The sequence below is a fragment of the Janthinobacterium sp. BJB401 genome (assembly GCF_013372745.1).
In the GTDB taxonomy this organism is placed as follows: Bacteria; Pseudomonadota; Gammaproteobacteria; order Burkholderiales; family Burkholderiaceae_D; genus Janthinobacterium; species Janthinobacterium rivuli.
In genome coordinates, this window is sequence record NZ_JABXFH010000007.1 from 56,120 (window position 1) to 163,189 (window position 107,070).

Consider the following 107,070-nt stretch of genomic DNA (forward strand, 5'->3'; position numbering starts at 1 on the left):
AAGCGCAGCGCGCCCGCGATTTCAATAATCCCTTCCACATCGATGATTTCCGCATCCGTGATGCCCTGCGACTCGCGCTGCGCGTCGACGCCGGGCAAGCGCAGTTTGGCGATGGTGTCGACCGAGCGCGCGCCGTGGATGGTGGGCAGGAACGCCGCCACATCGAGGCCCTGGCGCTGCGCCCAAGTGCCCCAGATGCGTTCGGCGGCGGCGATGGAATTGATGACGGTGCCGTCCATGTCGAACAGAAAAGCGCGATAGCGGCCGGCGGCCGACGGTAGCGGGGATGAAGACGGCGAGGGCAGTGCGGACATGGCTTCCTTCCAGATGATGGGCTGGAAGCCATTGTAACGGCAGGCGATTTTTATTTCACAGGTAGACCGATTCAAACCTGGCCACGGGCGCGCCATCCTTGAGCAGGATCAGCTTCTCGCCGTCGAGCTGGTAGCCCGTCACGCTGTTTAAATTGGCCAGCACGGCGCTTTCCAGCTGCATCAAAGGGGGCGGGCAGGCCATGCGCGTGCCAGCCAGCTGGGTGAAGCGCAGGGCCGTGCCGGCCACGGTATAGCCGCCCATGACGCGGTTGCAGCCAGTGAAACCGGTGACCTTGCCATCGTCGGTGAGGGTAATGCGCACTTCGCGCTCCTGCTGCGGCGCCATCGCCACGGGAGCCCCATCGAGCTGCGTGAGCTTCCAGTAGGTATTCGTCAGGCTGGCGTTCGGCTTGGCGCTGTCGCTGGTGGCGGCGCAACCGCCGGCCATGGCGATGGCGGCGGCGAGGGGAAGGTATTTAAGATGATGCGTGAGGCGATGCAGCATGGGATGCTCCTGTGAGAGGGGAATGCCTGCAGACTAGCAGGTTTTTCGCACAGCTCAGCGCACGGCAGCGGCGATTGTTTCCATTTTGCCAGTCCTGGCATTAAACTCATGTTTTCTATTGTTTTAACGTTGATCGGGGAGCCTGGCCGATGCTGCAAGCGCAAGCGCTGGATAATCGACTGGTGGCCACCACCGACGACGATGTGCTGGTCGACCGCATCGTGCCCGGCGCGCCGTTGGTGATCGCCTTCGGCTTCGTCTCGTGGACCACGCGTCCCGCCTTCGATTTTTACGGGCGCCTGAGAAAACTGGAACAGGCCAGCGGCCAGCATCTGAACAAAATCCTCGTGCGCGATTCGGGCAATGCCTGGTACCACCGCCGCATCGCGGGCCTGGGCAACCACGTCGACGAGACGGCGCAAGCCCTGCGCGAGCTTGTGCGCCGCATCGCGCCGAGCCAGGTCACGACCGTCGGCCAGTCCATGGGCGCGTATGGGGCCGTCATGTATGGCTTGCTGCTCGATGTGCAGCAGATCGTCGCCTTCGGGCCATTGTCCTTCCTCGACGTGCAGCAGGCGCGCTTGTACCACGAGCTGCGCTGGCTGCCCGTGATGGAGTCGCTGGCGCAAGACCCGCCGGCGTCCGGCTACTACGACCTGGCGGCCCTGTGCCGCGCCAGGGCGACGGACGCCACGCAGCTGCACCTGGTGTTTGGTACGCGGCCTGACGCGGCCCGGCCTGACGCGGCCAGCGTGGGTGCCAGCGCCAGCGAATCGGTCAACCTCGACGCCATGCACGCGCAGCGCCTGGCCGCCTTCGGCCGCTCTACCCTGCATCCGTTTCCCCAGTCGGGCCACGCCGTGGTGCAGCACCTGATCGACACGAAGCGCATCAATGCTCTACTGGCCAAGTGCATACTGGGTCTTGCGCTGGAAGAGGAAGCCATGCCGGACATCAGCCGCGAGTGGCTGGACTGGGTGGCGGAAAACCTGCGTTTGGGCTGCGCCGGCGAACAGCTGGTGGCCGTGCTGCAGCAGCACGGGTTTTCGCTGGCCAGCAGCGTGGCCGCCGTGGATGCCGTCCGCGCCAAGGCCCTATGACGCCGCAGTTCGAACTCGATACCCTGAAAATGCGCATCGCCGCGTCCGAACTGGCGGCGCTCGATTTGCGCGTGCGGGTGCAGCGCGCGCTGCGCCAGCTGATACTCGATGGCGTGCTGGCGCCCGGCCTGCGCCTGCCGGCCACGCGCGCGCTGGCGCAGTCGCTGGGTGTATCGCGCGACACGGTGGAAATGGCGTACGCGCAGCTGCGCCTGGACGGTTATATCGAGCGGCAGGCGGGATCGGGGAGTTTTGTCTCGCCGACGATAGGCGCGAGCTTGCTGGGCAAGCCGGCGGTGGCACCGCTGTCCATGCCAGCGCAGCCGGTGGCCCTCAGCGTGCGCGGCGCGCAGATTCTCGCCAGCGGCGGCGTGGCCGACCAGCAGACCGTAAAAGCTTTTGCCACGGGCTTGCCGGAAACGCGGGCCTTTCCGCTCGACGTGTGGGAGCGCTTGCGGCGCCAGGCGGCCGGCGAACACCGTGCCGGCATACTGCTGCACGGCGACCCGCAAGGGGCCGAGGCTTTGCGCCAGGCCATCGCCGATTATGTGAATCTGGAGCGGGGCGCGCGGGCCACGGCCAGCCAGGTGCTGGTGCTGAGCAGCACGCGCCAGGCCCTGTACCTGTGCGGGCAGGTGCTGGCCGACGCGCATGGCCCCATCCTGATGGAAGACCCGGGCTATTTCGGCGCGCGCAAGGCGTTCGAGATGGCGCAATTACGAGTCGTGCCCGTGCCCGTCGATGCGGATGGCTTGTCCATCGACCACCTGCGTGCCGACACGAGCGGCGCGAACACGGTGTATGTCACGCCGTCGCATCAATATCCGACGGGCGCCACCCTGGCGCTCGAGCGCCGCCTGGCCCTGACGGCCTGGGCGGCGGAACGCCAGGGCTGGATCATCGAGGACGATTACGACAGCCAGTTTCATTACGCGGGCTTGCCGACGGCGTGCGTGCAGGGACTCGACACGCAGCAGCGCACGATTTACCTGGGCACCTTCGCCAAGTCGCTGTATCCGGGCCTGCGCATCGGCTACATGGTGCTGCCGCCCGCGCTGGTGAAACCGATGACGTACGCGCGCAGCATTCTCGATGGCCACACGCCGCAACTCGATCAATTGACACTGGCCCGTTTCATCGCCGATGGCCATTTCGCTGCCCACGTGCGCGCCATGCGCAAGGTCTATGCCGTGCGCCGCGATGCGATGGCGCAGGCCGTGCAGCGGCACTTGCCGCACGTCGTCACGGCGCAGCTGCCGCCGGGCGGCTTGCAGATGCCCTGTCTGCTGCACGAGGGCAGGGACGAGCTGGACACGATACGCCTGGCGGCGCAGGCGGGCATCGCGCTGCCAGGCCTGAGCCGCTTGTACGCGACGCCGCCGGCGCGCGGCGGCTGGCTGCTGGGCTTTGCGGCCTTGACCCCGCACGAGATCGACAGCGGCATCGTCCGCCTGGCCCACGCGCTGGGCTGATGCTGTCAAAGTGGTCTGTTGTATGTGCTTGAATTGGCCTGCTTGAGCAGTCCATGTGACCATTAATATGCTCGCTTTCAATGGCAGAGGCATATACATGACAACCACCACAACAAGCGCCGCCATGGCCGACCGGGCGCGCTGGCGCGACCTGGCGTCCCCCGCCATGGCCGCCTTCATTTCCGTGCTCGTCAACTATGGCGGCACCTTCGTGCTGGTATTCCAGGCGGCCCAGCTGGCCCAGCTGAGCGCCGCGCAGACGGCGTCCTGGGTCTGGTCGCTGAGCATCGGCGTGGGCGTGACGGGCATCTGGCTCAGCTACCGCTACCGCGCGCCCATCATCACGGCCTGGTCCACGCCCGGTGTAGCCTTCCTTGCCACCGTGATGCCGCACACGCCGTATGCCGAGGTGATCGGCGCCTATATCATTTCCGCCATTGCCTTCATTCTGCTGGGCATGTCCGGCGCCTTCGAACGCCTCGTGCGGCTGATCCCCGGTGGCATCGCGGCCGGTCTGCTGGCCGGCATCCTGCTGCAGTTCGGCGTGAACGCGTTCGGCGGCGCCAGCGCCGATCCCGTGCTGGTGGTGGTGTTGCTGTTGTCGTACGCCGTGCTGCGCCGCTTTACGGCACGCTTTGCCGTGGTCGGCATCATGCTGATCGGCCTGGCCCTGCTGCTGGCGCAGGGGCGCATCGATGCGCAAGGCATAGCACTGGCCCTGGCCGCGCCCGTGTTCGAGATGCCGCGCTTTTCCGTGGCGTCCCTGCTGGGCGTGGCGCTGCCCCTGTTCCTGATCACCCTGACGGGCCAATACATGCCCGGCATGCTGGTGCTGCGCAATGACGGTTACCAGGTCAGCGCCAATCCGATTTTGACGGTGACGGGTCTCGGCTCGCTGCTCATGGCGCCGTTCGGCGCGCATGCCTTCAACGTGGCCGCCATCACGGCCGCCATCTGCACGGGCAAGGATGCCCATGCGGACCCGTCGAAACGCTATGTCGCCGGGCTGGCGTGCGGCGTGCTGTACATTCTCGTGGGCGTCTTCGGCGTCACCCTGGCCAGCCTGTTCATGGTCTTGCCGCGCCCCTTCATCACGGCGCTGGCGGGCCTGGCCTTGCTGGGCGCCATCGGCAACAGCCTGGCGCAGGCGATGGCGGACGTGCGCATGCGCGAAACGGCCCTGATCACCTTCCTGGCCACGGCCGCGAACGTGACCCTGCTGGGCGTGGGCGGCGCCCTGTGGGGGCTGGCGGCCGGGCTGGCGGTGCATGGGTTGATGCATGGCTGGCGCAAGGCGGCATAGCAAGACAGGTTGCCCATGTTGCCCGCCGCCGCATACAATTGCTGCGCCCGTGCCCGTTGGCACCGTCCTTTTCCCGATGTGAGCGATGGCCGACCTGACTTCCCTGGCGCAGTATCTGCTGGCAATCACGCCCGCCTTCCTCGTCTGCGCCGCCTTGCTGCTGGCCGTTCCCCGGACGGTGCCGCTGCTGCGGGTGCTCGTGCACATCGTGTTTTTCGTGCTGGCGCGCGACGCGATGACGGCGCACGGCTACTGGCAAGTGGCGGCGGGCGGCTTGCGCTTCACGGCGCCGCCGCTGGTCTTGCTGGCGCTGGGCGCCATGTCGCTGGGGCTGGTGGCCAGCACGTGCTGGCTGGAAAGCGAGGCGCGCCGCCAGATCCACTGGTTCGGCATGCGGCCGGTCCTGTCCGTGCTGCTGGGCGTGGCGGGTGCGGCACTGATCATCGCGCTGGCGACGGGTTTGAAAGCGTTGTTCGGCTTGCCGTCCCTGCCGCCCGTCGCGCCATCGCTGCTACCCTTGCTGCTGGGCTTTGCGCTGGCGGCCAACTGTTATGAGGAATTGCTGTTTCGCGGCTTGCTGCAACAGCAATTGCGCGCCTGGCTGCCGGCCTGGCGCGCGGCGCTCGTGTCGGGCCTGCTGTTTGGCCTGTGCCACGCGTTTCTTGCCACCACCGTCACGCAGGTGGGCGCGCCCATCCTCGTGTTCACCGTGATTGAAGGCGTGGTGGCGGGGCTGGTATATTGCCGTGCCGGCTTGCTGGGCGCGTCCCTGGCCCATGGCCTGGCGATTTTTGCGCTGGCCGCCGGCTGGGTGTGAATCCTGTTGTTTCAATTTAATGAAGAGTGAGAAAGCGATGCCTGTCAGTTCCTACCTGAATACCCGTCCCGTCGTGGGCGAGCGCGTCTACCTGCATGACACGGCGCAAGTGATTGGCGACGTGCAGATCGGCGACGACTGCTCCATCTGGTGCAACAGCGTGCTGCGCGGCGACGTCAACCGCATCGTCATCGGCGAAGGCAGCAACATCCAGGACTTTTCCATGGGCCATGTGTCGCACAAGAACGCGGCCAAGCCCGACGGTTCACCCTTGACCATCGGCAAGTACGTGACCATCGGCCACTCCGTGATCTTGCATGGCTGCACGATTGGCGACGAGTGCCTGATCGGCATGGGCAGCATCGTCATGGATGACGTGGTGGTGGAAAAACACGTGATGCTGGGCGCGGGCAGCCTGGTGTCGCCGGGCAAGGTGCTGGAAAGCGGGCACCTGTACGTGGGTCGCCCGGCCGCCAAGGTACGCGCGCTGACGGAAGCGGAAATCGCCTACCTGCGCTATTCGGCCGAGCACTATGTGCGCGTGAAGAACAACTACCTGGCTGGCGAGCCAGGCTGATGCGTCAGGCTGGCGCCGTGGCCAGCGCATTGATGCGTGCCGCCATGGCGCGCGCATCAGGCACGCCCAGTACCAGGCGCGCCCATTTTTCGTCTTGCAATTCGATGACCAGTGGCTGCATGCCACGCGTCATGAAGACGAACTGGCGGTCGCCGCCCTTGTGGTAAGTACCCGCCGAAATGACTCCGGGCAAGTTGGTGCCCGGTGCGCGCAAGCCCAAGGCCGCGCCGCGGAAACCGTCATCGTCGGTGGCGCCACGCACATGCCGTAGGGGAATGCACAGGTTGCCGTGAAAGGACGCCAGCTTTTCCCACAGGGCCAGGCGGATGGTCAGTGCATCGTCGTTCAATTCGAGGCTGGGCATGGTGTCTCCTTCGGTGGTTGATCCAGATGGCTTAACAGGCGTTCGCCCAGCAGGCGGGACGTATCGGCGCCCGTGTCCAGCACGGCGGCACGGCACAGTGCCGTGATCGCGGCGTCAGAGGGCGCCAGTTCCTTCAGGGCGATGATCAGCAAATCGACGGCTTCTTCCCGCGCTGGCCAGCCAGGCTGCAGTGCTTGCGTCAGCACGCGCTCAAACAGATGGCGCTTGGAACCGAAAGCCTTGTACAGGCTGCCGCGCAGCAAACCCGTCGCCTTGACCAGGTCATCGATCGACGCGGCGTTGTAGCCCAGGCTGCCAAAGACGGCGGCGGCCTGGCTGGTCACGGTGGCTTCGTCAAAGTTGCGCGGTCTGGCCATGGTAGCGGTGCAAAGTGTGCGGCGGGGCGGGATGCCCCGTGTCTGCCACCACTATAGGTATTGGTGAACGATTGGTCAACAACTATCTGCGGACAGTCGTTTCGCGCAGTTCCGGCCGCGGCGCCAGGTCTTGCGGCAGGCGCAGGCCGGACACGAGGCCCAGGCGCCGCAACAGCAGCAGCATCCACCAGCCCGGGTCCCATTCGCCCGGCAGCAGGCCCAGCCTGGCTGAGCCCGGATACGCGTGATGGTTGTTGTGCCAGCATTCGCCCATCGTCAGCAGCGACGTCAGGCGGATATTCCTGCCTTGCACGGCGGCGCCGTCGACGTAAAAGTGCATCTGGCCATGGTTGTGGGCGAAGTAGCCGATCAGCCAGTGGCCGAGCACGCCGGCGCTGACCCGCGCGCAGACGCCCCAGCAGACCAGGCCCCAGCCGCCCCAGACGTAGAACAGCACGGCCCACGGCAGTTGCTGCAGCATCCAGCTTCTTTCCAGAAAGCGGTAAAAGCGGTCGTGCGCGATGCGCGCTTCGATGGCGATGTGCGGCGGGTGGTCGAGGTCCAGACGGCAATGCAGTTGCCACCACGCATCGCGCCAGAAGCCGGCGCCGTGGCGCAGATAGGGGTGGCAAGCGGGCAGGCGCTGCGCATAGTCGCGCAGCTCATGCTGGCGCAGCAAGGCCAGCGGGCCGCTCAGGCCCACCAGCACGCCCAGGTACACGAGCAGGTATTCCAGCCATTTTGGGCATGCAAAGCTGTCGTGGATCAGTTTGCGGTGGCTGCCCAGCGAATGGCCGAACAGCAGGACGATGGCCGTGCTGACGATAAACAGCGCCACGCCCGTCCAGCTGAAGAAGCACAGGGCGCCAGTCACGGCGCCGGCCAGCATGGCGGCCAGCCATAGCGATGGCAACGGCGCAAAGCGCACCGTACCGTTCAGCACGCTATCGGCGTGGCTGGCGCGGGCGCGGTGGCCATCCAGGCTGGCCGCCGTCATCAACCCTTGGGGGCCGACGATGGTTGCGTGTATTTGTCGAAGTTGGTGATGTAGTCGTTGAAGTTGTCGGTCAGCATGCGCTTGTACTGTTCCGTGAAGAAGGCCACGGCGCCTTCCTTTTCTTCCTGCATCTTGGCCACGTCGTTGCTCTTGCTGGCGACGAGGAAGGCGTTGAAGCGGGCGGCCGCGTACAGCAGCGAGGTGGCCACTTCATTGCCGCCGCTGTGCATGCATTGCTCATTGGCCAGGGCGATGACCTGGTCGGCGCGTTCCCAGAATTCCGGGCCCGGTGCTGGTTTTGTCGTTGGTGTGCTCATAAAATCCCTCATGAAAGTGCGCGCCAGTCTACACAGGGGGGCGCGGGCTGTCCAGCCGCGCGGCCGCCGCTCAGGGCGCTTGCAGGATCTGTTCGACCAGCACGGCCAGCGGCTGGCGGATGTCGAGCACGATGCCGGCTTCGTCCGCCTGCAGGGGCTGCAGGGTGGCCAGCTGGCTGTCGAGCAGGCTGGCCGGCATGAAATGGCCGGGGCGGTGCAAGCGGCTTTCCAGCACGGCGCGCGGGCCATCGAGGTGGACAAAGCGCAGGGCAGGGTCGCCAGCGCGCAGCACGTTGCGGTAGGCGCGTTTCAGGGCCGAGCAGGAGACGACGAGGCCGCTGCCTTGCGCGCGGGCCGTGGCGATGCGCTCGCGCAGGGCGGCCAGCCAGCCGGCCCGGTCGGCGTCGTCGAGCGCAATGCCGGCCGCCATCCTGGCCACGTTTTCCGGCGTATGCACGTCGTCGCCTTCCACATACGGCACGTGCAAGGCGTCGGCCAGCAGCTTGCCGACGGCGCTCTTGCCGCAGCCGGACACGCCCATCACGACCCAGCGCACGGCGGGCACGCCCACGTTCAAGGGGCCGACACGATGACGGTGACGCGGCGGTTTTCCGCCTTGCCCGTCTTGCTGGCGTTCGAGGCCACGGGTTTACTCATGCCCAGGCCCTTGACGGTGATGTTGTCGCGTGGAATGCCCGAGGCGCTCATGGCGTCGGCCACCACGTTGGCGCGCGCCAGCGACAGCTTGTTGTTGTACGCTTCCGTGCCTTCGTTATCCGTATGGCCTTCCACGCGCATGTGGGTGATGCCCACTTTCAGCAGGGCGGCGCTGATTTTCTGGATGGCGACGCGGCTGGGCGGGATCAGTTTGGCGGCGTCGAACTCGAACAGCAGCTTGTCGGTAAAGCTCAGTTCCCAGCCTTCGTCCGTCTGGTTGAAGCCTTGCTCCTTCAGGGTGGCGACTTGCTCGGCGTTGAACACGGGTTTGGTCTCTGGCGTGCTCTGGCAGGCGGCCAGCAGGCCCAGCATGAACAAGCCGAGGAAGCCGCGGCGTAATTGCGTGTAGATGGATTGCATGGTGTTGCTCCTTGGTTCAGGGGTGAATATGGGGTTGCGGCAGGCGCGCGACCTGGCGCGTGCCGCGTTGCGCCTGCTTGGCGCGGTACATGGCTTCGTCCGCCGCGCCGACCAGCGAGACGGCGTCGATGGCGTGATCGGGGAAGACGGCCACGCCGATGGTCAGCGAGCTGACGATGCTGTTGCCAGTGGGCAGTTCAATGGCTTGCGCCATGGCGGCGATGATGTTGTCGGCGATGTGCATGGCGTCGCTGCTGTTGCGCAGCGGCTTGAGCAGGATGGCGAATTCGTCGCCGCCCAGGCGTGCCACCAGGTCGCCTTCGCGCAATTGCTGCTTGATGCGCGCGGCGATCGTCACCAGTACCCGGTCGCCCGAGGCGTGTCCGAAGGTGTCGTTGATGTATTTGAACCGGTCGCTGTCGAGGAACAGCACGGCCACCTTGCCATTGCCGACCCGCGCGTCGAGGATGGCGCGTTCCAGTTCCGCTTCCATGAAGGCGCGGTTCGACAGGCCCGTCAGGCTGTCGTGGTTGGCGCGGTGCGACAGCGAGGCGTGTTCCTTCTGCAGATGGCTTTGCCATGCTTCCAGTTCGTCGAGCAGGGCGTTGAAGTCGTCATTGATCTGGTTCAGTTCGGCGATATTGGCCGGCGGCACGCGCAGTTCGAACGAGCGGTCGCGCCGCACGCGGTGCGCCGTTTCCGCCAGGTGGCGCAGCGGCGACGTGATCTCCGTCTCCATGCGGCGCGACAGGCGCACGGCGACGACCAGGCTCAGTACCAGGCAGGCGAGCAGGCAGGACAGGCCGCTGAGCAGGAAGGGCAGCAGGCTGCGGCTGTGCGGCACCAGCTTGATGCTGCCGATGGCCTGTTCATTGCGCGTGATGGGGAAGGTCAGCGAATCGGGCAGCATCCAGCCCGTCAGCGCGCGTTCGATGTAGTAGCGCGTGCCGTGTTCGCCCCGTTCCCAGCGGGCCAGCACCTTGCCGGCCATGTCGCTCACTTGCGCCTGGTCGATATCTTCATTCACGCCTATCAGGGCCAGCGCTTCCCTGGCGGCCATGGAGTCGCCAAAGACGACGGCCCCTTCCACCGTGTAGCTCATCGAGCGGGCCACCAGGCGCAGGTTCTGGTCCGAATACACGCGCAGGGCCAGCAGCGCCACGGCCGTCAGGGTCAGGCCGGCCGCCAGCACGGCGATCAGCGACACGCTCAGGTGGGCGCGCCGCAGCACGCTGTCGAGCGTGGGGCGGGGCTGGCGGGCAGGCTTGTTGTTCAGGCGGGCGCTCATGGCGGCGGTCCCTTGCGACGTGCAATTTGCAAGGCGTTCGGATGCACGCGCAGGCCGCTGCGGGCGATGGCGTCGAGGTTGACGTCAAAACCGATCTGCGCCTCGTTCAGGCGCAGGCAGAACATGGTGCCCACGGTGCAGGAAGTGCCCGGTTCGGCGACCGACAAGATCGGCTTGCCGATGATCTGCGCCAGCAGATGCTCGCGTTCGCCCTCGGGCAGGCTGCCCATGTAGACGACGTCGCATTCGCCGGCCGTGCTGGCCACCGCCGGGATTTTCACGCGGATGCGCTGGCCCAGGCTGGAAGCGGGCTTGTCGACGATGGCCGCGCCGTAGCGGGGCGCGCCGAGCATGCAGACGCGCACTTCCTGGCGCGCCACGGGCCAGCGCACATAGCTGATGATGCCGAACAGGACCTGGGCCACCTCGGCGGGACGCCTGGCGTCCACCGCCGCGCCCGATTGTGCCCACGCGGCGCACGGCGCCAGCGCAGCGCAGGCGAGCAACGAGGCCAGCAGCACGGCAGCGAGCAGGACAGGCGGCGCTGGGCGCTGCCGGTGGCGGGAAGAGGAGGGCACGGCGTCGGTGTCTTTATGCAGGTCGGGGGGCTATTCAAATAGTTACGCAGCAACACAGACTCTACGGAAGTCCCTGTTGAAAGTAAATCACGGCGCTACGCCATAAACCTTGCATTATAAACACGAATGTTAAAACTTGCATTCTTTGCCATGAGAATTACTTATCAACACTGCCATGCCGCCTCAAAGTGTTGCTATTCTTCCAATGTCGCTTCCAGCAAGTCGATTTCGCGCAGCAGGCGCAAATGGATGGTGTCGTCCAGTTCACCCGAGATGCGGCGGCGGAACAGTTCGTCCCGCTCGGCATTGAGCGCTTCCAGGCGCAGCGCCCGCTCGGCCTTGGCCAGTTCCTGCAGCCGCATCGCCTCGTCGTTGCTGCTTTCGCCATACGCCAGGCGGCGCCGGTAGGCTTCGATCAGGCGGTTGGCCGCCTCCGTGACGACTTGCTGCTTGTCATTCTTGTCGATGCCTTCGCACACTTTTTCCAGCCGCGCGATGGCCGCTTCGGCGGCGGCGGCGCGGGCATTGCGCTCTTCCGTCGAGCGGCGCGCGGGCGGCGCGAACACGAGGCCCTTGGTCAGCAAGGGCAAGGTGACGCTGGCCAGCAGCAGCGACAATAAAATCACCCCCATGGCGAGGAAGATGACGAGGTCGCGCGCGGGAAAGCGCGTGCCGTCGGGCAAGAACAAGGGCAGGGTCAGGATGCCGGCCAGGGTCAGCGCGCCGCGCACGCCCGCGAACGACGCCACCAGCAGCAAGCGCAGGCTGGGACGGGCCAGCAGCGCCGCGTCCTTCGATTCGCCCGCCACCTTCTTGTGGTGCTTGAACAGGGTCAGCTTCATGGAAATGAAGACCCACAGGAAGCGCATGAAGGTCAGCCCCACCGTGATGGCGATGACGAACAGGGGCAGTTTCCAGGCGCTGCCGGCGCCGATTTCGGCGGAGGCGGCCGGCAAGCCGGCAACGGTGGTGGGCAGCTGCGCGCCCAGCATGACGAAGATCACGCCATTCAAGACCAGTTGCACGGTATCCCACACGGCCTTGCGCTGGGTGCGCGTGGCGGCCAGCGGACGGCCGATCAGGTCGGCGTAATGCATGGACACGCCCGCCGTGGCGGCGGCCAGGATGCCGGAACCGTGGATTTGTTCGGCGCCCAGGTAGGCGGCGAACGGGATCAGGATGCTGATGAGAATTTGCAGGCCCGGCTCTTCGCCGACCTTGCTCACCAGCCATTTATTCGCCAGGCCCACGCCCCAGGAGATGGCCAGGCCGATGATGATGCCGCCGCCCGCTTCCTGCAAGAAACTCAGCGAGGCGGCGCCGATGGAAAAGCCGCCCGTCATCATGGCGCCCACGGCAAACGTGAAGCAGACGAGGCCCGACGCGTCGTTGAGCAGGGATTCGCCTTCGAGGATGTGCATCAGGCGCGGCGGGATCGGGTTGCCGGCGGCAATCGCCGAGACGGCCACGGGGTCCGTCGGCGACAGGATGGCGCCGAGCGCGAAGGCGACGGCCAGCGGCACGCTGGGAATGAGCCAGTCGATGAAAAAGCCCATGCCCAGCACGGTAAACAGCACCAGGCCGATGGCCAGCATCAGGATCGAGCGCGCGTCGGAAAAGAAGGCGCCCTTGGGAATGCGCCAGCCATCGAGAAACAGCAGCGGCGGAATGAAGAGCAGGAAGAAAATGTCGGGATCGAGCGGCACTTGCACGCCAAACACGGCCAATCCCGTGCCGCCGGCGATCTGGATCAGCGGCAGCGGCAGCTTGACCCAGCGCGAGCGGGCGAGAAAGCCGCACAGGACGACGGTCAACACGAGGATGAGGATGATGGTAACGGTATGCATGAAGGAGCGGCGGCGTGCTGAAACGCTGATTATAAGGCGCAGCCCGCCTGCAGGCATCGCCTGCGTGTCATTGCGTACATACAACAAGTCACAATCGCGGTAAGATTCTCCCATTCATTGCCACAATCTGCCCTGCTGCCGCCGTCCGTGCGCGGCAGGCGCGTGCCTGGCCTCTTACCGGACTCCTGTTTTGCTCAAGAAAATCTTCACCGGCTTGCTGCTGTCGCTGGCATTGCTCATCGTGGCGGCCCTGGCCGCTTACCTGTATTACTGGCGCCCCGCGCTGGCGCCCATCGATCCGCCTGCCGCCACGGCCTTTTCCCCGCAAGTGGTGGAGCGTGGGCGCATCCTGGCCGGCATGGGCAATTGCGCCGCCTGCCACACGGCCAAGGGCGGCGCCGAGTATGCGGGCGGCCACGGCCTGGCCACGCCGTTCGGCACGATATACGCGACGAATATCACGCCCGACCGGCAAACGGGCATCGGCCGCTGGTCGCTGGCCGCCTTCCAGCGGGCCATGCGCGAAGGCGTGGGCCGCGATGGCGCCCATTTGTATCCCGTCTTTCCGTACACCCATTTTAATCTTGTCTCGGATGCCGACCTGACGGCCCTGTACGCGTATGTCATGACGCGCCCGCCCGTGTATGCGGTGGCGCCCGCCAACAGCGTGCCTTTCCCCCTGAACTTGCGTCCCTTGCAGGCAGGCTGGAAGCTGCTGTTCTTCAAGCCAGCCAGCTTTCAGCTGAACCCCGCGCAAGGCCTGGACTGGAACCGGGGCCGCTACCTGGCCGAAGGCCTGGCCCATTGCGCCGCCTGCCACACGCCGCGCAATGCGCTGGGCGCCGAGCTTGCCGGCTCGTCGTATCTGGGCGCGGCCATCGACCACTGGTATGCGCCAGCCTTGACCAGCGCCAATACGGCGCCCTTGCCGTGGACGCAGGACGAGCTGTACGCCTTTTTGCGCACGGGCGCGACGGCCCTGCACGGCGTGGCGGCCGGGCCCATGTCGGCCGTCGTGCACGAAGGCATGGGTGCCTCGCCCGATAGCGATATCCGCGCGCTGGCAACGTATTTTGCGGGCGTGGCCGGGGCGGAGCAGCGCCAGATCGATACCGATAGCGTGGTCAAAGCCGGCATCGCCCGCTCACAGCGCGTCAGCCTGGTCGACAACGACCGTGGCGCCAGCCTGTACGTGGCCGCCTGTGCGTCGTGCCATTCGAACAGCGACGGCAAGCCTGCGGCGCTGCGTCCGGAACTAAGCCTGAACAGCGCCGTCAGCGCGCCCGATCCAGCCAACCTGATCCAGGTGATACTGCACGGCTTGAGCAAGGATGACGCCATGCCCGGCGTGCTGATGCCCGGCTTTGCCGCCTCGTTGACGGATAACGACGTGGCCCAGCTGGCCGCCTATTTGCGCCGCAGCCGCAGCCACCAGCCGGCCTGGACGAATCTGGAAGCAGCCGTGGCACGCGCGCGCGCCGGCAAGTAATTCTTGAAAGTTTCTTATGTATAACACTTATGTATAACCTTATTGTCAATGGCCAGCCCTTTGGCACCGAGGCCGACGCCGAGACGCCCCTGCTGTGGGTGCTGCGCGACGAAGTTCAATTAAAAGGCACGAAGTTTGGCTGCGGCATCGGCATGTGCGGCGCCTGCACCGTGCACGTGGATGGCCGCGCCATGCGCTCGTGCATCACGCCGATTGCCGCCGTGGCCGGCTGCGCCATCACCACCATCGAAGGCCTCTCGCCCGATGGCACGCACCCCTTGCAGCGGGCATGGCTCGCCACGCAAGCGCCCCAGTGCGGCTATTGCCAGTCGGGCCAGATCATGCAGGCGGCCACTTTGTTGAAAGATTATCCGCAGCCGACGGATGCGAATATCGATGCCGTCATGAGCGGCAACCTGTGCCGCTGCATGGCGTATGTGCGCATCCGCAAGGCCATTAAACTGGCGGCCGGCATGCAGGAGGCGCCCGGTGTTTAAGTTGCCGAAAGAAAATTCAACTGCCCGTCCCAGCGCGCTGGGCCGGCGCGGTTTCCTGATCGCCGCCGCCGGCACGGGTTTTACCCTGGCCTTCTTGCGCGCTGACAGTTCCCTGGCCGCCGGCAAGGCGGCATCCGTGCCGTCGAAACAAACCGTTGCGCCCGTGTTCGACCCCAGCATCTGGTTCCAGATCGGCCGCGACGGCATCGTCACCGTCAACATCGCCAAGGCGGAAATGGGGCAGCACATCGGTACGGCGCTGGCGCGCATCGTGGCCGAGGAGCTGGAAGCGGACTGGAGCAAGGTGCGCCTGCATTACGTGGATACGGACCCGAAATGGGGACTGATGGTGACGGGCGGCAGCTGGTCCGTCTGGCAGAATTTCGACCCGCTCAGCCGTGCCGGCGCGGCCGGGCGCCTGGCGCTGGTCGAGGAGGGGGCGCGCCTGTTGCGCCTGCCGGTGTCCGCCTGCCACGCCAGGCTGGGCGTCGTGCATGGCCGGGGGCGCTCGATCAGCTATGGCGACATCGTGCGCCGTGGCAAGCTGGCGCGCCAGTACACGCCCGAGCAACTGAAAGCCATCGTGCTGAAAACGCCGCGGCAGCGCAGCCTGATCGGCCAGAACGTGCAGGCGCTGGACATTCCCGCGAAAATCAATGGCACGGCCGTGTACGGCATTGATGCGGAAATCGAGGGCATGCTGTTTGCGCGCCCGAAGATCCCGCCCACGCGCTACGGCGCGAAAGTGGTGTCCATCGATGACTCGGCGGCCAGGAAGGTGCAGGGCTACCTGCGTTCGTTCGCCCTGCAAGACCCCAGCGGCACGGTGCCCGGCTGGGTCATGGTGGTGGCCGAAACGTATGCGGCCGCCATGCGCGCGGCCGACCTGGTGCAAGTGAAATGGCGGGCCGGCGCGGCGGCCCACGTGGCGGAACAGGATATTCTCAACTACGCCACCAAGCAACTGGCCGATGCGAGCCTGGGCGCCCGCGTGGTCGATGATGATGGCGTGGAACAAGCGTTCAACGATGCCAGCCTGCAGCTGGAACGCCACTACACGACCAGCACCGTGTTGCATTTCCAGCTGGAACCTGTCAATGCGCTGGCGCAGGAAATCGACGGTGTCTGGCACATTCATGCGGGCAACCAGTGGCAATCGCTGATCCTGCCCGTGCTGGCGCAAGCGTTGAATGTGCCGGAAAGCAAGGTGATGCTGCACACCTATCTGCTCGGCGGCGGTTTCGGGCGGCGCCTGAATGGCGATTATTGCGTGCCGGCCGCGCTGGCCGCGCAAGCCGTGGGGCGCCCCGTCAAGATGATTTGCACGCGATCCGACGACGCCCGTTTCGATTCGCCCCGTTCGCCGTCCGTGCAGCATGTGCGCATGGCGTTCGACGACGCGGGCAAGGTGTCGGCGATGGTGCACGAAGCGAGCGCGGGCTGGCCCACGCAAGCGATGATTCCCGCCTTCCTGGCCAAGGATAAGCAGGGCCATCCTTATGATCCGTTTGCCATCGCCGGCGCCGACCACTGGTACACGGTGGGCGCGCAGCGCGTGCGGGCCGTGTCGAACGACCTGGCCAATAGCAGTTTCCGCCCTGGCTGGCTGCGCTCCGTTGGCCCCGGCTGGACGAATTGGGCGGTGGAAAGTTTTATGGACGAGGCGGCGCAGGCGGCCAAGGTCGATCCGCTGGCGTTCCGTTTGTCGCTGTTGCAGGCCACGGGGCGCAACGCGGGCAGCGCGCCGAACGCCGTCGGCGGCGCAGCGCGCCTGGCCCACGTGCTGCGGCGCGTGGCGGAAAAAGCCGGCTGGGGCACGGCCATGCCGCCCGATACGGGCCTGGGCATTGCCGCCACCTTCGGCCAGGAACGCGACATGCCCACCTGGACGGCGTGCGTTGCGCGGGTAAAAGTGGACCGCAGCACTTGCATGGTGAAAGTCGAAAAGCTGTTCATGGTGATCGACGCGGGCAGCATCGTCGACCCCGATGGCGCGCTGGCGCAGGCGGAAGGGGGCGCCCTGTGGGGCGTGAGCATGGCCTTGCATGAAGGCACGGCTTTCCTCAACGGCGAAGTGAAGGATACCAACCTGAATACCTACACGCCGCTGCGCATGGCCGATGTGCCCGAGCTCGATATCGAATTTGTTGCTAGTACGCAAACATCGACGGGCATGGGCGAACCACCCACGACGGCCGTGGCGCCGGCGATCGGCAACGCCATCTTTGCCGCCGTCGCTTCGCGCGTGCGGCATTTGCCGATCCGTCCGGAAGCCGTGCTGAAGGGGCTGGACCGGCACGGCGCCGTCTGATGCGGGCGCGCGGCGAATTTGACGTGCGCCGCGCGTGAACGGGCGCAGGCTGCTACACTGAGGTTAGCCGCCGTGGGCATGCAGGCTGTGCCCGGCCCGGCAAGATCCCAGCTCGATTGCGGAGGCAACCATGCAAGAACAATTTGTCAGCATTACGGCCGATGAACTTCAAATGGATGGCGTGCTCGACATGCCCGAGCGGCCTGTGGGCATCGTCCTGTTTGCCCACGGCGCAGGCGCCGACAGCGACTACCTGGGCGCCTCCAGCCACGCCACTTCCCAGGATTTCTTGCGAGCGGGCATCGCCACCTTGCGCTTCGACCAGGCCGGTGTCGGGCCTGGCGGCGGCAGCAATGGCCATGCGTATTTCGTGCGCAGCGATATCGTGCTGCTGGCGCGCCAACTGGAAAAAGCCCTGGGCTGGCTGCAAGTGGACCCGTCCACGCGGCGCTTGCCCTGCGGCCTGTACGGCTATGGCACCAGCGCGGCCGTCGTGATGCAACTGGCGGCCTGGCGCAGCGCGGAGATTGCCGCGCTGGCCGTCTGCGATGGCCAGGTGGAAATGGCCGGCAAGGCGGCACTGGAAAACGTGCGCGTGCCGTCGCTGCTGATCGTGGGCGGCCGCGACCCCGATGTGGCCGGCCTGAACCGCATGGCGTTCGCCACCTTGCGCTGCGACAAACAACTGGAACAAATCGCCGCCCCCGGCGGCCCCGATACGCGCCACCAGGCCGCCCTGCTGGCAACGGACTGGTACACGCGCCATTTCAACGGGCATACCAGTACGGCGCAGTAGCGTCTGATCAGGCAACTGTGCCTAATAGCGCTGAAATGCTCAGAATTAACGGGCATTTTTTTGAATAACACCCAGTTTTTGATGGTTTAGCACAGGCATTAACGATCAATCAGTCTCCAGAAGAGCGCTGAGTATCAATTCTTTGGTCTAGAACAAAGAACAACCGGAAAAATTTCGTCTCATCTCTATAACAGGGTGTAGACGAAATCAACTCTTATAAGCGAGTCTGTTGAGTAGCATACGCGCTTCAGCCAACCAACCCCAAGCTACCGAGACATCGAGTTTGCGGTCGTGAGGCATTACCGTGCGGCGCCAGCGTTCAGTCCACGCATGGGTCCTTTCGACGACCCAGCGCATGGGAAGAACCATGAATGCGGCATTTGTAGCGCATCCCGGTCATGCACGCTCGCGGCGGTGACCGACACTGCGATGAGCAGCCCCATCGTATCGACCACGAGATGACGCTTGCGCCCTTTGATTTTCTTGCCTGCATCAAATCCGCTTTCGCCACCTTGCGGCGAGATACGGGTGGACTGTGCATCAATCACCGCCGCGCTTGGCGTACTTGCTCGTCCCATGCGGATACGCCATTGTTCGCGCAGCGGGTCTTGCATCTGTTCGAATACACCTGCGCCAACCCAGCGCGAAAACGCCTTGTAGACCGCGTGCCAGGGTGGAAACGCTCCGGTAGCGGCCGCCATGCGCAGCCGGTGCGCAGCACGTAAGAACACGCGTTGACGAGATCGCGGCGACTGTAACGCACGGGCTTGCCGCGCTGTCCCGGCATACGTTCGAACAAATCGGCAACCAGCTCCCATTCCGCATCTGTCAGGTTGGTGCTGTGTGGCGAGATGGCCTCGCGCCTGTGGGCTGCTGTGTAGCCATACCGCTTCGTTCCTTCGGCTCGCACAGCGAAGGTCCGGTGTACCGGCTTGAGCCGTACGGCACCTAGCGCGCGACGAATCGTTGCTGCGCACACGCGTAAAGCACAGCGGTGATGAAGTTCGTCGGCGATTTCCTGCAAGCTGGCCTGCGCGCTCCATCAAGATATCGTGTAAAACTGCGATATGCTCAGGCTTCAACGCAGGTGGTCTGCCGCCGGCTCTGCTTGACGGCTCCGTGCCGTCGAGTGGAGATTTCGTTGCCATGGCATGCTCCTCCCACATCGCGATAGCATGCCACAACTCCGATATTGATTTTGTCTACACCCTCTAAGACTTGACATGACATTTCGCCTCCATGTATCGACGATGCAAATGTTCTTGTTAATACTGAACTTATGTGCCACTATTTGTGCGTACAAATGTGCGCACAAATGGAGGAATTATGGAATGGGAGTACCAGTACCCTAGTAAAAAAGCAATTCACATACCAACAAATTGCATTTTTAATATTGATTATTCGTCTGATGACGTCGGTATTTCGTTGGCAGATGGGGCACCTAAAGGAGCCGAATCTCAGGTCCTATTACTACTTTCGGAACTGAAAGTAGTAATAAGGGATGGGGAATTAAAGGTGCTCATGCGGCAATTACTTGAACGTGTTTTTGGCGGAGACTTTACGGCAGCGGCATACATCCTGAAAGACTTAACAGGAAGAAACGTTTCGGAGCGGACGCTTCAGTCTTGGGTGGCCCAAACAGGCAAACGGAGTAGTCGACGTTGTCCCGAATGGGCCGTCAATGCTTTGCAAGCTTACGCTGAAAAAAATCCGGAGATGCGTGAAGTCTATCAAGCTCGAAGAGAGCGGAAGCAAAGAGATGAATTTGAGCATGGTATAAATTCGCTCGAACGAGCGCAGACCACCGACGGCCTTGAAAAAATCGAAAGAGATTTGGCTTCCGACGAGCGTTTCAAGGCTAGGGTGACTTCCGTACCTTTTAGCGACTTGCCTAATACTCTGTCAGAGATACTGCTTAAGCATGAGCGGGACATTCATATTGCAAGTTCCTTACTTTTCAAGATTTTCCATGAAATTCAAAAGGCCGCTTCTTTAGATGATCTGAAACGTGATCTAAATATGGAGTTCGACAAGGTAATCGATCTCGATAACTTTCTTCAGCGAGGCAAGCGACAACTGATTAATGCTGAGGAAGAGTTTGCCAATGAGCATGGCCTGTTGGATGGCAATGTGTAAGTTCCCCGGGAGGTTTTTCGTTGCGCATTTCTGTCAGGTAAGCGTTACGCCATCGACTACTTTGCGCCAGTGCCAAAGACCATTACGTTGGTAGATTGCCATTTCATTCTCCTAAAGATGCAATACCGACTCCGTGCGCAAAAAATGCACAAATTCTGCTACGGAATTAGTATTGCAGGGGGCAGGAAGGATGCATTCTGCTAATTAAGAAATCAACGGTATCATGATAAAACTGACATCAAAGAAATTGCTCCGGTAGCTTCCTCTATGGCGCGCAAGTTCCTCGCATGGAAGCGCACATGCTCTTCCATGAAGCTGGCGATGAAGTAATAGCCGTGGTCGTAGCCGGCATGGCGGCGCAGCCGTAATGGCTGGCCTGCATCGCGGCATGCCGCCTCGAAGACGTCGGGGTGCAGTTGTTCGGGCAGGAATTTGTCGGCCAGGCCCTGGTCGATCAGGATGCCTTCGGGGAACAGCGGTGGCTGGCCCTGCAGGCCGCGCATCAGCGCGCTGGCATCGTACTGCTGCCAGCTGGCCGCATCGCTGCCCAGGTAGCCCGTAAACGCCTTCTTGCCCCACGGACACTGGCTCGGTGCGGCGATGGGGGCGAAGGCGGAGACGGAGCGGAACAGGTCAGGATTGCGCAAGGCCAGCACCAGCGCGCCATGGCCGCCCATCGAGTGGCCGAAAATGCCCGTGCGTTGCGCATCGATCGCCAGTTCCTGTTCCAGCAGGGCGCGCAGTTCCAGCAGGTAGCTGTACATCCGATAATGGCTGCGCCATGGCGCCTCGGTGGCGTCCACGTAAAAGCCGGCGCCCACGCCGAAATCCCAGGAGTCGCTCTCGCCCGCGATGTTCGCGCCACGGGGGCTGGTGTCGGGCGCGATCAGGATCAAGCCTTCCTCGGCCGCCACGCGCTGGGCGCCGCCCTTGATCATGAAGGTTTCTTCCGTGCAGGTCAGGCCCGCCAGGTAAAACAGGGCGGGGCGCTTGGTGCTGACCGTGGCGCCTGGCGCCGTGTCGGGAATGAAGGCCGAGAAACGCATGGGCAAGCCGATGGCTTGCGCATCGTGGCGATAAAAGCGTTGTACGCCGCCAAAACAGGCGTGTTCACTCAACAGTTCCAGCATGAATTCTCCTCGTTAATGCCACAGTATAGCCAGAGCGGCGCAGGGCCGGCTCGGGATCAGCCCAGCATGGCCGCTAATGCAGGCAAGATGTCTTGTGCCGGGGCTTCGGTCTTGAAGGCCAGCAAATGGTCGGCGCGCGTCTTGCCCAGGTTGATGGCGGCCACGGGCTTGCCCGTTTCGGCCGCCATGCGGCACAGGCGAAAGCTCGAATACACCATGACGGACGAGCCCACGACCAGCAGGGCGCTGGCCGTGTGCATCTTGCTTTCGGCTTCGGCCGCGCAGGCGGCGGGCACGCCGTCGCCGAAAAACACCACGTCGGGCTGCACGGTGCCGCCGCAGCGGGGACAGATGGGCACGTGGAAAGTGGCCAACTGCGATGGCTCCAGCAAGGCGTCGCCATCGGGCGCCGGCGTGGCCGTGGCGCCCAGCAGTTGCGGATTGTCGCGTTCGAGCTGGTCCTGGATCAGGCGGCGCGTATGGCGGGCGCGGCAATCGAGGCACACCACGCCGTGTATGCTGCCGTGCAACTCCGTGACGGCGGTGCTGCCGGCTTGCTGATGCAAGCCATCGACGTTTTGCGTGACCAGGCCGCCGATGTGCTGGCGCTGCGCCAGATGCGCGATGGCCAGGTGACCGGGATTGGGCGTGGCGCGCGCCAGGGTGGGCCAGCCCACCATGCTGCGCGCCCAGTAGCGGCGACGCACGGCTTCCTGGCGGCGAAAATCGGGGCCTTGCACGGGCGCATTGCCGCGCCGCACGCCTTCTGTATCGCGGTAGTCGGGTATGCCGGACGCCGTGCTGATGCCGGCGCCCGTCAGCAGCAGCACGTCGGGATGGCGGTGCAGAAACTGCGCCAGCTGCTCAAGGGCAAGATCGTCGCTGGCGGACTGCTGGCTGGCTGAGGAAAAATTTTGCATGATGCGCCATGCTAACCGAAAAGCACGGCGCCGTTGCAAGGGGGGGTGTTTATTCGAGCTTCATGCCGAAACGCTGCAGCCGCGGCTGCCAATGCTCCTGGATATTGGCCGACACGAGAATGCGCTCGGCCTTGCCGATCAGTAATGCGCGTGGCACGAAGCCGAAGTATCGCGAGTCGGCGCTGTTGTCGCGGTTATCGCCCAGCATGAGGAAATGGTCGGCCGGCACGGTCACGGGCGCAAAGCTGCGGGCCGCACCGGCGATTTGCGGCAAGACCTGGATGCGGTGCTGCTCGGTCTGGTTGCGTTCGCTGATGCGCTGCGCCGTCAGCTGACCCACATGGGCGATGGTTTCAGGCGCCGTATCGAGCGCCGTGTATTGGGCGGGCTGGCCATTGATGACCAGCTGTTCATTGCGCATTTCCACCGTGTCGCCTGGCAGGGCGATGATGCGCTTGATCAAGCGCGTGCCGTCTTTCGGCGAGGAAAAGGTGACGATGTCGCCCCGCTGCGGTTCGCCCAGGCGCTGCAGCACGATATCGGTGAGCGGCACTTTCAGGTTGAATGCCAAGCGGTTGACGAAGACCACGTCGCCTTCGAGCAGGTTGGGGCGCATCGACGCCGACGGTATGGGATTCCAGTCCGCCACGGCCGTGCGGAACACGCCGAACAGCAGGAGAAACATCAAAAAACCTTTGTTGGCGCGCATCCATGTGCTCATGTTGGCTCTTTCGCTGGGCTGTGCCCGTGATGGTGAAGGGGGCGCCATTGCTGCTGGCGATATATTCACGATGCACGGCGAGGCTGAAGCCAGTCTTAAATCACGCCAATGCGCGCGCCATGGCGTGCCGCTGTTGCGTGCACGCATCACTACGCCGGTATCAAGGGTGCTGGCACGGTGTATGCGTGTCGTCGCCGTTCTGCAGGCGCTTGCCGTGCATGTCATCCCACAGCTCGCCGAGCGCCACCAGCAAGCCGCCGCCCACGAAGGGGATTGCCACCAGCCATGGATTGCTGTCGAGCCAGGGCCCCAGCACGATGGCCGAGACCACGGCGATGACGATGGCGCTGCACCAGAAGCGGCGCGGATGCCGCAGGGTCAGCAGGTAGTGAAAGTCGTTCATAAATCCTCCTTGGTGAGCATGCGGAACAGCCGGGCGGCCAGGATGCTGCTGACGGCAATGACGATGCAGCCGTCCAGGAAAAACAGTACCTTGCCAACCAGATGCATGCCTTGTACGAGATAGGCGGGCAGTTCCCGCGCTTCCGCCCACTGTGTCATCCGTGCCAGCACGATGGCGGCGGCAAAGATGACGACGGCCAATGCCAGCACCACCAGCACGTGTTCGAACAGGCGTAGCCGCAGTTTCATGTTGGACTTGGCAAGGTTGGGAAGATTCCCGAGCCTTGAAGTTATCAGTCCATCATGGTGCGGCTTTGCGTTTGCACAAAGTCGTCCCTGATAGTATCAAAGTCGCGTTGCTGCCGGAAAAATGCGGCATCTCAGGCCATGGCTTGCGTGTTGCACCGTTCAAAATACAGCAAATCCGACCAGGCATCCTGGAAGCGCATGGCTTTTTCCGAGCGGCCATACTGGTGAAAGCCGTTACGCTGCATGACGGCGACCGAGCCCAGGTTTTGCGGCCGCGCCGTCGCTTCCAGGCGCCACAGTTCCAGTGGGCCGAAAGCCTCTTTCAGCAGCAGGGCCACCACGCGGGTGGCGTAGCCGCGTCCGCCGAACCGTTCGCCGATGCGGTAACCGAGCGTTGCTTTATTGAAATAGGGGCGGGTAAGGGCCGTCAGGTTGACCCGGCCGATGATTTGCCCGTCCAGTTTTGCCAGGTACTGGTAGGCGCGGTCTTGCTGGCGCTCGCGCTGTGCCTGCTCGATGGCGGCGGCGATGGCTTCCTGGTGATAGTAGGATGGCGCGCGCGCCGTGACCCAGTTTTCAAAATACGCGCGGTTTTCGAGTTCAAAGGCCAGCAAGGCGGGAAGGTCGCTGCTGGCCGGCGGGTGTAGCTGAAGGCGGTCGAGGTCTGGCATGGGAGCGTGTCAAAAAGCGATGCGCCATTATAATCAGCTGGCGCATTTCGCCGCACACCTGCCTGAATTCATCAAGGAGCAGCATGCTGTCCCATATTTGCCTCGGCACCAACGACTTTCCACGCGCCTACGTCTTCTACACGACCCTGCTGGGAGAACTCGGCTTGATCGAGAAATTCCACGACCCGGCCAAACCCTGGGCCGGCTGGATGGCGAACGAGGCGCCGCGCCCCCTGTTGGTGCTGACGGTGCCGCATGACGGCTTGCCGGCCGCGCCCGGCAATGGACAGATGACGGCCTTGCTGGCGGCCAGCCGCGCCCAGGTGAACCGCTGCTACCAGGCCGTGCTGGCGCTGGGCGCCGCGTGCGAAGGGCCGCCAGGACTGCGTCCCGATTACCACGCCCATTACTATGGCGCCTACTTCCGCGACCTCGATGGCAACAAGCTGTGCGTCTGCTGCCACGCCGGGGAATGACTCAGCGCTGGCCCCAGACGGCGTCTTCCGTCCAGCCCAGTTCCGCAAAATCCTGCGCCCGCTCGTCCGCCTCGCCGGCGCAATAGAATTCGTCGAGCTGCGGCGGCGCGATGCGCGTGCCGGCCAGCATGGCGTGTACTTGCCCCCGGTGGTGGATCTGGTGCTGGAACAGATGCGCCAGCATGCGCAGTCGCGTGTCGACTTGCGGCGTGTCGCGCAATATCGTCACGGGCCGCGCCAGGTCCGCATCGCACAGGCTGCGGCAATGGGCGATCAGGCGCAGGTCCGACGCGCGCTGCGCCGCGTGAAGGGCCGCGCAGTCGGTAAATGGCTCGTCCTTTTCAAAGAAGACATAGCAGTCGGCATGCGGCGCTTCGCCGCGCAGCTCGCGTTCGAGCGCATCGAGGTAAAACCAGTCGCATGTGAGGATGTGGTTCAGGGTGGACTGGATGGTGGGGAAAAAGCTGACGCGCGTGGCCTGGAACTCGGCCTGGCTCAGCTGTCCGCAAGCCTTCAGCAGGCGGTGGTTGGCCCAGGCGTTGTTGCAGGCCTGAGCGGTGACGTACTGGGCAAGCATATTGCTCATGATTTACCTTGCAAAGCAGGGAAGCTGCGAGAGCGCCACTGTAGCATTTTGCGGCAGATGAACAACGCCGGTCACGCCCGCCGCACCGGCACGGCTGTCATCAAGTAAAATCGCGGGGCGGATGTCGCGATAGTGATGCAGATAGGACTAGAAGAATAAAATGGGTTGGATAGGAAAATTACTGAACGGCGGCGACGAAAAAAACAAACTTGCGCCCCTCACGGCAGCGGCGGCGCCCGAGATGGCACGGCAGCCGGCCAGCATCACCGAAATCGATGCCACCTACTACCGCTGGCTGGCGGCCGCCGGTTCGGCGCAGGCGACAAAGCAGGCGGAGCAGCAGATTCTGGACGAATTGACGCGCCTGGCCAGTGAGCCGATCGCTGGCGCCGCGCTGATACCGCGCATTCCGGCCATCATTCCGCAGTTGATGCGGACCTTGCAAAATGAAAACATGAGCGCGGCCGAGCTGTCGCGCCAGCTGGCCCAGGACGTGCTGCTGGTGGCCGAAGTCTACCGCGAGGCGAACCGGCCCCGCTACCATTCGCGCTACAACGCCAGCCCGTCGATCAACAACATGGAAGGTGCCATCATGCTGCTCGGGCAAAACGGCATGCGCATGCTGCTGGCCCGCGTCGCCTTCCGCCCCATCGTCAGCATGCAAAGCGGCGGACTGACCATACGCACGGCGCCGCTGATCTGGCGCCAGTCCGAAAAATGCGCGCTGGCGGCCAACCTGGTCGCACCGGCCATGCAGGCCAACGCCTTCGACGCCTATCTGGCGGGACTGATGGCCAATGTGGGCCTGGTGGTGGCGTTCCGCCTGATCGACCAGATGCATGCGCCCGACGCCTTCCCGCAATCGGACGCCTTCATCGCCCAGGTGTTTGCGCAAGCGCGCATCCTGTCGGTCCGGATCGCCGAATTATGGGAGTTTCCCGAGTCGGTGACCCGCGCGATCGCGCAGGCCGGGCAAGCAGATTCCGATCCGCAGGCCCGCGCGCTGGCGCTGGGCGAGCGCTTGAGCAAGCTGCGCATGCTGGTCGATACGGGCCGCTTTCCTGCCGACGATCCCTTCGTCATGACCGGACTGAGCAAGAGTGAGCTGCTGGTGTTCGACAAGCTGGCCGACGAGGACGAAGACGAGGAGGAGTAATAGCCGCAGGCAGCGGATATCACTCAGCGCGCAAAATACAGTTCGTGCAGGTGCTCGAGGTCGACCTCATCGGCTTTTTGCGACAGCGCCACCTTGCCGCTTTGCATCAGGTAGACGTGGTCGGCTACGCCCACCGCCCGCGCCGTATTCTGCTCGACGAGGATGATGGTGCGCTTGCCGTCGTTCAGGCGCGCGAGGATCTCGAACAGCTCGTTGACCACCAGCGGCGCCAGTCCCAGCGAAGGCTCGTCGATGATGAGCAGCGACGGGTCCGACATCAGGCCCCGCGCCATGGCCAGCATCTGCGCTTCGCCGCCCGACAGTGACCCGGCCAGCTGCTTGCGGCGCTCGTGCAGGCGCGGGAACATGGCGTAGGCTTCGGCCAGGCGCGCCGGCATGTGGCTGCGGTGCTCCTTCGGAAACGCGCCCATGATCAGGTTTTCTTCCACGCTCATGTCGCGAAACGTCATGCGCCCCTCGGGTATCATCGTCACTCTTGCATCGCTCATCTTCCACGTCGGCGTGCCGTTGATGGGGGTGCCATCGAGCGCGATGCTGCCCGCACCGACGGGCAGCAGTCCCATGATGGCGCGCAGTAGCGTGGTCTTGCCGGCCCCGTTCGGGCCGATGATGGTGGTCAGCTTGCCCTTCTGGATGGACAGCGACACGTCCCACAGCACATTGATGGCGCCATAGCCGGCGCGCAGGTTTTCTATCTCAAGCATGGGCTGCCCCTGTATAACTTTCGATGACGGCCGGATCGCGGAAGACGGCGTCCGGCGTGCCATCGGCGATCAGTTGGCCAAAATTGAGCACGGCCACGCGCTGGCACAGATTGCTGATGGTTTCAATATCGTGTTCGATCATGACGATGCCCACGCCAAAGGCGGCGTGCAAGTCCTTCAGCATGCCCATGAAGCGGCGCTTGCCATTCGTTTCCAGGCCGGCCAGCACTTCATCGAGCAGCAGCAGCTTCGGGTTCGTCGCCAGTGCCTTGGCCACTTCCAGCGCTTTCAATTCCGTCAGCGCCAGTTCGCTGGCCGCGTCGCGCCCGGCCTTGTCCGCCAGGCTCGTGAAATCGAGGATTTCATCGATCTTGCGCTGGTCTACCTTGCCGGTGCCGAAGCGCTGCGCCACGACGAGGTTTTCGCGCACCGTCAGTTCATGCATCGGTTGCGGAATCTGGAAGGTGCGCCCCAGTCCCAGGCGGGCGCGCTGGTACATGGGCGTGGCCATGATGTCGCGTCCCTCGAAGCGGATGCTGCCGCTGGTGGGGCGCACCAGGCCGGAAATGGCGTTGAACAGGGTGGTCTTGCCGGCGCCGTTCGCGCCCACGAGGCCGATCACGTCGTGGCTGCCCACTTTTAACGTGACGCTGTCGACGGCCGTCAGGCCGCCGAAGCGCACGGACACATTATCGAGTTCAAGCATGTGCTTTCTCCTTCGCGTTGAACAGTTTGCGCAGCAGCGGCAGCAAGCCGTTCGGACTGAAGACGATCATCGCCACCAGCAGCACGCCCAGCACCAGCTGGTGGCCCGTGGGGATCAGCGACTTGAAGATCAGCTGGTCAACCAGGTAGACCACCACGGCGCCCAGCACGGGACCGAGTATCGTGCGGTAGCCGCCGAAGATGGCCGCCACGATCGGCAAGGTCACCCACAGGCTGTTGAAGGCGTAGTCCGGTTCCAGGAAGTTGATGTAATGGGCGTTGAAGGCGCCGAACAGGCCAGCCATGAACGCCGACACGAGCAGCATCGCGCCTTTCAGCAAGGTGCTGTTGACGCCGACGACGCGCGTGGCGTCTTCGCTGTCGTGCATGGCGCGCAGGGCGATGCCGTAATGGCTGGCGCGGATGCGGCTGTAGGCAAATGCGCATGCCACCACCAGGGTCAGCACGACCAGATAGGCACCCGTCTTGCTGGCCAGATCGAAGCCCAAGACGGTGGGCAAGGTAGGAATATTGTTGATGCCGCCGGCGCCGCCCGTCACCGAGCTCCATTCCGTGGCCAGGATGCGGAAGATGTGCGCGTAGGCGAGGATGGCCAGCGCAAAATACGGCCCGCGCAGGCGCAGCACGGGCAGCATGATGACGGCGGCGATGGCCGCCCCCGCGCCGCCCAGCAGCATGGCGGCAAACACGGGCAAGCCCAGTTTCACGGTGGCCAGCGCGGAGACATACGCGCCCACGCCGAAGAAGGCCGCGTGGCCGAAGCTCACCATGCCGCCCAGGTTCCCCAGCAGGGCCCAGGACATGGCCACGCCGCCGATGATCAGGGCCGCCACCACCATGCTCATCACATACTGGTTGGCGCCCAGGGCCAGCGGCACGGCGACGTAGGCGGCCAGCAGCAGGCCCGCCGTGGAGATCAGTGTCGAGCGCTTCATCCGCGCCTCCGTTGTGCGCCGAACAAGCCGTTCGGCATGATGAACAGCACCAGCAGGAACAGCACCATGCCCGACAATTCCTGCAGCGCGGAGCTGGCCAGGGTGACGGTCAGCGCTTCGGCCACGCCCAGCAGCACGGCGGCCAGCAGCACGCCGGGAATCGAGCCGATGCCGGCCAATACCGTGATGATGAAGGCTTTGACCGTCAGTGCGCCGCCGTAGGCGGGCTGGATCACGCCATAGCTGAACAGGGCGACACCGGCAAACGCGGCCAGGATGCCGGCGACCAGAAAGGACACCAGTTCCGTGCGGCCCGGGTCGATGCCCATCAGCTTGGCCGCGTCGCGGTTGCTGGACACGGCGCGCACGGCGCGGCCATACCAGCTGGTGGCCAGCCAGCGCCACAGGGCCGCCATCAGCACCAGGCTGACGCCAAAGAAAATCACTTCGCTGCGCATGCTGAAAAACGGACCGATTTCAAACCCTTCCTGCAGCCAACTCGACGACGTCGAGCGGATGTCCGCCTTCCAGACCAGCAGGATGAAATTGGTGAGGATCACGCCGATACCATAGGTGAGGATCAGCGAATTGATTTCGCGGTCTTTCTTGATGCGGCTGACGATCAGGTAGACGCCCACGGACGTGAGGCTGACGATCACCAGCGCGATGGGAATGGCGAACATGGGCCCCAGGCCCAGGCCGGACTCCACGCTGTAGGCGATGTAGGCGGCCAGCAGCACCAGTTCGCCGTGCGCCAGGTTGATCACTTTCATGGTGCCGAAGACCAGCGCCAGTCCCAGTGCGATCAGGGCGTAGGAGCCGCCCTGCAGCAAGCCCGAATACAGGGCTTGCAAGATTAATTCTGTCATGTCGTCATCCCGTCAGGCCTCCCTGGCGCACCGCGAAGCTGCGCCAGGACTGCCGTTCATCGGTGCGCGCCCGGCAGGCGCGCGCGTGTGCAGCGGGAGGCTGCTGTTACCAGGGCAGGGCGGGATAGGCCAGCTTGCCCGTCGCGTGTTCCTTCGGCCAGACGATCACCACTTTCTTGTCCTGGTGCTGCGCCATGCGGTGCACGAAATTCTGGTTGTCGCCGTTGGCGGCGAACTGCACCCGGCCGATCAGGGTTTCGCGGTCCGTCTTGCGCATTTCCTCGGCCACGCCGCCTTTCTTGAGCGTGCCCTTGTCGGCCGCGCGCGCGATCGCTTCGAACAGCAGCATCGATTGCACATAGCCGAACTGGCCCAGGTAGTCCGGCTCCTTCTTGTACAGCTGCTTGTAGGCGTCGCTGAAGGCCTTGCCGTCGGCCGTCTTGAATTCCGTGGGGAAGGGCAGCAGGGCCGTGCCGAATACGTTCGGCATCAGGTCGGGGAAGTCAGCCGCCATTTTTGGCGTGGCCAGCGACCACACGCCCACCATGGCCTTGATCTTCGGTTTCAGCACGCGGGCGGCGCGGATGATGCCCACGTAGTCGTTTTCGTAGCCGACCATGGCCACGACTTCCGATTTATCCTGCAGCTTGATCTTGTTGATGATGGGTTTGAAGTCGGTGATGGCCGGATCGAACGAGTGCGTCGTCACTTTCACGCCTTTGGCCGTCAGGGCCTTTTCCACGTCTTTCGCCAGGCCCGTGGTGGCATCCTTGGTCGAATACACGATGGAGACGGACTTGGCGCCCACGTCGGCAAGCAATCCCAGCATGGCTTTTTCGTAGCCGGCCGTGTTATTGATGCGGAAAAAATTCTTGCGTCCGCTGCTCACCAGGCTGTCGTCCACACCGCCCGAGGTGATGTAGACGAGGCCCAGTTTATTTGCCGTGTCCGAGGCGGGCGAGATATTGTTCGAACCATAGCCGCCCGTGATGGCTACCACGCCCTGGCTGGCCAGCTTTTCCACGGCGGCGATGGCCTTGGCGGGCGCCGATTCGTCGTCGACGGTGATGATCTTGATGGTGTGCTTGCCGTTGGTCTTGTTGAAGACTTCGGCCGCGACCATGATCCCCTCCTGCATGCCGGCGCCGACCCGCGCCAGGTTGCCCGTCAGCGGGATTTCCGCGCCGACCAGGAATTCGTCGGCGCTGGCCTGCGTCATCCAGGCGCTGGCAACCAGCGCTGCCATGGCGATGCGTGTGTAGGTGCGTTTCATCGTGTCTCCTCCGGTGATGTGGCTTGGTTTTATTGTCGGGTCTGGTACTACATGGTCAACTTATCGTGCATTCTGCGCCATTTGCCGCAGCTGCCCCTTTAAAATCTTGCCCGTGGCGGCGGCCGGCAGCGCTTCCATGACGATGATGGCGGACGGGCATTTGTAGGGCGACAGGGTCTGCGCCAGCCAGGCCTGCAATTGTGCCACGCTGGCGGGCTGGCGCGGATCCAGTTCCACGTAGGCGATGACGTCCTCGTTGCCGTCGTCCAGGGTGCGTCCCACCACGGCCGACTGCACCACGGACGGGTGGGCGTTCAGGGCCGTTTCCACTTCCAGCGGATAGACATTGAAGCCGGAGCGGATGATCAATTCCTTGGTGCGTCCCACGATGAACAGCGCGCCGTCGGGGTCCTGGCGCGCCATGTCGCCCGTGTTCAGCCAGCCGCCGTCGCGCATGGTGGCCGCCGTCATGGCCGGTTCGCGGTAGTAGCCAGCCATGATGTTTGGCCCGCGTATCCACAATTCGCCCGGCTCGCCCGGCGCCACGTCAAGGCCGTCGACGCTCACCACGCGCACTTCCACGCCGGGTATCGGCATGCCGACGGAATCGTCGCGGCGCGGCGTTTCCAGGCGCGTCTGGCTGATGGTGGGCGCGCTTTCCGTCATGCCGTAGCCATTGTGCAGCGCGGTGCCCAGCAGCTTTTCCACCTCGTGCTTGAGCGACGGCGCCAGCGGCGAGCCGCCCGCATACGCAAAGCGCAGCCGCGTGGGCAAAGGAGTTTCCGCGCCGCCCAGGGTTTGCAGCAGCTTGGCGTACATGGCGGGCACGCCCTGCACGATGGTCAGCTCATCGTCCTTCAGCGCCGAGAGCAGGCCGTCGACGGAAAAGCGCGGCACCAGGTACAGCGCGGCGCCCGCATACAGGGTGCCCAGGGCCACCGAGGCCAGGCCATATACGTGCGAAATCGGCAGCACGCCGTAGGCGCGGTCGGTGCGCGTCAATCCCCGCAAGGTGCTGGAGACGGCGGCGATGAACAGCAGGTTGCGGTGCGTGAGCATCACGCCTTTCGACTGTCCCGTCGTGCCCGTCGTGTAGATCAGCGCGGCCACCTGTTCATTGCCGGGGACCGTGTCTTCCGCGATGGCTGCCGCGTTCAATTCACCTGCCAGCAGCTCGCCCATGCCATCGACGGTGAAGGCGCTGGCGCCGCGCCGTGCGGCATGCGCGGCCGCTTCCGGCGAGGCGCCGGCCAGGAACAGCACGCGCCGCGCGGAACTGTGCGTGGCGATGGTGTCGATCTCGCGCGCCGACAGCCGTGCATTGACGTTGACGATCCACGCATCGATGCTGGCAGCCGCGAAAATCAGCGCCACCTGCAGCGCGCCGTTTTCGCCCACCACCATCAGGCGGTCGCCTGCGCGCACGTCCAGCTGGCGCAGCAGCTGCGCTGCGTTTTCCACACCGTGCTGCAACTGGGTATAGGTCCAGTGGCGGCCACCTTCATGCAGCGCCGGCGCATCGGGCGCGCGCGCGGCCCAGTAGGCGGGGATGGCCGACAGGCGCGCCGGCAAGCCGGCCAGCAGGGAAGGGATGTCCATGGCTGCCTCCTTCACTTTTGCGCTGCCTTGATCATGTTGCGCGCGATGACGATCTGCTGGATCTGCGTCGTGCCCTCATAAATGCGGAACAGGCGAACGTCGCGGTAGAAGCGTTCGGCCGCGTATTCGCTGATGTAGCCGGCGCCGCCGTGGATCTGCACGGAGCGGTCAGCGACCCTGCCGCACATTTCGGAGGCGAACAGCTTGCAGCACGACGCTTCCGTCGAAATGTCTTCCTTGTTGTCGCGCCGGCGCGCCGCGTCGAGCACCATGCTGCGCGCCGCATAAATCTCCGCCTTGCTGTCGGCCAGCATGGCCTGGATCAGCTGGAATTCGGCAATCGGCTGGCCGAACTGCTGGCGCTCCATGGCGTAGGCCAGCGCGTCGGCCAGCATGCGTTCGGCCGCGCCCACGCAGACGGCGGCGATGTGCAGCCGGCCCTTGTCGAGCACCTTCATGGCGGTTTTAAACCCCACGCCTTCCTTGCCGCCGATGATGTTCGCGGCCGGTACGCGGCAATTTTCAAAGATCACGTCACAGGTATGCGCGCCTTGCTGGCCCATTTTCTTGTCGATCTTGCCGAGTGAAAGGCCCGGCGTATCCTTTTCCACGATGAAGGCGGAAATGGCCGAGGCGCCCCGCTTGACGGGATCCGTGCGGGCCATGACGGTAAAGATGCTCGCTTCGGGCGCGTTGGTGATGTAGCGCTTGCTGCCGTTGAGGATATAGAAGTCGCCGTCGCGCACGGCCGTCGTGCGCAGCGAGGCCGCATCGGAACCGGATCCCGCTTCCGTCAGGGCGAAGGAGCCGATGATGTCGCCGGCCGCCAGCTTGGGCAGGTAGTATTGTTTTTGCGCTTCCGTGCCGTCGATGACGATGCCTTGCGAGCCGATGCCGTTGTTGGTGCCGATCAGCGAACGGAAGGCGGGCGAGGTGCGGGCAATTTCAAAGGCGACCCGCACTTCCTCTTCCATGCTCAGTTCCAGGCCGCCGTAGGCTTCGGGAATGGACAGGCCGAACAGGCCCAGTTCGCGCATCTGCGCCACGATGGCGGGCGGGATCGTATCCGTTTCCGCCACCAGCGCCTCGTTCGGCACCAGCACTTCGCGCACGAAACGGGCGATGCTGTCGAGCAGGATGTTCAGGGTTTCTTCGTCGCGTATCATCAGGGTCCTCGTAGGCGATGTTGAGAGGGGGCGCGCAGTCTAACCGCGGCCCAGGTTTTTTTCCACTGTCTTGACGAGGGCGACCAGGCGCGGCCCCAGGTCCGATTCGAGCTTTTCACGCGACAGCAAAAAGGCGGGGCCGCCGCAATTGAAGGCCATCACCTGTTCGCCGTCCGCTCCCAGCATGGGCACGCCCACGGCATGCACGTCGTTCTGCCACTCGCCGGCCGAAATGCAAAAGCCCCGGTCCTGATAATCCTTGAAACCTTGTTCGATACCGGCCTTGATGCGCGGCCAGCGTTCCGTCTCATGCACCCTGGCGTGGTCCATCAGGTAGTCGCGTTCGGCCTGCGGCAGGATGCACAGCAGGGCCTTGCCCATGGCCGTCGTCATCAAGGGGATGCGCGAGCCGACATCGAGGCGCAGGGTGACGTTGGCGCTGCTGCGGCACGTCTCCACGTACACCATGCTGAGGCGGTCGCGCGTGCCCAGCGACACGGACGCTTGCGCATGTTCGGCCAGTTCCTCCATCAACGGGCGCGCCATCTTGCGCACGTCGAGGTTCGACAGCATGCGGTAACCGAGGGCCAGCACGCCGGCACCCAGCTGGTACTTGCCCAGGCTGTCCGAGTAGTTCAGGTAACCGAGTTTGGTGAGCGTGTAGGTAAGGCGTGAAATCGTCGGTTTCGGGATGCCCGTGCGCTTGGCCATGTCCGCATTCGACAGATAGACTTCGCCGGGACGGAAGCAGCGCAGCACTTCCAGCCCGCGCGCCAGCGCGTTGACGAACTGGCGGTCCTTGCCCTCCTCGTCATCGCCAAAGACGATGAGTTCCGGATCTGCCGCGGTCTGAATATTTGTCATATTTGCATTCATTTTCAGGCTCCCTGGAAACCAGTTTGCCTAGCCAAAGGGGACGTGTCAACCGTTTTGTGAAACATTCGTTCGCACAGCGAAATGGTGCAGTGCATGAAATTGTGCATGAATTTTTCCCAGAAAATTGACCTGCGCAGCGGTTTGTGGCCTTGTCGCTTGAGCATCGTTATATACGTCTGTATATTGCGCTGTTGGATGGCGGCCGCTGCACGAGTGGCCGATTTTTGTATTTTTTTGCATATCGCTATATAAGGCGATATATAACGAAACAGAAAGATTAACGACGATGTTGAAACAGGTAATGGCGGGCGCCGTGATGCTGGCGCTGGCGCAGCAGGCCGCCGGCAAGGAAGACGCGGATGCGGCGGCGCCGTTCGTGCTGGGCACGGTAACGGTGGTCGGCCAGCGCGAGCAAACGGGCCGGATGGAACAGCAGGTGGGGACGCAAGTGAGCCGCGCCCAGATGCGCCGCTTTAACCGCGACAACGTGGGCGACGCCTTGAATTTGCTGTCGGGCGTATCGCTGTCGACGAATGCGCGCAATGAAAAAACCATCGCCATCCGCGGCTTTGATGCGCGCCAGGTGCCGCTGTACATCGACGGCATTCCCGTCTACGTGCCGTATGACGGCTACGTCGATTTCAACCGCTTCACCACAAGCGACCTGGCCGCCATCCAGGTGGCAAAAGGGTTCAGCTCCGTGGCGTACGGCGCCAACACCCTGGGCGGCGCCATCAACCTGGTGTCGCGCAAGCCGACGGCGTTGATGGAAGGCGATGTGTCCGTGGGTTTCGGCTCGGGCAGCGAACGCCAGGTGTCGGCCAACGTGGGCACGAACCAGGGCCTGTGGTATCTGCAGGCGGGCGTGTCGTATATCGACAGCGACGGCTTTCCGATGTCGTCCGATTTCCGCCCCACGGCCACGGAAGACGGCGGCATGCGCAACAACGCTTACGGCAAGGATCACAAGCTGTCGTTCAAGGTGGGCTACACGCCCACGGGCGGTGATGAGTATGCCCTCAGCTACTACAAGCAGCATGGCGAAAAAGGCCAGCCGCCATCGACGAATCCCGTCGGCGCGCGCTACTGGCAATGGCCGTACTGGAACAAGGAAAGCGTGTATTTCGTCTCGCAGACGCGCTTGGGCGACGTGGAACGCCTGAAACTGCGCCTGTACCACGACAGCTACGACAATGAAATCACCTCGTTCACCAATGGCAGCTACAGCACCCTCAAGAGCAGCGGCCAGGGCAGCGTCAGCGGTGGGCGCAGCATCTATAACGACCGCACGAATGGCGGCGCGGTGGAACTCGAATCGTTCCGCCTGGCCGCGCACAGCCTGCGTTTTGTGGCCAGCTACAAGGCCGATGAACACCAGGAACGCGATGGCAAAGGCGTGCGCACCACCTGGTACAAGGATGCCTTGTGGACCCTGGGCGCGGAAGACAGCATCGCCCTGAACGGCGCGACGGAACTGTCGCTGGGCGTGTCGCGCAATGCACTGCGCCCCGACACCGTCTACAGCGCCGGCAACGCCTATACCTTGCCGGAGAATCAGTCGGCTACCGACCTGCAGGCGGGCCTGTTCCATCAATTGCATCCCGAGGCGAAGGTATATGCCACCGTGGCGCGCAAGTCGCGTCTGCCGACCCTGAAGGATCGCTACTCGCAGCGCCTGGGCACGTATATCGAAAATCCGGCCTTGCGTGCGGAACAGGCGATCAACTATGAGCTGGGATATCAAGGAAACGCGCAGGGCGCCAGCCTGGAAGCGGCGCTGTTCTACAGCGACGTGAAGGACAAGATCCAGAGCGTGGCGAATGTCGTGGGCGTGCGTGCGCAGATGCGCAACGCGGGCAGGGCGCACATCAGCGGCGTGGAACTGGGCTTGCGCGGGCGCGCCGGTGCCTGGCTGGACTGGGGCGGCAACTACACCTACACGGACATGCAGAACGTCAGCGACCGCGCCATGCGCCTGACGGATGTGCCGCGCCACAAGCTGACGGCGCACGCCGTGCTGCACGCTTCGCGCCAGATCGACGTGGTGGCCATTGCGGAATCGAACAGCGGGCGCTGGGTGTCGAACACCCTGGAACTCGGTGGTTTTGCGACGCTGAACCTGAAGGCCGTGGTCCGGCCCTTGCCAGCCTTGACCCTGGAAGCGGGCGTGAGCAACCTGGCTGACCGCAATTACGCGCTGGCCGACGGTTTCCCCAGCGCGGGCCGCACGTGGCTGGCCAATGCGCAATACCAGTTCTGATTTTTTGATCGTTCCATGAAAGGACACAGCATGTTGAAGAAAATATTCGCCGGTTTTGCTTCGGCCTCGTTGCTGGCGGCGGCGCCCGCGTGGGCCGACCCGGCGCCGGCGCGCGACAACATGAGCCACGCGCTGACCGTCACGGGCATGGTGGAAACGCCCTTGATCCTGAAGGTGGCCGACCTGCGCCAGCTGCCGCCGGCCAATGGCGGGGACATCGCCGTCACGCGCCACAATGGCGACAAGGCCGAGACCATCACCAGTTACAAAGGCGTGCGCCTGCGCGACATTCTCGACAAGGCGGTGCTCGATGCACCGGGCCACAACGACGTCAAGAAGCTCGCCATCATCGCCACGGCCACCGATGGCTACGCGGTGGTGTTTTCCTGGGGCGAGCTGTATAACTCTACGGCCGGCGAAGGCATCATCGTCTACTACGAAAAAAACGGCAAGGCGCTCGACGAGAACGATGGCGAGATCGCGCTGATCTCGGCCAAGGATATTCGCACGGGGCCGCGCCACGTGAAGTGGCTGAACGGTATCGAGGTGCGCAAGCTGGTGGAATAAGGAAGTGACAAGATCGGCCGCCGTGGAGCCATCCCCGGCGGCCGATTTTCTTACATTGCCAGTGCTTTTTTCATCGCCTGGCCCGCCACGTCGAACAATCCCCGCGCCGCTGGCGTCAGGCCCAGCATGTGCATAGCCGCATGGATCATGCCGTCAAGCTGCACGCACTCGGCCGCCACGCCATCGTCGCGCAGCCGCTGTGCATACGTAATCCCCTCGTCGTGCAGCGGGTCATATTCGCATACCAGCACGGTCGCCGGCGGCAAGTCCTTCAGCGTACTTGCCCGCAGTGGCGCCGCGTAAGGCTGCGTGCCGTCGGCCGGTTCATTCAGGTAGGCCGACCAGCAAAAACGCATGGCCTCGCGGGTCAGCGAAAAGCCTTCCGCATGGCGCTGGTAGGACGGCGTATCGAAGGCAAAATCAAGCGCCGGGTACAGCAGCAACTGGTGCGCCAGCGCGGGGCCGGCCTGGTCGCGCGCCATCAGGGCGGCGGCTGCCGCCAGGTTGCCGCCCGCGCTGTCGCCACCCACCGCCAGCCGCCGCGCATCGATGCCCAGCGCCGCCGCATGCTCGGCGACCCAGCACAGCGCCCGGTAAAAGTCGGCTAGCGGCACGGGGAACTTGTGCTCGGGCGCCAGCCGGTAGTCGACGGAAAAGATCACGCAGCCGGTGGCGTTGGCCAGCGCGCGGCACGGATTGTCGTACAGGTCCAGCGAACACAGACACCATCCGCCGCCATGCGCGAAGACGATGGCCGGCAAGGGCTGGTTCGTGTCCGCGCCAGCCGGCACATAGGCGCGCACGGCCAGTGCATGCTCGCCGGGCAGCACGTAATCCTTGATGGCCGCGACGTCTTCCAATGGCCCGTGCAACTGGCGCAAGCCCGTTTCCGTGGCCGCGCGCAAGTGTGCCAGCGAGGCGGACAGCGGCGCATCTTTTGTCTGTTCCAGCCAGGCGGCGATCAGCGGATCGAGACTCACACTGGTTCTCCCGCCAGGAAGGGCAGCAGGTGGGCGATGAACGCTTGCGGCTGTTCTTCCATGATGAAGTGGCCGCATTCAGCGACGATGGCGCCTCGCAAATTGTCGGCCTTGCCCTGCATGGTCAGCAGGGGCGCGTCGTTGGTCGCATGGTCGGCGCCGATGGCCAGCACGGGCATGGCCAGGCTCTTTTTCGCCCGCTCGAGGTTTTGCTTGATGGTTTCGGGAATGGCCCGGTAGTAGGCGAAGCCGGCGCGCAGGGCGCCTGGCGTGGCGTAGGCGTCCGCATACACGTCGACGGCCACCTTGTCGCGGCGGTACGACCAGCGGTCGAAGATGAAGCGGATGTACTCGCGCTCCTTGCCCGCAGTGAGCATTTCCGGCAAGTCCAGCACCTGGTTGAACATGAAGTGCCACAGGAAGATATTGTCGGACGGCGCGACAAAAATGGGCGGCGCCGGCGCCAGGCCGGGAATGACGGCTTCCGTCAGCGCCAGTTTCGTCACGGCCTGCGGGAAATCGCTGGCCAGCGCGTAGCCGACCCACATGCCGATGTCGTGGCCGACCACGTCGTACTGCGCGTGGCCCAGGGCCAGCATGGTGCGGTGCAGGGTAGTTGCCACGGCGCCCGTGTCGTAGCCGCCGGCCGGGCGGTCGGAATGGCCGCTGCCGGGCGGGTCGATGGCGATGGCCTGATAGCCATTGGCGGCCAGCGCCGCCATCACGTGGCGCCATGCATACCAGGTTTGCGGCCAGCCGGGGATCAGCAGCACGGGTTTGCCGTTGCCGGTACCAGCGATCACGCAATGCAGGCGCTGGCCGTCGATGCGGACGTAGTCGTGAATGAAGTCGTTCATAGGGTTTCCTTGATTAGTTGTGCTGGATGCCCAGCAGGGTATGGATCTGCTCTGCGCTGACGGGGGCGCCGGCGAAGTCGTCGAAGATCTTGTCGGTGACGGGAATGATGTGGGCATTGATGAAGGCCACGCCTTCGCGCGCGCCCACTTCCTGGTCCTTCAGGCAGCACTCCCATTCCAGGGTGGCCCAGCCCGCGTAATCGTTCTGCGCCATCTTCGAGAAGATGGCCTTGAAGTCGACCTGGCCATCACCGAGCGAACGGAAACGCCCGGCGCGGTTTTCCCACGACTGGTAGCCGCCGTAGATGCCTTGCCGCCCCGTCGGATTGAACTCCGCATCCTTCACATGGAACATGCGGATATGGTCCTTGTAGATGTCGATGAATTCCAGGTAGTTCAGCTGCTGCAGCACGAAGTGGCTGGGGTCGAACAGCATCTTGCAGCGCGGATGGCGGCCCACGCGCTCGTAAAACATTTCGAAGCTGATGCCGTCATGCAGGTCTTCGCTGGGGTGGATTTCGTAGCACAAGTTGACACCCTGTTCCTCGCACACGTCGAGGATGGGCAGCCAGCGGCGCGCCAGTTCGTCGAAGGCCGTCTCGATCAGGCCGGGCGGACGCTGCGGGAACGGGAATAAATATGGCCAGGCGAACGAGCCGGAAAAGGTGCCCATGTCGGTGAGGCCCAGGCGTTTCGAGGCCATGGCCGCCAGCTTGACTTGCTCGATGGCCCACGCCGTGCGCGCTTCCGGCTGGCCGTGCAGGTGTGCCGGCGCGAAGCTGTCGCACAGCGCGTCGTAGGCCGGGTGCACGGCCACCAGCTGGCCGAGGATGTGCGTCGTCAGTTCGCTGACGACGAGGCCATGGCCCGCCAGCATGGCGACCAGGTCGTCGCAATATTGCTGGCTGTGCGCGGCCTGCGCCACGTCGAACAGGCGCGCATCCCAGGCGGGAATCTGCAGGGCCTTGAAGCCCATGCCGGCCGCCCACTCGGCGATGGCGGGCAGGGTGTTGAAGGGCGCCGTGTCGGCGGCGAATTGTGCCAGGTGCAGGCTCGGTCCTTGGATGGTTTTCATATCGGCTCCTATTGTTTGTCGATCGACAAAGAATAGGCGAAATTTTCTGTTCGGTCAAGGCGGTCATGCAAAATAAATCGCGAATGCGCGGTGGGCGCCAGGCGTTATACTGGCCGCCAGTTCGTAAGCAGAGGATGAAAATGGCAGGAAGACCGAGGGAATTTGACCGCGCGCTGGCGTTGGAAAAAGCGCGTGACGCGTTCTGGACGCGCGGCTACGAGGGCGTGTCGATGGCCGACCTGGTGGCGGCGCTGGGCATCGCCTCTGCGCGTATCTATGCGGCGTTTGGCTCGAAGGAGCAGTTGTTCCGCGAAGCCGTGGAACTGTATGAGACGGGCGAAGGCGCGTTTGCCGTGCACGCGCTGGCCGCCAGCCTGAATGTGCGCGACGCGGTGGCGCGCATGCTGGAAGAAGCCGTGCTGCTGTACACGCGCAGCGGCCAGCCGCAAGGCTGCATGGTGGTCACGGCCGCCACGAATACGAGCGCAGACAACGCGGGCATCGCCGACTGGCTGGCGCAGCACCGCCGCGCGCGCACGCAAGCCGTCATCGAGCGCCTGCGCGCGGCGCAGCTGGCGGGAGAATTAAAAGGAGAGGCGGACGTGCAGGCGCTGGGCGACTATTATGCGGCCTTGCTGCATGGCCTGTCGGTGCAGGCGCGCGACGGCATTCCGGCCGAACGGCTGCTGGCGCTGATTCAACCGGCGCTGGCGCCGTTGGCGCTGGAAATGAAAAATTAAACTATCTTGTCGATAGTCGCCGTGTTTAAGTCTTGACGTCGATCAGGCTGCCCAGGGCCTGGTCGGCCGCCTTGACGACATTCGCCGACAAATTAAAGCCGGCCTTGTAGACGAGGTTATCCGTCAGCTCGGACGCGAGGCCCACGCCGTTCGGCCGGCTTTCGGCCGCCTTGGCCGCATTCGCGTTGGCGCCGCTGACGCTTTCGCTGGCGGCCAGCTTGCGCCCTTCGACGGAGAGGGTGACGCCCGTGCCGGCCGGGCTGGACTCCTGGAACTGGGCTTGCTGCGGCTGGAAACCCGGCGTATTCGCATTGGCGATATTGTTGGCGGCCACATCCAGCGCGCGCTGGTTGGCGGTCAGCCCCGAGGTCCCGGTGGTAAGGGCGGATATGGACATGGCAACTCCTTCAGTGTGCGCCCAGTGTACTCCCGTCAACAGGAAAAGTGGTTGGTGCAAGGCAACAATTTTTCCCCAGGTGGTTGCCGTAAAAAATATGTGCGTCACGTAATTTTTTTATATTGTTCTGTGGCATTTCACTGTCTAGACTGGCAGGGAAGTCATCCACGGAGTCCGCCATTTTCCACCTGCTTCGCCCTCTTTTCCCGGGTTTGCTGCTCAGCTTGCTTTGCCTGCCCCTGAAAGCCCAGCTTGTTCCCACGCCGTTGCCGCTCGATGCGCGCCTGAACGAGCAAGTCATCATGCTGCCGGCCGGCGACGGTTTGCGCGAGGTGCTGGAGACGACGGTGTTCCGCCCCGCCGGCCCCGGCCCGTTTCCCCTGCTGCTGATGAATCACGGCAAGCAGGCCGGCCCCGCCCGGCTGCAGCAGCGCGAGCGCTTCATCTATATGGCCACCGAATTCGTGCGCCGCGGCTATGCGGTGATGCTGCCCATGCGCGCCGGTTTTGCCCGTTCCACGGGGGCCTACCGCGATTTCGGCTGCGACATGCTGGGCAACGCGCAGGGTCAGGCGCGCGACATGCTGGCCGCGCTCGCGTATGCGCGCCGCCAGAGCTGGGTCGACCCGCAGCGCATCGTCGTTGCGGGCCAGTCGTATGGCGGCATGGCGGCGTTGGCGCTGGCCACCCGGGTGGTGCCCGGCGTACGGGGCGTGCTCAATTTTTCCGGCGGGCTGCGCGTCGACATGCCCGGCTGCGATTGGCAAGGGGCGCTGGCGAAGACCTTTGCCACGATGGGCGCCTACAACCATATTCCCAGCCTGTGGCTGTATGGCGCCAACGATTCCTATTTCGGGCCGGCCCTGGCGCAGCGGCTGTTTCGCTCGTTCACGGGTTCCGGCGGCCAGGCGCAACTGGTCTCCTATGGCCCGTTCAAGCGCGACGCCCACCTGACCCTGGGCAGCCGCGACGGGGTGGCCGTGTGGCTGCCGGCCACCGAGCGCTTCCTGCAGAAAATCGGCATGCCGGTGCGCCAGGTCTACCGCGTGGCCGATGCGCCATCGCCGCCGGCCACGCATTTCGCGCCGCAGGACGATATCGCCGCCGTGCCTTACCTGGAAGAGCAGGGCCGCGCCGCCTACCGCGACTTCCTCGAGAAAACCGCGCCGCGCGCCTTTGCCCTGTCGGCCAGCGGCGCCTGGGGCTGGGCCGAGGAGGGCGAAAGCCCCGACGTGCGCGCGCTCGCTTCGTGCCAGCGGCGCAGCAGCCTGCCGTGCCAGCTGTATTCGGTCGATGAAAGCGTCGTTTGGCCCGTCGCCGGCGCCAGCGCGAGCGCCGCCGGCGGTGCGCAATAGGCTGCCGCGCACGATAGTTGTCGCCGAAACGGGGGATGGGCGAATATACTAGGCGAAAAGGGAGGCGTTGCGCTTCCCGTCCGCCCTTATCATCAGCGAGAATTCACCCTTATGGCGTCATCCCCAGAAAACCTCAGCATGGCCGTGTTTTGCGACTTCGAGAACGTCGCGCTCGGCGTGCGAGATGCAAATTACGAAAAATTCGATATCAAGCCCATCCTCGAACGCTTGCTGCTCAAGGGCAGCATTGTTGTCAAGAAGGCATATTGCGACTGGGACCGTTATAAAAGTTTCAAGGGCACCATGCATGAGGCGAATTTCGAACTGATCGAAATTCCCCACGTGCGCCAGTCCGGCAAGAATTCGGCCGACATCCGCCTCGTGGTCGATGCGCTGGACTTGTGCTACACCAAGGCCCACGTCAACACCTTCGTCATCATCAGCGGCGATTCCGACTTTTCGCCGCTCGTGTCGAAACTGCGCGAAAACGCCAAGCAGGTGATCGGCGTGGGCGTCAAGCAGTCGACCTCCGACCTGCTGGTGGCGAACTGCGACGAATTCATTTTCTACGATGACCTGGTGCGCGAAAGCCGCCGCACGGCCGCCAAGCGCGATGCGCGCGAAACTCCGGCGGCCAAGCGTTCGCCGGACGAAGAAGTGCGCCGCAAGGAAAAATATGAGTCGCGCAAGACGGAAGCGATCGAGATGGCCGTTGCCACCTTCGATGCGCTGGTGTCCGAACGTGGCGATAGCGGCAAGATCTGGGCCTCGATGCTGAAAGAAGCGATCAAGCGCCGCAAGCCGGACTTCAGCGAGTCGTACTATGGTTTCCGCACCTTCGGCAACCTGCTGGAAGAAGCGCAGACGCGCGGCTTGCTGGAATTTGGCCGCGATGAAAAATCGGGCGCCTACGTCTACCGCAGCAGCGGCCTGGTGCCTGTCGCCGCGCTCGTGAATGGCGAAGTCGCCAGCGTAGCCATCGTCACCGGCGAGTCCGGCCTGACGGCGGAAGAGGGCAATCAGCGCGATGGCGGCAGCCGCCGCGATTCGCGCCGCAATGGCCGTGGCGGCCGCAAGCAGAACGAGCAGCGCCGCGGCGAGTCCGCGCCACAGGCTTTCGTGCCGGTGGCCGATGCGGAAACAGACGTCGTCGAGCCGTACGCGCCGGCGCCGCAGCCGGAGGTACAGCACGAGGTAGCCGAGGTTGTGGAAGTAATGGCAGAAGAAGGCAACGCCAAGCGCGGTTCGCGCCGCAATGGCCGCGGCGGCCGCAAGAATGGCGATGGTGCCCGCGAAGCGCGCGCCGAAGTTGTCGAAGTCGAGGTGGCGCCGGTTGTCGAAGCCATGCCTGAACCTGTACCTGAGCCGGTAGTGGAAGCGAAGCCAAAGGCAAAGCCGCGCACGCCGGCCCGCAAGGCGGCAGCGGCGAAGAAGCCTGCCAAGAAGGCGGTTGAGGCGGTAGTGGAAGCTGCACCTGTGATTGAGCCTGCTCCGGTCGAAGTGGCTGTCGTGGCCGAAGACAAGCCAGCCAAGGCGCCGCGCAAGACGCCGGCACGCCGTCCTGCACGCAAGAAGGCGGAAGCGGCTTGATTGAAGCCCCGAAAGCAAGGGCTGGGGTCGGACGGGGACGCCAAGTCCCGGCGGGTCTGACCCCGGATGTCTGCTGCGTTCCGGTACGTTCGGCTTAAGCCATGTACCACGGCGAACGCTTCAACAGCATTTCCCATACGGTGGGCGCCGCGCTGGCGGCCATCGGCGGCGTCATCCTGATCGTCGTGGCGGCCCGCACGGGCGACCCGTGGAAAATCGTCAGCTGCAGCGTGTATGCGGCCATGCTGCTCACGCTGTACCTGACATCCACTCTGTACCACAGCGTGCGCGGCAAGGCCAAGGCCGTGCTGCAGCGGCTCGACCACTGCGCCATCTACCTGCTCATCGCGGGAACCTACACGCCATTCATGCTGGTGACCCTGCGCGGGCCGTGGGGCTGGTCGCTGTTCGGCGTCGTCTGGGGCCTGGCCATCATCGGCATCGTGCAGGAGTATGTGTACGCGAAAGGCGCGCGCATATTGTCGCTGGTGATATACGTGGCCATGGGCTGGCTGATCGTCATCGGCATCAAGCCGCTCTTGGCGGCGCTCGAGTGGAACGGCTTCCTGTGGCTGGTGGCAGGCGGCCTGTGCTACACGGGCGGCATCGCTTTCTATGCCACCGACCACAAACTGCGCCATGGCCACGGCATCTGGCACCTGTTCGTGCTGGCCGGCAGTAGCTGCCATTTTATCGCCATTTTGTTCTACGTTGCCTGACGTTGGCTGCCGCCTTCACTGTTGCCGCTATTCCATTATAATGGCGCGATATGTGAAAGTAGCGCAACAATGCGGCAACAATAAGGCAACAATGGATATCAATTCGGACGACCTGAAAATCTTTGTCACCGTCATCGACAGCGGCACCCTGAGCGCGGCCGCCGTGCACCTGGGGCAAACCACGTCGGGCGTCAGCCGCGCCCTGTCACGCCTGGAAGACAAGCTGGCCACCTCGCTCCTGACGCGCACCACGCGTCGCATGGAGCTGACGGAAGAGGGGCAGCTGTTCCTCGACAAGGCGCGCGCCATTCTCGCGTCGATGGAAGACGTGGAGGAATCGATCCGCATCCGCCGCCAAAAGCCGGCCGGCCGGCTGTCCGTCGATGCTGCCTCGCCCTTCATGCTCCATTGCGTGGTGCCGCACGTGGCGGAATTTCGCGCCATGTACCCGGACATCCGCCTGGAGCTGACCAGCAACGACCAGATCGCCGACCTGCTCGAACACCGCACCGACATCGCCATCCGCATCGGCGCCCTGGTCGATTCGACCCTGCATGCGCGCCCGCTCAGTGCCAGTCCGCTGCACGTGCTGGCCACGCCCGCCTACCTGGCGCGCCACGGCGAACCGGCCACGCCGGAAGCGCTGTCCGGCCATGCGCTGCTGGGCTTTGCGCAATATGAACTGGGGAATAACTGGCCGCTGCGCCACGAAGCGGGCAACAGCCTGCAGATCGTGCCCGCGCTGGCCGCCTCCAGCGGCGAAACCCTGCGCCAGCTGGCCCTGCACGACCAGGGCATCGTCTGCCTGTCCGACTTCATGACGAAGGACGACATCGCGGCCGGCCGGCTGGTGCAGGTGCTGCAGCCGTTTTATACGGGCTACCGGCAGCAGATCCACGCCGTCTACTACCGCAATACGCAGCTGGCGCAGCGCATCAGCTGCTTCCTCGAATTCCTGCAACAGAAGCTGTAAGGCCAGGCATGAAGGAGAAGAGCATGGAGTGCCCCACCTGCGGCGAATATGGCGACCTGCTGCATGCGACCATCCGCAAAACGGGGCAACAGGTGATCGTTTGCTCGGAGTGCGATCTGTTGTGGGCGCATCCGCAACAGGATATCGACCCGGCCCGCGCATCGGATGTGGCGTCGTTTTTGGCGCAGGCGGGCATTGAGCCCGATTGGCAGGAGCTGCAACTGGGCGCCAGGGTGCCGCCGCCGGCTACTGTGTGACGGGCGTTTCTTCCGCCCGCAGCAGCGCTTCCACCTCGTGCGCGGGCAGCGGCCGGCTGAAGTAATAGCCTTGCGCTTCGTCGCAGCCATGGCGGCGCAGATAGTCGAGCTGCTCCGACGTTTCCACGCCTTCGGCCACCACGCGCAGCTTCAGATTGTGCGCCAGGGCGATGATGGAGACGACGATGGCCGCATCGTCCGCGTCGCGTGCCACGTCGCCGACGAAGCTGCGGTCGATCTTCAGCACGTCGATGGGGAAGGTGCGCAGGTAGGCGAAGCTGGAATAGCCGGTGCCGAAGTCGTCGATCGACAGCTGCACCCCCAGCGCCTTCATGTCGTGCAGCTGGCTGACGGCCAGCGCCACATCGTGCATGAACAGGCTTTCCGTCAGTTCCAGTTCCAGGCAGGCGGGCGGCAGGCCCGTTTCCAGCAGCACTTCAGCAATCGAGGCCACCAGGTTCGGCTCGTTGAACTGGCGCGCCGACAGGTTCACGGCCAGGCGCAAGGTGTCGAGTCCCGCCGCATGCCAGCGCTTCACCTGCGCGCACGCTTCGCGCATGACCCAGGCGCCGATCGGCACGATCAGGCCCGTGTCTTCGGCCAGCGCGATGAAGCGCTGCGGCGCCACCATGCCCAGATCCGGATGCTGCCAGCGCAGCAGCGCTTCCACGCCGACGATGCGTCCGCTGGCCAGGTCCACCTGCGGCTGGTAATGCAGCACGAACTGCTCGCGTTCGAGCGCATTGCGCAGCGCCGTCTCGATGCGCAGGCGCTCCAGCGTGGCCTGATTCATGGCCGTTGTGTAGAACTTGATGTTGTTGCGGCCCTGTTTCTTGGCGCAGTACATGGCGATGTCGGCCTGCTCGATCAGGTTCTGCGTCTCGCCATTCAGGGTCACGTCGCCAGGCGCGTCGTAGCGCGACATGTCGTACACGGCCACGCCGATGCTGCAGGTGACGAAGAATTCCTTGCCGTCCAATAGCACGGGCTGGGCCACGGCATCCATCACGCGCTGCACGATGGCGCCGCTGAGCACTTCGTCGGCCTGTTCGCACAGGATGGCGACGAATTCGTCGCCCGACAGGCGCGCCACCGTATCGCTTTCGCGCAGGCTGGCCTGCAATCGCGTGGCGATGGTTTTCAGCAGCAGGTCGCCGGCCTTGTGTCCGAGGCTGTCGTTGACGAACTTGAAGCGGTCGAGGTCGATCAACAGCACCCACAAGGCGCGGTTCTTGCGGCGCGACAGGGCCATCGCCTGCGCCAGGCGGTCGCGCAGCAGCGCGCGGTTGGGTAAACCCGTCAGCACGTCGTGGTGGGCGATGTGCTGGATTTGCTGCTCGGCCAGCTTGCGTTCCGTGATTTCGGAGCCCGTGCCCCGGTAGCCGCGAAATTCACCGAGCTCGTTGAACAGCGGTTCGCCATTGATGCTGAACCAGCGCAGCTGGCCGTCGCGGTCCTGCATCGCATATTCGAGGTTGGAAAAGGGCAGGTGCGCTTCCAGGTTGGCGATATGCTGCTTGCCCCAGCGCGAATTGCGCATCTCCGCGTTGTTGTCCCAGCGCGTCATGCCGATGAAGCGTTCCAGCGGCATGTTCGACTTGTCCGTGAAACCGCTGGTGATGTGGGTGAAGCAGAAATGGGCGTCCTGTTCCCAGTACCAGTCCGAGGACAGGGCCAGCAGGCGGCGGAAGCGCTTTTCGCTTTCCTGCAAGGCGCGCTCCGTGCGCTGGCGCGCCCGCACGTCGGCGCTGAGCAGCTCGTTGCTGCGCTTGAGGTCGGCCGTGCGCTGCTCCACCAGCAGTTGCACGCGGCGCGAGCGCTGTGTCAGCGACTGCACGAAGGCGGCCGTCAGCAAGCTGAACAGCAAGCCCGTGATCAGGGTAAACAATGAGCCCAGATGGTCGGCCAGGAAGGGACGCGGATGGGCCACCACGCGCACGTGCCAGGGCCGGCCGGCGGAGGTGAAGGCCCGGTCATAATGGTTGTGGTAGGCAAAGTGCAGCCAGCGCGGGAGGGACTCCCAGGCGCCGCCCGGCTCGTCGACGGGCGCCTGGCCGTGGCGGAAGATCAATTGACGCGGGTCGGCGCCGGCGTCGGCGTAGACACTGAGTTCAAGCTGCGAGTCGCCCAGCAGGTCGGCGCCGGCAAGGATTTTTTGCACCAGTTCCCCGGCGCGCACGATGACGGCCGTATCGCCGATCAGCGCCGCGCGCCGCTGCGCTATCGTTTGCAGGGGCACGCCGTGGCGGTACACGGGACGCACGATGACGAAGCCCCGTTGCGGCCCTTGCGCCAGGGCCAGCAGACCGGTGGCGGTGGTCTGGCCGCTGATGATCGCCTGTTCCAGCGCGCGCGCCAGCACCCCGCTCGGGCTGACGTTCAGGCCGAAGGCGGGGCCGTTGTCCTGCAAGGGTTCGAGGTAATCGACCACCAGGTAACTGGCGCGCGTGGTGGCGGGCACGACGACGCCATCGCGCATTTCCGTCATGGCGTAGCCGGGCACGATGCGCCGCAGTTCGGCCTCGAATGCAGGGCGCTGCGCATGCGGCACGATGCGGTGGAAATTGAAGGCCTGGATGAAGGGGTGGCGCTGCAGCAGCGGCGTGGTGAAGTCGTGGAATTGTTCGCGCGTGACGGGCACGACGGCGGCAAACAGCTGGTTCGTCGTGGTCAGCACCTCGACCGCGTCGTCGAGCCCCTGCTCGATGGCGGCCACCCTGGCGCCGGCGCGCTGCTGCAGGCTCAGGCCCATCTTGTCGTATTCGAGCTGGCTGATGGCGGCAAACAGCACGGCCGTCACGCTGACGCCGCAGGCAAAGGTCAGCGCGGCCGCGGCGGAAATCGACAATGGCAGGCGGCCACGCAGCATGGTTTTTCCTATCTCACTTCATGGACACATGGGTTCGGCGGCGCCTGCCGGCCCCACGCAGGCCGTAGTTTGTCATAAACCACATCCATCATGCTGATTTTGCACCAAAACACTGCTAATAAGCAACAATATCTATGACCCGGGAAGACGACTTTCAGTCGTTGTCGCTGCCTGACCGGCGGCGCACACGCCACAACTGCCATGCCGGCAGCCAGCGGTTCAGGAAAGACAGGCCGGCCATCCGGCGCCAGCGCACCAGGCGCACCATGCGCATGGCGCGGCCGCCGGCGTCCTGGCCCGGCTCGGGCTTGGCGGCGAAGACGATGCGGTTATTGCCGGCGATGCCGTCGAAGTGGCACACGGCGCCGCGGAAAGTCAGCATCAGGCGCGCCAGCATGGCGGGGTAGTGCTCGTCATAACTGAACAGGTTGGCCACCAGCACGCCGCCGGGCAGCAGCGCGCGCAGGCAATCCGCATAGAAGCGCGCGCTGCCCAAGGCTGGCGGCAGGCCCGTTTCGTCGTAGCCGTCGAGCAGCAGCACGTCGGCGCAGCCCGGATGCTGGCGGATATAGCTGACGGCGTCCGTCTCGATGACGCGCAGGCGTGCATCGTCGGGCGGCAGCATGAACTGCTCGCGCAGGGCGATCACGTCGGCGCGCAATTCCAGCACCGTGATGCGCGTGTCGGGCAGGTGGCGGTGGCAGAATTTCAGCAGCGAGCCGCCGCCCAGGCCCACCATCAGGATGTGCCGCGGGCGCGGCACGAACAGGGTAAAGCACATCATGGCGCGTGCATAGCGCAGCAGCAGATGGTCGGGGCGCGACAGCAGCATTTCGCTCTGGATCATGCCGGGCTGGAATTCCAGGCGGCGCCGGTCGCCACAGGTATGCACCTGCGGGGCAGGCGGGGTGGTGCTTCTGTTTTCCGGCATGGGACGACTTCGCTGAGTGGACTGGGGGAGATGCTTTGTTGCATTCAGAGAAATCTGATAAGCTCCCGTGAGCATACCCGATTAATCCGCGCCGAGCATGCGTATATGTATATGCATACGGCGCGCGGCGGCACGGCTGCGCAGTCGGGCACCATGGAGACAAGCATGTTTTTGGATCACCCCATCATTACGGCGACGAACAGTTTTACTGAGCCTGACCGCATCGAGCGGCTGACGCGCGTGTACGGCTACGCGGCGGCGCTGGCCGACCAGGCCGGCAATGTCGGTTTCATTGAAAAAGTGGCGCAAATCCACGACCACAAGGGCACCCTCATCGTCTTCTGGCATGAAGTTCCCAGCGAAGTGGAAAAGCAGTATTTCGTGCAGGCCTGGGCCAGCAAGGTCGGCGACGGCAGTACCAATGTCGAGCACGAAATCTGAGCTGGCGTGCCGCGCCTGCGCGGCGACGGCGTAGCCCATGGATATCAAGACCCTGGTACTGGCCCTGGCGCTCGGCAACCTGAGCCTGTGCGCGGCCCTGTTCTTCTTCGAGTACGAGCGCAAGAAGTCGCTCAGCATGTCCACCTGGGCGGTGGCCAAGCAATGCCAGGCCGTGGCCTGGTGTCTGCTGTATTTCCGCGGCGTGCTGCCCGATTACCTCTCCATCTTGCTGGGCAACAGCCTGCTGTTTGCCGGCATGGCGCTGGACGCGGGCGCGCTGTGGCAGGCGGCCGGGCGCAGCGGTTGGCGCCGCTATGTCTTGCCGGCGCTGGGTGTGTCGGTGGGGCTGTTTGCCGCCTGTTATCTGTTCGACGTGGCGCCGCTGCTGCGCAGCGCCGGCGGTTCGCTGATCGTGGCCGGTTTCTTCCTCGCCGGTGTGGCCGCGCTGTGCCTGAAATGGCGCGAGGCGAGCATGCTGCGCCGCTTCCTCGTCGTCAGCATGGGTCTGCTGTCCTTGCTGATCGCCGCGCGCGGCGTGCTGGCCGCCACGATCCCGGCTTTTGACGCGGAGCTGCTGCAGCTGGCCGGCTTCGGCGCCCTGTACCTGATGATGCTGACGAACGCCTTCGGCTATTTGCTGCTGTCGCGCGAAAAACTGGGCGGCGAGCTGGCGCGCCTGGAAGTGCTCGACGCGGCCACGGGCGTGCCGAACCGGCGCGGCTTTTACCAGGCGCTGGCGCCGTGGATGGCGCTGGCGCGCCGGCCCGGCTTGCCCACGGCGCTGGTGGTGCTCAATATCGACCACTTCAAACGAGTCAACGACAGCTATGGCCATCCGGTCGGCGATGCGGTGCTGAAAACCATCGTCGACACCTGCCGCCAGCAGTTGCGCGACAGCGACCTGATGGGCCGCTTGGGCGGCGCCGAGTTCGCCATCCAGCTGCCGCGCACGACCCTGGCCGATGCGCTGATGGTGGCCGAGCGCATCCGCGCCGCCGTCGAAGTGCTGCCCGTCAAGACGGAGCGCGCCGTGCTGCAACTGACGGCCAGCCTGGGCGTGACCACCATCCGCGCCGAAGACAGCACCGTCAGCCTGTTCAAGCGGGCCGACGAAGCGCTGCAATCGGCCAAGCAGGCGGGCCGCAACCGCGTCGTCGAGGCGCAGGGCGCCAGCACCCTGGACGTATAAGTCAGCCTACTTTTTATCAGCTTACTTTTTGCGCGAGCCCAGCCAGCTGGGTTCTTTGCCGCATTCCTTGGGCAGGAACAGGGCATCGAGGCCCGGATCGCAGCGCCGGTCAGGCGCCTTCATCGGCTCGACGGTCAGCCATTCGCTCTTGGGCAGTATCTTTTCTTCGCGTGGCGCGACGGGCGGCGCGGGCGGCAGGCTGTCTTGCCAGCGTGACTCCGCGGCAGGCGCGGGCGGGGTGGCCCAGTTCGCGTCAACCTGCGCTTCGGGCGCTGGCGGCGTGTCCGCATGAGCGGCGGCGCACAGCAAGCTGCTGGCGAAGATGAGCGTGCGCATGGCTGTGCTGTTTATTGAAATCATGGTCTGTCCTTGGTCGGTGCCGCGAGGGCTGGCTCTGCATTATGACGCCACCCGGAAGCAAAAACACAAGAAAATTGCAACGGCATGTTACCAAAGGGACTATAGTTACTGATAGCAAGCAGGTGCACTGCAGCAAGGTGATTGAAAGGTGAGCGCGGCGCGGGGCGCCGGCACCCGAGCATGTGCATTCCCTAACTTTCATTTAAGCTAGGCAAGTTATGCTATGGCATGCACGCCAGGCTGTCCTTTGCCGTTCGCACCGCAGTTCCCCTTTTTTACTCTTGCCAGGCCCATAATGAAAATGCTCAAATCCCTGCCTGTATGGCCGCTTGCCGCCCCGATTGCCGGTTGGCTGTTCCTGTTCGGTTCCACCTTCAATCTTGGCGGCGCCTACCAGATACTGCTGGTGGCTGGCCTGATCGGCAGCGTGCTGGCCGCCGTGTACCACGCGGAAGTGGTGGCCCACCGCATCGGCGAACCGTATGGCACCCTGGTGCTGGCGCTGGCCGTGACCCTGATCGAGGTGGCGCTGATCGTCTCGCTGATGCTGGCCGGCGGACCGGAAACGACGGGCCTGGCGCGCGACACCGTGTTTGCCGCCATCATGATCATTTTGAACGGCATCGTCGGCATCTGCCTGTTGCTGGGCGCCGGGCGCCATCGCGAGCAGACCTTCGGCCTGCTGGGCGTGAGCGCGTCGCTGGCCACCCTGGCGGCGATTGCCGTTCTGACCCTGGTGCTGCCGAACTACACCTCGAGCGCCGCCGGTCCTTTCTACAATTCCAGCCAGCTGATTTTCATCGCCGTGATCTCGCTGGTCCTGTATGGCACCTTCGTGCTGGTGCAGACGGTGCGCCACCGCGACTACTTCCTGCCCAAGGAAGCCGTCGGTGATGAAGAGGTGCATGCGGCGCCGCCCACGCCCACCGTCGCCTGGGTCAGCGCCGGCGCGCTGCTCGTATGCCTGGGCGCCGTGGTGCTGCTGGCCAAGTCGCTGGCGCCCGCGCTGGAGACGGCAATTGCCGCCATGGGCGCGCCGAAAACCCTGGTCGGCATCGTCATCGCCGCCATCGTGCTGCTGCCCGAAGGCCTGGCCGCCGTGCGCGCCGCGCGTGCGAACCGTCTGCAAACGAGTCTGAACCTGGCGCTCGGTTCCGCGCTGGCCAGCATCGGCCTGACGATACCCGCCGTGGTGGTGGTGTCGCTGGCCACGGGCCTGACGATCACGCTGGGACTCGACATCAAGTCGACGGTGCTGTTGCTGCTGTCGCTGATGGTGGCCACCCTGTCGCTGGGCACGGGACGCACCACGGTCATGCAGGGCACGGTGCACCTGGTGATTTTCGCTGTCTATCTGTTCACCACCATCGTGCCGTAAACGTCGCCGCTGCGCGACTTCTTGTCACAATCCTGTCACGCCGCTGTCATACGATGGGGGTAGTGTGGTAGGATTTTTAAATCGTTTAAATGATTTATATAGTTTAGCAACTGAGTTTGCCAACTTTTTCAGTTGGCATTGCAATGACAAGACAAGAGGCCAGTATGTATGCAGCGGTGGACCTGGGGTCCAACAGTTTTCGTTTACACGTCGGCAAGCATGATGGCGACACCATCCGCGTGGTCAAGAGCGTGCGCGACCCGATACGCCTGGCCGCCGGTCTGGACGCCAATGGCGACCTGACCGAAGCGGCCATGCAGGGCGCGCTGGCTTGCCTGCAGCGCTTTCGCGCCATCCTCGCCGGCTTTGAGCTCGATGCCGTGCGCGTGGTGGCCACGTCGGCCATGCGCGTGGCGCGCAACGGCGCCGTCTTCCTGCCGCTGGCCGAGCAAGCCATCGGCCATCCGATCGAGATCATCTCGGGCGAGGAAGAGGGGCGCCTGATCTACATGGGCGTGGCCAATGCGCTGGCCATACCCGGCGAACGCCGGCTGGTGATGGACATCGGCGGCGGCTCGACGGAATTGATACTGGGGCGCGGCAACGATATCGAGAGGGTGGAATCGTTCAGCCTGGGCACCGTCAAGCAAAGCCTGTCGTTCTTCATCGGCGGACGCATCGACGCGCCGTCGTTCGAGGCCGCCATTTTGTCGGCGCGCAGCCACTTCGAGGATGCGGCGCCGCCGTATCATCCGCAGCACTGGAAGACGGCTTACGGCTCTTCCGGCACCATCCGCACCATCGCCGACATCATCGCCCGCAACAAGCTCGGTGACGGCTTGCTCACGAGCGTCAGCCTCGACGCGCTGGCGCGCCGCTTCATCGAACTCGGTCACACCAGCCGCATCGACATGCCCGGTTTGCGTCCCGACCGCGCCAGCACCATCGTCGGCGGCCTGGCCATCTTGATCGGCCTGTTCCGCGAACTGGCCATTCCCGCGATGACGCCGATCGAGGCGGGTTTGCGCATGGGCGTGATGTGGGATTTGTACCTGCGCTCGACCAAGCGCGACCGCCGCGAGCAGTCGGTGCAGGGCTGCATGGAGAAATTTCATATCGACCAGCAGCGCGCCGGCCGGGTGGCCGAGCAGGCGCTGGCCATGTATGCGCAGCTCAAGCCCACCTCCGACGCCCTGGTGAAATGCCTGCGCTGGAGCAGCCTGCTGCACGAAGTGGGCCTGGCCGTGTCGCAGACGGGCTACCACAAGCACGCCTCCTACATCGTGGAAAACGCCGACTTGCCCGGTTTTACCACGCGCGAACAGAAGACCATGAGCCGCTTGATCCTGGCGCAGAAGGGCAATTTGCGCAAGATCGGCGAAGTGCTGTCCGACCCCGACTTCGCCAAGGCCGTGCTGGCGCTGCGCCTGTCGATCCTGCTCATGCATGCGCGCATCGAAGCCGATTTCAGCGAACTGCGCCTGCGCATGAAGAGCCGCATCGAGCTCGATATCAAGCGCGGCTGGGTGGCGCACCATCCCACCGTGTCGTTCTGGATCGAGAAGGAGCAGGAATTCTGGGACGAGGTGGGCGTCGATTTCACCATCCGCGCCAGCGCATAGTGGGTCATTGCGCCATGCCGTGCGCATGGCTTGATGTGCAGCAAGCAATATTTTTAAAAACAGTATATATTGTTTATATTATTTACTAGATTGGAAAATCCATGACCAAAACCGTCCCAGCGAAAAAAGCCGACAGCGCCCCCGTATCGATGTTCCCCACCAGCGCTTCGATCAATGCGGCAGCGGCCAAGGCCGCGCCAGCCGCCAAGCCTGCAGCCAAGCCAGCCGTGAAGCCTGCGGCCAAGCCGGTGGCAAAAGCCGTCGTCAAGCCGGTGGCCGTCAAACCGGCCGCCGTCAAGCCTGTCGCCGCCAAGCCTGTGGCGGCGAAACCGGTGGCAGCGAAACCAGTAGCAGCCAAGGCGCCTGCGGCCAAGGCCGTCGTCGCCAAAGCCGTTGCCAAGCCAGCGGCCAAGGTTGCCGCGAAGCCCGCCGCCAAGGCCATCGCCAAGCCTGCAGCGAAAGCCGCTGTCAAACCGGTAGCGAAACCGGTGGTCAAAGCGGCCGCCAAGCCTGCGCCAGCGAAAAAAGCGCCGGTCGCCAAGGTCGCCGCCGTCAAGGAAAAAGCCCGCAAGCCTAAACTCGTGCGCGACAGCTTCACCATGCCGGAAGCAGAATATGAAGTGCTGGGCCAGGTGAAAAAAGCCTGTCTGAAGGCCGGTTTCGAGATCAAGAAAAGCGAACTGCTGCGCATCGGCGTGGCGCTGATCAGCCAGATCGACCTGGCCACCCTGCAAAACGTGCTGGCCGGCTTGCCGCAGCTGAAAACGGGCCGTCCGAAGAAGGACTGATGGCGCGGGCAGGGGCCGCCCCCTGCCTGGCCGTTCTGGTTTACCATGGGGCCTGTGATAGTTCCCCCATGGTTGCCATGTCAGAAGATACAGAGATCGAACGCGCCGGCTTCGTCGAGCGCGCCATCGTCCGCCACCAGGTGGGCGTTGCTACCCCCGCCATCGACCACGTCGCCGAGGAAATCCCCGTCGCGCTGGTCTTCAATGGCATTTCCCACGTCGTCATGATGGCCACCCCGCGCGATCTGGAAGCGTTCGCATATGGCTTCGCGCTGACGGAAGGCGTGGTCGCTTCCGCCGATGCCGTCTTCGACTGCGAAGTGTTCCTGCGCGCAGATTCGGCCGAAGTGGCGTTGAGCATCGCCCAGGAAGATTTCGTGCGCCTGAAGGACCGGCGCCGCCAGCTGACGGGCCGCACGGGCTGCGGCGTGTGCGGCATCGACAGCATCGACATGCTCGACTTGCAGCCGCAAGCGCTGCCGCCGTCCCTGATCCACGTCGACTTGCCGGCCGCGCTGGCGCGCGCATCAAGCGGCTTGCGCGAGCACCAGGCGCTGATGCGGGAAACGGGCGGCGTGCACGCGGCCGCGTGGTGCACGCCCGACGGCGATATCGTGTACGTGTTCGAGGATGTCGGCCGCCACAATGGCCTCGATAAACTGATCGGCCACCTGGCCTTGAATGGCGTCGACATGCGGCGCGGCTTCGTTTTTCTGTCCAGCCGTGGCAGCTACGAGCTGGCGCGCAAGGCGGCGCGCATGCAGATTCCGCTGCTGGCGACGATTTCCGCCCCCAGTTCACTGGCCATTTCCATCGCCACGCAGGCGGGCATGAAGCTGGTGGGTTTCTGCCGCCAGGATGCCTACGTCGATTACACGCCAGCCATCACGCTTTAACTTCACTGCGTTGCAGCAGCACGGGCACGGACTTCGACGTCGGCGTGCCGGCGCCGTCGGCCGTGCTGGCCAGCGGCACCAGCGCGTTCGTCTCGGGGTAATACGCGCCCAGGCAGCCGCGCGGGATGTCGTAGGCGACGAGCCGGAAACCGTCGGCGCGGCGCCCCACGCCATCGTCCCAGGCGCCGATCAGGTCCACCAGTTCGCCATCGGCAAAGCCCAGCATGGCGATATCTTCCGCGTTGGCGAAGACCACCTTGCGCGTGCCGTACACGCCGCGGTAGCGGTCATCCATGCCGTAGATGGTGGTATTGTACTGGTCGTGCGAGCGCGTGCTCATCAACACCATCAGGCGCTCGCCATGGCGCGCTCTGGCGCGGTGCAGCGGCGTATCGCGGTCCAGCGGGGCGACGAGGAAGCTGGCCTTGCCGCTGGCCGTCTTCCACACGCGTTCGCGCGAAGCCACCGTCAAATGAAAGCCGCCCGGCTGCGCCACCCTGGCGTTGTAGTCGTAAAAGTCGTCAAACACCTTTTCGATGTCGTCGCGGATGCGCGCATAGTCGGCCGCATACGCGCGCCAGTCCACCAGGCTGCTGCCCACCGTCGCTTCGGCCATGCCGGCCACGATGGCCACTTCCGAGCGCAGCTGCGGCGCAGCGGGCGCATTGCGGCCGTACGAGATATGCACCATGCTCATCGAGTCTTCCACCGTCACGCCCTGCGCCACGCCGTGCTGCAGGTCGATTTCCGTGCGCCCCAGGGTGGGCAGCAGCAAGGCTTCCTTGCCGATGACCAGGTGGCTGCGATTGAGTTTGGTGGCCACCTGTACCGTCAGCGCGCACTGGCGCAGGGCGGCAAAGGTCAGCGGCGTGTCCGGCGTGGCAGCGGCGAAATTGCCGCCCAGCGCGATGAACACTTTTACCTCGCCGCGCCGCATCGCTGCGATGGTGGCCACCACGTCGTGACCATGCGCGCGCGGCGGCGCGAATCCATACACCTGGCCCAGGCGGTCGAGGAAGGCCGCCGTCGGCTTTTCCTCGATGCCCACCGTGCGGTCGCCCTGCACGTTGGAGTGGCCGCGCACGGGACATAGCCCGGCGCCCGGCTTGCCGATCTGCCCGCGCAGCATCATCAGGTTCGACAGCATGCGGATGGCCGCCACGCTGTGCTTGTGCTGCGTCAGTCCCATGCCCCAGGTGGCGATGATGCGCTGGCCATGAATAAAAATGTCCGTCAGCGCCTCGATCTGCGCGCGCGCCACGCCCGATTCTGCCACGAGCAATTGCCAATTCTCTGCGCGCAAGTCGTCGCGGAAGGCGTCGAAGCCGCTGCAGTGTTCCGCGATGAAGGCGTGGTCGATGACGGTGGGTGCACCGGCCGCCTGCGCCGCGTCGTCATGCTCGACGACCCTCTTGGCGACGGCCTTGATCAGGGCGAAGTCGCCGCCCAGGGTGGGCTGGACGAACAGGCCGGCCAGGCGCGTGCTGCCCAGGGTCGCCATTTCCAGCGCGCTTTGCGGGTCCATGAAGCGCTGCAAGCCCCGTTCGCGCAGGGGATTGATGGAGACGATGCTGCCGCCGCGGCGCGCGCAGTCGCGCAGTTCGCCCAGCATGCGCGGGTGGTTGGTGGCGGGATTCTGGCCGAAGATGAGGATGGTGTCGGCCAGTTCGAAGTCGGCCAGGGTCACCGTGCCCTTGCCGATGCCGACAGTGGCCGGCAAGCCGCGGCTGGTCGCCTCGTGGCACAGGTTGGAGCAGTCGGGGAAGTTATTGGTGCCGTACAGGCGCGCCATCAGCTGGTACAGAAAGGCGGCTTCGTTGCTGGCGCGGCCCGATGTATAGAACGCGGCCTGGTCCGGGTCGGGCAGGGCGCGCAGGTGGCGGCCTACGAGGGCATAGGCGTCGTCCCAGGAGATCGGCACGTAGCGGTCGCTGGCGGCGTCGTACACCATCGGTTCCGTCAAACGGCCGTGCTGCTCGAGCGCGTAGTCCGATTGCTCCAGCAGCTGCGTGACGGTATGGCTGGCGAACAGTTCCGGGCCGGCGCGGCGGCTGGTCGCTTCGGCGGCGACGGCCTTGGCGCCGTTTTCGCAAAAGGCAAACGTGGAAGCGTGGTTGCGGTCGGGCCAGGCGCAGCCGGGACAGTCAAAACCGTCGGGCTGGTTTTGCGCCAGCAGCGCCTTCAGGTTCCCGGGCGCGACGCGCTCCTGGCGCAGGCTGATGGCCACGTGTTTCAGGGCGTCCCAGCCGGCGGCGGGCTTGGTGTAGGGCGTGATGTGGACGGCGTCGGTGTCTTTCATGGGCTCTTTGGGCTGGGCGAGTGTGGTAATTATGCACGATCCCCGAATGACATTGACTTGCGTCACGGAAATGACATTCGGCTGTCATTTTCCTGACATATTAGACAAGTACGCTGGAGTCGTCTTGATCACAGGGATGAAACCATGCAGAACATAATCGCATCAAACGAAGCCAAGGCCCGTCCGGTCCAACTGGTGCTGAGCCAGGCCACTACCGCGGCGGAAGTGCGCGAAGTCCAGCGTTTGCGCTACAAGGTGTTTATCGAAACCATGGGCTTGACGTCGCTGGCCAACGCCGATGGCCTCGACAGCGATGAATTCGACGCGCACTGCGACCACCTGATCGTGCGCGATGCCGATACCCTGAAAGTGGTGGGCACCTACCGCGTGCTGAGCGCGGCCAAGGCGGCCAAGATCGGCCGGCTGTATTCGGAAAACGAGTTCGACCTGAGCCGCCTGAAGAATCTGCGCGGACGCATGGTCGAAGCAGGCCGCGCCTGCATCCACCCGAAATACCGGGGCGGCAGCGTGATCATGCTGCTGTGGTCTGGCCTGGCCGAGTACATGCGCCGCGAGCGCTGCGACTACCTGGTCGGCTGCGCCAGCATCAGCCTGGCCGATGGCGGGCATAACGCCGTCGCCGTGTACCAGGCGCTGGCCGAGAAGCACATGGCGCCAAGCGAATACCGCGTCACGCCGCACCTGCCTTTCCCCATCCACCAGGTGGAAGCGGCGCACAAGCCGCAGGTGCCGCCGCTGATCAAGGGCTATCTGCGCTCGGGCGCGTGGATTTGCGGCGAACCGGCCTGGGATCCTGATTTCGAAAGCGCCGACATGTTCATGATGATGCCGCTGGCGAATCTGGACGAGCGCTATGCGCGCCATTACGGTGTGGTGCCTGGCTAAGACCGACGCCGGGAAGTGAGGCCTGCAACTGGCTGGCCAGCGCCTGCACGGCGCTGCGCAAGCCGGTGTCCGCGCTGTCGGGCGGCAGCAGTTCAAGCAGGAAGCGCAGCGGCGCCGTGATCGTTTCGGGTTCGCCGATGCTGCCGTGGCGCCGCACGGCGTCGTGGTACAGGGCCAGGAAGGCGGCGCGCGCGGGCGCGTCGAAAGGCTGGCCGTCCGGCACCTGCCACAGGGCCGCCAGCAGGGCGGCGCGCACGGGGGCGCCGGCGTCGATGGCGCGGTGTTCGTCCGCGTGGCGCTGGCGCGCATAGGCGATGGCGTCGTGCCGCAAGTCGCCCAGCTGCGGATCGAGCGCGCGCCAGGCGCCGCCGTCGCCATGGGCTTTCAGCAGCAGGGCGCCCGCCAGCACCTGGAAAATCAGGTCGCAGTCGGCCACGCCGCTGCGCCGCCGCGCTTCTTCCAGCGCGGCCAGGCAGGCATCCGTCATGGCCTGCAGTGCCGGCGCGCCGGAGCTTCCTTCGGTGCAGGCCAGGCGCGCCTGCAAGGCCCAGTAGCGTCCCAGCAGGGCCAGGCGCTGCGCCGTGGGCGCCAGCGCCACCAGCAGGTCGATATGCTGTTTTCCATCCTGCAGCAACTGCCGTCCCTGCGCCGGCTCGGGCACGGCCGGCACCTCGATGCCGGCGCCCGCATCGAGGCCGCACAGGGCCGCGCCCTGGCGTATTTCCAGTTCCGCCCAGTGCGCCAGCGCGCGCAAGCCCACCTTGCCGTCGGCCGCGCTGTGCGCCGCCCGATAGTGTTCGATGGCGCGCAGGGTGTTCTCCAGGCCACCGAGGCCGGCGCGCGCGGCGGCCATGTTTTCGCGGATGTCGGCGCAGCCGAAGAAGCGCGCGCGCACGGCTTCCTCGATGCTGCCCAGTTTTTCCTCGATGGCCGCGCGGCGCGCAGGATCGGCGCCCGCCAGGCGCGCGTGCAGGGTTTCCAGGTCGGCCAGCAAATGGCCGTGGTAGTGGTAGTCGGGCGCTTGCCAGGGGCGGCTCTGGGTATTCGGAAAACGGTAGCGGTCGTCGCCATACGCCTGGTAGGCGCCCCAGGTGTTCGAGGCGGGGAACTGCAGGTAGGCCGCCTCGCGCGCCAGGCGCACGGCGTCGCCGAAGTATTCGCCGCTCAGCATGGCGTGATAAAAGCTGTGCGCGAAGATGCTGGCCGCCTGGTCGTCGATGCGCCAGCCGGCCGCGATCACCGCCTGCGAGCCCATTTCTATGAAGGCCGTGGCCAGGCTGGCGGCCAGTTTCGACCACGGCGCGATGGCGTCCGGGCGCATGTCGCCCAGGTGGCAGCAATTGATGAAGACGAATTGCGGCACGCGCTTCAATTTACCCACCTGCGCCGCCGTCAAGCGCGTCTTCGGTCCCAGCACCAGGCCCGTATGGGCGATGCCGGGACCGGCCACTTCGCCGTGGCCGGCCAGGTGGATGGCGAAATAGCGCTCGTCGAACAGGTGCACCAGCACGCGCTGCGCCTGCGGGCGCAGCAGCTCGCGCACCTGGTAGCCGTACGCGCCGAACATGCGCGCCACGTCCTGCGCCTCGGCTTGCGCGCCGGGCAGCTCGGGCAGGCCGGAATCGGTGTCGCCGATCACCAGCACGCTGTTGCTGGGCGGGCTGACGGCGGGCGGCTGCTCGCGCAGGCTGGCCAGCTGGCGCACCATGCCGATGCGCGTCGACAGGGGGCTTTCCTCGCTGCCCGCCTCGTCGCGCATCAGTTCCCACGGATAGATGGCGGCGCTCTGGTCGACGGCCAGGATCAGGCCGCGCATCTCGGGGATGGCCGCCTTCAGGCCATTGGGCAGCATCAGTTCGTACAGGGCGCGCGACAGGCCCGGCTGGTCGGTGGTGTTGTCGGTGGCATCCATGATCAGGCCATCGACGGCTTGCCGCTGGTTCGGCTCTTCGTCGACGCTGTTGTGGGCGCGGTCCGTCAGCACGGTGAAGCGCAAGGCGCCGGACAGGTCGGCGGCGACGATCTGCACGCGGCGCCAGCCATTGTCGCCGCTCAGGCTGGGCAGGATGCGCCGGTAGCCGCCGGGGCTGTGGCGGATGCGCCGTTCGAACGTGAAGCTGCCCTGGTAGCGCGCCTCGGCCATGATCTGTTCGATGGCCACGGCGGCGGCGATGGCGCGCGCCTCGGACTGTTCGTAGATGGCGATGTGGCCGATGCGGCACGCCATGCCTGCGTCTTCCAGGCGCCGGTTGGCGCTGCGCGCGCCGTCGATCAGGGCGCGCGCGCACAGGGCGATGCTCAAGCCGCCATAGCCGGAACCGGACAGCAGGCTGGCCACGCGCAAGCCGTGTTCGCCCATCGGCGGCGCGGCCACATGGCCGGCGGCGCGCACCTGCAGGCAGACGCACGCGTATTCGAGCAGGCCGCCGGCAAAGGCGCGCGCCAGTTCGCCCGGCGTCAGTTCGCCCAGCGCGCCCAGGCCGATGACGATGGCGCCGCCGGGCCGGCGCGCCGCGTCGGGCTGCAGCACCACGAGGGCGGAGTCGGGGCGCTGCGGAAAGCGCCCCAGCGCGTGGATTTCCTGCAGCTTGCCGGCCAGCAGGCGGTCGAGAAAGCTCATGCTGCCGCGCAGCGATTCGGAGGCGTAGCAGCCGCTCATGACGGGCGCGTCGGCCGAGGCCATGCTGCCGTGGATGAGGGATAGGCTCAGCTGCGGCGCGCGGCTCTCCGGCGCGCTGGCGGGGCCGGCGGCGCCGATGGCCGCATCGAGCAATTCCTGCGGCTGCGGGTACAGCGGCGTGGCGTCGGGAGCGTATGGATGGAAGCGGGGCGGTATGCCGCCGGGCGCGTGCGGCGGGTGGCGCGGCAGGGCGGCGGCCTGGCCGCTGTCGAGCAGCTGCGCGATGGCCGGGTAGTAGTCCTTTTGCAGCAGCAGGTCGCCGTGCGCCACCGGCAGGTAGCAGGCCGCCACGCCGTCCGGCACCGCGCCTTGCCAGGGCGTGCGCCCATCGCCGTCGGGCGACCAGGCCGTCTCGATGCCGCCGTCGCGCAGGCGCAGCGCCACCGGCGTGGCGGCGCAGCCGGCCAGGTAGCTGCAATGGCGCGCGTCGAGCGGGGCCGCTTCCAGCAGGGCCACGGTGGCGCGCGCCGCGGCCAGCGCCTGGGCTTCGGGCGCCTGCCAGCCGCCGGGCAGGTCCGCTTGAACATCGCCGGCGGCCAGCCGCGCCCAGGCCTCGGCATCGAAATAGTCGATGCCGCCCGCCTGCGGCCACGGCAGCATGTCCAGCACGCCGGGAAAGGCGCGCACGAAGCCGAGGAACTGGCGCCGCGTGTGCTTCCAGCCGATCCAGCAGGCCAGCATCTGCACCAGCCGGTCGCGTCCCAGCAGCACTTGCACCATCGCCTGCGTGCCGCGGTTGGCCGTGCCCACCTGCAGCAAACGGCTGCCGGGCAGGGCGCCGAAGCGCTGCCAGCGGTCCTTCAGGGCCAGGCGCGCCACCAGGCCGCCCATGCCGTGGGCGACGATGCGCAGCGCTTGTCCGCGCTGTTCCGCGTCGCGCATGGCGTCGTCGAGCACGGGCAGGAAGGCGTTGCTGGAGTGCTGCAGCGACAGACGCCAGTCATAGGTAAAGGGCCGCACTTCCTGGCTTTGCGCGAGAAAACGGGCAAACGGTTCGTAGCACGATTCGATCCAGCCGGCGCTGACGATGTGCGGCTGGCCCACGGCCAGGCGTTCGATGCGCCCTTCGACGAGGTTGACGGGGTCGAACCAGATGCGGTTGCTGCCCACTTGCAGGTGGCTGCCCATGATGTCGGGCAGCAGCAGCACGATCGGTGCGTGCGCGCGCCGTTTCGGCACTTCGCCGCCGCGCGCCAGCGGGCCGTGCTCGATGCCGGATAGCGGCAGGTAGGCCGTCTCGTCGCCAGTGAGCGCCTGCACGGCGGCCTGGCCCGACGGCGCACGCTCGAAGTAGTTCAGGTGGTGCGCGTGCGGCCCGCGCAACAGCAGTTGCCGCACCGGCGTGCTGCGCGTGGCGCCGCCGGCCATCGAGGCGCAATTGACCACCAGGTCGTTCTGCCCGCCGTACAGCTGGTCGTCGAGGCAGTCGCCCAGCCAGCCCAGCAAGCCATCGCCGCTGCACGCGCCGGCCAGCACATGCAGCGGGCTGGCCACGCGCACGTCGGGCGCGTTGAGCAGCGCCACCAGGGGCGAGTCGGGCATCATCGCTTCGAGGCCCGGCAGGATGCGCGCGTCGCAGCGCTGCCGCACCACGGCCAGCAGGAAAGCCATGGCGCCGTCGGGTACGCCGCCGTGCAGCAGCAGATTGAACATCACGCTGGCCCAGCGGTCGAGCCGCCCCGACATCAGGGTGGTGCCGCGCGCCGGGCAGGCCACGCGCACGAAGCGGGCGATGCGGATGGCGCGCGTTTTGAGTTCCACGCTCAGTGCGCGCAGGCGCGCCGCATCCGCGTCGTGGCCGGCGCGTGCGCCCAGCCGCGCCTGCGCCGTGAAGTGGTCGATATCGTGGCTGTTGAACGCTTCGCCGCCCACCGTGTTTTCGCTCAGGCGCTCCAGGCCGTCGCCGGCCAGGTCGACGGCGCCGCGGCTGTCGATGCGCTGCGCGCGCGCCAGCAATTCGCCCACCAGGCCGCCGCGCGAATGGCTCAGGAGGTGCAGCACGGCGCCGTGCGGCAACTGGCGCACGAGGGTCAGCGCATTCTCGATGGGGCTGTCGCTGAGGCTGCGGTGCTCATAGCCGTAGATGCGGTTGCCGTATTGCGCCGCCAGTTGCGGCGCCAGGCCGTTGCGCCACAGGCCGGCAAAGCTGCGCTGGGTCGACGAGGCCGTGCCGTGCAACAGCAGCAGCACCGGTTCCGGCCCGGCGGGCAGGCTGGCGACGGCCGTCATGCTGCCCGCCTCGATGCCGCAGCGGTACAGGCCCAGGCGCTGGTCCAGCTGGCGGTCCTGGAAGGCGCCCGCCGCCGCCAGGGCCGTCATGGCGGCGGCGCCGCAGCGGTACACGCGCACGGCCCGCAGCATCCAGGCGCCCAGGCCGTCGCGGCTGGCGCCGGGCGGCTGGCGCGCCGCCTGCGGACGCAAGGCCAGCCCCACTTCGATGCTGGCGGGGGCGCCGTCGCGCGCGATGGTGGCCGGCCCCAGGTAGCGTGGCAGGTCCAGGCTGCCAGCGAGCAGCGAACTGCCGTCGCACAGCAGCAGTTGCACCACGTCGTCCGCGCCGATATCGAGGGCGATGCGGCAACTGCCGATGCCGCGCGCGCCGGACAGCACGTGGGTGTCGGCATGCCAGCCGGGCGCGGCGGGGCAGTCGCCAGCATGGGCGAGGGGATCGCGCGTGAGCGTCAGGCGCAGCACGGGCGGCGCAAGAGGATCGCTGGACATGCGGTTGGGATCGCTGGTTAAAAGCTGACCTTGATGCCTGCGCGGACTATGCGTGTTGTGTCAGATCAAGTTTGAGTGGAAATACAGGGGGAGAAGCGGGGAGGGCTGGAGCGGGAAGGCAGAGAAACGGTCAGCATGGTTTGGGCTGGGTCTCTTCGCTATCGTGCCCGGTTGTGGTGCGGTGGGCGAACTGCGCGAATTGTATGGCAAAAGTTCATGGCGCCGGGGACCTGGGTGCCTGGCATGGCATTACAACAGCGGGTATATCAATGGACTGGCGTGGCGGACAGTTCCTTCAGTTCGCGGATGGTGATGTCCGATTTTTCATGCATGCGCAATAAAATCGTTGCACCGACCGACAGTTTGCCGTGCCGAATCTTGCTGATGATGGGGGGCTGGACCTCCAGTACACGGCACAGTTCCGCATCATTTTTCAGGTTCAGCTTCTCGATCAGGGTATCGAGCAGCTTGTTGGGCACAAAACTCGATGGTTCGAGCGCACGCGCCCGGTTCATCGCTTCAATCATTTCCAGCTTCTTTTGCCGAACGTTCATTTACTCCTCCTTCAGGTTATGCAAGGGACGAGACCACTTTACGCGGTCCCGGCTATAGTTCGTCATCGCAGTACGGCTGTCCGGGTGACGTAGTACACCATTCGCGTTACAACATTGATAACCAGGCAAGTGATTTAAATAATACTACGATAACAAAACTTGTGACAGATGGTCAGTTAAATTAACTGATTGTTTGATCAATTTGGTTGACGATTGTTGTATTTTGTAATCCGCTTTTCGTCAAAATCATGGTCCGGTCCGCCATTTCGGCGGCGGCCAGCGAATGCGTGACCATGATCGCGCAACTGCCGTTGGCCTTGATTTCGGCGCGCAGCAATTGCAGGATGCTGTGCGCCGTGTCCGGGTCGAGGTTGCCCGTGGGCTCGTCGGCCAGCACCAGCGCCGGCTTGTGGACGAGCGCGCGGGCGATGGCCACGCGCTGCATTTCGCCGCCGGACAATTGCTGCGGAAAGTCGCCGCCGCGTCCGCCCAGGCCGACCGCCTCGAGCATGCTGGCGGCACGCTCCTGGGGCAGTCCGTTGAGCAGCAGCGGCAGGGCCACGTTTTGCAGCAGGGTCAGGTGCGGCAAGACGTGGAAGGCCTGGAAAATAAAGCCCATGCGGGCGCGACGCAGCCGGGTCGCGGCGGCGTCATCGAGGCTGGACATGGCAATGCCGTCCACCAGGATAGGGTGCGCTTCGGCACCCGCGTCGGGCGTATCGAGGCCGGCGATCAGGTTCAGCAGTGTCGACTTGCCCACGCCCGAGTCGCCCATGATGGCGATGAATTCCCCGGCCTTGAAACGGCAGGAAATGTTGGCCAGCACGGGACGGGCGTTGGCATAGGACTTCGACAGATGGCGCAATTCGAGCATGGTTGATCTTGATTAATAACGGCTATCGTAAAGGGAGGCACGCGGGGGAGAGGGGGGCCTGGGAACTGCAAAGGGGCGCGGATTGTTTGGCCGGCAATGTGTAGTATACGACAGGCTTATGCTTTTTGCTTGGCAATACCACTTTTGTGTTCACACTGCCGGTTTGACCTTAAGTTACCTGCCGCACGGCTGGCTTGCGCGGATTCCGTTATGATGGAAAAAAGTCATCGGCAAGGCGCCCGCAAACCGCTACGGCAGGGGCGGCGCGCCCGGTGGCTGACCGTGCAAGCCCTTCGTGAACCTAACATTGACGACGCCAGCCCATGACCATGCCACTTGCGCAACAGCAGTTTAATTTGTATCCCGCCAGCAACGTAGAAGCGGCCAGCGCCACTCCTGCCACGATAGCCGAGATCAGCAGCGGCCTGCTGGCGCGCGATGCCTGGACGTCGCCCAAGTACCTGTACGACGCGCTCGGTTCGAAACTGTTCGAAGCCATTTGCGCCTTGCCCGAGTACTACCCGACGCGCACGGAAGCGGCCATCTTCGCCCGCCACGGCGCCGAGATCGCCCATGCCGTAGGGCCGGGCAGCACCCTGATCGACCTGGGCGCGGGAAATTGCGCCAAGGCCGCCAGCCTGTTCCCCCTTCTGCACCCGGCCCAGTACGTCGCCGTGGACATTTCTTACGATTTCCTCAGCGAATCGCTGAGCCGGCTGCAGCAGCGCTTTCCGCACATCGAAATGACGGGCCTGGGCCTGGATTTCTCCAGCCGCCTGGACTTGCCCGACAGCGTGCGCGAGGCGCGGCGATTATTCTTCTATCCCGGCTCGTCGATCGGCAATTTTGCGCCTGAGCAAGCAACCGCCTTTTTGCGCCGCCTGCGCGCGAATGCGGACGGCGACGGCGGCCTGCTGATCGGCGTCGACCTGATCAAGGACGATGCCATCCTCGACGCGGCCTATGACGACGCCTTGGGCGTGACGGCCGCCTTCAACCTGAACATGCTGCGCCACGTGAACGGCCTGATCGGCGCCGACTTCGACGTGCGCGCCTGGCAGCACCACGGCTTTTTCAATGCCGACGAGCGCCGCGTCGAGATGCACCTGGAAGCGCGCAGTGAACAGCTTGTCCATTGGAAAGGCGGCCAGCGGCGCTTCGCGAAGGGCGAGCGCATCCATACGGAAGACAGCTACAAATACACGCGCGCCACCTTCGTCGGCTTGCTGGAGCAGGCGGGTTTTTCCACCGTGCAAGTCTGGACGGACCCGCAGCAGTGGTTTGCCGTGATTTACGCCAGAGTGATCCGGGACTAAGAAACAGATGCTGATCGATCATTACAACAAGGTGCGCCAACATTCGCTGCTGCTGGCCGAACCCCTGTCCGACGAGGATTGCGGCGCCCAGTCGATGCCGGACGCCAGTCCCGTGAAATGGCACCTCGCGCATACCACCTGGTTTTTCGAAACGTTTATCCTGGAAAGCATGGAAGCGGCGTTCGCGCCGTTCCACCCGGCCTTCCGCGTGCTGTTCAATTCCTATTACAACGGCGTGGGCGAAAAGCACCCGCGCGCCCAGCGGGGTTTGCTGACGCGGCCCGGCATGGATGTCGTGCGCGCCTACCGGGCCAACGTCGATGCGCGCATCGCGCGTCTGCTGGCGGGCGAACTGGCGCGCGGCGAGCGCGAACGGCTGACCATGCTGCTGGCGCTGGGCCTCGAACACGAGCAGCAGCACCAGGAGTTGCTGTTGACGGACGTCAAGCACCTGCTGGCGCAGAGCGCCCTGTTTCCCGCTTATCTTGATAACGCCGCTCCGCCAGCGCCGCAAGCTGCGCAGTCCACGGCCTGGCTCGCCTTCGACGGCGGCCTGGCGCAGATCGGCCATGCGGGCGATGGTTTTTGCTTTGACAATGAATTGCCGCGCCATCCGCAATACGTGGCGCCGTTCGAACTGGCCAGCGCGCTGGTGACGAATGGCGATTATCTCGCTTTCATCGAGGCGGGCGGCTACCGCACGGCGCATTTGTGGCTGGCCGAAGGCTGGGACTGGGTGCGCAGTCAGCAGTTGCAATGTCCGCTGTACTGGCAGCGCGATGATGCCGGCCACTGGCAGGAATTCACCTTATTTGGCTTGCGTCCGCTCGACCCGCATGCGCCGGCCACGCATTTGTCCCTGTTCGAGGCGGATGCCTATGCGCACTGGGCTGGCGCGCGCCTGCCGACGGAAGCGGAGTGGGAAGTGGCGGCGCAAGGCGTCGCCGTGGAAGTGGGCCAGCTGCATCCGGCCGCCGGCGCGCCGGGAACGGGATTGCGGCAAATGTTCGGCCACTGCTGGCAGTGGACCAGCAGCAGCTACGCGCCGTATCCCGGTTACCGCCCGGCGCCCGGCGCGCTCGGCGAATACAACGGCAAGTTCATGCTGAATCAGTATGTGCTGCGCGGCTCGTCGTGCGCCACGCCGGCCGGCCATGCACGCGCCAGCTACCGCAATTTCTTCCCGGCCGGCGCGCGCTGGCAATTTACGGGCATCCGCCTGGCACGCCAGGTGGAATAGCAACTTAGTGCAAGCGCGGGACAGCAGGTGAGGGCACTTTGCCACCGGCATTCTGTTCCAGCTTGAACTGGCTGACGAGGGTTTCCAGTTCGCCCGCCTGTTCATGCATGGCTGCCGCCGCCGCGGCGGCTTCCTCGACGAGGGCCGCGTTTTGCTGCGTCGTCTGATCCATCTGCATGATGGCCGCATTGATTTGCTCGATGCCTTCGCTTTGCTCGTGGTTGGCGACGCTGATTTCACCGACGATGGCGCTGACCCGGCCCACGCTGGCCACCACTTCATCCATGGTGGCGCCCGCCTGGCTGACCAGTTGCGCGCCTTGATCGACCCGGCTGACGGAGTCGGCGATCAGTTCCTTGATTTCCTTCGCCGCCGCCGCCGAGCGTTGTGCCAGGTTGCGCACTTCGGAGGCCACGACGGCAAAGCCACGGCCTTGCTCGCCGGCACGCGCTGCCTCGACAGCCGCGTTCAGGGCCAGGATATTCGTCTGGAAGGCGATGCCATCGATGACGGCGATGATGTCGACGATCTTGCGCGACGAGGCATTGATGGCGTCCATGGTGCCGATCACTTCCGCCATGGCCGAGCCGCCGCGCTGCGCGATGCTTGACGCCGAGCGGGCCAGGCTGTCGGCCTGGCGCGCATTGTCGCTATTGCTGCGCACGGTGCCCGTCAGTTCGATCATCGACGAAGCCGTCTCTTCCAGCGCGCTGGCTTGCGCCTCCGTGCGGGCCGACAGGTCGGCATTGCCGCTGGCGATCTGGCTCGACGCCACGGCGATCGTGCCCGTGCCACCGCGCACTTGTCCCACCAGGGTGGCCAGGTTGGTATTCATGTCGCGCAGGGCCTGCAGCAACTGGCCCGCTTCATCCTTGCCGTCGGCCACGATTTTACTGCTCAGGTCGCCTCCTGCCACGGCTTGCGCCACGCGCAGGGCATACGCGATCGGCGTGGTGATCGAGCGCGTGACCCGCCAGGCGAAGAGCACGCCCAGCAGCAGCGCGGCCGTGCCCAGGCTGGCCATCAGTACATTCGCCGCGGAAATATTCTGCTTGATCTGCTGGCCGCCATGCACGACCACGCCGCGCTGGATTTCATTCAGGCGGTTCACGGATTGTTGCAATTGGTTCAGGGCGGGCAGGGTATCGTCGCGCACGTGCATGGCCGCTTCCGCGCGCTGTCCCGCCACCAGCAGCTTGTCGGCCTGGCTGAACGACACGACATAAGCCTTGCGCTGCTGCTTCAGGGTGGCCAGCAGTTCCTTGCCTTCAGGCAGCACGATCAGGCGGTCGAGGATGGCCAGCGCATCGGTGATGGTGGCTTTGTTGGCGTCGATTTCGCCGTGGATGGCGTTGGCACGGGCCGGATCTTCATGGATGAACAGCTCCAGCACCAGTGCCGCGTTCGAACGCGTGGTGCTGCGGATCGTGGCGATGGCGTCGGCCTTGGCCCAGTCTTTCTCGATGATGGCTTCGCTGAGCGCGCCGATCTTGTCCAGGCGCAGCAGGCCCGTGCCCACCAGCACTGCCATCAGCAGCAGCACCACGCCAAAACCGGCGCCCAGGCGCACGCCTATCTTCATGTCCGTCAATTTCATACTGATTCCCTCGGTAGCTAATGATCTGTCTCCGGTGGTCTTGTTATGAAACGATTATACGGCTGGCGATACATGATTTGCACTACTAATTGCCTCATAGAAATGAAAAAGCGGCACGGCGATCAAGCCGTACCGCTTTTTCTCCCTATGGAGCGCGCTGAAAAGACTCAGGCGGCGCTGGCAGCCACGTCGGCCGCTGTTGTTTTTTCGGCGTCCGTCTGCCCGATGCGGCGGTTCACGGCCGACAAGACAGCCTTGAACGAGGCGGTGACGATATTGCTGTCGATGGCGGCGCCGAACAGGGTCGGGCCGTTGTCGAGGCGCAATTCCACATAGCAAGCCGCTTGCGCGTTGGCGCCGGAGCCGATCGAGTGTTCATGGTAATCCATCAGCTTGATGTCGAGACCGAGCGCATTGACGAAGGCGTCGATGGGGCCATTGCCGCCGCCTTGCAGGGCCAGCGGCGTCTGGCGGTGCGACAGGCTGATGTCGATCTGCACGGATTCGTCGCTGCTCGTGTCTTCCACCATGCGGTGCGAGGCGTAGGCGTACGGCGCCGTCTGCTCCAGGTATTCCTTCTGGAAGATGTCATGGATATCCTGCGCGGCGATTTCGCGGCCCGTGGCGTCGGCCACGGCTTGCACGGCGCGCGAGAATTCGATCTGCAGGCGGCGTGGCAAGACCAGGCCGTATTCCTGTTCCAGCAAGTACGCCATGCCGCCCTTGCCGGACTGGCTGTTGACGCGGATCACGGCGTCGTAGCTGCGGCCCAGGTCGGCCGGGTCGATTGGCAAGTACGGCACTTCCCAGATGCTGTCCGGTTGTTGTTTGGCAAAACCTTTCTTGATCGCATCCTGGTGCGAGCCGGAGAAGGCAGTGAAGACCAGGTCGCCCGCATACGGGTGGCGCGGGTGGACGGGCAACTGGTTGCACTCTTCCACGCACTTGCGCACGCTGTCGATGTCGGAGAAATCCAGGCCCGGATGCACGCCCTGCGTGTACAAGTTCATCGCCAACGTGACCAGGTCGACGTTGCCGGTGCGCTCGCCATTGCCGAACAAACAGCCTTCCACGCGGTCGGCGCCCGCCATCACGGCCAGCTCGGCCGACGCGACGGCCGTGCCGCGGTCGTTATGCGGGTGCACGCTGATGATGATGGAATCGCGGCGCGCCAGCTTGCGCGACATCCATTCGATCTGGTCCGCATACACGTTGGGCGTGCTGCATTCCACGGTCGATGGCAGGTTGATGATCATCTTGTTGGCGGGCGTCGGCTTCCAGATGGCGCTGACGGCGTCGCAGATATGCTTGGAGAAATCGAGTTCCGTCGTCGAGAACGATTCCGGCGTGTATTCAAAGCCCCATTCCGTTTGCGGATGCTGGGCCACCAGCTGTTTCACGAGGGTGGTGCCGGTGGTGGCGATGTTCGTGATTTCCTCGCGCGACATGCCGAACACGACCTTGCGGAACACGGGGGCCACGGAGTTGTACAGGTGCACGATGGCGCGCTTGGCGCCGACGACCGATTCCACCGTGCGGCGGATCAATTCTTCACGCGACTGTGTCAGCACGATGATGGTGACGTCGTCCGGGATGCGGCCTTCATCGACGAGCTTGCGCACGAAATCGAAGTCCGTTTGCGATGCCGATGGGAAACCCACTTCGATTTCCTTCAGGCCGATGGCGATCAGCATCTCGAAGAACCGCAGCTTCTTTTCCGCGCTCATCGGCTCGATCAGCGACTGGTTGCCGTCGCGCAAGTCGGTGCTCATCCAGATCGGCGGTTTGCTGATGATCTGGTTCGGCCATTGACGGTCGGTCAATTTAACTGGAGGAAAGGCGCGGTATTTGGAAGCTGGATTCTGCAACATCATGATCGGGTACTCCTGAAGATAGGGGGAAATCAATGGTTGTGGCGCAAGCTTGCCGGGCGGCCACGCAACACTAGGCCAGGCAAGCGATCGGTAGTTTTAGCAGGCAAAGGACGGCAACGGCGCCAGCGGCGGTCGCGTCAGAAAATACGGGTGTAGCGGGGGATGGTGCAAACATCATCAAACCTTCCAGGGTTTTTGAAACACGCCGGCGTGTGGCCAGGCGAAGCAATGCGGCAAACTTATGCGCGTGCTGGTAGTAGTCGCGATAGCGACAGCAGGGAAGGGGAGGAATGTTTGAAGGAGGACATGCACTCAATGTAAGGGAAGTCGGGCGGGGCTGTCAAGCATATTTCAGCAGGGAACGACGACGCTGCCACGCCGCAGGTGGACTTATTGTTCCTGCGCAACTTACTTTTTTATCATTGTTGAATAATGCAGTTTCCGTCTGGCGACGTGTGTCGCCCGTCCTGCTTGGGAGTCGCCGGCATGGAATCTTTGCTGAAATACTATGAACTCGAACTGGGCATGTTGCGTACGCATCAGCAGGAATTTGCCGCGCGCTATCCTGGTGTCGCTGCCGCACTGGGTATCGTGGGCAGCAACTGCCAGGATCCGCACATTGAACGCCTGATTGAAGCGTATGCCCTGTGCAATGCCCGCACGGCCAAGAAAATCGATGATGCACGCCGTGTTTTCACCGAGTCCATGCTGGAAGTAAATTTTCCGCACTACCTGCGGCCGTTTCCCGCGTGTTCGATTGCCCATGTGGACGCCGGTGGCGCACTGGGCCAGGCGCGCGACGGCATCGATACCCTGCCGCGTGGAACCTTGATGCATGCACCGCAGTATCAGGGCGTCGTCTGCAAGTTTCGCACCGCCTATGACGTGGTGCTGGCGCCGCTCAGCCTTGCCGGCGCGCGTTTCCTTCCCATGATTGATGTGACGGCGGCGATTCATCTGCCCCCCGACATATCGACCGCGCTCGCCATCGATATCGTGTCCACGTCAGCCACCGGCACGCTGGAGCAATTGACCTTGCCTGCCTTGCGCGTCTTCATCGACGGCACGCCATCGCTCACCGCCACCTTGCGCGATGCCCTGTTCCTGCATGCCGCGCATGCCTGGATCGAGGCCGGCGGCGTGCGCTTGCCGCTGGCGCAAGTGCCGCTGCGCGCCGTCGGTTTTTTGCCGGAGGAAGCGCTGTTGCCGCGCAAGCCAGGCACGCATCGTGCCTATTGTTTGCTGACCGAATACTTTGCCTGCCCTGAAAAGTTCCAGTTTTTTGATATCGACCTCGGCCAGATCACACCACTGTTGCCGCCTGGATGCGAGCGCTGGAGCTTGCACCTCGGCCTGCGGGACATCGCTGCCAGCAGCGCCGCAGCACGTCTGCTGCGCTCCGTATCGGCAACAAATTTGCTGCTTGCCTGCACGCCGGTGATGAATCTGTTCCAGCAGGCGGCAGCGCCGATCAGGCTGACGCAAACGCACAGCGAGTATCCGCTGCTCGCCGAACATAAATATGCGCATGCGTATGACATCCATAGTGTCGACGCCGTGCGCCTGGTGCGGCAGGGCGAGCATGCCAGTACGGTCACGCATTGCCAGCCGTTTTATGCCATGCACCACGGGCAGGCTGGCGGAGCGAAGCGCCGCTACTGGGTGTTGCGGCGCGATGAGGCGCGGGCGCTCAGCCATCCCGGTTACGAAAGCAGCCTGGCGTTTGTTGACAGCGACGAGGACGATACGCATGCCGGCATGGCGACGGTATCGGTCGACCTGACGTGCAGCAATCGCGATTTGCCGAGCGCATTGCCATTCGGCGCGCCCGGTGGCGACTTGCGGCACGAGGGGGCGGCTGGCGCCTTGCCGGTACGCCTGTTGCGTCAGCCGAGTCCGGCGTATCGCTTCAAGGCCGACCTGGCTGCGCAGGCCCGCTTGCTGGCATTGCTGTCCTTGAATCATCAATCTTTGCTGGACGATGGTGTGGCCTTGTTTCAGGAAATGCTGGCGCTGCATGATTTGCCCGCTTCCTTGATGTCGCAACGGCAAATTCAAGGCATCAAGGCCATGACGCACCGCGCCAGCAGTACCTGGATGCCCGACGCCAGTGGCGGTGTGCTGGTATTTGGCATCGACGTCTTGCTGACCGTGGAGGAAGAAGCGTATGTCGGCAGCGGCCTGCATGTCTTTGCGCAAGTGATCGACCATGTGCTGGGCATGTATGTGCATGTGAACAGCTATTGCCGCCTGCTCCTGATGTCGCACAAAAGTGGGAAGGAGTTGCTGCGATGCCTGCCCCGCAATGGCCAGCAGACGCTGGCGTAATCGCGCTGTTGTCCCAGGCGCCATACCGTTTCGGCTTCTTCCAGACGGTGCGCTTGCTCGAACGCTGGCTATGCCGGCAGGGGGCGTGCGCCGATTCCGCATTGCACGATGGCGTGCGTTTCCATCATAGCGTTGCCCTGGTGTTTCCCGCCTGCGAGATCGAGGCGGTGTGGCATGACAGCGAGCATGGCCGCCTGCACCTGCGCCCCAGTTTCGCGGGTTTACTGGGTGTGAACGGCACCTTGCCCCTGCACTATACGGAGCGGCTGGTGCGCCAGGAGCGGGCGACGGGCAATGCGGGCGCGCGCGCATTTCTCGATGCCCTGTCGCAACGCGCTCCCGTGCTGCTGTATCAGGCCTGGGCCGGCAGCCGGATCGAGTGCCAGGTCGACGCAGACGGCCGCCCCGGGTTCTTGTCACTGCAGCTGGCGCTGGCTGGCGCCTGGCCGTCGCACCAGGCTGGCAGTGGCGCATTGCCGCCGGAAGCGCTCGCTTATTACGCTGCGGCGCTGCGGCAGCGGCCCGTCAGCGCCGAATTGATGGCCGGTGTGCTGGGCGACTATTTCGGTGTGCCCTTGCGCATCGAGTCCTTCATCAGCACCTGGCACTTGCGCCCAAGCGATGAGCATTCCCTGCTCGATCGCAGCAATGTGAGCCTGGGGCAGGGCGCCATGCTCGGTGCGCGCTGCCGGCGCCGGGATTTGCGTGTGCGCGTGTACCTGGGCCCTTTGACGCGGGCACGGTTCGACGATTTTCTGCCTGGAAACTCAGGCGCCATGGCGTTGAAAAGCATGTTGAGCCTGTTTGGCCTGCCTTGCGTGCAATACGAAATCCGCTTGATCCTGCGCGCTGCCGATGTGCGCGGCAGCAGCCTGACGGCCAGGATGGAGCAGGGCGCAGCCCGCCTGGGGCAGGCAGCACGTTTGCTGGCGGGAGCGGCAGGCAGCGACTGCGACGCCATGCGCTATGAGATCCGATTTCCCGGTGCCGCTTGATGCGCCGCAACTGGCCGCTGGTAAATGTATGAATACTGATGAGCTTGGGACGATGTGTATCGGCATTCAGGGAGAGTGAATGGATAGCGCGGACGACTTCATGCAGTTCATGCTGGCGGCGAAGGAGTTGAACTCCAGTAACCGTCCGTTGCGCCTGCGGCTGGCGTATGCGGACGGCGTCAACGACGATGTCCTGTTGCCGCAGCAGGTAGACGGCCGCGAAGCCATTTGCGCCAGCCTCGAGTACACCATACGTTGCGTCTCGCTCGATGCGCATTTGCCGCTCAAGCAGTTCATCGGTGTCCCGGCGGAGTTGCAAATTGTCACCGATATGGGGCAATTGCGCAGCGTGTGCGGCATCGTCGCGCAGGCTTCCGCCGGGCTGAGCGATGGCGGCCTTGCCACCTACCAGCTGGTGCTGCACGATACGCTGACCTTGATGGAGAAGCGCCGCAACACGCGGGTTTTTCGTGGCAAGACGGAGCTGGAGATCGTCGAATTGCTGATTGCCGAATGGCGGCTAGGCAACACCATCATCGGCGCCACGTTTGCTTGCAAAATCGATCAGGCCCTGGCCGGCCGTCCTTTTCCGGCCCGTGAATTGACCATGCAGCACAATGAATCCGATGCCGCATTCATCCGGCGCCTGCTGCGGCGGCGCGGCATTTCCTGGGTCATCCAGCCTGGCGCCGCGCAGAGCGGGGCGTCCGACGCCATGCCGTCGCACGTCCTGTTGCTGTTCGATGATGGCGGCCGCCTGCCTGAGAATGTGGCGCCCGTGATCCGCTACCACCGCGCCGACGCCACCGAAGAGAGCGATACCATCACGGCCTGGGGTGCCGTGCGCACCTTGCAAGCCGGCAGTGCCGGCTACCACAGCTGGGATTATGCGGCGCCGCGCAACCGCCAGTTCATGCAGGTGGACGCTGGCGGGATGGCGGATCAGGGTGCCAGCGGCAATAGCTTTGCCGCCAGCCTCGACGACTATTCTGTGGCGACGCCGCACCTGGGCAATGATGCTGAGGATTTTCGACAGCTGGGTTTGCTGGCGATGGCGCGCCACGATGTGGAAACCAAGTGTTTTCATGGCGAGGGCGTGGTGCGTTCGATGTGCGCGGGCCAGCAGTTCAGCCTGGAAGGTCATCCCGAGATCGACCAGCATCGGCCGGATGGCCGGCGTTTCCTGGTCACGGCATTGGAAGTGCATGCCAGCAACAATCTGCCGCAAGCCCTGGATCCGCGCATCGCGCGCCTGTTCGCCGCCAGCGCTTGGCCGGGGCAAGAAGCATTCGGGCCACAAACGCCGCGTTATCGCATGCGCTTCAGTTGCGTGCGCGCCAGCGTGGTCCTGGTTCCCGCATTCGATCCGCAGCGCGACGTGCCCCAGCCGCAACTGCAAAGCGCCATCGTCGTCGGGCCCAGCGGCGAAGAAGTGCATTGCGACGAGCAAGGGCGCATCAAGGTGCGCTTTCCCGCCACCCGCGCCGCCGACCATGCGCATGCGCAAGGTTCCGGCGCTTCGGACACGGAGCGCGACACGGCCTGGCTGCGCGTCGTCAGCAACTGGGCTGGCGATGGACAGGGCAGCGCGCACCAGTGCGGCACCTTGGCCTTGCCGAGAGTCGGGTCGGAAGTGCTGATCGGGTTTTTGGCGGGCGACCCTGACCGGCCCATTGTGCTGGGACAATTGTTCAACGCCGTGGCGCCGCCACCGGCGCTCAGCAAGCGCGGCGCGCTGCCGGGCAACCGCTACCTGGCGGGCATGCGCAGCCGTGAAGTGCGCGGCCAGGGCGGCAATCAGCTGCGTTTCGACGATACGCCCGGGCAGATCAGTGCCCAGCTGGCCAGCGATCACGCCGCCACCGAGCTTAACCTGGGCTTCCTCGTCGAGCCGCGCGCAGGCGGCGCGGGACGGCAGCGCGGCGATGGTTTCGAGTTGCGCAGCGATCATGGCGGCGCCGTGCGCAGCGGCAAGGCACTGCTGCTGTCGGCCTGGCGGCGGCTCGACGCCGCAGGCGGCCAGTTATCGGCCGAGGAGCATGTGGCCCTGATGCAGGAATGTTTGAACCTGTTCAAATCGCTGGGCGAGTACGCTGGCGCGCATCAGGCGCTGCCGGTCGACGTGGCGCCCGCCGCCGCCTTGCAAGAGGCGGTCGCTGCTGCCGAGGCGCCCACTGCCAGCCTGACGGCGCCTGCGGGGCTGGCGCTGAGCAGTCCGAAGACCATCGTCAGCTACGCCGGCGTGAATGTCGACACGGTGGCGCAGCAGCACGTGCACGTGATCGCGGGCCAGCGCTGCAGCGTACAGGCCGGCGATGGCGTATCCGTGTTTGCCCACAAGGGCGGTATCGCCCAGATCGCGCACCATGGCAAATTTCTCATGCAGAGCCAGTTTGACGAGATGCAGCTGAACGCCGCCAAGGCCCTGAAATTGACGGCGAATACCCGCCTGATCGGCATGGCGCAGGATGAAATCACCTTCATGACGGCCGGCGGCGCCTATCTGAAACTGGCGGGCGGCAGCGTGGAACTCGGTGGTCCGGGTGCGCTGACCATCAAGACCGACGGCCATCACTGGAATGGGCCGGCCAGCAGCAAGGCTGAACTGCCGAGCTTTGACGAGGGCGACCTGGGCCGCATGCCGCAGGTGCTTTCCGGCCTCGATGGCAGTCCCGTCAGTGGCGTCAAGATCGTTGTCGAGCGCGAGGATGGCGCGCAGCAAGTCGTCGATGCCGACAGCGAGGGCAAGGGCGCGGCCATCGTGGGCGACAGCCTGGAAAAACTCAAGGTGCGTATTTTCAGGCCGCGCGACTGAGCATCGATATTGCACCTTCTGCGTCATGAATGGGAGTCAAGCATGAGTGTACACAAGCCCAAGGCGGGTTCCTTGCCCTTCGATGAAAGCAAATACCTGCAGATAGGCGAAAAAGACGGCCTGCTGCGCTTCGACCATGACACGCTGCCGATTACCACGCGCCTGCCTTTGCCGGGCATCATGATCTTCGTGCATGGCGTCAACTCCGATGGCGAGTGGTATGACGAGGCGGAAACCGGTCTGTGCGCGGGATTGAATGCACGCCTGCACCGGCGCGTACACGATGCCGGGCGCGGCGCCCAGGAGGGCATCGCCATGACGCCGGCCCGCTATTTGCCGCAGCTGACGCGCGACGGCTTCATCAATCCCCTGATGAAACCGAGAACCTTCATGGAGGGCGATGGCTATTCGCCCGTGATCCGCTTTCGCTGGGGTTACGCAGCCAATGATATCGAGTTGCAGACGTATGGCGACGGCATTTTCCTGAACGAGCAGAATTACTGGGGCGGCGGACCGTTCGCCAATGGCTGCAGTTCCCTGCCGGACTTGTGGGGCGAAGGCTTGTCGGATCAACTTTTCCTGTGGATGCAGATCCAGCACATGAACCCGACCAATGACAGGCAGGTGTACGCCTGCCCGCCAAGACCGTATTTCGTGCTAGCCGCCTACCGGCTGGCCCGGCTGATCGAGGCCATCCGGAAAAAGCAGGCCGATGTGCCGATCACCATCGTATGCCATAGCCAGGGCAATATGGTCAGCATGGCGGCGGCCTTTCTGGGCGAGCGGCTGCCCAAGGTGGCGGACTCCCAAGGCAGGATGTGGCCTTGCATTGCCGACAATTATGTCCTGTGCAATCCGCCGTACAGCGTGGTGGAAGACAATATGGCGGAGAACTGGACGTCGTCGAATCTGACGGCGGCCGACGGCAGCACTGGCCGCCAGACGGCCGCGGCGCGCTTTGACACGCTGGCGGCCTTCTTTGCCCTCATCGGCGAGCGGCGCGCCGCACAATGGCCAGCCGGGAAAATCGACCAGGCCATGAGCAGTGCGCACCACCCGTTCAAGGCGCAGCACGATATTGACAGTTATGGCGTGCGGGGCGCGACCGTGGGACGCGTGACCCTGTATTGCAATCCGCACGACCAGGTGATTTCGTCATTGACGGTGCAAGGCATCGGCTGGCGCGGCCTGGCCGGCCCTGTGCTGGACAAGAATGGCCTGCCGAAGAAAGACCGCCAGGGCAAGCTCGATCCGGGTGAAATCGCCAGAGCGGGCGGGGAGGGAATATTGACCCAGCGCGTGTTTGCCGAGGGTTTTCCCGTCGGCGTAAAAGGCGCGTACGACTACTGGGGCGACCATCGTCCTGCCATCGATTTTGGCAGCGACCATTTCTGGAATCCGCCTTCCATGATTTCCACCTATAGCGTGGAAAAGGGGGTGGAAGCGCAAGAGAACTGGCTGTTCCGGATACTCACCGTGGCGTTTGCGCCCATCGCCATCATGGCCACCGCATTGATGCGCAAGCGTATCAATGCCTCGCCCGACAAGTACTGGAAAATCCCGCTGGAAGCGCCCGACCTGCCGGAGACCTTCTTTCCGCAGGCGAAGTTGTTTGGCGAGATCTGCCCCAGTTTCGACATGGGACTGCATCCGCATGGCTGGAATCGCAACAAGGATGCCGCCCATCCGGCGGGCGACCCGTTCCATGGCGAGCGAGAGCTGTCGATACCGCGCGGTGGCCTGCATGGCGAACAACAGCGCACCGATGCGGCGCGCGGCAACGAGGCGAGCGAAGCTGCCCTGCAATACGAATACCACGCTTCCTTGCGCATGATGGCCAAGCGCGAAGGCAAGGTCGAGAAAGGCAAACAAGTCACGGAAGAAGACCATCCCGAGACGGCGAGCGCGCAATACACGGCATGGCGCCAGCGGAAAATCCAGGCGGGACTCGCTGGCAATGTCGGCACGTATGCCACCGATCACTCCACCATCCTGACCAACAGCGAACACTCCAGAAAGGCGCTGGCGTATGACGTGGCCGTGGGCTGCTGTCATTTGCTGGAAACGGATTTGCGGGAGTTGCGGACGATGGCGGATTGGCGGTTTCTTGAGTATTTCGAGATTGATGAGGAACTTATATTGTTGGATAGATACATTAAAAAAGGAAGATACAGAGAGGTTGCTGTTATGGAGTGGAGTAAGTCGGCAGAGGGGTCAATGCCAGAGAAAATTAAGAGTCTGCGCGAAAATAGGTGATTTGAAATTTTACAAACAAAATTAAAGGCTGATGCTATGGCTAAAAATTCTTCTGTAGTATTTTCTTTCGCGGCAATCATGGCGTCGATAGGGCTATCTTCTTGTGCCGTCAAGCCGGAATTGAATGCAGATAAAAATAAAGTTGACACGATTGATGTCGGCAAGCCATTCATTGCACAAGTTGTAGGACTGCAATGGTTGAATCCGCTTCAGCGTCAGGATTATTCAACAGAGTGGCAATTATTATGGGCTATGGGGAAGGTGCGACCGAATAAGAGAGATGATATGTTGGAGCTATATCCAGAGAAATTTTCGGAATTAAAATATGTGTCTGATATAGCATCATCATATAAATCGACAGGTACTTTCAAAGGCTATCATCGTAAATATGTGATCCAAATGATCGCAAGATTTCATGGCATGTATTTTTCCAATCCCACCTATTTTTATAACGCACACGACTTCAAACACAAAAAAGGCTGGAATGAACTTGCGGGTATCCATGTCGAATACACGGTGCCTGCAGAGCGGATTGACCCCATCCAGGCAGGCGAGGTTCTGCGCGAGGAAATCATCGATACGTTTTCAATCGGCAATCCAAGTTTCCCCAACTCCTGGACCAAATCCACCCCGCCCGACGTGCGCGTGACGGCCGGTGGCGCGAATGCCGGATTCATTTCCCTGGCCGCCGCCCTCGATTATCTGCAGGCGCATCCGAAGGAAACGGTGTGGGTGATGAGCTGGGATGCGCCCAGTTTTCCGAAAGATGAGCAGATCAATGAAAACATGGTCTTGCTGGTGCTGGCCGGTCCCCATTACAAAACGGAGCGCGATGCGCTGGCGTGGATAGGCTATCCGGCCACGCGGCAGGTCAGCGCTTTTAGGGCGGAAAAGGGCTTGCCGCCGCCCACCGTGCAGGCGTGGCAGGCGACGCTGGCGCAGGCGGCAGGAAATGGACGCAAGAGCGAGGTAGATATTGGTTATGTAATCCACGACGCGAACAACACTCGGCCAGCGTCGCCCGACCGCATCGCCCACTTGGCGCAAACCTTGACGATGGAATTGCCGGCCTTCGATTTCCTCCAGCAAAGCTTTAATACACCGGCCTTGCTGGGCGAAATGGGCGCCGCCACGGCCCTGACGAACGTGGCGCTGGGCATCGCGCAGGCGAATCACTTTGGCCAGAACGTGCTGGTGGCGGGCACCGGCGACGCCGGCCAGACGACTGGTGTATTGATACTGCCGCCGGCCAAGGTGCGGCCCATCGACCCAGTGAAACCGTGGTTCCGCGCGCGCGGCGGCGGCAATGCCTATCTGATGTGGTGGGGCATCCGTCATGCCTGGGCGACTCTGGATGCTGGGCAATTCAATGAGCAGGGGTATTCGAAGTAGGCGATGGGAATGGCGCGCCAGATGGCGTTTTCGATGAACTGACCAGGGTGAAAAATGAACCTTCTCTTTTCCTTTCGCAACTTGGCGATACTGCTGGCGGGCCTGGCTTTATCGGCATGCGTGACGCATCCGGCGAGCAAAGATGACCGTGAGAATGAAAAAGTAATTGCCCAGCCCTTCATGGCGCAAGTGGTGGGTGTGCAATGGTTGAATCCGCTGCAACGTCAGGATTATTCCACGGAATGGCAACTGTTATGGACTCTTGGGAAAGTGCGTCCAAATAAAAAAGACGATATGGTAGAACAATATCCTGCCATTTTTTCTGAGGTCAGATCTGTTTCGGGCATAGCGTCGTCAAATGGTGGAAAGGGTACTTTTTTTAATTTCCATGGAAAATATTTGTTTGAAATGATAGGCAATTTTCACGGTGTATATTTCTCCAATCCCACCTATTTTTATAACGCCCACGACTTCAAACACAAAAAAGGCTGGAATGAACTGGCCGGTATCCATGTTGAGTACGCTTTGCCTGCAGAGCGGTTTGATCCCCTTCTCGCCGGGGAAGACTTGCGCAAGCAAATTACAAGTACTTTTTCAATCGGCAACCCGAATTTCCCCAACTCCTGGACCAAATCCACCCCGCCCGATGTGCGCGTGACGGCCGGTGGCGCGAATGCCGGATTCATTTCCCTGGCCGCCGCCCTCGATTATCTGCAGGCGCATCCGAAGGAAACGGTGTGGGTGATGAGCTGGGATGCGCCCAGTTTTCCGAAAGATGAGCAGATCAATGAAAACATGGTCTTGCTGGTGCTGGCCGGTCCCCATTACAAAACGGAGCGCGATGCGCTGGCGTGGATAGGCTATCCGGCCACGCGGCAGGTCAGCGCTTTTAGGGCGGAAAAGGGCTTGCCGCCGCCCACCGTGCAGGCGTGGCAGGCGACGCTGGCGCAGGCGGCAGGAAATGGACGCAAGAGCGAGGTAGATATTGGTTATGTAATCCACGACGCGAACAACACTCGGCCAGCGTCGCCCGACCGCATCGCCCACTTGGCGCAAACCTTGACGATGGAATTGCCGGCCTTCGATTTCCTCCAGCAAAGCTTTAATACACCGGCCTTGCTGGGCGAAATGGGCGCCGCCACGGCCCTGACGAACGTGGCGCTGGGCATCGCGCAGGCGAATCACTTTGGCCAGAACGTGCTGGTGGCGGGCACCGGCGACGCCGGCCAGACGACTGGTGTATTGATACTGCCGCCGGCCAAGGTGCGGCCCATCGACCCAGTGAAACCGTGGTTCCGCGCGCGCGGCGGCGGCAATGCCTATCTGATGTGGTGGGGCATACAGCATGCCTGGGCCACGCTGGACGCGGGACAGTTCAATGAGCAGGGGTATTCGAAATAGAAAATGTCGCAGGCTCAGGTATGGCGCACCTGCGCCGCCTGGGCCGGCATGTCCTGCGCCATGCGCGCCAGAATGCGCTCCAGGATGGCCGCTTCGCCGGGCAGGCGTGCGGCGAAGGCTGGCCAGCCGCGCAGCTCCAGCTGTTGCGGCATGTCCACCAGGCCCGTGATGGCATCGTGGAAGGCATCCCAGTTCATGCCGTAGAAGGAAGGAAAGTCCAGCGCGGCTGCCAGTGCCGCATGCAACTGGCGCGGCGTGTTGATATCGCTCAAGTCGATTGTCACGCGGGCTTGTCGATTCATGCTATTTCCTTGAGCAAGTTCTGCAGGTTTTCGTGCATGCCGCCCACGACCGTTTCGGCAAACTGGACGCCGCTACGGCGCCGATTTTTGGCAGCGTGCGGAAAATTGCATGGTGGCGCTATTTTCAAAAGGGGAATTAAACTCGCCCTTTACCTGCGTCAAGTTGCCGGTAAAGCGCATGGTCAGGGGGCCGCTGGCCGGCCCTGCGTCGTATGTGCAAGACAGGCTGTCGCCGTTTTGCCGGCAGCCGTAAAAGTTGCCGGCTTTGCCGCGCCCGTCAACCAGGTGGGTGCCTTGCGCGCCGTGCTGGTCGGGGGCGTCGAAGCTGAGCTCAATCGTGTGTTTCTCCGTATCATTGGGAATTTGTATGTTCCCCGTACAAGTAAAGCCCTCCATTCTTGCCGCGATGCTATCCTGGCGCTCCGTCGCCGCGACGGGGGCGGCGTTGGCGCAGGCCGCACCCAGCAGGGCTGCAACGAGCAAGCATGGGTGCGCGATGAGGTGGAACAGGTCTGTTTTCATAAGCCGCTCAATGGAAGTGGGGGAGGTGGGAAGCCAGGGGCCAGTCTAGCAGCCGGCGTGGTGCGCACGGTTCGAAATATTGTCATTTTTAAACATTTAAGACCACCTTCAGTGCGGGCGGCTCCGCTTGCGCTACAATCGGCTCTCCTTTATTGCCACTGCCGCGCGCGGTTCTCCCTCTCCACCATGTTCCCTAAACGCCTGACCCTGCTTGCCCTGGCCGCCTTTGCGCTGGCCGGCTGCGATACCACCGCCCCGAAACCGATACAAGTATTGACGCCACCGGAACCCACCGTCGTCACGCCGCGCAAGATCAAGATCGGCCTGGCGCTGGGCGGCGGCGCGGCGCGCGGTTTCGCGCATATCGGCGTGATCAAGGCGCTCGAATCGCAGGGCATCCAGGCTGACATCGTCACGGGCACCAGCGCCGGCAGCGTGGTGGGCGCCATGTATGCGGCGGGCAACTCCGGCTTCGCCCTGCAAAAGATGGCGTTCGACATGGACGAGGCGGCCATTTCCGACTGGGCCTTGCCCCTGTTCGGCAAGTCGTCCGGCGTGCTGAAAGGCGAAGCGCTGCAAAGCTATGTCAACAAGGCTGTCGGCGGCGTGCCGCTGGAAAAACTCAAGATACCGTTTGGCGTGGTGGCGACCGATTTGAAAAATGGCCAGCCGATCCTGTTCCAGCGCGGCAACACCGGCATGGCCGTGCGCGCCTCGTCGGCCGTGCCGGGCGTGTTCCAGCCCGTGACGATTGCCGGCCACACTTATGTCGATGGCGGCCTCGTCGCTCCCGTGCCCGTGCGCTTTGCGCGCGACATGGGTGCCGATTTCATCATCGCCGTGAATATTTCATCGCAAACGGATACGCAGAAGGCCATCAGCTCGATGGAAGTGCTGATGCAGACGTTTGCCATCATGGGCCAGCGCATCAACCAGTTCGAGCTGAAAGATGCGGACGTGGTGATCCAGCCCAGCCTGGGCACCATGAAGGGCAACGATTTCAACAGCCGCAACCAGGCCATCCTGGCGGGCGAGCAGGCGACCTTTGCCGTGATGGCGCAGCTCAAGCAAAAATTGAAAGCCAAACGCGAGCAGTGATGGATAGCGCCGCGGCGCATTTCGTATACAATTTTGTTTCAACATAACAAGGATGCACCATGCAATCGAAACCGATTTTGACCCTGGACGACGTAAAGAAAATCGCTGCCGCCGCCGAAGCGGAAGCGGTCAAGAATAACTGGGCGGTCACGATCGCCATCGTCGATGACGGCGGCCACCTGCTGTGGCTGCAGCGCATGGATGGCGTGGCGCCGATCTCGTCGCACATCGCCCCATCGAAAGCCAAGACGGCCGCGCTGGGCCGCCGCGAATCGCGCATCTATGAAGAGATGATCAATGGCGGCCGCGTGTCGTTCCTGAGCGCACCGGAAATCGACGGCTTGCTCGAAGGCGGCGTGCCCATCGTGTTTGATGGTCACTATGTGGGCGCCGTCGGTGTCTCGGGCGTGAAATCCGCCGAGGACGCGCAAATCGCCAAGGCCGGCATTGCGGCGCTAGTGTAAGTAGTAACCGGTATTGCTTTGCAAGCCGCCCCGCGCAAGCCGGGCGGCTTTTTTCATGGGGCGCAGGATTTATGTTGCTGCGCAAAAAAATGCCGGGCCTTCTGCATTTTCTTCCTTGTGGAAAAGCTTCCTTTTGGTTATAATTCAAAGGTTTAGCCAATCACACATATACCGTAGCGACTACCCATCCCCTCATTCAAAATGACCGTTGAAACACCCTGAGTGCATCTGGCTCGGGTAACTAGGCGGTCGGTCTGACGTGGCGCAGCTACGGTAACTTTATCAGGAGTTGCCCTTGCCGCCATTTTTTTCTGGCCCTGCCGTTCCAGCCATATTAGCGCTTGCTGATGGAACGATCTTTAAAGGTTTTTCGATCGGTGCCGCCGGTCATACCACGGGCGAGGTTGTTTTCAACACCTCGATGACCGGGTATCAGGAAATCCTTACCGACCCAAGCTATTGCCGCCAGATGGTCACCCTGACCTATCCGCACATCGGCAATACGGGCGTCAATCCGGAAGATGTCGAATCTTCCAAGGTTCACGCCGCTGGCCTCATCATCCGCGATCTGCCATTGCTGGCATCCAATTTCCGTTCCACCCTCTCCCTGTCCGACTACCTCAAAGCTGAAAATATCGTCGCCATCGCCGGCATCGATACACGCAAGCTCACGCGCATCCTGCGTGAAAAAGGTGCGCAGGGCGGCGCCATCCTCGTCGGCACGCAAGGCAACGAGCCTTCCGCCGCGCAAGCGCTGGAACTGGCCCGCTCCTTCCCCGGCCTGGCCGGCATGGACCTGGCTAAAGTAGTCTCAAGCAAGGACGCCTACGAATACCGCGAAACGGAATGGACCTTGGGCCAAGGCTACGGCCAGCTGGCCGATGCGGACGCGAAATACCACGTGGTCGCCTTCGACTACGGCGTCAAGCGCAACATCCTGCGCATGCTGACGGCACGCGGCTGCAAAGTCACCGTGCTGCCGGCGCAAGCTTCCGCCGCCGACGCCCTGGCGTTGAACCCGGACGGCATCTTCCTGTCGAACGGCCCTGGCGACCCGGAACCATGCGACTACGCCATCGCGGCCACCAAGGAATTGATCGAGAAGGGCATCCCGACCTTCGGCATCTGCCTCGGTCACCAGATCATGGCTTTGGCTTCCGGCGCGAAAACCTTGAAGATGAAGTTCGGCCACCACGGCGCCAACCACCCGGTGCAAGACCTGGAAACGAAACAGGTTTTGATTACCTCGCAAAACCACGGTTTCGCAGTCGACGCGGCAACTCTGCCCGCGAACTGCCGCGTGACCCATGAATCGCTGTTCGACGGTTCCCTGCAGGGCTTTGCCCGCACGGACAAGCCGGCCTTCTGCTTCCAGGGCCACCCTGAAGCGTCGCCGGGCCCGATGGATGTTGCTTACCTGTTTGACCGCTTCATCAACCTGATGGCTGCGGAGGAGAAAAAGAAAAATGCCTAAACGTTTAGATATTAAAAGTATTCTGATTATTGGCGCTGGCCCGATCGTGATCGGCCAGGCCTGCGAATTCGATTATTCCGGCGCGCAAGCGTGCAAGGCCCTGCGCGAAGAGGGCTACAAAGTCATCCTGGTCAACAGCAATCCTGCGACCATCATGACGGATCCGGAAATGGCCGACGTCACCTACATCGAACCGATCACCTGGTCGGTCGTCGAGCGCATCATCGCCAAGGAGCGTCCTGACGCGATCCTGCCGACGATGGGTGGCCAGACGGCGCTGAACTGCGCGCTGGACCTGTTCAACAATGGCGTGCTGGAAAAATACAACGTCGAGCTGATCGGCGCGTCGCCGGAAGCCATCGACAAGGCCGAAGACCGTTCCAAGTTCAAGGACGCGATGACCAAGATCGGCCTCGGTTCGGCCCGTTCCGGCGTGGCGCACTCGATGGAAGAATCGTGGGCCGTGCAGCGCACCCTGGGCTTCCCGACCATCATCCGTCCATCGTTCACCATGGGCGGTTCCGGCGGCGGCATCGCCTACAACGAAGAAGAATTCGAAACCATCTGCAAACGCGGCCTGGAAGCGTCGCCGACGAAAGAGTTGCTGATCGAAGAATCGTTGCTGGGCTGGAAAGAGTACGAGATGGAAGTGGTGCGCGACAAGGCGGACAACTGCATCATCATCTGCTCGATCGAAAACCTCGATCCAATGGGCGTGCACACGGGCGACTCCATCACGGTGGCGCCAGCGCAAACCCTGACGGACAAGGAATACCAGATCATGCGCAATGCCTCGCTGGCAGTGCTGCGCGAGATCGGCGTCGACACCGGTGGCTCGAACGTGCAATTTTCGATCAACCCGGTCGATGGCCGCATGATCGTCATCGAGATGAATCCGCGCGTATCGCGTTCGTCGGCCCTGGCCTCGAAAGCGACGGGCTTCCCGATCGCCAAGATCGCTGCCAAGCTGGCCGTCGGTTTCACCCTGGACGAGCTGCGCAATGAAATCACGGGCGGCGCCACGCCGGCCTCGTTCGAACCGTCGATCGATTACGTCGTCACGAAGATTCCCCGTTTCACGTTCGAGAAGTTCCCGACCGCCGACCACCACCTGACGACGCAGATGAAATCCGTCGGCGAAGTGATGGCGATTGGCCGTACCTTCCAGGAATCGTTCCAGAAAGCCTTGCGCGGCCTGGAAGTGGGCGTGGACGGCATGAACGAGAAGACCAAGGACCGCGAAAAGATCGAGGAAGAACTGGGCGAGCCTGGTCCTGAGCGCATCTGGTACGTGGGTGATGCGTTTGCCCAAGGTTTTACTTTGGAAGAAGTGCATAATCTGACCAAGATCGACCCATGGTTCCTGATCCAGATCAAGGAAATCGTCGACCTGGAACTGTGGCTCGATACGCAGAAGCTGGAAAACCTGGACAAGAACACCCTGTACAAGTTGAAACAGAAGGGCTTCTCGGATCGCCGCCTGGGCTTTTTGCTGCAAACGACCGACACGGCCGTGCGCCAGCAGCGCCATGCGCTGAACATTCGTCCTGTCTACAAGCGCGTCGACACGTGCGCGGCCGAATTCTCGACCGATACGGCGTACATGTATTCCACGTACGACGAAGAGTGCGAATCGAATCCGACCGACAAGAAAAAGATCATGGTATTGGGCGGTGGCCCGAACCGTATCGGCCAGGGTATCGAGTTTGACTATTGCTGCGTCCACGCTGCCCTCGCCATGCGCGAAGATGGCTACGAAACCATCATGGTCAATTGCAACCCAGAAACGGTTTCGACAGACTACGACACTTCCGACCGTCTGTACTTCGAGTCGCTGACCCTGGAAGACGTGCTGGAAATCGTCGCCATCGAAAAACCGGTCGGCGTGATCGTGCAGTACGGCGGCCAGACGCCATTGAAACTGGCGCTGGACCTGGAAGCGAATGGCGTGCCGATCATCGGCACCTCGCCCGACATGATCGACGCGGCCGAAGACCGCGAGCGTTTCCAGCAAATGCTGCACAAGCTGGAACTGCGCCAGCCGCCTAACCGCACCGCGCGCACGGAAGCCGACGCTCTGGCGCTGGCGCAGGAAATCGGCTACCCGCTGGTCGTGCGTCCATCGTACGTGCTGGGCGGCCGCGCCATGGAAATCGTCCACGAGCAACGCGACCTCGAGCGCTACATGCGCGAAGCCGTCAAGGTCTCGCACGATTCGCCAGTGTTGCTGGACCGCTTCCTGAACGACGCCATCGAGTGCGACGTCGATTGCATCTCCGACGGCGAAACGACGTTCATCGGCGGCGTGATGGAACACATCGAACAGGCTGGCGTCCACTCGGGCGACTCGGCTTGCTCGCTGCCACCATACTCGCTGTCGCAAGAAACCATTGATGAACTGAAACGCCAGACGGCGCTGATGGCCAAGGGTTTGAATGTGGTCGGCCTGATGAACGTGCAGTTCGCGATCCAGAAGCAAGAGATCGACGGCGAAATGAAAGACGTCGTCTTCGTGCTGGAAGTCAATCCACGCGCGTCGCGCACCGTGCCTTTCGTTTCGAAAGCCACCGGTCTGCAACTGGCGAAGATTGCCGCGCGCTGCATGGTCGGCCAGTCGCTGGCCTCGCAAGGCATCACGCAGGAAGTCGTGCCGCCATACTTCAGCGTCAAGGAAGCCGTGTTCCCGTTCGTCAAGTTCCCTGGCGTGGACACCATCCTCGGCCCTGAAATGAAATCGACGGGCGAAGTCATGGGCGTGGGCCTGACCTTCGGCGAAGCATTTGTAAAATCGCAGCTGGGCGCCGGCGTGAACCTGCCAAAATCGGGCAAGGTCTTCATCAGCGTGAAAGCGTCGGACAAGCCGCGCGCCGTGCAAGTGGCGCGTGATTTGGTCGAGTCCGGTTTCACCGTGGTCGCCACCAAGGGTACCGCCGCCGTGATCGCTGCCGCCGGCATCGCCGTCACGCCAGTGAACAAGGTGATCGAAGGCCGTCCGCACGTGGTCGACATGATCAAGAACCATGAAATCGTGCTGGTGATCAACACCGTGGAAGAAAAGCGCAGCGCCATCGTCGATTCGCGGGCCATCCGCACGTCGGCCCTGGCGTCGCGCGTGACGACCTACACCACCATCGCCGGCGCGGAAGCGGCCGTCGAAGGCATCCGCCACCTCGATGAGCTGCGTGTGTACGATTTGCAAGGCCTGCACAAGACCCTGCAGCAAGCGTAGTCCGCGCGCCATTTGCAGTGACCGCCGTTAGGCGGTACACTGCATGCTTATCAACCACAGAGTTCCGTGCAGAGTAGCGCGCGGCCTCTGTGGTTTTCACTTGGTAAGGCCGTTAAACGTGGCAACACACTGCAACGGCGCCGATAACTAGCAGATAGTAGAGATAACATGACCTCAGTCCCATTGACCAAATACGGCGCAGAACTTCTGAAGGAAGAGCTGCATCATTTGAAGACCAAGGAACGCCGCATCGTCATCGATGCGATCGCCGAAGCGCGTTCGCACGGAGATTTGTCGGAAAACGCCGAGTACGATGCCGCCAAGGAACGCCAGGCCTTCGTCGAAGGCCGCATCGCCGAGCTCGAAGGCAAACTGGGTGCGGCGCAAATCATCGACCCGACCGCGCTCGACGCGGAAGGCCGCGTGGTGTTTGCCTCGACGGTGAACCTGGAAGACCTGGAATCGGGCCAGAAAGTCACGTACCAGATCGTCGGCCTCGATGAAGCCGACCTGAAAAAGAACAAGGTTTCCGTGACGTCCCCGATCGCCCGCGCGTTGATCGGCAAGTATGCCGGCGACGTGGTGGAAGTGCAGGCGCCGTCCGGCCCGCGCGAATACGAAATCCTGGAAGTACTGTACATCTGATGCTCGCCCGCGTGCGCATCCTCGTTGCCACCCTGTGGGCCGGCAGCTTGTGGACCATCGGCTTCATCGTGGCGCCGACCTTGTTCGGCACCCTGAGCGACAGAGTACTGGCGGGTAATATCGCCGGCAGCATGTTCCGCGCCGAAGCCTGGCTGTCCATCGCCTGCGCTGTGGTACTGCTGGCCTTGCTGCAATGGGCGCCCGGCGCGCTGGAACTCAAGCGCCGGCGCCTGCTGGGCGCGCTGGTGCTGTCGATGCTGGTGTGCGCGCTGCTCAGCCATTTCGGCATTTCGCCGCTGATGGCCGAGCTCAAGGCGCAAGCCCCGTCGGGTATCATGGACGAAGCCATGCGCAGCCGTTTCGGCATGCTGCATGGCGTGTCGACGCTGATCTTTGCCGTGCAAAGCTTGCTGGCGGGCGTGCTGATCTGGAAACAGCAATAATTGTTTTAACCCGAGAAGCAAAAAAACCGGGGTCAGACCCTCAGGGTCTGACCCCAGCCTTTGCTGTTGGGTTTATGGTAATAAAAAAGCGGAGCAGGGAAGATCCCGTGCTCCGCTTCTTGTTTCAACAGCCTTGCGGCTGCTGAACGACAGGCTTACTTGCTGCCCAGTGCGCTTTTCTTGGCGCTTTTCTGACGTGGCTTGGCACGCTTGATGGAACCGCCTTCGGTAACGCGCTCATTGCCCTTGATCATGACTTTCGTCACGCTCGGGCGCTTGGTGCCGCTGGCGCTGGCCTTGACGATGGTCACTTCGCGCATGCCTTTGCCGGCGCTGACCTTCTCCTTAACCACTTCTTTTTTCGGACGGTAGATTACCAGCAGTTTGCCAATATGTTGTACCGGGGCGGCGCCGAGATTGCCGCAAATCGTATCGTACATTCCGACGCGGGCTTCGCGGTCGTCGCCGAACACGCGGACTTTAATCAGACCGTGCGAATCCAGGCCAAGGTCGATCTCTTTGAGGACAGCAGGTGTCAAGCCCGCTTCGCCAATAATGACGATAGGCTTCAGCGCGTGTGCTTCGGCGCGCAGTGCGCTGCGCTCTACGGGTGTAAGTTTTAGCATAATAATATTTAGTAATTCCCTTAAAAGCAGTATTCTACGCGAATGGCAAAGAAGAAATTAAACAAAAACTGGTTGCACGACCACATAAATGATCCATATGTGAAGTTGGCGCAAAAAGAGGGCTACCGCGCCCGGGCAGCATACAAGCTCAAAGAAATCGATGAAGACGAAAAACTGATCAAACCTGGGCAGGTGATTGTCGACCTTGGTTGCACTCCTGGCAGCTGGGCCCAGTACACGCGGCGCAAGCTGGCCGGCAAGGACGGCGGCGGGGTCAATGGTACCCTGATTGGCCTGGACATGCTGGAAATGGAGCCAATAGCCGATTTCCACTTCATCCAGGGCGACTTCCGCGAAGCGCGCGTGCTGCGCCAGCTGGAAGTGGTGTTGCAGGGCCGCAAGGTCGACCTGGTCCTGTCGGACATGGCGCCGAACCTGTCGGGCATCGCCACGGCGGACGCCGCGCGCATGGAACACTTGATCGACCTGGCCATCGAATTTTCGCAATTGCACCTGAAGCCGTCTGGCGTGCTGCTGGTGAAATGCTTCAAAGACATGGGTTTCAGCCAGATCGTGGAGAAATTCCGCGCTGAATTCAAGGTCGTGGTGCAGAAAAAGCCGAAGGCCAGCCGCGATAAATCGTCGGAAATCTTCCTGATGGGCCGTGGAATCAAGAATCCGCTGAAAAATGCCGTGGAAGAAGATGATTCCGCCCTTGATATTTAAGCGGGAATCCGCACATGGGAACGAGAAGTGCAGTAGCGTCTGATGGCATAAAAGCCTAAATTGTTTATACTGCATTTTTTTGCGTGAACGCGATTTTTTCGCGCGCACGGATCGGCGGGCTTTGGCACGGCCCGCTTATTGCGAGTAAAATCGTGTTTCTAGCTATAGGTAAAGAGATGCGCACTGCATCCAAGGAGTCTTCGTGAATAACATGTTTTCCAAATCTGCCATCTGGGTAGTCGTATTGCTGCTGTTGTTCATGCTGTTCAAGCAATTCGACAGTCATGGCGCCACAGGCGGCAGCAAGGCCATCGCTTATTCCGATTTGCTGGATGAAGTCAAAGCCAAGCGCGTCAAGGATGTCGTGATCGAAGGTTCGTCGATCACCGCCAAGCTGATGGACGACACCAAGGTGCGTACCACCGCCACCAGCCTCGACAAGGGCCTGATCGGCGACCTGCGCGACAATGGCGTGCATTTCGATGTGCGTCCGCCTGAGGAAGCGTCTTTCCTGCAAACTATTTTTGTTTCCTGGTTCCCCATGCTGCTGTTGATCGGCGTCTGGGTGTTCTTCATGCGTCAGATGCAGGGCGGCGGCAAGGGCGGGGCATTCTCGTTCGGCAAGTCGAAAGCGCGCATGATGGATGAAGCCAGCAACACCGTCACCTTCGCCGATGTCGCCGGTTGCGACGAAGCGAAAGAAGAAGTCAACGAAGTGGTCGACTTCCTCAAGGATCCGAGCAAATTCCAGAAACTGGGCGGCCGCATTCCCCGCGGCGTGCTGATGGTTGGTCCTCCGGGCACGGGTAAAACCCTGCTGGCGCGCGCCATCGCCGGCGAAGCCAAGGTGCCGTTCTTCTCGATTTCCGGTTCCGACTTCGTGGAAATGTTCGTCGGCGTCGGCGCCAGCCGCGTGCGCGACATGTTTGAAAACGCGAAAAAGCATTCGCCGTGCATCATCTTCATCGATGAGATCGACGCTGTCGGCCGTCACCGTGGTGCCGGCATGGGCGGCGGCAATGACGAGCGCGAACAGACCTTGAACCAGTTGCTGGTCGAGATGGACGGTTTTGAAGCGAACTCCGGCGTGATCGTCGTGGCCGCCACCAACCGCGCCGACGTGCTCGACAAAGCTCTGCTGCGTCCAGGCCGTTTCGACCGCCAGGTGTCCGTCGGCTTGCCCGACATCCGCGGCCGCGAGCAGATCTTGAACGTGCACATGCGCAAAGTGCCTATCGGTACCGACGTGAAAGCCGATATCCTGGCCCGCGGCACCCCTGGTTTCTCGGGCGCGGACCTGGCCAACCTGGTCAACGAGGCAGCCCTGTTCGCGGCACGCCGCAGCAAGCGTCTGGTGGAAATGGCCGACTTCGAAGACGCGAAAGACAAGATCTACATGGGTCCCGAGCGTAAATCGATGATCATCCGCGAGGAAGAGCGTCGCAATACGGCTTACCATGAGTCCGGTCACGCCGTCGTCGCCAAGCTGCTGCCGAAGGCTGATCCCGTGCATAAAGTGACGATCATGCCGCGCGGCTGGGCCCTGGGCCTGACCTGGCAGCTGCCGGAACACGACAATCTGTCCGCCTACAAGGACAAGATGCTGGAAGAAATTTCCATTCTGTTCGGTGGCCGTATCGCCGAAGAGATTTTCGTTGGGCAAATGTCCACGGGTGCGTCGAACGACTTCTCGCGCGCCACCAAGCTGGCCCGTTCCATGGTGACCCGCTTCGGCATGTCCGACAGCATGGGCGTGATGGTCTACGAAGACAGCGAAAACGAAGGTTTCTTCGGTGGCGCCACCAAGACGATCTCGGAAGCGACCCAGCAAAAGGTCGATGCTGAAATCCGCAACATTCTCGACAAGCAATATGCTTTGGCGCGTACTTTGCTGGAAGGTAACCGCGACAAGGTCGAAATGATGACCAAAGCCTTGCTGGAATGGGAAACCATTGATGCGGAGCAAATCAATGACATCATGGCCGGCCTGGAGCCGCGTCCACCGAAAGTCATCCCGCCACGCCGCAATGCGGGCGACAGCGGCACGGGCGGCATCTCGCCTAACGTGACGGCACCAGCCTGATAACGGCCGCCCTGACCGGCGGCGCGCAAGGGTATGGCAAGAACGAGGGTAAGGAGCAATCCTTGCCCTTTTTCGTTGCCGCGACAGTTTTTTCCTGACGACTACAAAGATTCACATGCGACACTATTTGCAATTCGGCCGTTTCGGCTTCAACCTGTCCGGCACGCAGGCGCTGGTGATGGGTATTCTGAACATCACGCCTGACTCGTTTTCCGATGCGGGCCAGTATCAACACCTGGAGTTTGCCATCTCGCGCGCCGAGCAGATGATGGTTGACGGCGTCGACATCATCGACATCGGCGGCGAATCGAGCCGTCCCGGCGCGCCGCCGCTGCCGCTGCAGGACGAGTTGCAGCGCGTCATGCCGGTGCTGTACGCCTTGCGCGATTGCGGCAAGCCCCTGTCCGTCGACACGTACAAACCGGAAGTGATGCGCGAAGCCATCCTGGCGGGCGCCGACATGATCAACGATATCAACGGTTTCCGCGCGCCAGGCGCCATCGACGCCGTGCGGGACAGCGATTGTGCGCTGTGCATCATGCACATGCAGAACGTGCCAGAAACCATGCAAGCCCAGCCGCAGTACGAGGATGTGGTGCGCGAAGTCATCGACTTCTTGCGCGAACGCATCGACACGATGACGGCGGCCGGCATCGCCCGCGAACGCCTGTGCATTGACCCCGGTTTCGGTTTTGGCAAGACGGTGGAGCAGAACTATGCCTTGCTGCGCGCCACGCGCCAGCTGCGCAGCGAGCTGGACCTGCCGGTGCTGGCCGGCCTGTCGCGCAAATCGATGATCGGCGCCGTCACGGGCCGTCCCGTCGAGCAGCGCCTGGCCGGCAGTGTTGCCGGTGCGCTTGCTGCGGTAGCGCAAGGTGCGGAAATTATCCGTGTGCATGATGTAGCTGAAACCGTCGATGCACTGAAGGTCTGGCGCATGGCACACTGAGCCTGTAAGATTTATCATAAACAACAAAAAGAGAAATACTATGACGCGTAAATATTTTGGCACCGACGGCATCCGCGGCCTGGTGGGTACGGCTCCGATCACCCCCGATTTCGTCATGCGCCTCGGCTATGCGGCCGGCAAGGTGCTGGCCAAGTCGCAAGGCGGCAAGACGCGCCCGACGGTGCTGATCGGCAAGGACACGCGCATTTCCGGCTACATGCTGGAAGCGGCGCTGGAGGCGGGCCTGTCGGCCGCTGGCGTGGACGTGATGCTGGCCGGCCCCATGCCGACCCCGGCAATTGCTTACCTGACGCGGGCGCTGCGCCTGTCGGCTGGCGTCGTCATTTCCGCTTCGCACAATCCCTACCATGACAATGGCATCAAGTTCTTTTCCGGCCAGGGCACCAAGCTGCCCGACAGCGTGGAACTGGAAATCGAAGCGGCGCTCGACGAACCGATGGCCTGCGTGCCATCTGAAAAGCTGGGCCGCGCCAAGCGCCTGGACGATGCCCAGGGCCGCTACATCGAATTTTGCAAGGGCACCTTCCCGAACGAGCTGGATCTGCGCGGCCTGAAGATCGTCGTCGATTGCGCACACGGCGCCGCCTACCATATCGCGCCGCACGTGTTCCATGAGCTGGGCGCGGAAGTCATCGCCATCGGCAACAAGCCCGACGGTTTCAACATCAATGCGGGCTTCGGCGCCACGGCAACCAAGGCCATGGCCGAAGCCGTCGTCGAGCACGGCGCGGACCTGGGCATCGCCCTCGATGGCGACGCCGACCGCCTGATCATGTGCGACGCCACGGGCCGCCTGTATAACGGCGACGAACTGTTGTACGTCATGGTCAAGGACCGCCTGGCAACAGGCCCCGTGGCCGGTGCCGTCGGCACCTTGATGACCAACATGGCGCTGGAAGTGCTGTTCAAGCAGCAGGGCATCGGCTTTGCGCGCGCCAAGGTGGGCGACCGCTACGTGCTGGAAGTCATGAAGGAAAAGGGCTGGATACTGGGCGGCGAAGGCTCCGGCCATTTGCTGTGCCTGGACAAGCACACGACGGGTGACGGCATCGTCTCCGCGCTGCAAGTATTGTCCGCGCTCAAGCGCAGCGGACAGAGCCTGCAGCAATGCCTGGCCGAACTGGTGCTGTTCCCGCAAACCCTGATCAACCTGCGCGTGGCGCCCGGTTTCGACTGGCAGAAAAATGCCGCCATGGTGGCCGAGAAAGAACTGGTCGAGGCCGAATTGGGCGACACAGGCCGCGTGCTGATCCGCGCTTCGGGCACGGAACCGCTGATCCGCGTGATGGTGGAAGCGAAGGATAAAGCGAACGCTGAAAGCATGGCGCGCCGCATCGCCGATAAAGTGGGTGTGTAAGGGCAGGCGCCGATAGTTATTTCCATCTAATTCGTCTATGGCAATTGACGAAATTGGGTGGGGGCGTTATTATCTTGTCTTCGGAGTGTGGCGCAGCCCGGTAGCGCACCTGGTTTGGGACCAGGGGGTCCAAGGTTCGAATCCTTGTACTCCGACCAAAGTCATAAGCGGGCTGTCAGAAATGACAGCCCGTTTTCTATTCCGCGCTGGCATTTCATTGCTGGCGCGCATGGACTAAAATACTGCACCTCTCCGCCCATCGTTCAACGGATAGGACAACGGTCTTCTAAACCGTGAATGGGGGTTCGATTCCCTCTGGGCGGACCAGTTTCATACTGGCCACGGCTTGCGCCATGCGGCCGCATCTTCTCTCTTTCCTGTCTATCAGCACGCGGCCCTAAGGCTGCGCAAACAGCACCACGCTCAGCAAATACAGCAGCGGCACGGCGCACAGCAGCGCAGACAACACCGACAGCATTTTCTTGCTCGCCAGGCGTGCCAGGCGCAGCCGTTCGCGCGCAGGCAAATGCCGGCGGACCAGGTCGCGCGCGCGCGGCTGGAATGGTGTTTCATGCATGTGAACTCCCTCGCAACGATGGCTGATGATGTCGGCCAGCATAGCGGGAGCGGCATAAAGGTGGTGTAAAGAGTGGGCGGCGCGGCGCAAGCGCGCTGTAAACATGGATGCGCCGGCGCCGTGTTGCGGGTCTTGCCCGATGCTCTTATTTTGCCTGGCGGCGGCGCGCCAGGATGCCGAGCAGGCCCAGGCCGGCGAGCAGCATGGCATAGGTTTCCGGTTCAGGGATGGCGGAAACATAGGCGCGGTAATTGCTCAGGTCCTTGGGCAAGCCCTCTACCGTGAAGGTCGTGCCGGCTGCGACGGGCGCTGCCCATTGGAAGACCAGTTCGCCCTGGCCGAAATGGATGGCCAGGTAATCATAGTCCGCCGCACTCGTGAAGGAATTCCCCCCGCCGCTGGCGCCTGCCGTGGTGCCGGCGGTACAGCCCGAAGTGGCATTGTCGCAAAATGAGACGGCCGCACCCAGGCTGATGCCGAAAACGCTGTTGATTTGGCTCTGGATGTTGGCTGGACTCTGCGGCACGAGATTGTCGTCATAGTATTTCACCATGGTGGCTGGCGACGGCGAGTAAGTGACGGTGCTGCCTTCGATGCTGAAACCGCTGGCCGGTCCCACGTCGATCCATGTAGCTGCCTGTGCCATGCCCATCAAGGCCGCAAGGGCGGCCAGTATGGATGTCCGTATGGCAATGCTTGTTATGCTTTTCATGAAAATCCCCTTTGGTTTTATTGCAGGCATTTCACTGCTTCAGGGTGCGCGCCGTCCGGTCAGGGAGGTCGACTTGTCGCCCGGTCGCCTTTGCGTGAGTACGCATATGCAAGCTTAGTCTTGATATAAATTAATACAATTTAAATAATACTATTGGCATGCTTGACAACATCGCATACGGCTATGTATGGCTGTGCTGGCGAGGGCCTATGCGGGAATAGACATGGCGTGACAAGGCGTGCCAGCTTGTGCTGGCAACGCCTTGAGTGGGAAGAGGGGAGGCGGGTTTCAGTCGCTGTTATTGCTGACGCCAAACAGGCGATCCTTGGCGTTGAGCAATTTTTGCACCTTGGCGCCCATTTTCATCAGCTGCGCCATCGATTCGGGCGACAGGCGCTGCAAGTCGTCGAACCAGGTGTTGGCCAGGTCGACCAATTCATACATTTCGCGCATGCGCTCCTGCGCATACTGGTCGACGGGTTCCGTGGCCGGCGCCAGCAGCGATTCGCGCAGCACCGTCAGGGTAGGGGCCACTTCGCGGCGGCGGCGCTCGGCGGCCACCACGCGGAAGATTTGCCACACATCGCCCAGCGAGGAAAAATACTCGCGCCGGTCGCCGGGAATGCGCGACTGGCGTATCAAGCCCCAGCCCTGCAATTCCTTCAGGCCGATGCTCACGTTCGAGCGCGAAAAACTCAGGTGTTCCGCGATTTCATCCGCGTGTAAAGGGTGCTCCGCGACAAACAACAAGGCGTACACTTGCCCCACCGTGCGGTTAAAGCCCCAGCGGCTGCCCATCTCGCCGAAATGGCTGACGAAGGTCAGGATCAGCGGCGTCATTTGGATATGTTGAGTTTTCATAATTATCTGAATTTTTTCACGCCACACCCGCAGGGTCAATTGATATATGTCATGTTTCGCAGTATTATACAAAATATCGAATTTACAGAAAATTCTGAAAACTCAAAAAGTATAGAGATGCCGACCACGCCACTGTCTTTGCCCCGCTTTATTCTTCCCCGTGCCGCCAGCCTGGCGCAGGGCGGCGCCGCCTTGTTGTGGCTGCCCCAAGCGGCCTTGCTGGCCTGGGCCGTGCAAGCCATGCTGGACGGTGCAGCGTGGCGCGCTGCCTTGCTGCCTGCCGCTGGCGTGCTGCTGCTGGGCGTGCTGCGGGCCGGCTGCGAAGCGTGGGGCGCGCGGCGCATGTATGCGGCGGCGCGCGTGCACCTGTCCACCTTGCGCGCGCAAGTGGCGCAAGCGCTGGCGCGCCGTTCGCCGCTGGACCGCCAGCGTGCGCAGTCGGGCCAGGCGGCCAGCGTCATCGCCGAACAGGCCGAAGCCATCGTGCCGTATCTGGTGCGCTACAAGCCCGCGCGCTGGAAAGTCATGCTGGTGCCGCTCGTGATCCTTGCCGTGGTGACGCCGCTGTCGTGGATCGCCGCCTTGATCCTGCTGATCGCCGCGCCCCTGATTCCCGTCTTCATGGCCCTGGTCGGCATGGGCGCGCAAGCGGCCAGCCGCGCGCAGATGGTGGAAATGGGCAGCATGAACGCCTTTCTATTGGACCGCCTGCGCGGCCTGGCCACCCTGCGCGCGCTCGACGCCGTCGATGCCACGGCCGAACGGCTGGACGCCTCGTCGCAATCCGTGCGCCGGCGCACGATGGTGGTGCTGCGCATCGCCTTTTTGTCGTCGGCCGTGCTGGAACTGTTTTCCGCGCTGGGCGTGGCCATGGTGGCGGCCTTCATCGGTTTCTCCTTGCTGGGCAGCATCAATTTCGGCACCTGGGGCCGGGAACTGACCTTGGGGCAGGGCCTGTTCATCCTGCTGCTGGCGCCCGCGTTTTTCGAACCGCTGCGCGAACTGGCCGCCGTCTGGCACGACAAGGCGGCCGGCGAAGCGGGCCTGGCCGGCCTGCACGACCTGGCGGCCGACGGCGTGCCGCTGCCCGGCGCGGAGGTCCTGTCTGCCGTCGTCTCCGCCGCCGCCATGGCCGTGGCGCCGCCGCCCGCTATCGACATCCATCAACTGCGCTTTGCCCACCCTGGCGAAGCGCCCGTGTTCGACGGCTTCGACCTGACGGTGCGTGCCGGTGAACACGTGGCCCTGCTGGGCGCCAGCGGCACCGGCAAGACCACCTTGCTGTCGCTGCTGGCCGGCTTGCTGCCCGCCAGCGGCGGAGACATCCGCATCGGCGGCGTGCGCCTGACCGACAGTACCGTCAATACCTTGCGCCAGCGCATGGCCTGGATGGGCCAACGCCCGCACGTGTTTGCCGCCTCCGTCAGCCAGAACGTGACCCTGGGCCGCACGGGCGCCAGCGCCGCGCAAGTGACGCAGGCGCTGCACCTGGCCGACCTGGCTGCCGTGGCGCAGGCGCAGCCGGCCGTCATGCTCAGCGATGGCGGCCAGGGCTTGTCCGGCGGCGAAGCCGTGCGTCTGGCGCTGGCCCGCGTGGCCCTGCATCCGCATGCCGACTTGCTGCTGGTCGATGAACCGACGGCGCACCTGGACAGCGAAACGGCGGCGCGCGTCACGGACGCCTTGCTGGCACTGGCGCAAGGCAAGACGATGATCGTCGCCACGCACGACCCCGTGCTGGCTGGCCGCCTGCAGCGCACGGTGCAGGTCGATGCCCTAGCCCTGGCGCAGGAGCAGCAGGCATGAAAACTTCCCTCATATCGAACCCCGTGCTGCGGCAATTGCTGCTGGCCCAGCCCGGCAAGCTGATCGGCGGCGCCTTGCTGGCGGCCCTGACGGCGGTGTCCGGCATGGCCTTATTGGGCTTGTCCGGCTGGTTTATCACGGCCACCTCGATTGCCGGTCTGCATGCGTCGACGGCGATCCTGTTCGACGTCTTCGGCCCGTCGGCCGGCATCCGCCTGCTGGCCATCGGCCGCACGGGTTCGCGCTATGCGGAACGCCTCGTCACGCACGACGCCACGTTCGCCGCGCTGGCCAGCATCCGCGTGCGGCTGTTCCGTGGCTGGTCGCACCCGGAAGCGGCCAGCCGGCTGCTGCGCCAGCCCGCCAAGCTGCTGTTCCGCCTGACGGCAGATATCGACGCGCTCGAATCGTTGTATTTGCGCCTGCTGGTGCCTGCCTTCACGGCCTTGTGCGTAGCCTTGCTGGCCGGCGTGGCGCTGGGCGTGATGCGGTGGCAGCTGGGCCTGGGCCTGGCCGTGTGGCTGCTGGCCGCCGGCGGCGGCATCAGCTGGGTCGTGGCGCAACGCGCCCGCCGTCCCGCCATCGTGCGTACACGCGCCATCGAAAAACTGCGTTCCGGCACCATCGACCTGGTGGCGGGCCAGACGGACCTCGTGATGGCGGGCCGCATCGACGCCCAGTGCGCGGCGCTGGGGCAGATCGACCGGTCGCTGGCGCAAGCCGATTTCGCCCTGCTGCGCCTGGAAACTGCCGCCGGCGCCGCGTATGGGGTGGCGGGCAGCGCGACCCTGGCGGGGGTGCTGCTGGCCGTGGCTGCGCTGGTGCAGCAGCAAACGATGAGCGTGCCGCTGGCGGCCCTGGCCCTGCTGATCGCCCTGACGGCCGTGGAGCCATTCGCGGGACTGCGCCGCGGCGCGCTGGAAGCGGGCCGCATGCTGCTGGCCATGCGCCGCCTGGCGCCGCGCCTTGGAGACGACGTGGTGACGCCGCCCGTCGACGCCGCGCCGGGCTTGCGCCTGGAGCACGTGAGCGCCGCGCATGCGGGCAGCCATGTTGCCATTTTGCATGACGTATCGCTGCACATCGCCGATGGCGAGCGCGTGGCCTTGATCGGCCCCAGCGGCGCGGGCAAGTCCACTTTGCTGGCCCTGGCCGCGCGCGAGCTGGCGCCGCTGTCGGGCAGTGTCCACGCGGGACGCGCCTGCCTGTTCACGCAGAAGACGGAATTGTTCCAGGACAGCTTGCGCGACAACCTGCGCCTGGCCGACCCGTACGCCAGCGATGCGCAGCTGTGGGCGGCGCTGCAGGCAGCCGGCCTGGACGACGAGGTGCGGTCCTTCGCGGACGGCCTGGACACCAAGCTGGGCGAAGGCGGCCTGGGCTTGTCGGGCGGCCAGGCGCGGCGATTGGCGCTGGCGCGGCTGTTCCTGCACGAATCGACCTTGTGGCTGCTGGACGAAGCGACGGAAGCGCTCAATGCGCAGACCGCGATCGACGTCCTGCAGCGCCTGGGGGCGCGCAGCGAAGGACGTACTTTGCTGATCGCCACCCACTTGCGGCGCGAAGCGGCGCTGGCGGACCGGCTGGTCAGCCTGCGCGATGGCCGCATCGTGGGCGATGCGCGCCGTGGCACGCCAGCCTTCGAGGCAGCCATGGCGGGCTTGCGGGGGGACTGACGGGCAAGCGGTCAGTATTTGAAAAGTAGCAAGTTTACACACAGTAGGGAAACACCAAGGAAATCATATGGACTTCGATATTGTCGCTTTATCCAGACTGCAGTTCGCGCTGACAGCTCTGTACCACTTTATATTTGTTCCGCTGACGATAGGCCTGTCAGTGATCCTCGCCATCATGGAGACGGTTTACGTGATGACGAACCGCCCCATCTGGCGCGACATGACCAAGTTCTGGGGTGTCTTGTTCGGCATCAACTTCGCCATGGGCGTGGCGACGGGCATCGTCATGGAATTTCAGTTCGGCATGAACTGGAGCTACTACAGCCATTATGTGGGCGACATTTTCGGCGCGCCGCTGGCCATCGAGGGCTTGATGGCCTTCTTCCTGGAAGCGACCTTCGTCGGCCTGTTCTTCTTCGGCTGGGACAAGCTGTCGAAGCGCGGCCACCTGGTCACGACCTGGCTGGTGGCCATCGGTTCGAACTTCTCGGCCCTGTGGATTTTGATCGCCAACGGCTGGATGCAAAATCCCGTCGGCGCGGCCTTCAATCCGCAAACCATGCGCATGGAAGTGACGGATTTCGGCGCCGTGCTGACGAACCCCGTGGCGCAGGCGAAATTCGTGCACACGGTGTCGGCCGGTTACACGGCCGCGGCTATCTTCGTGCTCGGTATTTCCGCCTGGTACTTGCTGAAGGGCCGCCACGTGCAGCTGGCCAAGCGTTCGATGACGGTGGCCGCCTCGTTCGGCCTGGCCGCCACCTTGTCGGTGGTGGTGCTGGGCGATGAAAGCGGCTACCTGTCGTCCGAACATCAAAAGATGAAGCTGGCCGCCATCGAGGCCATGTGGACCACGGAGCCGGCCCCGGCCGCCTTCACGGCCATCGGCTTCCCTGACGCGAAAGCGCGCGAGACGCATTACGCCGTGCACATCCCGATGGTGATGGGCTTGATCGGCACGCGTTCGCTGTCGACGGAAATCCCCGGCATCGAGCAGCTGGTCGATCGTGGCGAGTTGCTGATCAAGGACGGCATCAAGGCGTATGACGCGCTGCAAACCATCCGCAGCGTGGCGCCAGGCGCCCCCGTGCCGCAGGACGCGAAGGACGTGTTCGAGTCGAAAGGCCAGTCCATGGGCTATGCCTTGCTGCTGAAACGCTATGTCGACGATCCGCGCCAGGCCACGCCCGAGCAGATACGCAAGGCCGCGCTCGATACCGTGCCGCCCGTGGGGCCCTTGTTCTGGTCCTTCCGCGTGATGGTGGGCCTGGGCATGTTCTTTATCTTGCTGACTGGCACGTTCTTCGTGCTGTCGACGCGCCGCACCCTGGACAAGCACCGCTGGCTGCTGAAGCTGGCCGTGTTCGCCATCCCGCTGCCGTGGGTGGCGATTGAGGCGGGCTGGATCGTGGCTGAAGTGGGCCGCCAGCCGTGGGTCATCGAAGGCGTGCTGCCGACGGCCGTGGCCGTCTCCAACCTGGGCGCTTCGACCCTCTTGATCACGATTGCCGGCTTTGCCGCCATCTACACCGTGCTGCTGATTATCGAAATGAAGCTCATGCTCAAGGCCATCCGCAAGGGGCCGGAAGAGAAGGCGCCGGCCCCCGCGCCTGCGGCCGCAGCCATTCATACTCAACGCGCCTGAGGAGGGCCAGACCATGATTTTGCATGAAATGATTTCGTATGAAACCCTGCGCCTGATCTGGTGGCTGCTGATCGGCATCCTGCTGGTGGGCTTTGCCATCACGGACGGCTTCGATCTGGGCACGGGTATTTTGCTGCCCTTCGTCGGCAAGACGGACCTGGAACGCAGGGTCGTCATCAACAGTATCGGTCCCGTGTGGGAAGGCAACCAGGTATGGCTGATCCTTGGCGGCGGTGCCATCTTTGCCGCCTGGCCGCAACTGTACGCCGTCTCGTTCTCGGGCTTTTACCTGGCCATGTTCGTCATCCTGGTGGCGCTGATCGTGCGTCCCGTGGCGTTCAAATTCCGCAGCAAGCGCGAAGATCCGCGCTGGCGCGCCCGCTGGGACGCGGCCCTGTTCGTGGGCGGCTTCGTGCCGGCCCTGATCTGCGGCGTGGCGATTGGCAACGTGCTGCAAGGCGTGCCGTTCCGTTTCTCGTCAGACATGCACATCTTCTATGACGGCACCTTCTTTGCGCTGCTCAACCCGTTCGCGCTGCTGTGCGGCCTCGTCTCGGTGGCCATGCTGGTGATGCACGGCGCCACCTGGCTGCAGCTGAAGACGGACGGTGCCGTGGCCGAACGGGCGCGCCGCTACGGCAGTGTGGCGGCCATCGCCACCGTCGTGCTGTATGCGGCCGCCGGCGTGGCCCTGTGGCTGTGGGTCGATGGCTACCGCGTCACCAGCGCCGTCGTCGTCGACGGTCCGTCGAACCCGATGCTGAAAACGGCGCAAGTGCACGTGGGCGCCTGGTTCCTCAACTTTGCAGCCCATCCGTGGACCTGGATCGCCCCTGCACTGGGTCTGCTTGGCCCGCTGCTGGCCTTCGCCTTCCAGCGCGCGCGCCGCGAAGTACCGGCCTTGCTGGCCAGCGCGGCGGCCATCGCCGGCATCATCCTCGGCGTGGGCGCGGCCATGTTCCCGTTCATCCTGCCTTCGTCGATCGACCCGCGCGCCAGCCTGACGGTGTGGGATTCCTCGTCCAGCCACATGACCCTGTTCATCATGCTGGTCGTCACGGCCGTTTTCATTCCCCTCATCGTGGCGTACACGACGTGGGTGTATAAAGTGCTGTGGGGTAAGGTTGACGGCAAAGCCATCGAAGACGACAGTGGTCACGCCTACTAAGAATTTACGAAAGGATATAACTATGTGGTATTTCGCCTGGATACTGGGTCTTCCGCTGGCGGCGACCTTCGCCGTGCTCAATGCGATGTGGTATGAAATCGCCGATGGCGACACGACGCCCGAGCAGTACCGCGACTAGGCCAACTGGCCGCAGTACGAACTGAACAGCCCCGCCCGGCGCCATGCCCGGCGGGGCTTTTTGCTTGCTACAGCAAGATGAATTCGCCACGGATGCGCAGCTTCATGCCGCGCGGCGCGTCGGCACCCGCCGCCACGGCCCAGGCCGTGATCCATTGCGCACAGCGTTCCCGCTCGGCCGCATCGTGCAAGCGCTGCAAACGCGCATCGGCCAGGTCGATACGCTGGGCCAGATACAGGCGCTGGTCCATGGGATCCGTCTTTTTGCTGTAATGCTGCATGGCTTTCCCTTTGCGCGTGGTGACAAATCAAGTGTTGGCATAGCCATCTACGCACGGGAGCGCTATTTGGATGCGGTGCACGCATAAAAAAACCGCCATGGCGGTGGCTTTGCGAGCTTGCAATGGTGGCGTC

96 protein-coding genes, 2 tRNA genes and 1 pseudogene (1 of these 99 running past the window's edge) are annotated in these 107,070 nt (G+C 63.6%); 52 read left to right on the plus strand and 47 right to left on the minus strand.

From position 1 onward, the window contains the following. Both HWE17_RS07035 and HWE17_RS07040 read right to left on the minus strand, forming a co-directional pair. Window positions 1-314, minus strand: partial view of an HAD-IA family hydrolase gene (locus HWE17_RS07035; protein ID WP_176388284.1) — the start only. The gene continues 397 nt to the left of window position 1, outside the view; the window shows 314 of its 711 coding nt (coding positions 1-314); its start codon is at window positions 312-314; its stop codon lies beyond the left edge, outside the window. 55 nt (window positions 315-369) lie between these two features. Then, window positions 370-819, minus strand: coding sequence for an META domain-containing protein (locus tag HWE17_RS07040; RefSeq protein WP_176388285.1), 450 nt, complete (start codon window positions 817-819; stop codon window positions 370-372). A gap of 149 nt (window positions 820-968) precedes the next feature. Between HWE17_RS07040 and HWE17_RS07045 the strand changes: the two genes are divergently transcribed. The 5 genes from HWE17_RS07045 to HWE17_RS07065 all read left to right on the plus strand — a co-directional run bounded on the left by HWE17_RS07045 (window position 969) and on the right by HWE17_RS07065 (window position 6,088). Next, entirely contained in the window at window positions 969-1,919 is a 951-nt protein-coding gene (locus tag HWE17_RS07045; protein ID WP_176388286.1) for a hypothetical protein, read from the plus strand. After that, a complete protein-coding gene (locus HWE17_RS07050) occupies window positions 1,916-3,391 on the plus strand; it encodes a PLP-dependent aminotransferase family protein (RefSeq protein ID WP_176388287.1) in 1,476 nt (491 codons plus the stop codon). Before HWE17_RS07045 ends, HWE17_RS07050 begins: the two co-directional genes overlap by 4 nt. A 97-nt stretch (window positions 3,392-3,488) precedes the next feature. Further along, on the plus strand, window positions 3,489-4,694 hold the full coding sequence (locus HWE17_RS07055; RefSeq protein WP_217916718.1) for a benzoate/H(+) symporter BenE family transporter: 1,206 nt from the start codon (window positions 3,489-3,491) through the stop codon (window positions 4,692-4,694). Between the two features lie 85 nt (window positions 4,695-4,779). Then, entirely contained in the window at window positions 4,780-5,511 is a 732-nt protein-coding gene (locus tag HWE17_RS07060; RefSeq protein WP_176388288.1) for a CPBP family intramembrane glutamic endopeptidase, read from the plus strand. A 37-nt stretch (window positions 5,512-5,548) separates the two neighbouring features. Then, on the plus strand, window positions 5,549-6,088 hold the full coding sequence (locus HWE17_RS07065) for a gamma carbonic anhydrase family protein (RefSeq protein ID WP_099402430.1): 540 nt from the start codon (window positions 5,549-5,551) through the stop codon (window positions 6,086-6,088). A gap of 4 nt (window positions 6,089-6,092) precedes the next feature. Here the strand turns inward: HWE17_RS07065 and HWE17_RS07070 are convergent, their stop codons facing one another. The 9 genes from HWE17_RS07070 to HWE17_RS07110 form a co-directional block, all read right to left on the minus strand. Next, window positions 6,093-6,452, minus strand: a complete 360-nt coding sequence (locus HWE17_RS07070; protein ID WP_099402429.1) for a hypothetical protein — start codon at window positions 6,450-6,452, stop codon at window positions 6,093-6,095. Beyond that, on the minus strand, window positions 6,434-6,829 hold the full coding sequence (locus tag HWE17_RS07075; protein ID WP_099379638.1) for a helix-turn-helix domain-containing protein: 396 nt from the start codon (window positions 6,827-6,829) through the stop codon (window positions 6,434-6,436). Before HWE17_RS07075 ends, HWE17_RS07070 begins: the two co-directional genes overlap by 19 nt. Window positions 6,830-6,911: 82 nt before the next feature. Continuing rightward, the gene (locus tag HWE17_RS07080) at window positions 6,912-7,826 is read right to left on the minus strand and encodes a fatty acid desaturase (RefSeq protein WP_176388289.1); all 915 of its coding nucleotides are present in this window, start codon (window positions 7,824-7,826) and stop codon (window positions 6,912-6,914) included. Then, on the minus strand, window positions 7,826-8,143 hold the full coding sequence (locus tag HWE17_RS07085) for a DUF3144 domain-containing protein (RefSeq protein WP_034782889.1): 318 nt from the start codon (window positions 8,141-8,143) through the stop codon (window positions 7,826-7,828). The genes HWE17_RS07080 and HWE17_RS07085 overlap by 1 nt, the downstream gene beginning before the upstream one ends. A 70-nt stretch (window positions 8,144-8,213) precedes the next feature. Beyond that, window positions 8,214-8,684, minus strand: coding sequence for a gluconokinase (locus HWE17_RS07090; protein WP_176388344.1), 471 nt, complete (start codon window positions 8,682-8,684; stop codon window positions 8,214-8,216). A 32-nt stretch (window positions 8,685-8,716) separates the two neighbouring features. Beyond that, the gene (locus tag HWE17_RS07095; protein ID WP_035817656.1) at window positions 8,717-9,220 is read right to left on the minus strand and encodes an OmpA family protein; all 504 of its coding nucleotides are present in this window, start codon (window positions 9,218-9,220) and stop codon (window positions 8,717-8,719) included. Window positions 9,221-9,236: 16 nt separating this feature from the next. Continuing rightward, window positions 9,237-10,508, minus strand: coding sequence for a diguanylate cyclase (locus tag HWE17_RS07100; RefSeq protein WP_176388290.1), 1,272 nt, complete (start codon window positions 10,506-10,508; stop codon window positions 9,237-9,239). After that, window positions 10,505-11,086, minus strand: a complete 582-nt coding sequence (locus HWE17_RS07105) for a YfiR family protein (protein WP_369681712.1) — start codon at window positions 11,084-11,086, stop codon at window positions 10,505-10,507. Before HWE17_RS07105 ends, HWE17_RS07100 begins: the two co-directional genes overlap by 4 nt. Before the next feature lie 194 nt (window positions 11,087-11,280). Then, on the minus strand, window positions 11,281-12,933 hold the full coding sequence (locus HWE17_RS07110; RefSeq protein WP_099379635.1) for a Na+/H+ antiporter: 1,653 nt from the start codon (window positions 12,931-12,933) through the stop codon (window positions 11,281-11,283). A gap of 190 nt (window positions 12,934-13,123) precedes the next feature. On the opposite strand from HWE17_RS07110, the gene HWE17_RS07115 reads away from it, so the two are divergent. The 4 genes from HWE17_RS07115 to HWE17_RS07130 all read left to right on the plus strand — a co-directional run bounded on the left by HWE17_RS07115 (window position 13,124) and on the right by HWE17_RS07130 (window position 18,026). Continuing rightward, window positions 13,124-14,422, plus strand: coding sequence for a cytochrome c (locus HWE17_RS07115; protein WP_176388291.1), 1,299 nt, complete (start codon window positions 13,124-13,126; stop codon window positions 14,420-14,422). Between the two features lie 29 nt (window positions 14,423-14,451). Further along, the gene (locus HWE17_RS07120) at window positions 14,452-14,919 is read left to right on the plus strand and encodes a (2Fe-2S)-binding protein (protein WP_176388292.1); all 468 of its coding nucleotides are present in this window, start codon (window positions 14,452-14,454) and stop codon (window positions 14,917-14,919) included. Then, a complete protein-coding gene (locus HWE17_RS07125) occupies window positions 14,912-17,230 on the plus strand; it encodes a molybdopterin cofactor-binding domain-containing protein (protein WP_176388293.1) in 2,319 nt (772 codons plus the stop codon). The genes HWE17_RS07120 and HWE17_RS07125 overlap by 8 nt, the downstream gene beginning before the upstream one ends. 130 nt (window positions 17,231-17,360) lie before the next feature. Then, on the plus strand, window positions 17,361-18,026 hold the full coding sequence (locus tag HWE17_RS07130) for a dienelactone hydrolase family protein (protein ID WP_051958330.1): 666 nt from the start codon (window positions 17,361-17,363) through the stop codon (window positions 18,024-18,026). Between the two features lie 207 nt (window positions 18,027-18,233). Here the strand turns inward: HWE17_RS07130 and HWE17_RS07135 are convergent. Beyond that, a pseudogene (locus tag HWE17_RS07135) lies at window positions 18,234-19,174 on the minus strand (IS5 family transposase). A gap of 178 nt (window positions 19,175-19,352) precedes the next feature. Here HWE17_RS07135 and HWE17_RS07140 point away from each other — a divergent pair. Continuing rightward, window positions 19,353-20,162: a hypothetical protein gene (locus tag HWE17_RS07140; protein ID WP_035817669.1), complete on the plus strand. Its 810-nt coding sequence runs from the start codon at window positions 19,353-19,355 to the stop codon at window positions 20,160-20,162. 221 nt (window positions 20,163-20,383) lie between these two features. Here the strand turns inward: HWE17_RS07140 and fghA are convergent, their stop codons facing one another. The 6 genes from fghA to HWE17_RS07170 form a co-directional block, all read right to left on the minus strand. Next, on the minus strand, window positions 20,384-21,292 hold the full coding sequence (gene fghA / locus HWE17_RS07145; protein WP_281431289.1) for an S-formylglutathione hydrolase: 909 nt from the start codon (window positions 21,290-21,292) through the stop codon (window positions 20,384-20,386). A 56-nt stretch (window positions 21,293-21,348) separates the two neighbouring features. Beyond that, window positions 21,349-22,212 (minus strand): NAD-dependent protein deacetylase, encoded by an 864-nt coding sequence (locus tag HWE17_RS07150; protein ID WP_176388294.1) that lies wholly within the window; start codon window positions 22,210-22,212, stop codon window positions 21,349-21,351. A gap of 49 nt (window positions 22,213-22,261) precedes the next feature. Continuing rightward, window positions 22,262-22,933 (minus strand): signal peptidase I, encoded by a 672-nt coding sequence (gene lepB / locus HWE17_RS07155; protein ID WP_070304325.1) that lies wholly within the window; start codon window positions 22,931-22,933, stop codon window positions 22,262-22,264. A gap of 160 nt (window positions 22,934-23,093) precedes the next feature. After that, window positions 23,094-23,336, minus strand: coding sequence for a hypothetical protein (locus HWE17_RS07160; protein ID WP_099402419.1), 243 nt, complete (start codon window positions 23,334-23,336; stop codon window positions 23,094-23,096). Next, complete coding sequence (locus HWE17_RS07165) at window positions 23,333-23,584, minus strand: hypothetical protein (RefSeq protein ID WP_035817681.1); 252 nt, start codon at window positions 23,582-23,584, stop codon at window positions 23,333-23,335. Before HWE17_RS07165 ends, HWE17_RS07160 begins: the two co-directional genes overlap by 4 nt. Window positions 23,585-23,715: 131 nt before the next feature. Further along, entirely contained in the window at window positions 23,716-24,255 is a 540-nt protein-coding gene (locus HWE17_RS07170) for a GNAT family N-acetyltransferase (protein ID WP_176388295.1), read from the minus strand. Between the two features lie 83 nt (window positions 24,256-24,338). Between HWE17_RS07170 and HWE17_RS07175 the strand changes: the two genes are divergently transcribed. Continuing rightward, window positions 24,339-24,731 (plus strand): VOC family protein, encoded by a 393-nt coding sequence (locus HWE17_RS07175; protein WP_035817684.1) that lies wholly within the window; start codon window positions 24,339-24,341, stop codon window positions 24,729-24,731. A 1-nt stretch (window position 24,732) separates the two neighbouring features. On the opposite strand, the gene HWE17_RS07180 is transcribed toward HWE17_RS07175, so the two are convergent. Beyond that, on the minus strand, window positions 24,733-25,317 hold the full coding sequence (locus HWE17_RS07180; RefSeq protein ID WP_035817686.1) for a DinB family protein: 585 nt from the start codon (window positions 25,315-25,317) through the stop codon (window positions 24,733-24,735). A 160-nt stretch (window positions 25,318-25,477) separates the two neighbouring features. On the opposite strand from HWE17_RS07180, the gene HWE17_RS07185 reads away from it, so the two are divergent. Continuing rightward, a complete protein-coding gene (locus HWE17_RS07185; RefSeq protein ID WP_176388296.1) occupies window positions 25,478-26,473 on the plus strand; it encodes an HDOD domain-containing protein in 996 nt (331 codons plus the stop codon). Window positions 26,474-26,496: 23 nt separating this feature from the next. Here HWE17_RS07185 and HWE17_RS07190 read toward each other — a convergent pair whose 3' ends face one another. From HWE17_RS07190 to HWE17_RS07225, 8 genes are all read right to left on the minus strand, one after another. Beyond that, the gene (locus tag HWE17_RS07190) at window positions 26,497-27,198 is read right to left on the minus strand and encodes an ABC transporter ATP-binding protein (protein WP_176388297.1); all 702 of its coding nucleotides are present in this window, start codon (window positions 27,196-27,198) and stop codon (window positions 26,497-26,499) included. After that, window positions 27,191-27,904, minus strand: a complete 714-nt coding sequence (locus tag HWE17_RS07195; protein ID WP_176388298.1) for an ABC transporter ATP-binding protein — start codon at window positions 27,902-27,904, stop codon at window positions 27,191-27,193. The genes HWE17_RS07190 and HWE17_RS07195 overlap by 8 nt, the downstream gene beginning before the upstream one ends. Then, entirely contained in the window at window positions 27,897-28,859 is a 963-nt protein-coding gene (locus HWE17_RS07200; protein ID WP_176388299.1) for a branched-chain amino acid ABC transporter permease, read from the minus strand. The genes HWE17_RS07195 and HWE17_RS07200 overlap by 8 nt, the downstream gene beginning before the upstream one ends. Beyond that, entirely contained in the window at window positions 28,856-29,728 is an 873-nt protein-coding gene (locus HWE17_RS07205) for a branched-chain amino acid ABC transporter permease (protein WP_099402412.1), read from the minus strand. Before HWE17_RS07205 ends, HWE17_RS07200 begins: the two co-directional genes overlap by 4 nt. 106 nt (window positions 29,729-29,834) lie before the next feature. Continuing rightward, window positions 29,835-31,001, minus strand: a complete 1,167-nt coding sequence (locus HWE17_RS07210; protein ID WP_176388300.1) for an ABC transporter substrate-binding protein — start codon at window positions 30,999-31,001, stop codon at window positions 29,835-29,837. A 60-nt stretch (window positions 31,002-31,061) separates the two neighbouring features. Then, on the minus strand, window positions 31,062-32,600 hold the full coding sequence (locus tag HWE17_RS07215) for a class I adenylate-forming enzyme family protein (RefSeq protein ID WP_176388301.1): 1,539 nt from the start codon (window positions 32,598-32,600) through the stop codon (window positions 31,062-31,064). An 11-nt stretch (window positions 32,601-32,611) separates the two neighbouring features. Beyond that, window positions 32,612-33,766, minus strand: a complete 1,155-nt coding sequence (locus tag HWE17_RS07220) for an acyl-CoA dehydrogenase family protein (RefSeq protein ID WP_176388302.1) — start codon at window positions 33,764-33,766, stop codon at window positions 32,612-32,614. Between the two features lie 39 nt (window positions 33,767-33,805). Further along, window positions 33,806-34,630, minus strand: coding sequence for an IclR family transcriptional regulator (locus tag HWE17_RS07225; RefSeq protein WP_035817702.1), 825 nt, complete (start codon window positions 34,628-34,630; stop codon window positions 33,806-33,808). A gap of 298 nt (window positions 34,631-34,928) precedes the next feature. On the opposite strand from HWE17_RS07225, the gene HWE17_RS07230 reads away from it, so the two are divergent. Both HWE17_RS07230 and HWE17_RS07235 read left to right on the plus strand, forming a co-directional pair. Further along, window positions 34,929-36,902, plus strand: a complete 1,974-nt coding sequence (locus tag HWE17_RS07230) for a TonB-dependent siderophore receptor (protein ID WP_176388303.1) — start codon at window positions 34,929-34,931, stop codon at window positions 36,900-36,902. A gap of 30 nt (window positions 36,903-36,932) precedes the next feature. Then, the gene (locus tag HWE17_RS07235; protein WP_176388304.1) at window positions 36,933-37,469 is read left to right on the plus strand and encodes a molybdopterin-dependent oxidoreductase; all 537 of its coding nucleotides are present in this window, start codon (window positions 36,933-36,935) and stop codon (window positions 37,467-37,469) included. Between the two features lie 50 nt (window positions 37,470-37,519). Here the strand turns inward: HWE17_RS07235 and HWE17_RS07240 are convergent, their stop codons facing one another. From HWE17_RS07240 to HWE17_RS07250, 3 genes are read right to left on the minus strand one after another with little or no spacing between them, the layout of a single operon-like run. Next, window positions 37,520-38,449 (minus strand): alpha/beta hydrolase, encoded by a 930-nt coding sequence (locus HWE17_RS07240; RefSeq protein WP_369681713.1) that lies wholly within the window; start codon window positions 38,447-38,449, stop codon window positions 37,520-37,522. Next, window positions 38,446-39,306 carry an alpha/beta fold hydrolase gene (locus tag HWE17_RS07245; protein ID WP_176388306.1) on the minus strand — a complete coding sequence of 287 codons (861 nt, stop codon included), beginning with the start codon at window positions 39,304-39,306 and terminating at the stop codon, window positions 38,446-38,448. The genes HWE17_RS07240 and HWE17_RS07245 overlap by 4 nt, the downstream gene beginning before the upstream one ends. A gap of 13 nt (window positions 39,307-39,319) precedes the next feature. Next, on the minus strand, window positions 39,320-40,381 hold the full coding sequence (locus HWE17_RS07250) for a sugar phosphate isomerase/epimerase (protein WP_176388307.1): 1,062 nt from the start codon (window positions 40,379-40,381) through the stop codon (window positions 39,320-39,322). Window positions 40,382-40,521: 140 nt separating this feature from the next. Between HWE17_RS07250 and HWE17_RS07255 the strand changes: the two genes are divergently transcribed. After that, complete coding sequence (locus tag HWE17_RS07255; protein WP_176388308.1) at window positions 40,522-41,121, plus strand: TetR/AcrR family transcriptional regulator; 600 nt, start codon at window positions 40,522-40,524, stop codon at window positions 41,119-41,121. Window positions 41,122-41,146: 25 nt separating this feature from the next. Here HWE17_RS07255 and HWE17_RS07260 read toward each other — a convergent pair whose 3' ends face one another. Then, window positions 41,147-41,518: a flagellar basal body protein gene (locus tag HWE17_RS07260; RefSeq protein WP_035817718.1), complete on the minus strand. Its 372-nt coding sequence runs from the start codon at window positions 41,516-41,518 to the stop codon at window positions 41,147-41,149. Between the two features lie 224 nt (window positions 41,519-41,742). Between HWE17_RS07260 and HWE17_RS07265 the strand changes: the two genes are divergently transcribed. From HWE17_RS07265 to HWE17_RS07285, 5 genes are all read left to right on the plus strand, one after another. Beyond that, window positions 41,743-42,873: a dienelactone hydrolase family protein gene (locus HWE17_RS07265; RefSeq protein ID WP_255206146.1), complete on the plus strand. Its 1,131-nt coding sequence runs from the start codon at window positions 41,743-41,745 to the stop codon at window positions 42,871-42,873. Window positions 42,874-42,984: 111 nt separating this feature from the next. Then, window positions 42,985-44,463, plus strand: a complete 1,479-nt coding sequence (locus HWE17_RS07270) for an NYN domain-containing protein (protein WP_176388309.1) — start codon at window positions 42,985-42,987, stop codon at window positions 44,461-44,463. A gap of 101 nt (window positions 44,464-44,564) precedes the next feature. Beyond that, window positions 44,565-45,182, plus strand: coding sequence for a hemolysin III family protein (locus HWE17_RS07275; RefSeq protein WP_176388310.1), 618 nt, complete (start codon window positions 44,565-44,567; stop codon window positions 45,180-45,182). A gap of 91 nt (window positions 45,183-45,273) precedes the next feature. Beyond that, a complete protein-coding gene (locus HWE17_RS07280; RefSeq protein WP_035817724.1) occupies window positions 45,274-46,155 on the plus strand; it encodes a LysR family transcriptional regulator in 882 nt (293 codons plus the stop codon). Between the two features lie 23 nt (window positions 46,156-46,178). Beyond that, window positions 46,179-46,412, plus strand: coding sequence for a hypothetical protein (locus HWE17_RS07285; protein ID WP_035817726.1), 234 nt, complete (start codon window positions 46,179-46,181; stop codon window positions 46,410-46,412). On the opposite strand, the gene HWE17_RS07290 is transcribed toward HWE17_RS07285, so the two are convergent. Then, the gene (locus HWE17_RS07290; RefSeq protein WP_176388311.1) at window positions 46,402-49,281 is read right to left on the minus strand and encodes an EAL domain-containing protein; all 2,880 of its coding nucleotides are present in this window, start codon (window positions 49,279-49,281) and stop codon (window positions 46,402-46,404) included. The genes HWE17_RS07285 and HWE17_RS07290 overlap by 11 nt on opposite strands. Window positions 49,282-49,435: 154 nt before the next feature. Further along, window positions 49,436-50,212: a transferase spermidine synthase gene (locus HWE17_RS07295; RefSeq protein WP_176388312.1), complete on the minus strand. Its 777-nt coding sequence runs from the start codon at window positions 50,210-50,212 to the stop codon at window positions 49,436-49,438. A gap of 165 nt (window positions 50,213-50,377) precedes the next feature. Between HWE17_RS07295 and HWE17_RS07300 the strand changes: the two genes are divergently transcribed. Further along, window positions 50,378-50,653, plus strand: a complete 276-nt coding sequence (locus tag HWE17_RS07300; RefSeq protein WP_035826809.1) for a hypothetical protein — start codon at window positions 50,378-50,380, stop codon at window positions 50,651-50,653. A 37-nt stretch (window positions 50,654-50,690) separates the two neighbouring features. After that, a complete protein-coding gene (locus HWE17_RS07305) occupies window positions 50,691-51,842 on the plus strand; it encodes a diguanylate cyclase (RefSeq protein ID WP_176388313.1) in 1,152 nt (383 codons plus the stop codon). Between the two features lie 21 nt (window positions 51,843-51,863). On the opposite strand, the gene HWE17_RS07310 is transcribed toward HWE17_RS07305, so the two are convergent. Further along, entirely contained in the window at window positions 51,864-52,202 is a 339-nt protein-coding gene (locus tag HWE17_RS07310) for a hypothetical protein (RefSeq protein WP_152598643.1), read from the minus strand. Window positions 52,203-52,497: 295 nt separating this feature from the next. Between HWE17_RS07310 and HWE17_RS07315 the strand changes: the two genes are divergently transcribed. The 4 genes from HWE17_RS07315 (at window position 52,498) to fdhD (ending at window position 56,886) form a co-directional block, all read left to right on the plus strand. Beyond that, window positions 52,498-53,580, plus strand: coding sequence for a calcium:proton antiporter (locus tag HWE17_RS07315; RefSeq protein WP_035817739.1), 1,083 nt, complete (start codon window positions 52,498-52,500; stop codon window positions 53,578-53,580). 164 nt (window positions 53,581-53,744) lie between these two features. Next, complete coding sequence (locus tag HWE17_RS07320) at window positions 53,745-55,202, plus strand: Ppx/GppA phosphatase family protein (protein ID WP_176388314.1); 1,458 nt, start codon at window positions 53,745-53,747, stop codon at window positions 55,200-55,202. Between the two features lie 101 nt (window positions 55,203-55,303). Further along, window positions 55,304-55,990: a hypothetical protein gene (locus HWE17_RS07325; RefSeq protein WP_176388315.1), complete on the plus strand. Its 687-nt coding sequence runs from the start codon at window positions 55,304-55,306 to the stop codon at window positions 55,988-55,990. Between the two features lie 68 nt (window positions 55,991-56,058). Beyond that, window positions 56,059-56,886, plus strand: coding sequence for a formate dehydrogenase accessory sulfurtransferase FdhD (fdhD, locus tag HWE17_RS07330; RefSeq protein ID WP_176388316.1), 828 nt, complete (start codon window positions 56,059-56,061; stop codon window positions 56,884-56,886). Here the strand turns inward: fdhD and HWE17_RS07335 are convergent. Next, window positions 56,876-59,185, minus strand: a complete 2,310-nt coding sequence (locus HWE17_RS07335; protein WP_176388317.1) for an FdhF/YdeP family oxidoreductase — start codon at window positions 59,183-59,185, stop codon at window positions 56,876-56,878. The genes fdhD and HWE17_RS07335 overlap by 11 nt on opposite strands. Window positions 59,186-59,329: 144 nt before the next feature. Here HWE17_RS07335 and HWE17_RS07340 point away from each other — a divergent pair, with 144 nt between their 5' ends. After that, window positions 59,330-60,091, plus strand: a complete 762-nt coding sequence (locus HWE17_RS07340; protein WP_034786047.1) for a GNAT family N-acetyltransferase — start codon at window positions 59,330-59,332, stop codon at window positions 60,089-60,091. Here HWE17_RS07340 and HWE17_RS07345 read toward each other — a convergent pair. The 3 genes from HWE17_RS07345 to HWE17_RS07355 form a co-directional block, all read right to left on the minus strand. Further along, window positions 60,024-65,492, minus strand: a complete 5,469-nt coding sequence (locus HWE17_RS07345; protein ID WP_176388318.1) for a CHAT domain-containing protein — start codon at window positions 65,490-65,492, stop codon at window positions 60,024-60,026. The genes HWE17_RS07340 and HWE17_RS07345 overlap by 68 nt on opposite strands. A gap of 266 nt (window positions 65,493-65,758) precedes the next feature. Beyond that, on the minus strand, window positions 65,759-66,046 hold the full coding sequence (locus HWE17_RS07350) for a hypothetical protein (RefSeq protein ID WP_034757399.1): 288 nt from the start codon (window positions 66,044-66,046) through the stop codon (window positions 65,759-65,761). 181 nt (window positions 66,047-66,227) lie between these two features. Next, on the minus strand, window positions 66,228-66,920 hold the full coding sequence (locus tag HWE17_RS07355; protein ID WP_034757401.1) for an ABC transporter ATP-binding protein: 693 nt from the start codon (window positions 66,918-66,920) through the stop codon (window positions 66,228-66,230). A 323-nt stretch (window positions 66,921-67,243) separates the two neighbouring features. On the opposite strand from HWE17_RS07355, the gene egtD reads away from it, so the two are divergent. Together egtD and egtB are read left to right on the plus strand one after the other, a co-directional pair. Next, window positions 67,244-68,236, plus strand: coding sequence for an L-histidine N(alpha)-methyltransferase (egtD, locus tag HWE17_RS07360; RefSeq protein ID WP_255206147.1), 993 nt, complete (start codon window positions 67,244-67,246; stop codon window positions 68,234-68,236). 7 nt (window positions 68,237-68,243) lie between these two features. Then, the gene (gene egtB, locus HWE17_RS07365; RefSeq protein ID WP_176388319.1) at window positions 68,244-69,476 is read left to right on the plus strand and encodes an ergothioneine biosynthesis protein EgtB; all 1,233 of its coding nucleotides are present in this window, start codon (window positions 68,244-68,246) and stop codon (window positions 69,474-69,476) included. Between the two features lie 4 nt (window positions 69,477-69,480). Here egtB and HWE17_RS07370 read toward each other — a convergent pair whose 3' ends face one another. Together HWE17_RS07370 and leuA are read right to left on the minus strand one after the other, a co-directional pair. Further along, window positions 69,481-71,073, minus strand: coding sequence for a methyl-accepting chemotaxis protein (locus HWE17_RS07370; protein ID WP_176388320.1), 1,593 nt, complete (start codon window positions 71,071-71,073; stop codon window positions 69,481-69,483). A 167-nt stretch (window positions 71,074-71,240) separates the two neighbouring features. Next, entirely contained in the window at window positions 71,241-72,947 is a 1,707-nt protein-coding gene (leuA, locus tag HWE17_RS07375; protein WP_035817753.1) for a 2-isopropylmalate synthase, read from the minus strand. A 486-nt stretch (window positions 72,948-73,433) separates the two neighbouring features. Here leuA and tssF point away from each other — a divergent pair, with 486 nt between their 5' ends. The 6 genes from tssF to HWE17_RS07405 all read left to right on the plus strand — a co-directional run bounded on the left by tssF (window position 73,434) and on the right by HWE17_RS07405 (window position 84,134). Then, window positions 73,434-75,275, plus strand: coding sequence for a type VI secretion system baseplate subunit TssF (gene tssF, locus HWE17_RS07380; protein ID WP_176388321.1), 1,842 nt, complete (start codon window positions 73,434-73,436; stop codon window positions 75,273-75,275). Further along, entirely contained in the window at window positions 75,239-76,270 is a 1,032-nt protein-coding gene (tssG, locus tag HWE17_RS07385; protein ID WP_176388322.1) for a type VI secretion system baseplate subunit TssG, read from the plus strand. The genes tssF and tssG overlap by 37 nt, the downstream gene beginning before the upstream one ends. 79 nt (window positions 76,271-76,349) lie before the next feature. Beyond that, the gene (locus HWE17_RS07390; protein WP_176388323.1) at window positions 76,350-79,085 is read left to right on the plus strand and encodes a type VI secretion system Vgr family protein; all 2,736 of its coding nucleotides are present in this window, start codon (window positions 76,350-76,352) and stop codon (window positions 79,083-79,085) included. A 42-nt stretch (window positions 79,086-79,127) separates the two neighbouring features. Further along, window positions 79,128-81,341, plus strand: a complete 2,214-nt coding sequence (locus HWE17_RS07395) for a DUF3274 domain-containing protein (protein WP_176388324.1) — start codon at window positions 79,128-79,130, stop codon at window positions 81,339-81,341. A 36-nt stretch (window positions 81,342-81,377) separates the two neighbouring features. Further along, window positions 81,378-82,733, plus strand: a complete 1,356-nt coding sequence (locus tag HWE17_RS07400; RefSeq protein WP_176388325.1) for a virulence factor — start codon at window positions 81,378-81,380, stop codon at window positions 82,731-82,733. Between the two features lie 54 nt (window positions 82,734-82,787). Then, the gene (locus HWE17_RS07405) at window positions 82,788-84,134 is read left to right on the plus strand and encodes a virulence factor (RefSeq protein ID WP_176388326.1); all 1,347 of its coding nucleotides are present in this window, start codon (window positions 82,788-82,790) and stop codon (window positions 84,132-84,134) included. 14 nt (window positions 84,135-84,148) lie between these two features. Here the strand turns inward: HWE17_RS07405 and HWE17_RS07410 are convergent, their stop codons facing one another. Together HWE17_RS07410 and HWE17_RS07415 are read right to left on the minus strand one after the other, a co-directional pair. Beyond that, window positions 84,149-84,436, minus strand: a complete 288-nt coding sequence (locus HWE17_RS07410) for a barstar family protein (RefSeq protein WP_176388327.1) — start codon at window positions 84,434-84,436, stop codon at window positions 84,149-84,151. A 72-nt stretch (window positions 84,437-84,508) separates the two neighbouring features. Then, on the minus strand, window positions 84,509-84,958 hold the full coding sequence (locus HWE17_RS07415; RefSeq protein WP_176388328.1) for a hypothetical protein: 450 nt from the start codon (window positions 84,956-84,958) through the stop codon (window positions 84,509-84,511). 186 nt (window positions 84,959-85,144) lie between these two features. On the opposite strand from HWE17_RS07415, the gene HWE17_RS07420 reads away from it, so the two are divergent. The 6 genes from HWE17_RS07420 to HWE17_RS07445 all read left to right on the plus strand — a co-directional run bounded on the left by HWE17_RS07420 (window position 85,145) and on the right by HWE17_RS07445 (window position 92,311). Further along, on the plus strand, window positions 85,145-86,056 hold the full coding sequence (locus HWE17_RS07420; RefSeq protein WP_099379580.1) for a patatin-like phospholipase family protein: 912 nt from the start codon (window positions 85,145-85,147) through the stop codon (window positions 86,054-86,056). Window positions 86,057-86,115: 59 nt separating this feature from the next. Beyond that, window positions 86,116-86,520, plus strand: coding sequence for a heme-binding protein (locus HWE17_RS07425; protein WP_034757420.1), 405 nt, complete (start codon window positions 86,116-86,118; stop codon window positions 86,518-86,520). 295 nt (window positions 86,521-86,815) lie between these two features. Further along, on the plus strand, window positions 86,816-87,994 hold the full coding sequence (gene carA, locus HWE17_RS07430; RefSeq protein ID WP_176388329.1) for a glutamine-hydrolyzing carbamoyl-phosphate synthase small subunit: 1,179 nt from the start codon (window positions 86,816-86,818) through the stop codon (window positions 87,992-87,994). After that, window positions 87,987-91,223, plus strand: coding sequence for a carbamoyl-phosphate synthase large subunit (carB, locus tag HWE17_RS07435; protein WP_176388330.1), 3,237 nt, complete (start codon window positions 87,987-87,989; stop codon window positions 91,221-91,223). The genes carA and carB overlap by 8 nt, the downstream gene beginning before the upstream one ends. Before the next feature lie 168 nt (window positions 91,224-91,391). Continuing rightward, window positions 91,392-91,868, plus strand: coding sequence for a transcription elongation factor GreA (gene greA, locus HWE17_RS07440; protein WP_010397233.1), 477 nt, complete (start codon window positions 91,392-91,394; stop codon window positions 91,866-91,868). Continuing rightward, a complete protein-coding gene (locus HWE17_RS07445; protein ID WP_176388331.1) occupies window positions 91,868-92,311 on the plus strand; it encodes a DUF4149 domain-containing protein in 444 nt (147 codons plus the stop codon). Before greA ends, HWE17_RS07445 begins: the two co-directional genes overlap by 1 nt. A 155-nt stretch (window positions 92,312-92,466) precedes the next feature. Here the strand turns inward: HWE17_RS07445 and HWE17_RS07450 are convergent, their stop codons facing one another. Then, a complete protein-coding gene (locus tag HWE17_RS07450) occupies window positions 92,467-92,937 on the minus strand; it encodes a YhbY family RNA-binding protein (RefSeq protein WP_010397237.1) in 471 nt (156 codons plus the stop codon). A gap of 42 nt (window positions 92,938-92,979) precedes the next feature. On the opposite strand from HWE17_RS07450, the gene HWE17_RS07455 reads away from it, so the two are divergent. From HWE17_RS07455 to HWE17_RS07480, 6 genes are all read left to right on the plus strand, one after another. After that, the gene (locus HWE17_RS07455) at window positions 92,980-93,663 is read left to right on the plus strand and encodes an RlmE family RNA methyltransferase (protein WP_034757436.1); all 684 of its coding nucleotides are present in this window, start codon (window positions 92,980-92,982) and stop codon (window positions 93,661-93,663) included. A gap of 202 nt (window positions 93,664-93,865) precedes the next feature. Next, window positions 93,866-95,746, plus strand: a complete 1,881-nt coding sequence (gene ftsH / locus HWE17_RS07460) for an ATP-dependent zinc metalloprotease FtsH (RefSeq protein WP_035817778.1) — start codon at window positions 93,866-93,868, stop codon at window positions 95,744-95,746. A gap of 115 nt (window positions 95,747-95,861) precedes the next feature. Beyond that, window positions 95,862-96,695: a dihydropteroate synthase gene (folP, locus tag HWE17_RS07465; RefSeq protein ID WP_176388332.1), complete on the plus strand. Its 834-nt coding sequence runs from the start codon at window positions 95,862-95,864 to the stop codon at window positions 96,693-96,695. A gap of 40 nt (window positions 96,696-96,735) precedes the next feature. After that, window positions 96,736-98,073 (plus strand): phosphoglucosamine mutase, encoded by a 1,338-nt coding sequence (glmM, locus tag HWE17_RS07470; protein WP_176388333.1) that lies wholly within the window; start codon window positions 96,736-96,738, stop codon window positions 98,071-98,073. An 81-nt stretch (window positions 98,074-98,154) separates the two neighbouring features. Then, window positions 98,155-98,231 (plus strand) — tRNA-Pro (locus tag HWE17_RS07475). Between the two features lie 94 nt (window positions 98,232-98,325). Beyond that, window positions 98,326-98,400 (plus strand) — tRNA-Arg (locus HWE17_RS07480). A gap of 70 nt (window positions 98,401-98,470) precedes the next feature. Here the strand turns inward: HWE17_RS07480 and HWE17_RS07485 are convergent. From HWE17_RS07485 to HWE17_RS07495, 3 genes are all read right to left on the minus strand, one after another. Continuing rightward, on the minus strand, window positions 98,471-98,650 hold the full coding sequence (locus HWE17_RS07485; RefSeq protein ID WP_176388334.1) for a hypothetical protein: 180 nt from the start codon (window positions 98,648-98,650) through the stop codon (window positions 98,471-98,473). A 145-nt stretch (window positions 98,651-98,795) separates the two neighbouring features. Beyond that, the gene (locus HWE17_RS28610; protein WP_255206148.1) at window positions 98,796-99,362 is read right to left on the minus strand and encodes a PEP-CTERM sorting domain-containing protein; all 567 of its coding nucleotides are present in this window, start codon (window positions 99,360-99,362) and stop codon (window positions 98,796-98,798) included. 288 nt (window positions 99,363-99,650) lie between these two features. Then, window positions 99,651-100,202 carry a GbsR/MarR family transcriptional regulator gene (locus HWE17_RS07495; RefSeq protein ID WP_170909696.1) on the minus strand — a complete coding sequence of 184 codons (552 nt, stop codon included), beginning with the start codon at window positions 100,200-100,202 and terminating at the stop codon, window positions 99,651-99,653. 138 nt (window positions 100,203-100,340) lie between these two features. Here HWE17_RS07495 and cydD point away from each other — a divergent pair, with 138 nt between their 5' ends. The 5 genes from cydD (at window position 100,341) to cydX (ending at window position 106,657) form a co-directional block, all read left to right on the plus strand. Continuing rightward, window positions 100,341-102,029, plus strand: a complete 1,689-nt coding sequence (cydD, locus tag HWE17_RS07500; protein WP_176388335.1) for a thiol reductant ABC exporter subunit CydD — start codon at window positions 100,341-100,343, stop codon at window positions 102,027-102,029. Continuing rightward, the gene (locus tag HWE17_RS07505) at window positions 102,026-103,705 is read left to right on the plus strand and encodes an amino acid ABC transporter ATP-binding/permease protein (protein ID WP_176388336.1); all 1,680 of its coding nucleotides are present in this window, start codon (window positions 102,026-102,028) and stop codon (window positions 103,703-103,705) included. Before cydD ends, HWE17_RS07505 begins: the two co-directional genes overlap by 4 nt. A gap of 67 nt (window positions 103,706-103,772) precedes the next feature. Next, window positions 103,773-105,350, plus strand: a complete 1,578-nt coding sequence (locus tag HWE17_RS07510) for a cytochrome ubiquinol oxidase subunit I (RefSeq protein ID WP_176388337.1) — start codon at window positions 103,773-103,775, stop codon at window positions 105,348-105,350. 13 nt (window positions 105,351-105,363) lie between these two features. Then, entirely contained in the window at window positions 105,364-106,518 is a 1,155-nt protein-coding gene (gene cydB, locus HWE17_RS07515) for a cytochrome d ubiquinol oxidase subunit II (RefSeq protein WP_176388338.1), read from the plus strand. 22 nt (window positions 106,519-106,540) lie between these two features. After that, window positions 106,541-106,657, plus strand: coding sequence for a cytochrome bd-I oxidase subunit CydX (gene cydX, locus HWE17_RS07520; RefSeq protein WP_034757467.1), 117 nt, complete (start codon window positions 106,541-106,543; stop codon window positions 106,655-106,657). Window positions 106,658-106,724: 67 nt separating this feature from the next. Here the strand turns inward: cydX and HWE17_RS07525 are convergent, their stop codons facing one another. Continuing rightward, window positions 106,725-106,937, minus strand: coding sequence for a hypothetical protein (locus tag HWE17_RS07525; protein ID WP_099402382.1), 213 nt, complete (start codon window positions 106,935-106,937; stop codon window positions 106,725-106,727). Window positions 106,938-107,070 lie beyond the last annotated feature (133 nt).

What these genes read in the sequence shown, in the direction of transcription:
- HWE17_RS07060 (WP_176388288.1), top strand. Translation starts at nt 4,780, where the DNA reads ATGGCCGACCTGACTTCCCTGGCGCAGTATCTGCTGGCAATCACGCCC.
- HWE17_RS28610 (WP_255206148.1), bottom strand. Translation starts at nt 99,362, where the DNA reads ATGAAAAGCATAACAAGCATTGCCATACGGACATCCATACTGGCCGCC.
- HWE17_RS07245 (WP_176388306.1), bottom strand. Translation starts at nt 39,306, where the DNA reads ATGAACGACTTCATTCACGACTACGTCCGCATCGACGGCCAGCGCCTG.
- HWE17_RS07095 (WP_035817656.1), bottom strand. Translation starts at nt 9,220, where the DNA reads ATGCAATCCATCTACACGCAATTACGCCGCGGCTTCCTCGGCTTGTTC.
- folP (WP_176388332.1), top strand. Translation starts at nt 95,862, where the DNA reads ATGCGACACTATTTGCAATTCGGCCGTTTCGGCTTCAACCTGTCCGGC.
- HWE17_RS07195 (WP_176388298.1), bottom strand. Translation starts at nt 27,904, where the DNA reads ATGCTTGAACTCGATAATGTGTCCGTGCGCTTCGGCGGCCTGACGGCC.
- HWE17_RS07220 (WP_176388302.1), bottom strand. Translation starts at nt 33,766, where the DNA reads ATGATACGCGACGAAGAAACCCTGAACATCCTGCTCGACAGCATCGCC.
- HWE17_RS07395 (WP_176388324.1), top strand. Translation starts at nt 79,128, where the DNA reads ATGAGTGTACACAAGCCCAAGGCGGGTTCCTTGCCCTTCGATGAAAGC.
- HWE17_RS07100 (WP_176388290.1), bottom strand. Translation starts at nt 10,508, where the DNA reads ATGAGCGCCCGCCTGAACAACAAGCCTGCCCGCCAGCCCCGCCCCACG.
- HWE17_RS07525 (WP_099402382.1), bottom strand. Translation starts at nt 106,937, where the DNA reads ATGCAGCATTACAGCAAAAAGACGGATCCCATGGACCAGCGCCTGTAT.
- egtB (WP_176388319.1), top strand. Translation starts at nt 68,244, where the DNA reads ATGCTGATCGATCATTACAACAAGGTGCGCCAACATTCGCTGCTGCTG.
- HWE17_RS07370 (WP_176388320.1), bottom strand. Translation starts at nt 71,073, where the DNA reads ATGAAATTGACGGACATGAAGATAGGCGTGCGCCTGGGCGCCGGTTTT.
- HWE17_RS07280 (WP_035817724.1), top strand. Translation starts at nt 45,274, where the DNA reads ATGGATATCAATTCGGACGACCTGAAAATCTTTGTCACCGTCATCGAC.
- HWE17_RS07325 (WP_176388315.1), top strand. Translation starts at nt 55,304, where the DNA reads ATGACCAAAACCGTCCCAGCGAAAAAAGCCGACAGCGCCCCCGTATCG.
- HWE17_RS07390 (WP_176388323.1), top strand. Translation starts at nt 76,350, where the DNA reads ATGGATAGCGCGGACGACTTCATGCAGTTCATGCTGGCGGCGAAGGAG.
- HWE17_RS07270 (WP_176388309.1), top strand. Translation starts at nt 42,985, where the DNA reads ATGGCGTCATCCCCAGAAAACCTCAGCATGGCCGTGTTTTGCGACTTC.
- HWE17_RS07260 (WP_035817718.1), bottom strand. Translation starts at nt 41,518, where the DNA reads ATGTCCATATCCGCCCTTACCACCGGGACCTCGGGGCTGACCGCCAAC.
- HWE17_RS07505 (WP_176388336.1), top strand. Translation starts at nt 102,026, where the DNA reads ATGAAAACTTCCCTCATATCGAACCCCGTGCTGCGGCAATTGCTGCTG.
- cydD (WP_176388335.1), top strand. Translation starts at nt 100,341, where the DNA reads ATGCCGACCACGCCACTGTCTTTGCCCCGCTTTATTCTTCCCCGTGCC.
- HWE17_RS07110 (WP_099379635.1), bottom strand. Translation starts at nt 12,933, where the DNA reads ATGCATACCGTTACCATCATCCTCATCCTCGTGTTGACCGTCGTCCTG.
- HWE17_RS07250 (WP_176388307.1), bottom strand. Translation starts at nt 40,381, where the DNA reads ATGAAAACCATCCAAGGACCGAGCCTGCACCTGGCACAATTCGCCGCC.
- HWE17_RS07185 (WP_176388296.1), top strand. Translation starts at nt 25,478, where the DNA reads ATGGGTTGGATAGGAAAATTACTGAACGGCGGCGACGAAAAAAACAAA.
- HWE17_RS07290 (WP_176388311.1), bottom strand. Translation starts at nt 49,281, where the DNA reads ATGCTGCGTGGCCGCCTGCCATTGTCGATTTCCGCCGCGGCCGCGCTG.
- HWE17_RS07420 (WP_099379580.1), top strand. Translation starts at nt 85,145, where the DNA reads ATGTTCCCTAAACGCCTGACCCTGCTTGCCCTGGCCGCCTTTGCGCTG.
- HWE17_RS07345 (WP_176388318.1), bottom strand. Translation starts at nt 65,492, where the DNA reads ATGTCCAGCGATCCTCTTGCGCCGCCCGTGCTGCGCCTGACGCTCACG.
- HWE17_RS07255 (WP_176388308.1), top strand. Translation starts at nt 40,522, where the DNA reads ATGGCAGGAAGACCGAGGGAATTTGACCGCGCGCTGGCGTTGGAAAAA.
- HWE17_RS07355 (WP_034757401.1), bottom strand. Translation starts at nt 66,920, where the DNA reads ATGCTCGAATTGCGCCATCTGTCGAAGTCCTATGCCAACGCCCGTCCC.
- HWE17_RS07230 (WP_176388303.1), top strand. Translation starts at nt 34,929, where the DNA reads ATGTTGAAACAGGTAATGGCGGGCGCCGTGATGCTGGCGCTGGCGCAG.
- HWE17_RS07405 (WP_176388326.1), top strand. Translation starts at nt 82,788, where the DNA reads ATGAACCTTCTCTTTTCCTTTCGCAACTTGGCGATACTGCTGGCGGGC.
- HWE17_RS07175 (WP_035817684.1), top strand. Translation starts at nt 24,339, where the DNA reads ATGCTGTCCCATATTTGCCTCGGCACCAACGACTTTCCACGCGCCTAC.
- HWE17_RS07130 (WP_051958330.1), top strand. Translation starts at nt 17,361, where the DNA reads ATGCAAGAACAATTTGTCAGCATTACGGCCGATGAACTTCAAATGGAT.
- tssG (WP_176388322.1), top strand. Translation starts at nt 75,239, where the DNA reads ATGCCTGCCCCGCAATGGCCAGCAGACGCTGGCGTAATCGCGCTGTTG.
- fghA (WP_281431289.1), bottom strand. Translation starts at nt 21,292, where the DNA reads ATGCTGGAACTGTTGAGTGAACACGCCTGTTTTGGCGGCGTACAACGC.
- HWE17_RS07045 (WP_176388286.1), top strand. Translation starts at nt 969, where the DNA reads ATGCTGCAAGCGCAAGCGCTGGATAATCGACTGGTGGCCACCACCGAC.
- HWE17_RS07160 (WP_099402419.1), bottom strand. Translation starts at nt 23,336, where the DNA reads ATGAACGACTTTCACTACCTGCTGACCCTGCGGCATCCGCGCCGCTTC.
- HWE17_RS07090 (WP_176388344.1), bottom strand. Translation starts at nt 8,684, where the DNA reads ATGGGCGTGTCCGGCTGCGGCAAGAGCGCCGTCGGCAAGCTGCTGGCC.
- HWE17_RS07140 (WP_035817669.1), top strand. Translation starts at nt 19,353, where the DNA reads ATGGAATGGGAGTACCAGTACCCTAGTAAAAAAGCAATTCACATACCA.
- HWE17_RS07120 (WP_176388292.1), top strand. Translation starts at nt 14,452, where the DNA reads ATGTATAACCTTATTGTCAATGGCCAGCCCTTTGGCACCGAGGCCGAC.
- HWE17_RS07190 (WP_176388297.1), bottom strand. Translation starts at nt 27,198, where the DNA reads ATGCTTGAGATAGAAAACCTGCGCGCCGGCTATGGCGCCATCAATGTG.
- leuA (WP_035817753.1), bottom strand. Translation starts at nt 72,947, where the DNA reads ATGATGTTGCAGAATCCAGCTTCCAAATACCGCGCCTTTCCTCCAGTT.
- HWE17_RS07215 (WP_176388301.1), bottom strand. Translation starts at nt 32,600, where the DNA reads ATGGACATCCCTTCCCTGCTGGCCGGCTTGCCGGCGCGCCTGTCGGCC.
- HWE17_RS07205 (WP_099402412.1), bottom strand. Translation starts at nt 29,728, where the DNA reads ATGACAGAATTAATCTTGCAAGCCCTGTATTCGGGCTTGCTGCAGGGC.
- HWE17_RS07510 (WP_176388337.1), top strand. Translation starts at nt 103,773, where the DNA reads ATGGACTTCGATATTGTCGCTTTATCCAGACTGCAGTTCGCGCTGACA.
- HWE17_RS07180 (WP_035817686.1), bottom strand. Translation starts at nt 25,317, where the DNA reads ATGAGCAATATGCTTGCCCAGTACGTCACCGCTCAGGCCTGCAACAAC.
- HWE17_RS07400 (WP_176388325.1), top strand. Translation starts at nt 81,378, where the DNA reads ATGGCTAAAAATTCTTCTGTAGTATTTTCTTTCGCGGCAATCATGGCG.
- HWE17_RS07295 (WP_176388312.1), bottom strand. Translation starts at nt 50,212, where the DNA reads ATGCCGGAAAACAGAAGCACCACCCCGCCTGCCCCGCAGGTGCATACC.
- HWE17_RS07070 (WP_099402429.1), bottom strand. Translation starts at nt 6,452, where the DNA reads ATGCCCAGCCTCGAATTGAACGACGATGCACTGACCATCCGCCTGGCC.
- HWE17_RS07225 (WP_035817702.1), bottom strand. Translation starts at nt 34,630, where the DNA reads ATGACAAATATTCAGACCGCGGCAGATCCGGAACTCATCGTCTTTGGC.
- HWE17_RS07335 (WP_176388317.1), bottom strand. Translation starts at nt 59,185, where the DNA reads ATGAAAGACACCGACGCCGTCCACATCACGCCCTACACCAAGCCCGCC.
- HWE17_RS07485 (WP_176388334.1), bottom strand. Translation starts at nt 98,650, where the DNA reads ATGCATGAAACACCATTCCAGCCGCGCGCGCGCGACCTGGTCCGCCGG.
- HWE17_RS07165 (WP_035817681.1), bottom strand. Translation starts at nt 23,584, where the DNA reads ATGAAACTGCGGCTACGCCTGTTCGAACACGTGCTGGTGGTGCTGGCA.
- HWE17_RS07340 (WP_034786047.1), top strand. Translation starts at nt 59,330, where the DNA reads ATGCAGAACATAATCGCATCAAACGAAGCCAAGGCCCGTCCGGTCCAA.
- HWE17_RS07210 (WP_176388300.1), bottom strand. Translation starts at nt 31,001, where the DNA reads ATGAAACGCACCTACACACGCATCGCCATGGCAGCGCTGGTTGCCAGC.
- HWE17_RS07285 (WP_035817726.1), top strand. Translation starts at nt 46,179, where the DNA reads ATGGAGTGCCCCACCTGCGGCGAATATGGCGACCTGCTGCATGCGACC.
- HWE17_RS07315 (WP_035817739.1), top strand. Translation starts at nt 52,498, where the DNA reads ATGAAAATGCTCAAATCCCTGCCTGTATGGCCGCTTGCCGCCCCGATT.
- glmM (WP_176388333.1), top strand. Translation starts at nt 96,736, where the DNA reads ATGACGCGTAAATATTTTGGCACCGACGGCATCCGCGGCCTGGTGGGT.
- HWE17_RS07305 (WP_176388313.1), top strand. Translation starts at nt 50,691, where the DNA reads ATGGATATCAAGACCCTGGTACTGGCCCTGGCGCTCGGCAACCTGAGC.
- cydB (WP_176388338.1), top strand. Translation starts at nt 105,364, where the DNA reads ATGATTTTGCATGAAATGATTTCGTATGAAACCCTGCGCCTGATCTGG.
- fdhD (WP_176388316.1), top strand. Translation starts at nt 56,059, where the DNA reads ATGGTTGCCATGTCAGAAGATACAGAGATCGAACGCGCCGGCTTCGTC.
- egtD (WP_255206147.1), top strand. Translation starts at nt 67,244, where the DNA reads ATGACCATGCCACTTGCGCAACAGCAGTTTAATTTGTATCCCGCCAGC.
- HWE17_RS07040 (WP_176388285.1), bottom strand. Translation starts at nt 819, where the DNA reads ATGCTGCATCGCCTCACGCATCATCTTAAATACCTTCCCCTCGCCGCC.
- HWE17_RS07455 (WP_034757436.1), top strand. Translation starts at nt 92,980, where the DNA reads ATGGCAAAGAAGAAATTAAACAAAAACTGGTTGCACGACCACATAAAT.
- cydX (WP_034757467.1), top strand. Translation starts at nt 106,541, where the DNA reads ATGTGGTATTTCGCCTGGATACTGGGTCTTCCGCTGGCGGCGACCTTC.
- HWE17_RS07150 (WP_176388294.1), bottom strand. Translation starts at nt 22,212, where the DNA reads ATGCAAAATTTTTCCTCAGCCAGCCAGCAGTCCGCCAGCGACGATCTT.
- HWE17_RS07425 (WP_034757420.1), top strand. Translation starts at nt 86,116, where the DNA reads ATGCAATCGAAACCGATTTTGACCCTGGACGACGTAAAGAAAATCGCT.
- HWE17_RS07055 (WP_217916718.1), top strand. Translation starts at nt 3,489, where the DNA reads ATGACAACCACCACAACAAGCGCCGCCATGGCCGACCGGGCGCGCTGG.
- tssF (WP_176388321.1), top strand. Translation starts at nt 73,434, where the DNA reads ATGGAATCTTTGCTGAAATACTATGAACTCGAACTGGGCATGTTGCGT.
- carB (WP_176388330.1), top strand. Translation starts at nt 87,987, where the DNA reads ATGCCTAAACGTTTAGATATTAAAAGTATTCTGATTATTGGCGCTGGC.
- HWE17_RS07085 (WP_034782889.1), bottom strand. Translation starts at nt 8,143, where the DNA reads ATGAGCACACCAACGACAAAACCAGCACCGGGCCCGGAATTCTGGGAA.
- HWE17_RS07200 (WP_176388299.1), bottom strand. Translation starts at nt 28,859, where the DNA reads ATGAAGCGCTCGACACTGATCTCCACGGCGGGCCTGCTGCTGGCCGCC.
- HWE17_RS07310 (WP_152598643.1), bottom strand. Translation starts at nt 52,202, where the DNA reads ATGATTTCAATAAACAGCACAGCCATGCGCACGCTCATCTTCGCCAGC.
- HWE17_RS07445 (WP_176388331.1), top strand. Translation starts at nt 91,868, where the DNA reads ATGCTCGCCCGCGTGCGCATCCTCGTTGCCACCCTGTGGGCCGGCAGC.
- greA (WP_010397233.1), top strand. Translation starts at nt 91,392, where the DNA reads ATGACCTCAGTCCCATTGACCAAATACGGCGCAGAACTTCTGAAGGAA.
- HWE17_RS07450 (WP_010397237.1), bottom strand. Translation starts at nt 92,937, where the DNA reads ATGCTAAAACTTACACCCGTAGAGCGCAGCGCACTGCGCGCCGAAGCA.
- HWE17_RS07075 (WP_099379638.1), bottom strand. Translation starts at nt 6,829, where the DNA reads ATGGCCAGACCGCGCAACTTTGACGAAGCCACCGTGACCAGCCAGGCC.
- lepB (WP_070304325.1), bottom strand. Translation starts at nt 22,933, where the DNA reads ATGAGCACATGGATGCGCGCCAACAAAGGTTTTTTGATGTTTCTCCTG.
- HWE17_RS07170 (WP_176388295.1), bottom strand. Translation starts at nt 24,255, where the DNA reads ATGCCAGACCTCGACCGCCTTCAGCTACACCCGCCGGCCAGCAGCGAC.
- HWE17_RS07080 (WP_176388289.1), bottom strand. Translation starts at nt 7,826, where the DNA reads ATGACGGCGGCCAGCCTGGATGGCCACCGCGCCCGCGCCAGCCACGCC.
- HWE17_RS07350 (WP_034757399.1), bottom strand. Translation starts at nt 66,046, where the DNA reads ATGAACGTTCGGCAAAAGAAGCTGGAAATGATTGAAGCGATGAACCGG.
- HWE17_RS07320 (WP_176388314.1), top strand. Translation starts at nt 53,745, where the DNA reads ATGTATGCAGCGGTGGACCTGGGGTCCAACAGTTTTCGTTTACACGTC.
- HWE17_RS07300 (WP_035826809.1), top strand. Translation starts at nt 50,378, where the DNA reads ATGTTTTTGGATCACCCCATCATTACGGCGACGAACAGTTTTACTGAG.
- HWE17_RS07050 (WP_176388287.1), top strand. Translation starts at nt 1,916, where the DNA reads ATGACGCCGCAGTTCGAACTCGATACCCTGAAAATGCGCATCGCCGCG.
- HWE17_RS07495 (WP_170909696.1), bottom strand. Translation starts at nt 100,202, where the DNA reads ATGACGCCGCTGATCCTGACCTTCGTCAGCCATTTCGGCGAGATGGGC.
- HWE17_RS07410 (WP_176388327.1), bottom strand. Translation starts at nt 84,436, where the DNA reads ATGAATCGACAAGCCCGCGTGACAATCGACTTGAGCGATATCAACACG.
- HWE17_RS07415 (WP_176388328.1), bottom strand. Translation starts at nt 84,958, where the DNA reads ATGAAAACAGACCTGTTCCACCTCATCGCGCACCCATGCTTGCTCGTT.
- HWE17_RS07235 (WP_176388304.1), top strand. Translation starts at nt 36,933, where the DNA reads ATGTTGAAGAAAATATTCGCCGGTTTTGCTTCGGCCTCGTTGCTGGCG.
- HWE17_RS07275 (WP_176388310.1), top strand. Translation starts at nt 44,565, where the DNA reads ATGTACCACGGCGAACGCTTCAACAGCATTTCCCATACGGTGGGCGCC.
- HWE17_RS07065 (WP_099402430.1), top strand. Translation starts at nt 5,549, where the DNA reads ATGCCTGTCAGTTCCTACCTGAATACCCGTCCCGTCGTGGGCGAGCGC.